102 protein-coding genes, 3 tRNA genes and 1 pseudogene (2 of these 106 only partly in view) are annotated in these 112643 nt (G+C 63.9%); 46 read left to right on the top strand and 60 right to left on the bottom strand.

Annotated elements, in window-relative coordinates; translation table 11 throughout:
* A protein-coding gene (gene ku / locus WOC76_RS13640) for a non-homologous end joining protein Ku (RefSeq protein WP_341106151.1) crosses the window boundary here: on the top strand, positions 1 to 534 show its 3' portion. 381 nt of this gene lie to the left of the window's left edge; the window shows 534 of its 915 coding nt (coding positions 382-915); its start codon lies beyond the left edge, outside the window; the stop codon is at positions 532 to 534.
* 3 nt (positions 535 to 537) lie between these two features.
* Complete coding sequence (ligD, locus tag WOC76_RS13635; protein WP_341106153.1) at positions 538 to 2994, top strand: DNA ligase D; 2457 nt, start codon at positions 538 to 540, stop codon at positions 2992 to 2994.
* 6 nt (positions 2995 to 3000) lie between these two features.
* On the opposite strand, the gene hemW is transcribed toward ligD, so the two are convergent.
* Positions 3001 to 4167, bottom strand: coding sequence for a radical SAM family heme chaperone HemW (hemW, locus tag WOC76_RS13630; protein ID WP_341106155.1), 1167 nt, complete (start codon positions 4165 to 4167; stop codon positions 3001 to 3003).
* Positions 4168 to 4264: 97 nt separating this feature from the next.
* Between hemW and WOC76_RS13625 the strand changes: the two genes are divergently transcribed.
* The 3 genes from WOC76_RS13625 to WOC76_RS13615 all read left to right on the top strand — a co-directional run bounded on the left by WOC76_RS13625 (position 4265) and on the right by WOC76_RS13615 (position 6375).
* On the top strand, positions 4265 to 5518 hold the full coding sequence (locus WOC76_RS13625; protein ID WP_341106157.1) for an SDR family oxidoreductase: 1254 nt from the start codon (positions 4265 to 4267) through the stop codon (positions 5516 to 5518).
* A complete protein-coding gene (locus WOC76_RS13620) occupies positions 5519 to 5986 on the top strand; it encodes a DUF2269 family protein (protein WP_341106158.1) in 468 nt (155 codons plus the stop codon).
* A 98-nt stretch (positions 5987 to 6084) separates the two neighbouring features.
* Positions 6085 to 6375 (top strand): GIY-YIG nuclease family protein, encoded by a 291-nt coding sequence (locus tag WOC76_RS13615; protein WP_341431455.1) that lies wholly within the window; start codon positions 6085 to 6087, stop codon positions 6373 to 6375.
* Between the two features lie 623 nt (positions 6376 to 6998).
* Here WOC76_RS13615 and WOC76_RS13610 read toward each other — a convergent pair.
* The 5 genes from WOC76_RS13610 to recQ form a co-directional block, all read right to left on the bottom strand.
* Positions 6999 to 8231 (bottom strand): L,D-transpeptidase family protein, encoded by a 1233-nt coding sequence (locus WOC76_RS13610; RefSeq protein WP_341106160.1) that lies wholly within the window; start codon positions 8229 to 8231, stop codon positions 6999 to 7001.
* Positions 8232 to 8271: 40 nt separating this feature from the next.
* Positions 8272 to 8586, bottom strand: coding sequence for a (2Fe-2S) ferredoxin domain-containing protein (locus tag WOC76_RS13605; RefSeq protein WP_341106162.1), 315 nt, complete (start codon positions 8584 to 8586; stop codon positions 8272 to 8274).
* A gap of 7 nt (positions 8587 to 8593) precedes the next feature.
* Positions 8594 to 9397 (bottom strand): HEAT repeat domain-containing protein, encoded by an 804-nt coding sequence (locus WOC76_RS13600; protein ID WP_341106164.1) that lies wholly within the window; start codon positions 9395 to 9397, stop codon positions 8594 to 8596.
* Positions 9398 to 9424: 27 nt separating this feature from the next.
* The gene (gene gyrB / locus WOC76_RS13595; RefSeq protein ID WP_341106166.1) at positions 9425 to 11857 is read right to left on the bottom strand and encodes a DNA topoisomerase (ATP-hydrolyzing) subunit B; all 2433 of its coding nucleotides are present in this window, start codon (positions 11855 to 11857) and stop codon (positions 9425 to 9427) included.
* 240 nt (positions 11858 to 12097) lie between these two features.
* A complete protein-coding gene (gene recQ, locus WOC76_RS13590) occupies positions 12098 to 13897 on the bottom strand; it encodes a DNA helicase RecQ (RefSeq protein ID WP_341106168.1) in 1800 nt (599 codons plus the stop codon).
* 131 nt (positions 13898 to 14028) lie between these two features.
* Between recQ and WOC76_RS13585 the strand changes: the two genes are divergently transcribed.
* On the top strand, positions 14029 to 15198 hold the full coding sequence (locus tag WOC76_RS13585) for a zinc-dependent alcohol dehydrogenase (RefSeq protein ID WP_341106170.1): 1170 nt from the start codon (positions 14029 to 14031) through the stop codon (positions 15196 to 15198).
* Between the two features lie 36 nt (positions 15199 to 15234).
* Here WOC76_RS13585 and nusG read toward each other — a convergent pair whose 3' ends face one another.
* From nusG to WOC76_RS13570, 3 genes are all read right to left on the bottom strand, one after another.
* Positions 15235 to 15807 carry a transcription termination/antitermination protein NusG gene (gene nusG, locus WOC76_RS13580; RefSeq protein ID WP_341106171.1) on the bottom strand — a complete coding sequence of 191 codons (573 nt, stop codon included), beginning with the start codon at positions 15805 to 15807 and terminating at the stop codon, positions 15235 to 15237.
* A gap of 528 nt (positions 15808 to 16335) precedes the next feature.
* Positions 16336 to 17460: a DNA replication/repair protein RecF gene (gene recF / locus WOC76_RS13575; RefSeq protein ID WP_341106173.1), complete on the bottom strand. Its 1125-nt coding sequence runs from the start codon at positions 17458 to 17460 to the stop codon at positions 16336 to 16338.
* 15 nt (positions 17461 to 17475) lie between these two features.
* On the bottom strand, positions 17476 to 18027 hold the full coding sequence (locus tag WOC76_RS13570; RefSeq protein ID WP_341106174.1) for a DUF3124 domain-containing protein: 552 nt from the start codon (positions 18025 to 18027) through the stop codon (positions 17476 to 17478).
* A 183-nt stretch (positions 18028 to 18210) separates the two neighbouring features.
* Between WOC76_RS13570 and coaBC the strand changes: the two genes are divergently transcribed.
* The 6 genes from coaBC to dnaA all read left to right on the top strand — a co-directional run bounded on the left by coaBC (position 18211) and on the right by dnaA (position 24015).
* Entirely contained in the window at positions 18211 to 19461 is a 1251-nt protein-coding gene (coaBC, locus tag WOC76_RS13565; RefSeq protein WP_341106176.1) for a bifunctional phosphopantothenoylcysteine decarboxylase/phosphopantothenate--cysteine ligase CoaBC, read from the top strand.
* Positions 19458 to 19919: a dUTP diphosphatase gene (gene dut / locus WOC76_RS13560; protein WP_341106178.1), complete on the top strand. Its 462-nt coding sequence runs from the start codon at positions 19458 to 19460 to the stop codon at positions 19917 to 19919. Before coaBC ends, dut begins: the two co-directional genes overlap by 4 nt.
* The gene (locus WOC76_RS13555; protein ID WP_341431454.1) at positions 19916 to 20353 is read left to right on the top strand and encodes an RrF2 family transcriptional regulator; all 438 of its coding nucleotides are present in this window, start codon (positions 19916 to 19918) and stop codon (positions 20351 to 20353) included. Before dut ends, WOC76_RS13555 begins: the two co-directional genes overlap by 4 nt.
* A gap of 32 nt (positions 20354 to 20385) precedes the next feature.
* Complete coding sequence (locus WOC76_RS13550; protein WP_341106180.1) at positions 20386 to 21159, top strand: enoyl-CoA hydratase; 774 nt, start codon at positions 20386 to 20388, stop codon at positions 21157 to 21159.
* Positions 21160 to 21294: 135 nt separating this feature from the next.
* Positions 21295 to 21564: a 30S ribosomal protein S20 gene (gene rpsT, locus WOC76_RS13545; protein WP_341106181.1), complete on the top strand. Its 270-nt coding sequence runs from the start codon at positions 21295 to 21297 to the stop codon at positions 21562 to 21564.
* Between the two features lie 942 nt (positions 21565 to 22506).
* Positions 22507 to 24015, top strand: a complete 1509-nt coding sequence (dnaA, locus tag WOC76_RS13540; protein ID WP_341431453.1) for a chromosomal replication initiator protein DnaA — start codon at positions 22507 to 22509, stop codon at positions 24013 to 24015.
* 67 nt (positions 24016 to 24082) lie between these two features.
* Here the strand turns inward: dnaA and WOC76_RS13535 are convergent, their stop codons facing one another.
* Positions 24083 to 25162: a polyamine ABC transporter substrate-binding protein gene (locus tag WOC76_RS13535; RefSeq protein WP_341106183.1), complete on the bottom strand. Its 1080-nt coding sequence runs from the start codon at positions 25160 to 25162 to the stop codon at positions 24083 to 24085.
* Between the two features lie 204 nt (positions 25163 to 25366).
* On the opposite strand from WOC76_RS13535, the gene WOC76_RS13530 reads away from it, so the two are divergent.
* From WOC76_RS13530 to WOC76_RS13515, 4 genes are all read left to right on the top strand, one after another.
* A complete protein-coding gene (locus WOC76_RS13530) occupies positions 25367 to 25942 on the top strand; it encodes a hypothetical protein (RefSeq protein WP_341431452.1) in 576 nt (191 codons plus the stop codon).
* A 158-nt stretch (positions 25943 to 26100) separates the two neighbouring features.
* On the top strand, positions 26101 to 27444 hold the full coding sequence (gene proS / locus WOC76_RS13525; RefSeq protein WP_341106187.1) for a proline--tRNA ligase: 1344 nt from the start codon (positions 26101 to 26103) through the stop codon (positions 27442 to 27444).
* Positions 27441 to 28730, top strand: coding sequence for a lipoprotein-releasing ABC transporter permease subunit (locus tag WOC76_RS13520; protein ID WP_341431451.1), 1290 nt, complete (start codon positions 27441 to 27443; stop codon positions 28728 to 28730). The genes proS and WOC76_RS13520 overlap by 4 nt, the downstream gene beginning before the upstream one ends.
* A 17-nt stretch (positions 28731 to 28747) precedes the next feature.
* On the top strand, positions 28748 to 29431 hold the full coding sequence (locus WOC76_RS13515; protein ID WP_341106190.1) for an ABC transporter ATP-binding protein: 684 nt from the start codon (positions 28748 to 28750) through the stop codon (positions 29429 to 29431).
* Between the two features lie 15 nt (positions 29432 to 29446).
* On the opposite strand, the gene WOC76_RS13510 is transcribed toward WOC76_RS13515, so the two are convergent.
* The gene (locus tag WOC76_RS13510) at positions 29447 to 30016 is read right to left on the bottom strand and encodes a hypothetical protein (protein WP_341388677.1); all 570 of its coding nucleotides are present in this window, start codon (positions 30014 to 30016) and stop codon (positions 29447 to 29449) included.
* A 366-nt stretch (positions 30017 to 30382) separates the two neighbouring features.
* Here WOC76_RS13510 and WOC76_RS13505 point away from each other — a divergent pair, with 366 nt between their 5' ends.
* Positions 30383 to 31069: an enoyl-CoA hydratase-related protein gene (locus WOC76_RS13505; RefSeq protein ID WP_341106192.1), complete on the top strand. Its 687-nt coding sequence runs from the start codon at positions 30383 to 30385 to the stop codon at positions 31067 to 31069.
* Between the two features lies 1 nt (position 31070).
* On the opposite strand, the gene WOC76_RS13500 is transcribed toward WOC76_RS13505, so the two are convergent.
* The 4 genes from WOC76_RS13500 to WOC76_RS13485 all read right to left on the bottom strand — a co-directional run bounded on the left by WOC76_RS13500 (position 31071) and on the right by WOC76_RS13485 (position 36390).
* Complete coding sequence (locus WOC76_RS13500) at positions 31071 to 33362, bottom strand: putative bifunctional diguanylate cyclase/phosphodiesterase (protein WP_341431450.1); 2292 nt, start codon at positions 33360 to 33362, stop codon at positions 31071 to 31073.
* A gap of 35 nt (positions 33363 to 33397) precedes the next feature.
* On the bottom strand, positions 33398 to 34315 hold the full coding sequence (locus WOC76_RS13495) for a crotonase/enoyl-CoA hydratase family protein (RefSeq protein WP_341106197.1): 918 nt from the start codon (positions 34313 to 34315) through the stop codon (positions 33398 to 33400).
* A 52-nt stretch (positions 34316 to 34367) separates the two neighbouring features.
* Positions 34368 to 35702: a multicopper oxidase family protein gene (locus WOC76_RS13490; RefSeq protein ID WP_341106198.1), complete on the bottom strand. Its 1335-nt coding sequence runs from the start codon at positions 35700 to 35702 to the stop codon at positions 34368 to 34370.
* Between the two features lie 76 nt (positions 35703 to 35778).
* Entirely contained in the window at positions 35779 to 36390 is a 612-nt protein-coding gene (locus WOC76_RS13485; protein WP_341388674.1) for a hypothetical protein, read from the bottom strand.
* A gap of 181 nt (positions 36391 to 36571) precedes the next feature.
* Between WOC76_RS13485 and WOC76_RS13480 the strand changes: the two genes are divergently transcribed.
* The 4 genes from WOC76_RS13480 to WOC76_RS13465 all read left to right on the top strand — a co-directional run bounded on the left by WOC76_RS13480 (position 36572) and on the right by WOC76_RS13465 (position 40929).
* Positions 36572 to 36656 (top strand) — tRNA-Leu (locus WOC76_RS13480).
* An 81-nt stretch (positions 36657 to 36737) separates the two neighbouring features.
* A complete protein-coding gene (tig, locus tag WOC76_RS13475; RefSeq protein WP_341431449.1) occupies positions 36738 to 38087 on the top strand; it encodes a trigger factor in 1350 nt (449 codons plus the stop codon).
* A gap of 112 nt (positions 38088 to 38199) precedes the next feature.
* Positions 38200 to 38829, top strand: a complete 630-nt coding sequence (gene clpP, locus WOC76_RS13470) for an ATP-dependent Clp endopeptidase proteolytic subunit ClpP (RefSeq protein WP_341106200.1) — start codon at positions 38200 to 38202, stop codon at positions 38827 to 38829.
* A 90-nt stretch (positions 38830 to 38919) separates the two neighbouring features.
* A complete protein-coding gene (locus WOC76_RS13465) occupies positions 38920 to 40929 on the top strand; it encodes an acetyl/propionyl/methylcrotonyl-CoA carboxylase subunit alpha (protein WP_341106202.1) in 2010 nt (669 codons plus the stop codon).
* Between the two features lie 185 nt (positions 40930 to 41114).
* Here the strand turns inward: WOC76_RS13465 and WOC76_RS13460 are convergent, their stop codons facing one another.
* Genes WOC76_RS13460 through WOC76_RS13450 form a run of 3 tightly spaced genes read right to left on the bottom strand, consistent with a single transcriptional unit; the run spans position 41115 to position 45544 of the window.
* Positions 41115 to 42356 carry an HlyD family efflux transporter periplasmic adaptor subunit gene (locus WOC76_RS13460; protein WP_341106203.1) on the bottom strand — a complete coding sequence of 414 codons (1242 nt, stop codon included), beginning with the start codon at positions 42354 to 42356 and terminating at the stop codon, positions 41115 to 41117.
* 3 nt (positions 42357 to 42359) lie between these two features.
* Positions 42360 to 43946: an efflux transporter outer membrane subunit gene (locus tag WOC76_RS13455; protein ID WP_341431448.1), complete on the bottom strand. Its 1587-nt coding sequence runs from the start codon at positions 43944 to 43946 to the stop codon at positions 42360 to 42362.
* Entirely contained in the window at positions 43946 to 45544 is a 1599-nt protein-coding gene (locus tag WOC76_RS13450; protein ID WP_341431446.1) for an MFS transporter, read from the bottom strand. Before WOC76_RS13450 ends, WOC76_RS13455 begins: the two co-directional genes overlap by 1 nt.
* Before the next feature lie 664 nt (positions 45545 to 46208).
* On the opposite strand from WOC76_RS13450, the gene nhaR reads away from it, so the two are divergent.
* The gene (gene nhaR, locus WOC76_RS13445) at positions 46209 to 47111 is read left to right on the top strand and encodes a transcriptional activator NhaR (RefSeq protein ID WP_341106207.1); all 903 of its coding nucleotides are present in this window, start codon (positions 46209 to 46211) and stop codon (positions 47109 to 47111) included.
* A 118-nt stretch (positions 47112 to 47229) separates the two neighbouring features.
* On the opposite strand, the gene WOC76_RS13440 is transcribed toward nhaR, so the two are convergent.
* The 3 genes and pseudogenes from WOC76_RS13440 to crcB form a co-directional block, all read right to left on the bottom strand.
* On the bottom strand, positions 47230 to 48303 hold the full coding sequence (locus WOC76_RS13440) for a 5-(carboxyamino)imidazole ribonucleotide synthase (RefSeq protein ID WP_341106208.1): 1074 nt from the start codon (positions 48301 to 48303) through the stop codon (positions 47230 to 47232).
* Positions 48304 to 48305: 2 nt separating this feature from the next.
* Positions 48306 to 48770 carry a 5-(carboxyamino)imidazole ribonucleotide mutase gene (gene purE / locus WOC76_RS13435; RefSeq protein WP_341108773.1) on the bottom strand — a complete coding sequence of 155 codons (465 nt, stop codon included), beginning with the start codon at positions 48768 to 48770 and terminating at the stop codon, positions 48306 to 48308.
* 130 nt (positions 48771 to 48900) lie between these two features.
* Positions 48901 to 49331 (bottom strand): annotated as a pseudogene (crcB, locus tag WOC76_RS13430) (fluoride efflux transporter CrcB).
* 134 nt (positions 49332 to 49465) lie between these two features.
* Between crcB and WOC76_RS13425 the strand changes: the two are divergent.
* Complete coding sequence (locus tag WOC76_RS13425; protein ID WP_341106209.1) at positions 49466 to 50680, top strand: cation:proton antiporter; 1215 nt, start codon at positions 49466 to 49468, stop codon at positions 50678 to 50680.
* Positions 50681 to 50777: 97 nt separating this feature from the next.
* Here the strand turns inward: WOC76_RS13425 and WOC76_RS13420 are convergent, their stop codons facing one another.
* From WOC76_RS13420 to WOC76_RS13410, 3 genes are all read right to left on the bottom strand, one after another.
* Positions 50778 to 50996, bottom strand: a complete 219-nt coding sequence (locus WOC76_RS13420; RefSeq protein WP_341106212.1) for a YdcH family protein — start codon at positions 50994 to 50996, stop codon at positions 50778 to 50780.
* An 82-nt stretch (positions 50997 to 51078) separates the two neighbouring features.
* Positions 51079 to 52506 carry a protein adenylyltransferase SelO gene (locus WOC76_RS13415; protein WP_341106214.1) on the bottom strand — a complete coding sequence of 476 codons (1428 nt, stop codon included), beginning with the start codon at positions 52504 to 52506 and terminating at the stop codon, positions 51079 to 51081.
* Positions 52507 to 52630: 124 nt separating this feature from the next.
* Positions 52631 to 52810 carry a YdcH family protein gene (locus WOC76_RS13410; protein WP_341106216.1) on the bottom strand — a complete coding sequence of 60 codons (180 nt, stop codon included), beginning with the start codon at positions 52808 to 52810 and terminating at the stop codon, positions 52631 to 52633.
* Positions 52811 to 53100: 290 nt separating this feature from the next.
* Between WOC76_RS13410 and WOC76_RS13405 the strand changes: the two genes are divergently transcribed.
* The 11 genes from WOC76_RS13405 to WOC76_RS13355 all read left to right on the top strand — a co-directional run bounded on the left by WOC76_RS13405 (position 53101) and on the right by WOC76_RS13355 (position 65201).
* Positions 53101 to 53175 (top strand) — tRNA-Val (locus tag WOC76_RS13405).
* Positions 53176 to 53277: 102 nt separating this feature from the next.
* Positions 53278 to 54273 (top strand): site-specific integrase, encoded by a 996-nt coding sequence (locus WOC76_RS13400; RefSeq protein WP_341106218.1) that lies wholly within the window; start codon positions 53278 to 53280, stop codon positions 54271 to 54273.
* Between the two features lie 407 nt (positions 54274 to 54680).
* A complete protein-coding gene (locus tag WOC76_RS13395) occupies positions 54681 to 54902 on the top strand; it encodes a hypothetical protein (RefSeq protein WP_341106219.1) in 222 nt (73 codons plus the stop codon).
* 114 nt (positions 54903 to 55016) lie between these two features.
* The gene (locus WOC76_RS13390) at positions 55017 to 58043 is read left to right on the top strand and encodes a VapE domain-containing protein (RefSeq protein ID WP_341431444.1); all 3027 of its coding nucleotides are present in this window, start codon (positions 55017 to 55019) and stop codon (positions 58041 to 58043) included.
* A gap of 1019 nt (positions 58044 to 59062) precedes the next feature.
* Entirely contained in the window at positions 59063 to 59668 is a 606-nt protein-coding gene (locus WOC76_RS13385) for a recombinase family protein (RefSeq protein ID WP_341106222.1), read from the top strand.
* A gap of 580 nt (positions 59669 to 60248) precedes the next feature.
* Positions 60249 to 60740, top strand: coding sequence for a hypothetical protein (locus WOC76_RS13380; protein ID WP_341106225.1), 492 nt, complete (start codon positions 60249 to 60251; stop codon positions 60738 to 60740).
* 41 nt (positions 60741 to 60781) lie between these two features.
* Positions 60782 to 62308, top strand: a complete 1527-nt coding sequence (locus tag WOC76_RS13375; RefSeq protein ID WP_341106227.1) for a hypothetical protein — start codon at positions 60782 to 60784, stop codon at positions 62306 to 62308.
* A 29-nt stretch (positions 62309 to 62337) separates the two neighbouring features.
* Positions 62338 to 62895 (top strand): hypothetical protein, encoded by a 558-nt coding sequence (locus tag WOC76_RS13370; RefSeq protein WP_341106228.1) that lies wholly within the window; start codon positions 62338 to 62340, stop codon positions 62893 to 62895.
* Positions 62896 to 62959: 64 nt separating this feature from the next.
* The gene (locus tag WOC76_RS13365; RefSeq protein ID WP_341106229.1) at positions 62960 to 63772 is read left to right on the top strand and encodes a hypothetical protein; all 813 of its coding nucleotides are present in this window, start codon (positions 62960 to 62962) and stop codon (positions 63770 to 63772) included.
* Positions 63773 to 64709: 937 nt separating this feature from the next.
* Positions 64710 to 64910 (top strand): hypothetical protein, encoded by a 201-nt coding sequence (locus WOC76_RS13360; RefSeq protein WP_341106231.1) that lies wholly within the window; start codon positions 64710 to 64712, stop codon positions 64908 to 64910.
* 72 nt (positions 64911 to 64982) lie between these two features.
* The gene (locus tag WOC76_RS13355) at positions 64983 to 65201 is read left to right on the top strand and encodes a hypothetical protein (protein WP_341106232.1); all 219 of its coding nucleotides are present in this window, start codon (positions 64983 to 64985) and stop codon (positions 65199 to 65201) included.
* A gap of 204 nt (positions 65202 to 65405) precedes the next feature.
* On the opposite strand, the gene WOC76_RS24340 is transcribed toward WOC76_RS13355, so the two are convergent.
* Positions 65406 to 65771 (bottom strand): Rap1a/Tai family immunity protein, encoded by a 366-nt coding sequence (locus tag WOC76_RS24340; protein WP_445730622.1) that lies wholly within the window; start codon positions 65769 to 65771, stop codon positions 65406 to 65408.
* A gap of 695 nt (positions 65772 to 66466) precedes the next feature.
* Between WOC76_RS24340 and WOC76_RS13350 the strand changes: the two genes are divergently transcribed.
* Complete coding sequence (locus WOC76_RS13350; RefSeq protein WP_341106234.1) at positions 66467 to 66691, top strand: hypothetical protein; 225 nt, start codon at positions 66467 to 66469, stop codon at positions 66689 to 66691.
* Between the two features lie 176 nt (positions 66692 to 66867).
* Here WOC76_RS13350 and WOC76_RS13345 read toward each other — a convergent pair whose 3' ends face one another.
* Entirely contained in the window at positions 66868 to 67362 is a 495-nt protein-coding gene (locus WOC76_RS13345) for a hypothetical protein (RefSeq protein WP_341106236.1), read from the bottom strand.
* 1624 nt (positions 67363 to 68986) lie between these two features.
* Between WOC76_RS13345 and WOC76_RS13340 the strand changes: the two genes are divergently transcribed.
* From WOC76_RS13340 to WOC76_RS13325, 4 genes are all read left to right on the top strand, one after another.
* Positions 68987 to 69190 carry a hypothetical protein gene (locus WOC76_RS13340; protein WP_341106237.1) on the top strand — a complete coding sequence of 68 codons (204 nt, stop codon included), beginning with the start codon at positions 68987 to 68989 and terminating at the stop codon, positions 69188 to 69190.
* A 1755-nt stretch (positions 69191 to 70945) separates the two neighbouring features.
* Positions 70946 to 71020: transfer RNA gene (locus tag WOC76_RS13335), tRNA-Val, on the top strand.
* Between the two features lie 414 nt (positions 71021 to 71434).
* Positions 71435 to 73951: an AMP-binding protein gene (locus WOC76_RS13330; protein WP_341431443.1), complete on the top strand. Its 2517-nt coding sequence runs from the start codon at positions 71435 to 71437 to the stop codon at positions 73949 to 73951.
* 58 nt (positions 73952 to 74009) lie between these two features.
* On the top strand, positions 74010 to 74813 hold the full coding sequence (locus WOC76_RS13325; protein ID WP_341106243.1) for a GNAT family N-acetyltransferase: 804 nt from the start codon (positions 74010 to 74012) through the stop codon (positions 74811 to 74813).
* A gap of 474 nt (positions 74814 to 75287) precedes the next feature.
* Here the strand turns inward: WOC76_RS13325 and WOC76_RS13320 are convergent, their stop codons facing one another.
* Positions 75288 to 75542 (bottom strand): hypothetical protein, encoded by a 255-nt coding sequence (locus WOC76_RS13320; RefSeq protein WP_341388659.1) that lies wholly within the window; start codon positions 75540 to 75542, stop codon positions 75288 to 75290.
* Positions 75543 to 75736: 194 nt separating this feature from the next.
* Between WOC76_RS13320 and WOC76_RS13315 the strand changes: the two genes are divergently transcribed.
* Positions 75737 to 75991 (top strand): hypothetical protein, encoded by a 255-nt coding sequence (locus WOC76_RS13315; protein ID WP_341106246.1) that lies wholly within the window; start codon positions 75737 to 75739, stop codon positions 75989 to 75991.
* A gap of 21 nt (positions 75992 to 76012) precedes the next feature.
* Here the strand turns inward: WOC76_RS13315 and WOC76_RS13310 are convergent, their stop codons facing one another.
* The gene (locus WOC76_RS13310; protein WP_341106247.1) at positions 76013 to 76807 is read right to left on the bottom strand and encodes a bestrophin-like domain; all 795 of its coding nucleotides are present in this window, start codon (positions 76805 to 76807) and stop codon (positions 76013 to 76015) included.
* A 561-nt stretch (positions 76808 to 77368) separates the two neighbouring features.
* Here WOC76_RS13310 and WOC76_RS13305 point away from each other — a divergent pair.
* Positions 77369 to 78463, top strand: a complete 1095-nt coding sequence (locus WOC76_RS13305; protein WP_341431442.1) for an alpha/beta hydrolase — start codon at positions 77369 to 77371, stop codon at positions 78461 to 78463.
* Between the two features lie 375 nt (positions 78464 to 78838).
* Here WOC76_RS13305 and WOC76_RS13300 read toward each other — a convergent pair whose 3' ends face one another.
* Complete coding sequence (locus WOC76_RS13300; protein ID WP_341106251.1) at positions 78839 to 79045, bottom strand: hypothetical protein; 207 nt, start codon at positions 79043 to 79045, stop codon at positions 78839 to 78841.
* A gap of 292 nt (positions 79046 to 79337) precedes the next feature.
* On the opposite strand from WOC76_RS13300, the gene pdxR reads away from it, so the two are divergent.
* Entirely contained in the window at positions 79338 to 80870 is a 1533-nt protein-coding gene (gene pdxR / locus WOC76_RS13295; protein ID WP_341106252.1) for a MocR-like pyridoxine biosynthesis transcription factor PdxR, read from the top strand.
* Between the two features lie 58 nt (positions 80871 to 80928).
* On the opposite strand, the gene WOC76_RS13290 is transcribed toward pdxR, so the two are convergent.
* The 3 genes from WOC76_RS13290 to WOC76_RS13280 all read right to left on the bottom strand — a co-directional run bounded on the left by WOC76_RS13290 (position 80929) and on the right by WOC76_RS13280 (position 84157).
* Positions 80929 to 81132, bottom strand: a complete 204-nt coding sequence (locus tag WOC76_RS13290; RefSeq protein WP_341106254.1) for a hypothetical protein — start codon at positions 81130 to 81132, stop codon at positions 80929 to 80931.
* Between the two features lie 249 nt (positions 81133 to 81381).
* Positions 81382 to 82335, bottom strand: coding sequence for a hydroxylamine oxidation protein HaoB (gene haoB, locus WOC76_RS13285; protein WP_341106256.1), 954 nt, complete (start codon positions 82333 to 82335; stop codon positions 81382 to 81384).
* Between the two features lie 109 nt (positions 82336 to 82444).
* Positions 82445 to 84157: a multiheme c-type cytochrome gene (locus WOC76_RS13280; protein WP_341106257.1), complete on the bottom strand. Its 1713-nt coding sequence runs from the start codon at positions 84155 to 84157 to the stop codon at positions 82445 to 82447.
* A 188-nt stretch (positions 84158 to 84345) separates the two neighbouring features.
* Between WOC76_RS13280 and WOC76_RS13275 the strand changes: the two genes are divergently transcribed.
* Positions 84346 to 85068 (top strand): metallophosphoesterase family protein, encoded by a 723-nt coding sequence (locus tag WOC76_RS13275; protein WP_341106258.1) that lies wholly within the window; start codon positions 84346 to 84348, stop codon positions 85066 to 85068.
* Between the two features lie 51 nt (positions 85069 to 85119).
* Here the strand turns inward: WOC76_RS13275 and WOC76_RS13270 are convergent, their stop codons facing one another.
* The 4 genes from WOC76_RS13270 to rsmI are packed head-to-tail and all read right to left on the bottom strand — an operon-like array spanning position 85120 to position 88292.
* Positions 85120 to 86076 (bottom strand): transketolase family protein, encoded by a 957-nt coding sequence (locus WOC76_RS13270; RefSeq protein WP_341106259.1) that lies wholly within the window; start codon positions 86074 to 86076, stop codon positions 85120 to 85122.
* A complete protein-coding gene (locus WOC76_RS13265; protein ID WP_341106260.1) occupies positions 86069 to 86896 on the bottom strand; it encodes a transketolase in 828 nt (275 codons plus the stop codon). The genes WOC76_RS13270 and WOC76_RS13265 overlap by 8 nt, the downstream gene beginning before the upstream one ends.
* Positions 86897 to 86952: 56 nt before the next feature.
* Entirely contained in the window at positions 86953 to 87345 is a 393-nt protein-coding gene (locus tag WOC76_RS13260; protein ID WP_341106262.1) for a YraN family protein, read from the bottom strand.
* A gap of 29 nt (positions 87346 to 87374) precedes the next feature.
* A complete protein-coding gene (rsmI, locus tag WOC76_RS13255) occupies positions 87375 to 88292 on the bottom strand; it encodes a 16S rRNA (cytidine(1402)-2'-O)-methyltransferase (protein WP_341106263.1) in 918 nt (305 codons plus the stop codon).
* Between the two features lie 192 nt (positions 88293 to 88484).
* Between rsmI and WOC76_RS13250 the strand changes: the two genes are divergently transcribed.
* Positions 88485 to 89708: a penicillin-binding protein activator gene (locus tag WOC76_RS13250; protein ID WP_341106264.1), complete on the top strand. Its 1224-nt coding sequence runs from the start codon at positions 88485 to 88487 to the stop codon at positions 89706 to 89708.
* A gap of 319 nt (positions 89709 to 90027) precedes the next feature.
* Here WOC76_RS13250 and WOC76_RS13245 read toward each other — a convergent pair whose 3' ends face one another.
* The 17 genes from WOC76_RS13245 to WOC76_RS13165 form a co-directional block, all read right to left on the bottom strand.
* Positions 90028 to 91500 (bottom strand): ammonium transporter, encoded by a 1473-nt coding sequence (locus tag WOC76_RS13245; protein ID WP_341106266.1) that lies wholly within the window; start codon positions 91498 to 91500, stop codon positions 90028 to 90030.
* Between the two features lie 33 nt (positions 91501 to 91533).
* Entirely contained in the window at positions 91534 to 91872 is a 339-nt protein-coding gene (locus tag WOC76_RS13240; protein ID WP_341106267.1) for a P-II family nitrogen regulator, read from the bottom strand.
* A 299-nt stretch (positions 91873 to 92171) separates the two neighbouring features.
* Complete coding sequence (locus WOC76_RS13235; protein WP_341106269.1) at positions 92172 to 93035, bottom strand: acyl-CoA thioesterase; 864 nt, start codon at positions 93033 to 93035, stop codon at positions 92172 to 92174.
* A 78-nt stretch (positions 93036 to 93113) separates the two neighbouring features.
* The gene (locus tag WOC76_RS13230) at positions 93114 to 93341 is read right to left on the bottom strand and encodes a Trm112 family protein (protein ID WP_341106270.1); all 228 of its coding nucleotides are present in this window, start codon (positions 93339 to 93341) and stop codon (positions 93114 to 93116) included.
* Between the two features lie 20 nt (positions 93342 to 93361).
* A complete protein-coding gene (locus tag WOC76_RS13225; RefSeq protein ID WP_341106272.1) occupies positions 93362 to 94027 on the bottom strand; it encodes an LON peptidase substrate-binding domain-containing protein in 666 nt (221 codons plus the stop codon).
* A gap of 25 nt (positions 94028 to 94052) precedes the next feature.
* Positions 94053 to 94946: a thioredoxin gene (gene trxA / locus WOC76_RS13220; RefSeq protein ID WP_341106274.1), complete on the bottom strand. Its 894-nt coding sequence runs from the start codon at positions 94944 to 94946 to the stop codon at positions 94053 to 94055.
* Positions 94947 to 94966: 20 nt separating this feature from the next.
* Positions 94967 to 95647: a tRNA (guanosine(46)-N7)-methyltransferase TrmB gene (gene trmB, locus WOC76_RS13215; RefSeq protein ID WP_341106275.1), complete on the bottom strand. Its 681-nt coding sequence runs from the start codon at positions 95645 to 95647 to the stop codon at positions 94967 to 94969.
* 73 nt (positions 95648 to 95720) lie between these two features.
* Positions 95721 to 96911 (bottom strand): methionine adenosyltransferase, encoded by a 1191-nt coding sequence (metK, locus tag WOC76_RS13210; protein ID WP_341106276.1) that lies wholly within the window; start codon positions 96909 to 96911, stop codon positions 95721 to 95723.
* A gap of 161 nt (positions 96912 to 97072) precedes the next feature.
* Complete coding sequence (locus WOC76_RS13205) at positions 97073 to 97480, bottom strand: helix-turn-helix domain-containing protein (RefSeq protein ID WP_341108775.1); 408 nt, start codon at positions 97478 to 97480, stop codon at positions 97073 to 97075.
* A 229-nt stretch (positions 97481 to 97709) separates the two neighbouring features.
* Positions 97710 to 99347, bottom strand: coding sequence for an apolipoprotein N-acyltransferase (gene lnt / locus WOC76_RS13200; RefSeq protein ID WP_341106277.1), 1638 nt, complete (start codon positions 99345 to 99347; stop codon positions 97710 to 97712).
* A 79-nt stretch (positions 99348 to 99426) separates the two neighbouring features.
* The gene (locus tag WOC76_RS13195; protein ID WP_341388646.1) at positions 99427 to 100362 is read right to left on the bottom strand and encodes a hemolysin family protein; all 936 of its coding nucleotides are present in this window, start codon (positions 100360 to 100362) and stop codon (positions 99427 to 99429) included.
* Positions 100363 to 100371: 9 nt separating this feature from the next.
* Complete coding sequence (ybeY, locus tag WOC76_RS13190) at positions 100372 to 100872, bottom strand: rRNA maturation RNase YbeY (RefSeq protein WP_341106278.1); 501 nt, start codon at positions 100870 to 100872, stop codon at positions 100372 to 100374.
* Entirely contained in the window at positions 100869 to 101909 is a 1041-nt protein-coding gene (locus tag WOC76_RS13185) for a PhoH family protein (RefSeq protein WP_341388643.1), read from the bottom strand. The genes ybeY and WOC76_RS13185 overlap by 4 nt, the downstream gene beginning before the upstream one ends.
* Positions 101906 to 103387 (bottom strand): tRNA (N6-isopentenyl adenosine(37)-C2)-methylthiotransferase MiaB, encoded by a 1482-nt coding sequence (gene miaB, locus WOC76_RS13180; RefSeq protein ID WP_341106279.1) that lies wholly within the window; start codon positions 103385 to 103387, stop codon positions 101906 to 101908. Before miaB ends, WOC76_RS13185 begins: the two co-directional genes overlap by 4 nt.
* Before the next feature lie 96 nt (positions 103388 to 103483).
* Entirely contained in the window at positions 103484 to 103972 is a 489-nt protein-coding gene (locus tag WOC76_RS13175; protein ID WP_341106280.1) for a GNAT family N-acetyltransferase, read from the bottom strand.
* Between the two features lie 9 nt (positions 103973 to 103981).
* A complete protein-coding gene (tsaB, locus tag WOC76_RS13170; protein ID WP_341106281.1) occupies positions 103982 to 104746 on the bottom strand; it encodes a tRNA (adenosine(37)-N6)-threonylcarbamoyltransferase complex dimerization subunit type 1 TsaB in 765 nt (254 codons plus the stop codon).
* Positions 104747 to 104810: 64 nt separating this feature from the next.
* Positions 104811 to 105371, bottom strand: coding sequence for a NifU family protein (locus WOC76_RS13165; protein WP_341106283.1), 561 nt, complete (start codon positions 105369 to 105371; stop codon positions 104811 to 104813).
* Between the two features lie 165 nt (positions 105372 to 105536).
* Here WOC76_RS13165 and WOC76_RS13160 point away from each other — a divergent pair, with 165 nt between their 5' ends.
* Complete coding sequence (locus WOC76_RS13160) at positions 105537 to 105932, top strand: nuclear transport factor 2 family protein (protein ID WP_341106285.1); 396 nt, start codon at positions 105537 to 105539, stop codon at positions 105930 to 105932.
* A gap of 8 nt (positions 105933 to 105940) precedes the next feature.
* Here the strand turns inward: WOC76_RS13160 and WOC76_RS13155 are convergent, their stop codons facing one another.
* The 7 genes from WOC76_RS13155 to WOC76_RS13125 all read right to left on the bottom strand — a co-directional run bounded on the left by WOC76_RS13155 (position 105941) and on the right by WOC76_RS13125 (position 111751).
* Positions 105941 to 106147, bottom strand: a complete 207-nt coding sequence (locus WOC76_RS13155) for a hypothetical protein (RefSeq protein WP_341106286.1) — start codon at positions 106145 to 106147, stop codon at positions 105941 to 105943.
* Positions 106148 to 106227: 80 nt separating this feature from the next.
* A complete protein-coding gene (locus tag WOC76_RS13150; RefSeq protein WP_341106288.1) occupies positions 106228 to 107061 on the bottom strand; it encodes an RNA methyltransferase in 834 nt (277 codons plus the stop codon).
* A gap of 126 nt (positions 107062 to 107187) precedes the next feature.
* Complete coding sequence (locus WOC76_RS13145; RefSeq protein ID WP_341106289.1) at positions 107188 to 108567, bottom strand: hypothetical protein; 1380 nt, start codon at positions 108565 to 108567, stop codon at positions 107188 to 107190.
* Positions 108568 to 108855: 288 nt separating this feature from the next.
* Positions 108856 to 109338 carry a 30S ribosomal protein S9 gene (rpsI, locus tag WOC76_RS13140; RefSeq protein WP_341106291.1) on the bottom strand — a complete coding sequence of 161 codons (483 nt, stop codon included), beginning with the start codon at positions 109336 to 109338 and terminating at the stop codon, positions 108856 to 108858.
* A 2-nt stretch (positions 109339 to 109340) separates the two neighbouring features.
* Entirely contained in the window at positions 109341 to 109811 is a 471-nt protein-coding gene (gene rplM, locus WOC76_RS13135) for a 50S ribosomal protein L13 (protein ID WP_341106293.1), read from the bottom strand.
* Positions 109812 to 110043: 232 nt separating this feature from the next.
* Positions 110044 to 111342 (bottom strand): ammonium transporter, encoded by a 1299-nt coding sequence (locus WOC76_RS13130; RefSeq protein ID WP_341106294.1) that lies wholly within the window; start codon positions 111340 to 111342, stop codon positions 110044 to 110046.
* Between the two features lie 70 nt (positions 111343 to 111412).
* Positions 111413 to 111751 (bottom strand): P-II family nitrogen regulator, encoded by a 339-nt coding sequence (locus tag WOC76_RS13125; RefSeq protein WP_341106295.1) that lies wholly within the window; start codon positions 111749 to 111751, stop codon positions 111413 to 111415.
* Between the two features lie 278 nt (positions 111752 to 112029).
* Between WOC76_RS13125 and WOC76_RS13120 the strand changes: the two genes are divergently transcribed.
* Positions 112030 to 112643 carry the 5' end (the start) of a caspase family protein gene (locus tag WOC76_RS13120; RefSeq protein ID WP_341106297.1) on the top strand. 2053 nt of this gene lie beyond the right edge of the window, so the window shows 614 of its 2667 coding nt (coding positions 1-614); it begins with the start codon at positions 112030 to 112032; the stop codon falls past the right edge of the window.

The following is a 112643-nucleotide window of genomic DNA, read 5'->3' as shown; positions in this document are numbered from 1 at the left end:
CGCGTGCTGCGCGATGCGCTGTGGGCGAAGCACAAGGTCGGCATCGGACAGCTCACCCTGAGGGGCCGCGAGCATCTCGTCGCGCTGTATCCAACCGGCGAGGGGCAGGGGCTCGCACTCGATACGCTGCGCTACGAGAGCGAACTCAAGGACGCCGACGACATTTTCTCGAACATCGGCCGGGAGAAGCCGCGCGAGGACATGGTGCAGATGGCGGAGGATTTGATCGAGCGGCGCAGCGAGCCCTTCGACGCCGCCAAATTCCGCAATCATTACGCCGAGGCGCTGCGCGATCTCGTGAAGGCGAAGCTCGGCCGCGGGGAGACCGTGCCGGTCGAGGAGCAGGTCGAGCCCGGCGCCAAGGTGCTCGACTTCATGGAGGCGCTGAAACGCTCCGTGGCCGCGAGCGGCGGCGGCGAGGCCCCGCCCGAACCGCCGAAGAAGGGGAAGCCGCCGGCTAAAGAGACCGCGGCGACGCCGAAAACGACGAAGCCCGCGAAATCGGCCAAAGCGCCCGCGCGGCGGCGAGCCTGATGCATGCCGGCGCGCGGGCGGCAGACGGACGACGGCGCGCTCGCCGCCTATCGCGCCAAGCGCAATTTCGCCGTGACGCCCGAGCCGCAGGGCGGCGTCTCGCAAGGGCAGGCTCCGCGCCTCGTCGTGCAACGCCATTTCGCGCGGCGCGAGCATTTCGATCTGCGCCTCGAGATGGACGGCGTATTGAAGAGCTGGGCCGTGACGCGCGGCCCTTCCACCAATCCGGCCGACAGGCGGCTCGCCGTCCGCACTGAGGACCATCCGCTCGATTACGGAGATTTCGAGGGCCTGATCCCCAAGGGCGAATATGGCGGCGGCACGGTGATGCTGTGGGAGGATGCGACCTATGCGCCCATGAACGGCGACCCGCTCGCAGCGCTGGAGAGGGGCGAGATCAAGTTTCGCGCAGATGGCGAGAGAATGCGCGGCGGCTATGTGCTCGTGCGCATGAAGCCCAGCGACGGGCACGAGAACTGGCTCCTGATCAAGGAGCGCGACGAATGGGCCGAGCCCGAGGAAAATCTCGTCGAGCACTATACGACGAGCGTCGCCACCGGGCGCACCCGCGAGGAAATCGAACGCGGCGCCAGGGCGAAGCGTCGCAAGACGCCGGCCGCCCGCGCCAGGGCCGCCTATTGGTCCGAGACGCCCATCGCCAGCGCGCCGACGCCGAAATTCGTCCTCCCGCAGCTCTGCGAGACGGCGGAGACGCCGCCCGTGGGGGCCAACTGGATTTTCGAACTCAAATACGACGGCTATCGCCTCGAACTGGCGACGGGCGCGGATGGCGCGGTCGTCTATACGCGCTCGGGGCTCGACTGGACGAACCGCTTTCCGGGCCTCGCCCGCGCCGCCTTCGCGCTTCCCTGCCGCAACGCGCTTCTCGATGGCGAGGCGGTCGTCTTCGACGAGAAGGGGCTTTCCGATTTCGCCATGCTGGTCTCGGCGCTGGAGGCAGGCCGCGCCGAGCGGGTGGAGTTCGTCGCCTTCGATCTGCTCGCGCTCGACGAGAAGAATTTGCGAAGCAAACCGTTGCGCGAGCGCAAGGCGCTCCTGAAAAAGCTGCTCTCGGGCGCCTCGGGCGCCATCCGTTACGGCGATTACATCGAGGGTGACGGCGCCGCCGTCTTCCGGCAGGCGACGCAGGCGGGCGCGGAAGGGATCATCGCCAAGCGCGCCGCCGCGCCCTATCGCAGCGGGCGCTTCGCCGACTGGCTGAAGATCAAGGGCGATTTTCGCGAGGATGTGGTCATCATTGGCTATCGGCTGTCTGAGAAGGGTGAAAGCTTCGCCTCGCTCGTCGCCGCCAAGGAAACGCCGGAAGGGTTGCGCTATGTCGGCCGCATCGGCACGGGCTATGGCGCGCAGACGCGGAGCGCCCTGGAGCCCTTGCTGGCGAAGCGCGCGGGGAGCCGGCCGCCTTATGCGGTCGCGGCCTCCGAGCTCATTCCAAAGGGCGTCGTCTTCATCCAGGCGCCCTTTCCGGCGGAAGTGCGTTTCGGGGGCTGGACCATGGACGGTCAGATGCGGCAGGCGCGATTTCTCGGCGTGCGCGAGGACGTGAAGGCGAAGACGGCGGCCTCCGCCGAGGCGCCGAAGCTTGCGCGCATCACTCACGCCAGCCGCGTCGTCTATCCCGACGACAATATTACAAAGGGCGAAATCGCCGCCTATTACGACGCCGTGGCGCCGCGCATGGCGCCACATCTGGCCGACCGGCCGATCAGCCTGCTGCGCGCGCCCGATAACATTGGCGAGCTGTTCTTCCAGCGCCACCCGCTCAAGGGCATGAGCAAAGGAATTCTGAAGGTCGAGGACGAGGGCGGCGAGCCCTACATCGCGCTCGACGGCGCGCTCGGCCTGCACACGGCGGCGCAGTTCGGGGCCATCGAAATCCATGGCTGGATGTCGCTGGCGCGCGATCTCGACCGGCCCGACAGAATGGTCTTCGACCTCGATCCCGACGAGGAGCTGCCCTTCCGCGAGGTGCGAAAGGCGGCCGCGGACATTCGCGATTATCTCGCGGAGATCGGCCTCGAAAGCTGGCCGCTCGTCACTGGCGGCAAGGGCGTGCATATCGTTTTGCCGCTCGACGGCTCGCTCGCTTATGCCGAAACGGAAGTCTTCGCCGCCGGCTTCGCGCGCGGGCTGGCGCGGCAGGAGCCGAAACGCTTCGTGGCCAATATGAGCAAGCGGCGCCGCGAGGGGCGCATTTTCATCGACTGGCTGCGCAACAAGAAAACGGCGACGGCGATCCTGCCCTGGTCGCTCAGGGCGAGGCGGGGTGCCACTGTGGCGACGCCATTGTCATGGGAGGCGCTGGAGTCGGTCGACAGCGCGAGCGCCTTCGACATCCGCAGCGCCCTCGCCGTGAAAGACTCGTGGCGGGGCTTTTTCAAAACCCGCCAGACGATCCCCGCCGGCGCGCTGGCCTTCATGCGGGACAGGATGGCCTGACCGCGGTCAGGCCGCCAAATCGGCCACCACGGCGTCGAGAACAGGGAAGCCTTCGGAACTCACCCGCAGCCGGTTCTCGCGGGTCAGCTCCACGAGGCCGTCGCCCACGAGTTCGCTGATGCGCGACTGGGAGAGTTTCTTGCCGGTGAGCAGGAAATAACGCTGCGGGTCGATCCCCTCGCGCAGGCGCAGGCCCATCAGCAGGAACTCGTCGCCTTCCTGCTCGGCGTTGAGCAATTCGTCCTCGACGAGGCCGTGGCCTTCGGTCTCCACGCAGGTGAGCCACATTTCCGGATGACGCTCGCAGGCCATGGCGCGGCGCCCGCGCGAGGTCACGATGCGGCCATGCGCGCCGGGCCCGACGCCGGCATATTCGCCATAGCGCCAGTAAACGAGATTGTGCCGGCATTCCGCGCCGGGGCGCGCGTGGTTCGACACCTCATAGGCGGGCAGGCCGTGGCGCGCGGTGATCTCCTGCGTCACGTCCCACAAGGCGCGCTGGGTTTCGGCGTCGGGGATCGTCATCTTGCCGGTGTTGACCATGCGCTCGAACATGGTGTCCGGCTCGATCGTGAGCTGGTAGAGCGAGACATGCTCGGGCGCGCGGGCGAGCGCGAGATCGAGCTCCTTGCGCCACGCCGCCGGCGTCTGGCCAGACCGGCCGTAGATCAGATCGAAGGAGGTGCGGTCGAAGACCGAATTGGCGATGTCGACCGCCATCAGCGCCTCGGCGACCGAATGCTGCCGCCCGAGCCCCTTGAGGTCGATGTCGTTCAGGGCCTGAAGGCCGAGCGAGACGCGGTTGATCCCCGCCGCCTTGAAGCCCTTGAAGCGGGACGCCTCGACGCTCGTCGGATTGGCCTCCAGCGTAATCTCGACATCCCTGGCGAGGGTCCAGTGGCTGGCGATCTGCGCCAGAATCGCTTCGACCGTCGAGGGCGACATCAGCGACGGCGTGCCGCCGCCGAAGAAGATCGAGCGCACCTCCCGCCCCGGCGCGAGGCTCGCCCGATGCGCCAGCTCCACCGCGAAAGCCTCGACAAAGCGATCCTCGTCCACGTCGCCGCGGCGGACGTGGCTGTTGAAGTCGCAATATGGGCATTTCGACAGACAGAACGGCCAGTGCACATACACGCCAAAGCCGGGGTCGAAAGCATTCCGAATCGTCGCCATGGTCTCCTATATCGCACGAAATCGCGGAAAAATCGCAGGGCGAAGCGGGGGCGACCCCTATATGTCCGCCGAGGACGCTTTTGCGGGAGGCGCAGCCTTGGCCCGGTGTCTCATCGTCGGCGGAACCGGCTTCATCGGGCGCCATATCGCCGGCCGGCTTGCGGCGGCAAGTCATTCGGTGATGGCGGCGGGGCGCGGGGACATTGACATCGCCCGCGACTTTCCCGCTCGCCTCCGGGCGAAGGTCGCGGGCTTCGACGTCGTCGTCAATTGCGCCGGCCTCGTGCGCGACGAGGGCGCGAATACCATGGACGCGGTGCATGCGGAAGGCGCCATGCGGCTGTTTTCGGCCTGCATCGGCGCGGGTTTGGCGCGCTTCATCCATATCTCGGCGCTGGGCGCGACGGCGCAGGGCGAGACGGATTACCAGCGCAGCAAGGGCACGGCGGAGGCGTTTTTTCTGGACGCCGACCCGCATGGCGAGCGCATCGACTGGCGCGTGCTGCGGCCGTCTGTCGTCGTGGGGCGGGGTGGGGCGAGCACGCGCTGGCTCCTGGCCGCCGCGGCCCTTCCCGTCTTGCCGCGCATCGGACGCGACGACTGGAAGTTCCAGCCGGTTCATGTGGATGACCTCGCCGAGTTGGTGACGCGGCTCGCCGAAGGCGCCGAGTCCGCGCGCATGATCGACGTGGTGGGACCGGAGCCGATGACGGCCTATGAGCTGGAGCGCATCCTGCGCAACTGGCTGCGCCTGCGCCCGACGGGTTCTGTGCGCATCCCGGACCGTCTGTTCGAGATCGCGACCGAGATCGGCGGGCGCTTCACCAGCGGGCCGCTCAATCCCGACGTCATGAAGATGCTGGCCGGCGGCAATGTCTCCGATCCGGCCGCGCTGACGGCGGCGCTGGGGCGTCCGCCGAAAAGCATCCGGACCGCGCTCGCCGAGGAGCCGGCCTCCGACGCCGACCGCCTGTCGGCGCGGCTCTTCTTCCTGAAGCCCGTGCTGCGCTGGAGCCTGGCGATCCTGTGGATCGTGACCGGACTCCTGTCCTTCGGTCTCTATTCGGTCGACAAGAGCTACGACTTGCTCGCCGCCATCGGACTCACGGGGCCGGTCGCCTCGCTGGCGCTCTATGGCGGCGCGGCGCTCGATTTCATTCTCGGCCTCATCCTGCTGCGCGGCTGGCGCCCGGCGCTGATCGGCTGGATCCAACTGGCGAGCATGGCGGCCTTCACCCTGCTGGCGATGGGCCTTCCCGGCGAATACTGGCTGCATCCCTTCGCGCCGATTTTGAAAAACCTGCCCATCGCGGCGGCGATCCTGGTGATGATCGCAATGGAGGCCGACTGAATGGACGTCACGCTTCTCAAGTGGATTCACATCATCAGCTCCACGGTGCTGTTCGGCACCGGACTGGGGACGGCCTTCCACGGGCTCGCCACCAATCTTCGCGGCGATCTCCGCGCCATCGTCGCAGGCGACAAGAATGTCGTGCTCGCCGACTGGCTCTTCACGACCCCCGCGGTCATCATCCAGCCGGCGACAGGCGTGGCGCTCGCGCTCGAAGAGGGCTGGCCGCTCGACAGCCATTGGATCCTGGCCTCGGTCGCGCTCTATATTTTCGTCGGCGCCTGCTGGCTGCCGGTGGTGTGGCTGCAAATGCGCATGGCCAAGATCGCCGAGGCCTGCCTCGAAACCGGCGCGGAACTGCCCGCGCAATACAGTCGCTACTTTTGGTGGTGGTTCGCCCTGGGGTGGCCGGCCTTCATCGCGATGTTGTTCATTTTCTGGCTGATGGTGGCGAAACCGCAGTTCTGACGGCGAATTGCGTGGGTGGCCGGGACGAGCCCGGCCATGACGGGAGGGGAGGGCGCACCACTGCTTGCCACAACAGACTTTAGCTATACAATTCGAGAATGCGCGGGAGCTGGGTTTACATTATGACCAATCGCTCGAACGGGACGCTTTATCTCGGCGTCACGAGCAACCTCGCGCGACGCGCCTGGGAGCACCGCGAGGGCGTCATCGAAGGGTTTACGAAGCGCTATGGCCTGAAACGACTCGCTTGGTACGAACCCCATGACGACATTCGCATCGCCATCCAACGCGAGAAGACAATGAAGCACTGGCCTCGCGCGTGGAAGGTGCGGCTCATCTTGGACATGAACCCATCGTGGCGCGACCTGTACCAAGATCTCGCGAATTAGAGGGCGGTTCTCTCCGCGTCATGCCCGCGCTTGTCGCGGGTATCCACGGGCCGCGTGAGTGAGCCCTCCGGCGTGGGTGGCCGGGACGAGCCCGGCCATGACGGGAGGGGAGGGCGGTTCTCTCCGCGTCATGCCCGCGCTTGTCCCGGGCATCCACGGGCCGCGTGAGGGCGCCGTCCGGCGTGGGTGGCCGGGACCAGCCCGGCCATGACGGGAGGGAGGGCGGCTCTCTCCGCGTCGTGCCCGCGCTTGTCGCGGGCATCCACGGGCCGCGTGAGGGCGCCGTCCGGCGTGGGTGGCCGGGACGAGCCCGGCCATGACGGGAGGGAGGGCGGCTCTCTCCGCGTCATGCCCACGCTTGTCGCGGGCATCCACGGGCCGCGTGAGGGCGCCCTTCGGCGTGGGTGGCCGGGACGAGCCCGGCCATGACGGGAAAGGAGGGCGGTTCTCTCCGCGTCATGCCCGCGCTTGTCGCGGACATCCACGGGCCGTGTGAGGGCGCCCTCCGGCGTGGGTGGCCGGGACGAGCCCGGCCATGACGGGAGGGAAGGGCGGCTCTCTCCGCGTCGTGCCCGCGCTTGTCGCGGGCATCCACGGAACCAGCTCCGCCATGATGCAGAGTCTCACCGCAGCGCAACGGCGCGCCCGTGCGGCGGTGGCTTCGCGCCTTTGTCGAGGCTGTAGATGTCCCGGCGAAACTGCGCGGGTCCGTCGTCCGTGGCCCAGCCGGTCATGTAAACCCAGGCCACTGTCGTCGGATGATCGAGCCTGATCTTTTCCGTGCGGCCCTCTTCGACTTCGTCCCGTAGCCCCGCCTCGTCCCATTTGTGGGCGCCATCATTCAGGAGCCAGGCGGCGAGGTCGTAAACGCCCTCGACGCGCACGCAGCCATGGGAAAGGAATCGATAGTCTCTGTCGAAAAGGTCTTTCCTCGGCGTGTCGTGCATGTAAACGGCGTCCTTGTTCGGCATGGACAGACGAAGCGAGCCCAAAGCATTGTTCGGGCCGGGGTCCTGCCGGAAAGTGAAATGCGCCGCGCGCGCCGCGGACAGGCGCCGTAATCGCCTCGGGTCGACCGCGTGCCCGCGCCCATCGAATATTCTGATGTGCTCGTGCGCAAGATAGTTTGGATTGCGTTTCAGCCTGGGCGCCAGCTCCTTTCGGATGATCGAGGCTGGCACGGTCCAGGTGGGATTGATATCGACGGAGTCGATCCGCGCCGTGATCTGCGGAGAAGGATGGCGCTTGCCGCCGACGATTGCGTCGTAGCGGGCCTGCGTCTCGTCGTCTTCGACAGCCTCGACGGCGGCGGCGGGGAGGTTGACGGCGACATAGCGCTCGGGGAAGCGAAACCGCATTCTGGACAGACGCCCGGCCGTCGCCGCGAGGGCGCGTGCGCGCGCAGCGGGCGAAACATTCAACTGGAGTAACGTCTCGCGCGAGACTTCGCCCGTCTGTTCGAGCCCGACATGCGCCTGGAAGCGTCGCACGGCGTCCGTCAGATCATCGTCCCAGCGCGGATCTTCATCACGCGCCTGATCCTGCGGCAGATAGCCTTCGATCGCGAGCCTTCGGCGCAGCTCGGCGACCGGCGTGCCATGCGAGTCGGGGCCGAGCGGCCGCCGGATATGCGGCCAGCCGCCCAACGCCGCAATATCGGCGTAGCGCCGCGCGGCCTCCAGCGTCGCGCGCTCGGTCTCGGGCCCATAGCTCGGGAGCGCCCGCGACGGCTTTTCCGTCTCTCTTGCCTCCGGGGGCGACGCTTCGGCGCGTTCCGCGAAGACCGGGGAGAGGTGTAGGGAGAAAATGGCGGCCGCCGCCAGCCGGAAGGCCGCGGCGCAAGACTCTGTTCTCATGGAGGCGCTCCGCCGGCGTATCGCGCCGGCCGTCGCGGTTTTATCTAGCGCCTCTCATTATGACGGGAGCGGCGGCGCGTAATTTTTGCCGCGCCAGCTCGCCTTCTATGTCTCGGAGCAATTGGCCGATGTCGGGGCCGGAGCGCGCCTCGCCGGAGGGCTCCAGCCTCACCACGGGATCGCGGGTGCAGAGCCGGAGGCAGTCGCGCGTCGCGAGTTCGAGCCGCCCTTCGGCAAGGGCCTCGGAGAAATTCTCCTTCAACGCCGTCTCTGTCTGCGCCAGCAGGGCGCGTCCGCGTCCCTCGGCGTCGCAACGCGGGCCGACGCACACGATCAGGCGGATGGGTCCGCTCATGCTCCTGCTATTGCCAACTCGGCGCAATCTCGCCGCGAAAACGCTGGCGGAGCGCCCTGGCGTAGTCTTCTCCGACCCAGCCGCGCGGCTCCTTTGACAGCGACAGCAACGCGCAGGCCGCTTCGATGAGTTTCGGCTCGGGATCGTCCTGCGCCTCCGGCCACTCGAGCGCCTCGATCAGCAGCGGGAGGACGCGGGCGTCGTGGCGCTTTGCAAGACCGGCGATGGCTTCGAGGCGGACATTCTCGAAAGAATCGTCGAGCCGCCGCGCAAGCGCGTCGCGAACGCGGGCCGAATCGAGATCGCCCCAGACGCCGAGGCTGAAGGTCGCCCAGTCGCGCACATCTTCGTCTGAGTCGGACATGAGCAGCATCAGCCCCGGATGGCTGGCGGTGTCCTGAACGAAGCAGCCGAGCGCGAAGGCGACGGCATGGCGCAGCACGGGGTCTTCGTTTCCGATGAACCGGTAGATCACGGGGAGCGCGCGCGAGTCCTGGATATGCCCGAGCGCGACGAGCGCGGAGGCGGCGGCGCGCGGGTGCTGTTCCCCGAGCAGCAATTCGATGAGCAATTCGCAGGCTTCGGTCGGAGACTCGTGCGCGCGGCCGGGGCCGACGCCGATCTGCCCCAGAATGTCCGCCGCGCGCGCCCGCTCCAGAGGCCGCGCCGATTTGAGCCACTGCGCCGCCCTGCCGAAGACCTCACGCCCGCCCTGGGATCGCAGGGCGTTGACCGCCTCCCAAGCGCCGTCGTCGTCGTAATCGCAGGCGAGCGTGCGCTCGAAAAGTATTGAGAGGTCTTCTTTCTTCATGGCCGAAACCGGCGGCCCACGCCGCCGTCACACGTCTAGATTTGCGACATTGAGAGCATTCTCGTGGATGAATTCGCGTCTGGGTTCGACGACATCGCCCATGAGCTTCACGAAAATATCGTCGGCCTCGGCCGCTTCCTTCACGCGCACCTGAAGCAGCGAGCGCGCCTCGCGGTCGAGGGTGGTTTCCCAAAGCTGCTCGGCGTTCATTTCGCCGAGGCCTTTGTAACGCTGGAGCGTGAGGCCCTTGCGCCCGATCTGGCTCATCGCGTCGTAGAGAGCGATGGGGCCGGACAGCGGCGCCTCGTCTCCGCGGCGGACGAGCGTCGCCGGCGCCGAGAAGACGTCGCGCAGGCTCTCCGCGCGCTCGTGGAGCTTGCGGGCCTCGGACGAGTTCAGCATGGCGGCGTCGAGGACGACCGCTTGTGTCACGCCGCGCAGCGTGCGCCGGACGACATAGCCGCCGTCGCGGACCTCGCCCGTCCAGCCCCGTTCCGTCTCTTCGGCGATGGCGTCGAGGCGCTGCGCGACCAGCGCCGCAAGGCGCGCCGCCTCGCCCTCGTCGGTCTGGGGCGCGAGCGCGCCCGCCATGGCGGCCTGCTCCACGACGCTGCGGTCGTAGCGCGAATGCAGATTGCCCATGATGGCGCGGAAGGCGCGCGCATCCTCGAGCACCTTGCGCAGATCGGCGCCGGCGCGGTCTTCGGTCCCCGTGCGCAGCACGGCGCCGTCGAGCAGGCTGTCGATGAGGTAGTCCTCGAGGGCGCGCTCATCCTTGAGATATTGCGTCGATTTGCCCTTGGTCACCTTGTAGAGCGGCGCCTGGGCGATGAAGACATGGCCGCGCTCGATCAGCTCCGGCATTTGCCGGTAGAAGAAGGTCAGGATCAGCGTGCGGATATGAGCGCCGTCGACGTCGGCGTCGGTCATGATGATGATCTTGTGGTAGCGCAGCTTGTCGGCGTTGAATTCGTCGCGCCCCACGCCCGTCCCCAGCGCGGTGATGAGCGTGCCGATCTGCTCCGAGGACAGCATCTTGTCGAAGCGCGCGCGCTCGACGTTGAGAATCTTGCCGCGCAACGGAAGAACGGCCTGAAAGGCGCGGTCGCGCCCCTGTTTGGCGGTGCCGCCGGCCGAGTCGCCCTCGACGATGAAGAGTTCCGCCTTGGCGGGGTCGCGCTCCTGACAGTCGGCGAGCTTGCCGGGAAGGTTCGCCACGTCCAGCGCGCCCTTGCGTCGCGTCAGCTCGCGCGCCTTGCGCGCCGCCTCCCGCGCGGCCGCCGCCTCCACGACCTTGGAGACGACGTTCTTCGCCTCGGCCGGATGCTCTTCGAGCCACTGGCCGAGCACTTCGTTCATCACATTTTCGACTGCCGGACGCACTTCGGACGACACCAGCTTGTCTTTTGTCTGTGAGGAGAACTTAGGGTCCGGCACCTTTACGGACAAGACACAGGTGAGCCCCTCACGGCAGTCGTCGCCCGAGAGATCGACCTTTTCGCGCTTGGTGAGGCCGGAGGAATCCGCATAGCCGGTGATCTGGCGGGTGAGCGCCGCGCGGAAGCCCGCGAGATGCGTGCCGCCATCGCGCTGGGGAATGTTGTTCGTGAAGGCCAGCACATTCTCGTGGTAGCTGTCGTTCCACCACAGCGCGACCTCGACGCTGATGTGATCGCGCTGGCCCTTGATGAGGATCGGAGCCGAGACGAGCGGCTGCTTGGCGCGGTCGAGCCAGCGCACGAACGCCTCGAGGCCGCCTTCGTAGAAGAGTTCCTCGCGCTTCACCTCGGCGTGGCGTGCGTCGGTGAGGATGATGCGCACGCCGGAGTTGAGGAAGGCGAGTTCGCGCAGCCGGTGCTCGATTGTGGCGTAATCGAATTCGACCATGGTGAAGGTTGCGGGCGAGGGCAGGAAGGTCACTTCCGTGCCGCGCTTGGGCGCCCCGTCCTCGATGGGCGCGTCGCCGACGACCGCGAGCTTGCCGACGGCGTCGCCGTTCGCAAACTCCATGTAATGCTCCTTGCCGGCGCGCCAGATGCGCAGCTTCAGCCACACGGAAAGCGCGTTGACGACCGAGACGCCGACGCCGTGCAGGCCGCCGGAGACCTTGTAGGAATTCTGGTCGAACTTACCGCCGGCATGGAGCTGGGTCATGATGACCTCGGCCGCCGACACGCCTTCTTCCGGGTGGATGTCGGTCGGAATGCCGCGGCCATTGTCGGTGACGGTGCAGGAGCCGTCCGCGTTCAGCGTCACGGTGACGCGCGTCGCGTGGCCGGCGAGCGCCTCGTCGATGGCGTTGTCGACGACCTCGTACACCATGTGATGCAGGCCGGTGCCGTCATCCGTGTCGCCGATATACATGCCCGGACGCTTGCGCACGGCGTCGAGGCCGCGCAGCACCTTGATGGATTCGGCGCCGTATTCCGAAGCGTCCCTGGCCTTGTCGTTCTCGCTCATTTCACCCGCTTTTCCGGAGGCTTGGCCTCATGATTCGTACAGCGCATTTTAGGCTGGATTGCAAGCCAAATGCACGCGGGAGAAAGAATTTTCTGTGTTTACAAACGCCTGATTGTAAACGGGGTTTTTGTTCCCAGCGTGCGCGTTCCCTACTATGGCAGCAGCGCGGTTGCGAGCGTTTTTATTTCGACGCGGAAATTGGCGCCAGCGGAAGCGATCGCCCCGGAGAGCGGAAACGCGTCATTGCAGCGCCTCGTTCAGCGCGTCCAGAAAGGCGTCGCCGTAGCGCGCGAGCTTTCGTTCGCCGACGCCATGCACGCGCAGCAGCTCGTCGAGCGTCGCGGGGCGCGTTTCCGCCATGTCGATCAGCGTGCGGTCGGCGAAGATGACATAGGCCGGGACGCCTTCCTCCTGTGCGAGTTCGCGCCGCTTGCGCTTGAGCGCGGCGAGGACGCGGTCCGTCGCTTCGTCCAGGCTCGGCGCCTCCTTGCGGCGGCGCTCGCGCGGCGTCAGCGGATCGCTGCGCAGGAGGATGGTTTCGCGGCCGAAGAGGATATCCTCCCCTCGCGGCGTCAGCGCGAAGCCGCCATGCTCCGCGCTCGCCGTTTGCAGCGCCCCCGCGGCGAAAAGCTGGCGCAGGATCGAGGCCCATTCCTGCTTGCTGTGCTCCTTGCCGGCGCCGAAGGTCTTGATGGCGTCGTGGCCATGGCGGCGCACGGCCTCGGTCGCGTCGCCCATGAGCACGTCCGCGATATGGCCGGCCCCGAACCTCTGGCCGGTACGATAGATGGCCGAGAGCGCCTTTTGCGCAGGAATGACGCCGTCGAAGACGGCGACCTTGCCCTGGCAGACGTCGCAGCGCCCGCAGCCCGGCGCCTCCTCCGCGAAATAGGCGAGGAGCGTCTGGCGCCGGCATCGCGGCGTTTCGCAGAGCATGGCGAGCGCCGAGAACCGCGCGTGCTCGATGCGGCGGCGGTTCTCGCCGATCTCCTTCTCGTCGATGCGGCGGCGGCGGAAGGCCATGTCGTCGAGACCGTAGAGCGTCAACGTATCGGCGGGCAGGCCGTCGCGGCCCGCGCGGCCGATCTCCTGATAATAGGCTTCGACGGAGGAGGGCATGTCGGCGTGCGCCACAAAGCGCACGTCCGGCTTGTTGACGCCCATGCCGAAGGCGATGGTCGCGACGGCGACGACGCCGTCCTCGCGCAGGAAGCGGTCCTGATTGCGGTTGCGCGTCTCCTGATCGAGCCCGGCATGATAGGGCAGGGCGTCGTGGCCCTGGTCGAGGAAGTAGCGCGCAAGGTCTTCGGTGCGCTGGCGCGAGGAGCAATACACGATCCCGCTCTCGCCCTTGTGGCGCTCGAGAAAGCGTGACAGCTGCCGCCTCGGTTGATCCTTCAGGACGAAGTTCAGCGCGATATTGGGGCGGTCGAAGCTGTGCAGGAAGAGCTCCGGCGGCGAGGGGAAGAGACGCGCCGCAATGTCCGCGCGCGTCGCGGCGTCGGCCGTGGCGGTGAGTCCAATCACCTGCACATTGCCGAGCGCCTCCGCCGCGCGGCCGATCTCTCGATATTCGGGCCGAAAATCGTGCCCCCATTCGGAAACGCAATGCGCTTCGTCGATGGCGAGCCGCTGCGGCCTTGCGCGGCGCAGTTCGTTGATCAGCCCATCCATCAGAAGGCGTTCCGGCGACACGAACAACAGGCGCAGCTCGCCCGCGCGCAAGGCGCGGCGCGCGTCGTCGTTCTCCTCGCCGCTGTTCATGGAGTTGAGCGTCGCGGCGGCGACGCCGAGCGCGCGCATCTGCTGGACCTGATCGCGCATCAGCGCGATCAGCGGAGAAACCACCACCGTCGGCGCCTCCTCGATGATCGCCGGCAGCTGATAGCACATGGATTTGCCGCTTCCCGTCGGCATGACGGCGAGCACCGGCCCGCCATTCAGCACGGCGGCGATGATCTCGGCCTGGCCGGGCCGGAAATCGTCGTAGCCGAAGACGGATTTGAGCAGCGCGCGCGCCTGCGGAGGGAGTGAGGCCATGTGTGTGGCATAGCACAGGCGCGAACCGGGCCATACCTTGTCTGCGCGGCCGCCGGGGAACGATCGCCAGCCGGATACGTTGATCACAAAAGCCGCGCATCCTCACGCGTTCGGACGGATTGGAGCTGTGCATGAAAGCGCTCACCTTTCACGGGAAGGGAGACATTCGCTGCGAGAGCGTTCCCGATCCGGGGATAGAGGATCCGCGCGACGTGGTGATCAAGGTCACGGCCTGCGCCATCTGCGGGTCTGACCTTCACATCTATGACGGCGTGATTCCACAGATGCACGACGGCGACGTGCTCGGCCACGAAACAATGGGCGAAGTCGTCGAGGTTGGCTCGGCCGTGAAGAATCTGAAGGTCGGCGAGCGCGTCGTCGTGCCGTTCACCATCTCCTGCGGGGAATGCTGGTTCTGCCAGCATGGCTATTATTCAGCCTGCGAGCGCACCAATCCGGACCACAAGAAGGCCGAGACGCTCTGGGGCCATTCGCCTGCCGGGCTTTTCGGCTATTCGCATTTGCTTGGCGGCTATAGGGGCGGCCAGGCGGAATATTTGCGCGTGCCTTTCGCGGACTCAGGGCCGATCAAGATTCCAGAGTCGCTATCAGACGATCAAGCGCTCTTTCTGTCGGATATTTTTCCGACAGGCTACATGGCCGCCGAATTTTGCGACATCAAACCCGGCGACACGATCGCCATATGGGGCTGCGGGCCCGTCGGCCAGTTCGCGATCCGAAGCGCCTTCATGCTTGGGGCCGAACGCGTCATCGCCATCGACAGCGTGCCGGAGCGGCTGGCGCTTGCGGAAAAGGCTGGCGCCGAGACGCTCGATTTCCACAAGGTCGATATTTACGACTCGATCCAGAGCATGACCAATGGCCGCGGCGCCGACGCCTGCATCGACGCAGTCGGCACGGAGCCCGATCCGACCGCGAGCCTGGATTCTATGGTGGACCGTATGAAGGTCGCAACCTTCCTCGGCACCGACCAGCCGCATGTGTTGCGACAGGCGATTCACTGTTGCCGCAATTTCGGAACGGTTTCGGTCGTTGGCGTCTATGGCGGCTTCATCGACAAATTTCCGATGGGCTCGGCGATCAATCGCGGTCTGACTTTCCGCATGGCGCAGACGCCCGTGCAGCGTTACCTGCCGCGTCTGCTGGAGCGCGTCGAAAGGGGCGACATCGATCCCTCCTTCGTCGTCACGCATCGCGCCGCGCTCGAGGAAGGGCCGGAGATGTACAAGATGTTTCGTAATCACAGGGACGGCTGCATTAAAGTGATGTTGCAGCCCTGACAGGCCATCAGCGCGGCGCTCGCGCCCTATACTAATTCAGGCGCGCTCGAGGACGCACCGCTCCATGGTCGTGAGGACCTCGCCGCCCATGATCTCAAGCAGCACCCGCACGCGGCCTTTGTCATCGAGGTTGACCAGTTGCCCCATGGCCTGCGCCAGTGGCCCGGAGATTACTCTTACCTTCTCGCCTTCTCGCAGATCCCTACCCAGCGTGCAGAGACCCTGTTCATCGACGCAGTCCAGCAATGTCTCCACGACGCCTTCAGGCACCGCCAAGGGATAATCCCGCCCCATCACCAGGCGCGAGACGCCGCTTGTGCCATTCACGCTTCGCCAGCGATCCCGCTGCAGATCAAGGATGAGGAAGAGATAACCCGGAAAAACCGCGCGACGCACCGTTTTCAATTTGCGTGCATGGCTCACTGTTCGCAAAGACACAGGCAGGAAGGTTCGGAAGCCTTGCGCATTCAGGTGCAACAGGGCGCCGGTCTCGCGATTGGCCAGGGTTTGCGCAGCGTACCACCGTTCACCCTCTCTCAATAGCTTCGCAGTCGGCTTACGTCTTGCCGCTTGTTCCGCAGGGGTAAATCCCACTTGGACGTAATTCACGCTCGCTCCTCTCTCCAAGCCAAGTCTCAGCTGCCTGCTAATTTCACCAGCTCAGGAGCCTTTCGAGTCATGATGCAGCTTTCCTTCCATCGAGATTGCAAGAAGCAGTTTCCTTGTCGCCAATAGCGCCGGCGGGCGCGGCCCCATCAAGCGACAAGGGCCGCGAGGTCAGCATGTTCGTCTATCGCCGTCGCATACGCTAACCGTAGCAATTTTGCCAAGCCGCAAGGCTTGACCTTTGCAATATTGGCCAGCGCTCCAAGCCTCGGCATAAATGATATTTTCCGAAATGTTATTTCTATTCCGCTTCTGAGACTGTCACGACATCGCCTGTTGTGCAATCGTACTTTGTCGGAATTTGCGTCTCTCGCGCATATAGCCTTGTCTTTCGACGATCTTATTTTCACCTAACGCCGCGACAAGCTGGAGCGTGGCTGAAATGCGACCCTCGTCACGGCGCATCGGCGGCCTCGACTCTGATCGTCGATCGAAAAAACCATCACTGCCCGGGCAAGGTGCGAGTGAACTTCAAAACGTCGCGGCGGCGAGCTTCCCCGGCGTCACCTGCAACAGTTCCGCGCGACCGTTCAAAGAGGCGAACAGCAGCGGATCGGCGCCGCTCATCCAGACCTGTCCGCCGAGCGCCTCGAGCTCGCCGAACAGGGCCTCGCGCCTTTTCGGATCGAAATGCGCCGCCACCTCGTCGAGAAGCAGCAAGGGAGCCTTGCCGGTCATCTCGCCGACAAGACGCGCATGGGCCAGCGTGAGGCCCATCAGCAGCGCTTTCTGTTCGCCCGTCGAGCAGTCGCGCGCGGCCTCGTACTTCGGACCGTGGCGCACGGCAAGGTCGCTCGTCTGCGGCCCTGTGAGCGTGCGGCCGGCGGCGGCGTCGCGGCGTCGCGTCGCCGCAAGCTTCTCGCGGAAATGCTCTTCGACGGCGAGCGCGGGCGCCTCGGCGAGCATGTTCTCCATCTCGCCGTCAATCGCGATTTCAGCCCAGGGGAAGGCGCTCTCTCGCGCGACGATCAGGGCGCCCAGCCGGGCGACAGTCTCGCGCCGGGCGGCGGCGACGGCCACGCCGAGCGCCGCGATCTCCTGTTCGGCGGCGTCGAGCCAGCGGCGATCCGGGACGCCGTCCTCCAGCAGACGGTTGCGATTGCGAAGCGCGCGCTCCAGCCGGTTGACGCGCGCGCCATGGTCCGCATCGACGCCGAGCGCCAGGCGATCGAGAAAGCGCCGTCGCTCGCCGGCGGGGCCGTTGAACAGGCCATCCATCGCGGGCGTGATCCAAAGAAGGCGCAGATGTTCCGCGAAGGCGCGGGCCGAACCGACCGGCGCGCGTTCGATGCGAAACTGGCGTTCGCCGTCAGGCGTCAGCCCATGGCCAAGCTGGATCGGCGCGCCGTCGGTTTCGAACTCCGCGGACACCGCGAAGCCGCCGGCGCCGCCGCGTCTTGCGCATTCGCCGAGTTCCGCGCGGCGCAGGCCCCGGCCGGGAGAAAAGAGCGACAGCGCCTCCAGCACATTGGTCTTGCCCGAGCCGTTCTCGCCGATCAGCGCCACGAGCTGCGCGTCGATCTCGCACCGCGCCTGCGCGTAGGAGCGAAAATCGAAAAGCGAAAGGCGCCGCAGGCGCGGCGCGGGCAGGGTCATCGGCGTGTCAGACCGTCATTGCGGGCGGGACACGCGCTTGCCGGGCGAGAGAAAGCTGTAGCTGCGCGTGCCCACGAAAGAGGCCATGACCGCATCGACCACGGGCTCGTCCGCTCCGGCGGGGGTCGCCCAGTCAACGGTGAAGCTTGCGCCGACTCCGGCGCGCACGTCGTCCTGCGCGATCGTGACCTGCATGGAGGCATAGGGCTTCAGATAGATCGGCGTCGAAAGATAGCTCTCGACGAGCTGTCCTGCGCCGCTTCGGTAGTCGATCTGCTGCACGGCGAGCACATTGGTCGCCGAGGTATTGTGGATCGAAAGCGTTCCAGAGAAGTTGAGCCGCGTCACGCCGCCCTGGCCGATGAGCGTCGAATGCAGCGGCACGAAGGTGCGCCCCTGATTGACGAGCTTCTGCTCAGGCGCCGGCGCCGTCGCCTCCGCGCTGACGATGACGGCCGGCTGCTCCCTGTCGCGCGAATGCGCCGCGCTTCCAGTGAACGAGACGGCCAGCGCCGCGCAAAGCGCAGGCAGGGGCCGGCTTCCGTATAGAATTCGAGTGCAGTTCATCGGGGAGGGCCTGAGGGCAGGTCGTGGCGCCGGAAGGGCGATTGTGAGATTAATCGCCTCGGCGCCAAAGGTCCAATCCACAGGCCGCCCCCCCGCGCAACCCATCGCCGCTTTGGCGCCGCGCCCAAAATCTGTATTCTCCGCGCCCCAGGGGTGAAAAAAAACGCGCCCGGCGAGGTTAAATTGACGCAAAGCCTTGACGGCAAGACCATTTTGCTGATCGTCGGCGGCGGGATCGCAGCTTATAAGTCGCTCGATCTCGTGCGGCGGCTGCGGGAGCGCGGCGCGCGCGTGCGCGTCGTCATGACCGCCGCGGCCAAGGAATTCGTCACGCCGCTCGCCTTTGCCAGCCTGTCCAACGAAAAAGTTCACGACGACCTCTTCTCGCCCACTGACGAGCAGGAGATGGGGCACATCCAGCTGTCGCGCGCGGCCGATCTGATCGTGGTCGCGCCGGCGACGGCGCATCTGCTCGCCCGCGCCGCGCAGGGGCTTTGCGACGATCTCGCCACCACGCTTCTGCTCGCCACGGACAAGCGCGCGCTCTATGCGCCGGCGATGAATCTGCGCATGTGGCTCGCGCCCGCAACGCAACGCAATGTGGCGGCGCTGAAACAGGACGGCGCTCTTTTCGTCGGGCCCGAAGAGGGCGATATGGCCTGTGGCGAATATGGACCCGGCCGCATGAGCGAATCGCTCGACATTGTCGCCGCCGTGGAGACGGCGCTGAGAGCCGACGCGCGCCTCCCTCTGCCGGCGCAGCGCAAGGGCCCGCTCGCGGGGCGGCATGTGATCGTGACCTCCGGTCCGACGCACGAGGCCATTGATCCCGTGCGCTATATCGCCAACCGCTCATCGGGCAAGCAGGGCCACGCCATCGCCGCCGCCGCCGCCGCCGCCGGCGCGCGCGTGACGCTCGTTTCCGGGCCGGTGTCGCTGCCCGATCCGAAAGGTTGTGATGTGGCGCGCGTCGAAAGCGCCCGGCAGATGTTCGCCGCCGTCGAGGCGGCTTTGCCCGCCGATGTCTTCATCGGCGCCGCTGCCGTCGCCGACTGGCGCGTCGAGGCCGCGTCGCAAAAGATCAAGAAAGAGCAGGGCGTGGCGGCGCCGAGCTTTTCGCTCGTCGAAAATCCGGACATTCTCGCAAGCGTGGCCAAGGCGGGCACGGCGACGCGCCCGCGTCTCGTTGTCGGTTTCGCCGCGGAAACGCGGGACGTGATCGCCCATGCGCGCGAGAAGCTCGATCGCAAGGGCTGCGACCTCATCGTCGCCAACGACGTCTCCGAAGGCGCGGGGGTTTTTGGCGGCGACGCCAACGAAGCGCATCTTGTCTCCCGCGGCGGCGTCGAGAGCTGGCCGCGCATGAGCAAGGAGGCCGTCGCCGAACGCCTCGTCGCCCGAATTGCCCGAATCTTGAGTGAGGCCGCGCCATGAAGCTTTCCATCCGCCGTCTCTCGAACGGCGAGGGCCTGCCGCTTCCGGCCTATGCCAGCGACGGCGCCGCCGGCCTCGATCTCTATGCGGCTCTGCCTGCCGGACAGAAGCTCGTGCTCGAGCCGGGTGCCCGCGACCTCATTCCGACGGGCGTGCAGATCGCGCTGCCGTTAGGCTATGAGGCGCAGCTGCGGCCGCGCTCGGGACTGGCCGTCGAATACGGGGTCACGGTGCTCAATGCGCCGGGCACGATCGACAGCGACTACCGGGGCGAGGTGAAGGCGCTGCTGATCAATCACGGCGGCCAGCCCTTCGAGATCACGCGGGGCATGCGCATCGCGCAGCTGGTCGTGTCGCCGGTCGCCCACGCCACTCTGCTGGAATGCGAGGAGCTCGACGAAACCGCGCGCGGCGCGGGCGGTTTCGGCTCGACCGGGCTCGGAGAAGGCCGCGAATGAGGCTTCTGCCACGGCCCGCGCGCTTCGCCTTGATGGCGACGCTCGACGTTGCGCTCCATGCGCGCGGCCGGCCGGTGTCGTCGAAAGAGCTCGCGGCGCGTCATGATCTGCCGCCGCGCCGGCTGGAGACGCTGCTCCAGACGCTCGTGCGCGCGGGGATTTTGAAAAGCGTGCGCGGTCCCGCGGGGGGCTATGAGCTCGCGCGCGAGCGGCGCCGCCTTTGCGTCGGCGAGATCGTGCGCGTCGCTTTGCGGGCGGAGGAGGAGGCCGATCAGGCGCCGGCGCTGCTCGTCGCGATTCTCGAGCCTCTGATCGCGGAAGCCGAGGAGGCGACGCTGGCCCGGCTCGACGAGATCACGCTCGAGGACCTCTATGCGCGCGCTGTCGCGCAAGGATTTGGCGAGAAACAGCCCACGACGGATTTCGAGATCTAGGGCGCCGCGCGAGGCGCGTTCAGGAGGCCATGATGAGCTATGACACAATCGAAGTAGAGACCCATGGCCGCGTCGCCCTGCTGCGGCTCAACCGGCCACAGGCGCTCAACGCGCTGAACGCGCTGCTCATCAGCGAGATCGATTGCGCGCTCGCCGGCTTCGAAAAGGACGACGGCGTGGGCTGCGTCGTCATCACCGGTTCCGAAAAGGCCTTTGCCGCCGGCGCCGACATCAAGGAAATGGCCGACAAGAGCTTCGCCGACGCATTCTTGAGCGACTTCATCGGCCGCTGGGACACGGTCGCGCGGTTCCGCAAGCCGACCATCGCCGCGGTGGCGGGCTTCGCTCTGGGTGGAGGCTGCGAACTCGCCATGATGTGCGACTTCATCCTGGCGGCCGATACGGCCCAGTTCGGCCAGCCCGAGATCCGGCTCGGCGTGATTCCCGGGGCCGGCGGCACGCAGCGCCTCACCCGCGCCATCGGCAAGGCCAAGGCCATGGATCTGATACTCACCGGCCGGATGATGGGGGCGGAGGAGGCCGAACGCGCGGGGCTTGTCGCGCGGATCGTGCCCGCCGCCGATCTGGTCCCGGAGGCGCTCAAGGCTGGCGCGGCGATCGCAGCCATGTCGCTGCCGGCGGCGCTCATGGCCAAGGAGGCGGTCAACGCCGCCTTTGAGACCACCCTGACCGAGGGCGTGCGATTCGAGCGGCGGCTCTTTTATTCTCTCTTCGCCACCGAGGACCAGAAAGAGGGCATGGCCGCTTTCGTGGACAAGCGCAAAGCCGCCTTTCGCCACCGATAGGAGAACGGGCGGCGGCCTCAGCATTGACGAAACGGGGCCTCCCGCCTATAAGGCGCGCGACGTGGCCGCGAATTCGCGGCCGCAACGGTTTCTGGCCGCCATCGGCCGCCCAACAGCTTCGAGGACAGATAGACCATGGCCAATACCGCCTCGGCCAAAAAAGCCGTTCGCAAGATCGAGCGCCGCACGGCCGTCAACCGCGCCCGCCGCAGCCGCATGCGCACCTTCGTTCGCAAGGTCGAGGAGGCCATCGCCGCGGGTGACGCGTCGGTCGCCGCCGCGGCCCTGCAGAGCGCCGTGCCCGAGATGATGCGCGCCGCGCAGAAGGGCGTCGTTCACAAGAACACGGCGTCGCGCAAGGTGTCCCGCCTCACCGCCAGCGTGAAGGCGCTGACCGGCAAGTAAGCAGTCGTTGCACGTCTGGCGTGCAGAGCGCCTTGCCAGCGACAATACATGCTCAGAAAAAAGCCCGGCTCAGCCGGGCTTTTTTATTGGTCACGGCGCGCCTGACGCAGGAAAGACACAAGCGCTTAAATTTTTTTCGCGCTCGAGTTGTGATCAGCCAAACAGGCTCCGATTCAATCTGTTGCAACCAAGTCGCCGGGATGGCGCGCCGGGCGCCCCTCTTGACAGCGCGTCTTCGACAAATGGCGGAGGTCGAGCCCGCTTGCGCCCGGCTCGGCGCGCCTCACGCGGGCTTCCTAGGTACGCACGTCGAATCATAAATTTAGAAATACATTAGTCCAAGGCCAGCGGCCGGCGGCGGCGAGGAAATGGCGAAAGAACGACTCCTCGGCGCCGTTCTCATTGCGAGAAGGCGGACGCGCGTGTAGGTTCCTTGGTGTCGGACGAAAGAGATCAACGCCCGCCAGAACAGCTTTCGGCTGAGCGCATCAAGGGAGCGACGCCATGTCGATATCCTGCCTCCACGAGCCAAAGCTTCAGGCGTACGATCCTCTTCCTTCCCGTCCGGCCTGAATCAAAAAGTAAGCGTTCAGGGCGCGTGCTCGCTCTGTAGTGTAAACAAGTAGAAGTCCGGGGTTCGTTTCGATCCCGGGAACCGGGGGCTTTGACATGAGGGAACTGCGGCGAACCAAGGCAATTGGCGTGCTGCGTACCGAGCGCGATCCAATCGCGCGGCTTTTTCTTGCTTCGGTTCCCTGCGTTGATTTCAGTGCGGACTCCAGGCCTGACGCTAGTGGCGTTGGGTGCGCTGTGGGTCCGCCGCGCTAGCCTTTTCAAGTCGCGGTTCTCCGCCGCGAAGGACACATCTCACTTCGTAATGAGCGGCCCCTGCGTTTTTGCGACGCGGGTGCAGGACGCTGCGCGCAATTTTTGGAAATCACGATGTCAAACCGAGAAATTCGGGCCGATGAAATTTCTGCGAAGGATCAGGATCGATGGGAGCGCGTGCGTCAACGGCTTCGCGCCGAACTCGGCGACGCCGTTTATAATTCCTGGTTCACCCGCCTCGAGCTCGATCGGGTCGAGCAGGGCGCCCTGCACCTTTCGGTGCCGACCAAGTTTCTGAAGAGCTGGGTGCAGTCGCATTATGCGTCGCGCATCAAATCCCGCGCCGCGAATGAGTTCGAGACGATCGAGCGCGTGGTGATCGACGTGCGGTCGACCGCGCGCAAACCGAAAATGCGGGAAGCCGGGGGCGCAGAGCGCGAGGCGGAGGCTCCGGCTCTGGCCGTCATCGAAAAGATGCCTGCGCCCGCGCACGCCGGCGGCGGCTCCGACGCATCCGACGCGCCCCTCTCGCCGCGCCGCGCGCCGCGCCCGACAGCCCGCGTCGATGGGGACTCGCTGCTCGGCTCGCCGCTCGACCGACGCCTGTCCTTTTCCACGTTTCTCGTGGGGCCGTCGAACCAGCTCGCTTATGCCGCCGCCTGCCGCGTGGCGGAGGCGCGTCCCGGCGATACGCCGATGTTCAATCCGCTTTACGCTCATGCCGCTGTGGGGCTCGGCAAGACCCATCTCTTGCAGGCGCTTGCCCACGCCACGAACGACAATCGCCGCCGTGCGGTCTATCTGACGGCGGAACGTTTCATGAGCGGCTTCGTCTCGTCGCTCACGACCCAGACTTCGATCGCCTTCAAGGAGCGGCTGCGCGCGATCGACATGTTGATCATCGACGACGTGCAGTTCCTGCAGGGCAAATCGATTCAGCAGGAATTCTGTCACACGCTCAATGCGCTCATCGACTCTGGCCGCCAGGTCGTGGTCGCGGCGGATCGTCCGCCATCCGATCTCGAAACGCTCGACGAGCGCGTTCTTTCGCGTCTCAAGGGCGGCCTTTGCGTCGATATCGGACCGCTCGACGAGGCGCTCCGCGTCAAGATTTTATCGGCGCGCATCCTCGCCGCCCAAGACTCCAATCCGAGCTTCCACGTGCCGCCGGATGTTGTGTCCTATGTGGCCCGCACCATCGTCACCAATGGCCGCGACCTCGAAGGGGCGGTGAACCGCCTGCTTGCGCATGTGACGCTCAATGGCGCGCCGCTGACAGTGGAGACGGCGGAAACCGCGATCCGCGATCTGGTGCGCACGCAGGAGCCGAAGCGCGTCAAGATCGACGACATTCAGAAACTCGTCGCGTCCCATTACAATATCTCGCGCGCCGACATTCTGTCCTCGCGCCGCACCGCCAATGTGGTGCGTCCGCGCCAGATCGCGATGTATCTGTCAAAAGTGCTGACGCTACGCTCGCTGCCCGAGATTGGTCGACGCTTCGGCGGCCGCGATCATACGACAGTGCTGCACGCCGTCCGCAAGATCGAGGAGCTCGTCTCCAAGGATAAGAGCCTCGCGGAAGTCATCGACCTGTTGAAGCGAATCCTGAACGAGCAGTGACGGGGGCGTTCCCCCGCGCACTTCCTCGATTGGCCGTCTCCAATGCTGGCGTCGGGACGGCGCGGCGCTACTTGCCTGTCTTCACAGTCGTCCAGAGGCGGGTGATATATTTCTGTTCGGGCTGGTTGGGCGTCGTCACGGTGAAGAGCCGGCGCATGGTCGCCTCTGAGGGATAGACCGCCGGATCGTCAGCGATGGACTTGTCGATGAGAGGCCGAGAAGGCCCCACGCCATTGGCGAAATTGGTCGCCTTCGTATTGCGCGCCGCAATATCCGGCCGCAGCATGAAATCGATGAACTGATACGCCTCCTTCAGATGCGGCGCATCGATGGGAATGGCGAAATTGTCCATGCTCATCAGAGCGCCTTCCGCCGGGATGACATAGGCGATGTCGACATCGGCGCCGGCCTCGCGCGCGCGGTTGCGCGCCTGGAGGCTGTCGCCGGCCCAGCCGACGGCAAGGCAGATGTCGCCGTTGGCGAGCGCGTTGATATATTCCGAGGAGTGAAATTTCTTGATGTAGCGGCGTAGCCCCGACAAATGGTCAGCTGCGCGCTTGAGGTCCGCGTCGCGCTTCGAGTTGGGATCGAGCTTGAGATAATTGAGCGTGACCGCGAAAATATCCTCGGGGCTGTCGAGCACATAGACGCCGCAATCGGAGAGCTTCTTCAACGCCTCCGGCCGCAGCACCTGATCCCAGCTGGTGATCGGCTTGCCGAGGCGCTCCTTGATCTTCGCCACATTATAGGCGACGCCGGTCGTGTACCACATGTAATTCACGGCATGGGCGTTGCCGGGATCGTAACGCGCCAGCCGGTTGTCGATCTCGGTCCAGATATTGCCGGCGTTGGCGAGGCGCTTGCGATCTATGGGCTGCAAGACCCCCGCCTTGATCTGGCGCTGGAGGAAAGTCGCCGAGGGGACGACAATGTCGTAGCCCGTGGAGCCTGCGAGGAGCCGTGACTCGAGCATTTCATTCGAGTCGTAGGTATCATAGAGGACCTTGATCCCGGTCTCGCGGGTGAAGTCCTCGAGCACGGCGGGGTCGATATAGTCGCTCCAGTTGAAAATATTGACGACGCGCTCTGCTGCGAGCGCGGGCGCGCAGGCGAGGACAAAAACGAGAGCGGCAAGAAATTTTTTCATGTGGCGGGCGGGCTTTTGAGGGGCGGCTTGCGCCGCTGGACGACGAACGGAGAGTATCACGCCCGCCGAGGACTTGGCGACCGGCGACCGGGCCGGGAGGGTTCCGCGATTGCGAACGCGGCCTCAAAGTATTTTAATAAATGACGGTTTTCATCGGCGCCAGGGTCGCCGAAAATCATAAGAGAGGACGGCAAGATGTCAGCAATGGCCAAGCTCGTCTATTTTGTCTCTATTCTTCCAGGCAGAAAGCAGACGGGCGCCAATGCCGACACGGGCGCCGTCGACGCCTCCCTCATAACAGATCCTTTTGAGCGTGCGGTCGCCGAATTCCAGACTCACATCGAAAAAAGCAAGAACGATTCCACGGCCTTCCTCGGGAAAGAGCTGTACATTTATCTCCATTTGGTGCGGTCGTGGTTCAAATACCTGAGCTTCAAGCATCAGAACGATCGTGAAACCATCCGGAACATGAAGGAAAACTACATAGAGTATCTTCTTTGCATGAAAGAGATGCAGACGACGAGATTTATGTTCGTAAAAGGCGGCGGCGCCGAGGAATATAGGGAGCGTTACGCCGCCGCGAAAAAAATAAAGGAAGAGATCGAAGGTGCCTTCGCCGACGCCCTGGGAAACGAGGCGGCTGTCGAGCTGGAATGCGTCAGGGCGCTCCCTGGCCGGTGCTTCAACCGGCACGGCGACAAGGCGCCGGACGGATATCAGTTCGACAAATATGAAACCGGCGTCGAGAAGCTGCCCGAAGCAGAGGGCGCCTTGTCGTAGGAGGCAATGCGCAGCTCAAGGCTCTGGCTGGGGCGCCGGCTTGACGCCTGCTCCGGGCTTCGCGCGGCGGGCGCTTGCCTTTTGCGTGGTTAGGCGCTTCAACGGCCACTGAGCCGCCGTTATGCTCGCCAATCTCCGAATCGTCAGTGGAAGCCCCCATGCGCCTGTCCCGTTACTTCCTGCCCATCCTGCGCGAGACGCCCAAGGAGGCCGAGATCGTCTCGCATCGGCTGATGCTGCGGGCGGGCATGATCCGGCAGGAGTCGGCCGGCATTTACGCCTGGCTGCCGCTGGGCCTGAAAGTTTTGAACAATATCAATCGCATCATCCGTGAGGAGCAGAACCGGGCCGGCGCCATCGAGCTGCTGATGCCGACGATCCAGTCGGCCGATCTTTGGCGCGAATCCGGCCGCTACGACGCTTATGGCAAGGAGATGCTCCGCATTTCCGACCGCCACGAGCGTGAAATGCTCTTCGGTCCGACCAACGAAGAGATGATCACGGAGATCTTCCGCGGCTATGTGCGCTCCTACAAGGATCTGCCGCTCAATCTCTATCACATCCAGTGGAAGTTCCGCGACGAGGTGCGCCCGCGCTTCGGCGTCATGCGCTCGCGCGAATTCCTGATGAAGGACGCCTATTCCTTCGACCTTACCCCCGAGGCCGGGCGCCACTCCTACAACAAGATGTTCGTCGCCTATCTGCGCACGTTCGCGCGCATGGGGCTGACCGCCATTCCGATGGCGGCCGAATCCGGGCCGATCGGCGGCAATCTGAGCCATGAATTCATCATTCTGGCCGAGACGGGCGAGAGCGAGGTGTTCTGCCACAAGGATTTCCTGTCCTTCCCGCCGCCGCCCGCCACTGTCGATTTCGACGACGCCGCCGCGCTCGAAGGGATCGTCGGTCAGTGGACCAGCCGCTACGCTGCGACGAGCGAGATGCACGACGCGGCGGCCTTCGCGGCCGTGCCGGCCGATTCGCAGCTTTCTGCGCGCGGCATCGAGGTTGGCCATATTTTCTACTTCGGAACCAAATATTCCGAGCCGATGAAGGCCGTAGTGAACGGTCCGGACGGCAAGGAGGTCGTCGTTCAGATGGGATCCTATGGCATTGGCCCCTCCCGCCTCGTCGCCGCGCTCATCGAGGCGAATCATGACGAGGCCGGCGTCATCTGGCCGGAGACGGTCGCGCCCTTCCATGTCGGCGTCGCGGATCTCAAGGCCGGCGACGCGGCGACCGGAAAGGTCTGCGGCGAACTGGTCGAGCAGCTGGAGAACGCCGGGCTCGACGTGCTCCACGACGACCGCGACGAGCGGCCGGGCGGAAAATTCGCCACGCTCGATCTGATCGGCTTGCCATGGCAAATTCTCGTCGGCCCGAAGGGGCTGGCAGAGGGCCGGGTCGAGGTGAAGCGCCGGCGCACCGGCGAACGTGAGCTGCTATCGCCAGCCGAGGCGGCGGCGAGGGTCATCGCGGCGGTCAAGCAGGCGGGCGCATGAGCGAGAGGGGGGCGGCCACGGAGCCGCTGGACGGAGCCAAAGCCTTTTCGCCTTTCGAACGGATGGTGGCGCTTCGCTATCTGCGGGCGCGACGCGCGGATGGCTTCGTCTCCGTCATCGCCGGCTTCTCCTTTCTCGGCATCATGCTCGGCGTGGCGACGCTCATCGTCGTCACCTCGGTGATGAACGGCTTCCATCGCGAACTGATGGACAAGATCATGGGCGTCAACGGCCACGCCTTTTTGCAGGCCGTCGAGACCCCCTTCACTGACTGGGACGACGTGTCCGCGAAAGCCTCGCGGACGCCCGGCGTGAAACTCGCCATTCCCATGGTCGAGGGCGCGGCCGGAATATCGACCCAGTTCGGCCAGTCGGGCGTGCTGGTGCGCGGGGTGCGGGAGAAGGATCTCATTCGCCTGCCCGGCATTGCGGACAATGTGAAAAGCGGCGCGCTCAAGGGCTTCGACACGGGAGAGTCCGTCGCCATCGGCCAGCGGCTCGCCGAGACGCTCGGCGTCTCCGTGGGCGACAAGGTGAGCCTGCTCGTCGCCAAGGGCGCGCAGACTCCGTTCGGCGTCGCCCCGCGCATCAAGGCCTACAGGGTCGCGGCGATCTTCTCGATCGGCATGTCTGAATTCGACAATGTTTTCGTCTACATGCCGCTCGCCGAGGCGCAGCTCTTCTTCAACAAGGACAAGGAGGCGACGGTCGTCGAGGTCTTCGTGGACGATCCGGAAGAGATGGATCTCTTTCGCACGAATCTCGAAAAGGCGGTGACGCGGCCGTTGATCGTCACCGACTGGCGCCAGCGCAACAAGACCTTCTTCGATACGCTCAAGGTCGAGAAGAACATCCTCTTCATCATTCTGACGCTGATTGTCATCGTCGCGGCCTTCAACATCGTTTCGGGCCTCACCATGCTCGTGAAGGACAAGACGCAGGACATCGCCATCCTGCGCACCATGGGCGCGTCGCGCGCCGCGGTGCTGCGAGTCTTTCTCATCATCGGGGCGTCGATCGGCGTCGCCGGCGCAATTGCTGGTTTCCTGCTCGGCCTGCTGATCGCCAAGAATCTGGACACAATCCGGTTGGCGCTGAACAAGGCCTTCGACGCCAATCTCTTCCCGGCGGAATTTTATTTCCTGTCGCGTCTGCCGGCGATCGTCGATATGCGCGAGGTGACCGTGATCGTCGTCATGACGCTGATCCTTGCCGTTCTCGCCTCGATCTATCCCGCCTGGAAGGCCGCCTCGCTCGATCCGATCGAAGCTCTCCGGCACGAATGAGGGCAGAAAGCCAAGGCATGAGCGACGCCGTTCTGGAACTGCGCAATATCGCGCGGCACTATCGCGAAGGCGAGGCGCGGCTCGACATTCTCGTCGACGCCAATCTCTCCATCTATCCCGGTGAGACCGTGGCGCTCATCGCGCCCTCCGGCGCCGGCAAATCGACGCTGCTGCATATCGCCGGCCTGCTCGAGCGGCCGGACAGCGGCGAGACGTTGATCAATTCCCGGCCCACCTCCGGCATGAGCGACAATGAGCGCACGCGGCTGCGCCGCGACTGCATCGGCTTCATCTATCAGTTTCACCATCTGCTGCCGGAGTTCTCGGCGCTGGAAAACATCGTCCTGCCGCAGATGATCAACGGGCTGGAGCACAAGGAGGCGGAGGCCCGCGCCCGGCAATTGCTGGACTATCTCAAGCTCGGACCGCGCGCCTCGCATCGGCCCTCGGAGCTCTCTGGCGGCGAGCAGCAGCGTGTCGCCATCGCCCGCGCGGTCGCCAACGCCCCGCATCTTCTTCTGGCTGATGAACCGACCGGCAATCTCGATCCGCGCACGGCGGAGCATGTCTTCGCGACGCTGATGGCGCTCGCCCGCAACTCCGGGCTCGCCGCGCTCATCGCGACGCATAATCTCGAACTCGCTGAACAAATGGACCGCCGCGTAACGCTACGCGACGGCCGAATCGAAGAGCTTCCGTGATGGAGGGGCGGCTTTTTAGGCCGCCTTCTTCTTGTCGATGAACTGCTTCTTGTACCAGAGGCCGAAGCCGACGGTCGCCAGCACGCCGAAGAAGACAGCAATCGTCAGGTCCTTCGTGGCCGTCAGACCGACCGAGAAGGGGAAGCGGGCGACATATTCCTTGGAGCCGTCGTCGCTCTTTGCCTTCACGATGCCGATATATTTCCCCTCGTTCACGAAGTTGTGATCGAAGGTCAGCGTGCCGGTCTTGTACTTCTTCGGCGGCGAATAATATTCGGTGTTCGCCTCGAGATTCTCGTTGTCGTCCTTCTGGCCGACGTCCTTGAGGACGCGCATCTCGAGGTTCATGTCGCGCAGTTCGTCCTGCTGCGCGTCGAGGGTGATGATGGTCGGCCCCGCGTCCGGGATGTCGTCACAGAACTGCTCGCGCGACTTGAGCGGCTGATAGCCCGTGAAGCTCATCGTGTCCGGCCCGATCTTCATCAGGCATTGCCCCTGGTTGGAGCCGACGTCGCCGTGCGCGTGCGCCTGAGCCACCCAACCGACCGTCGCCAAAGTCATGGCGACGAGAAAGCGCATCTTCATTTTCGATTTCTCCCTTAGCAATTATCTGCCGCTTCTTGGCCGAGCGGGCGCCCCTTCCGTGACCCTCGCATGGAAAGAACCGCTGGCGACCCCGAGCCCGGGCGGGCCGAGAGCCGCCTATTAGCAGCTTGTGGTTAGCATATATCAATTCAAGGGGCCGTGTCTTGCGACCTTCGGCCACACGCCAAGGCGCCCGAAAAGCAGAGAGGCGGGCAGAAGGTTTTCAGGAGTCAGAGGGCGGCGCTCCGTTAACCATGTCCTTGCGCGAAGGTCTCCATCGGTTCGCGTTCCGGTTGTCAGAATTGCGCAGGTCAAGTTAAGCTTTGGTTTACCACGGGCCTTCGCCCGTCATACCCAGAGGCCGCGATGGGACTTGTTTCGAACCGCGCTTTCACAGGATTGACGCCAACCTCGACGGTCACGACGAGCTGGCTCGAGGAGCAGGAGGCGCTCGTCGTCTCCAAGGCCTGCGCCGGCTTCGACTCCGCCAGCGTGGCGGCGATCGGCGCGATTCTGCGGTCGATCGCCGCCGGCGAGCCAGGCGCGCTCAAGTTTCTCGTCTTCGACTTCGCGGGCGGGGACGGCGAGGCGACGGGCGCGCCGGATGGATTTGCCGAGATGGTCGCCGTCAACGCGGAACTCATCATCGATACGCCGGTGATCTCGCTCGCCTGGGCGCGCGGCGCGATGACGGGGCTCGATTTCGACTTCGCCATGCATTGCTCGGCGATCGTCGCGGAGAGCAGAGCGCGCTTTTCCTTTGCAGGCGACCCTTTCGACCTTCTCGGCCTCTATGCGGCGCTCGGACGTCGAATCGGCTTTGCGAAAGCCGAGCGGCTCATCGACAGCGACCGGGCGCTTGCGCCGCAGGAGGCGCGGGACCTCATGATCGTGAAGGACGTGGTGGCGGAAGGGCGGGGGATCGACGGGATCGCCGCCTATCTCTCTCAGCTCGAACGGCGCTACAACGCCTCCCACGCGATCTTTCGCGCCCGGCGGATGGCGGAGCCGCCCATCGACCGCCGCCCCGTGAACGCGCCCGGCCGGCGGTAGGTCAGGCGGCGCCCTCCAGTCGCGGCGCGTCGACCCACTCGTGCAAGAGCGGCGCTAGCTCCTCGATCGGGCGCGGCTTGCTGTAGAGATAGCCCTGAATGAGGAAGATGTTCTTGCTCGCCATGAAGGCGAGTTGGGCGTGCGTCTCCACGCCCTCCGCCACGAGATCGAGGTCGAGGTCGCGGGCGAGCGCGGAGATCGCGCCGATGATCGCCTGCGTCTTCGGCGAGTCATTCGCCTGGCGCGAGAAGGCCTGATCGATCTTCACCTTGTTGACCGGGAAGCGGTTGAGATAGCTCAGGCTGCTGTAGCCCGTGCCGAAATCGTCGAGCGCCAGCCGCGTCCCGACCGCAGCGATGGCCGACAGTTTCGCCTCGACATCGGCGGCGTGAGAGATGAGGGCGGTTTCGGTGATTTCGATTTCCAGCCGCTCGGGGGGGAGGCCGCTTTGCGCCAGCGCCTCGGCGATCCGCTCCACAATGTCGGTCTGCTGGAACTGCCGCGGCGCCAGATTGACCGCGACGCGCACATGCGACGGCCACTGGGTCGCGTCGCGGCAGGCGCGGCGCAAGACCCAGGCGCCGATCTCGACGATAAGCCCGGTTTCCTCCGCAATGGGTATGAAGACGCCCGGCGAAACCATGCCGTGCTCGGGGCGTCGCCAGCGCAGCAGCGCCTCCAGTGCGACAATGGCTCCTCGCCGCGAGTCGACGATGGGCTGGTAGAAAACCGTCAGCTCGTCGCGCGCCAGGGCCTCGCGCAGATCCTCTTCCATCTGCCGCTTTTCGATGAGTTCCGCCTGCATCTGCGGGATGTAATGGACGACGCCGCCGCATGTGCGCGACTTCGCCCGATACTGCGCCAGATCGCTGCATTTCATCAGGCCGCCCGGCGTGTCGGCGTCTCCGGGCGCGACGGCGACGCCGACGCTCGCGGCGATGGTGATGCGATGGCCGTCGATGAGAAAGGGACGCCGCATTTCATCGACGATGCGTTCGGCCAGCGCGTCCGCCTGCGGCGTTTCCTTTGCGGCGCGCATCAGCACGCAATATTCGTCGCCGCCGAGCCGCGCGACGAGCGCGGGCGCCGTGGCCGTGGCGGCGAGCCTTGCGCCGACTTCCCTGAGAAGCGCGTCGCCGACGGGGTGGCCGAGCGTGTCGTTGATCTCCTTGAAGCGATCGAGGTCGATGCTGAGCAGCGCCGCCTGAAGGCCCTCCTGCGTCAGGCGCCTCAAATCCTCGTCGAGCGCCTTTTGAAACTGGTAGCGGTTGGGGAGGCCCGTGAGGTCGTCGAAATGCGCGACGCGCTCGATTTCACGCCGCGCGTTCTCCTTCTCGGTCACGTCCTCCACAACGGTGACGAAGGCGCCGTCCCGGGCGCGGTCGCAATGAAAGTCGAAATAGCGGTCGCCCAGGCGATGCATGAAGGCGCTGGCGCGGGGCAGGGCGGCGTGGCGCTCCCAGCGTTTCGCGAAGCGCGCCGCATCCTCCGCCGAGAGGCCCGCGCGGCGCCCAATGGCCGCGGCCAGCGCCGCGAGGCCGATGGGCGCCGCCTCCGGCGCGACGCCGAAGAATTCGACGAGGCGCCGGTTCACGACGGAAACCGCCAGGCTCGAATCGCCCATGCAGAGTCCGTGCGTCATCGAATTGAGAGCGATGGCGAACTTCTGACGCTGGCGCATGGAGTCGCGGCCGCTGCGCAGCGCCGATTCGAGATGGCCATGCAGGAATTGCGTGGTGCGGAAGACGGACAGGGCGCCGAAAAACAGAAAGGCGGAAATGCCCCAGTACCAGACCGGGAAATTGACGAGCAGCGTGGCGGCGAGCGGCATGCAGATGCCCATCACCTGCCAGAAGACGATCGAGGGACGCGCGGCGTTGCGGCTGGCGAGATTGCCCGTGACGCCGGTCATGATGATCACGCTGTAGTAGCTGATCATCTCTCCGGGGTGGAAGTTGAAGAGGATCGCCACCGCATAGCCCAGAAGCGTCATGAAGCCGATCGCCCCGGCCGCGTAACGGGCTTCCCACATCGCAGCGTCGGCGCGGCGCTTGTGAAGGGGGGCGCGTTGATGCGCCCAAAGGACGTTCAGCCGAACCGCGCCCAGCGCCGCCATGAGCCCGGCGAGTACGAGATAATTGCGATTGCTGGTGTAAAGCCAGGCGACGACCGGAACGAGAAGGCCGGACAGGATGCCGGTGACGAGCGTATGCGTCGTATCGAACAGGGTCTCGACCAGATCGGCGTAGATTTCGGCCTCCGCCGGCGTATAGGGCGCGTTCGAAAATTTCATCCTGACATCCGCATTGGCGCCGCCGCGGGCGCTGGTCACAGCGCCGCGAGGGCGGGCTTCTGCGCTCTTTGCGCCGGGCCGACGAGCCTTTGCTGGGCGCGGACCAGCCGCTCCATGTGGCGCAGGTCGCGCTCCTCGATCCGCGCCGAACATTCCGCCCAGAGTTCGGTGATGCGGGTCAGCTCTTCATGGGTAATCGGATGGCTGCGGCGGCGCGCTTCGGCGAGCGCCCGGCGGCGGCGCCATTTCGCGTCGCCTTCCTCCTGCATCCAGAGGGCCGCGGCTCTCCGCGCCCCGCCCGGGCCCGCAAGCTGATCGATCACCTCCATCTCGAACATCTGCCGGCCGGTGTAGGTCTGGCCGCCCATGACGATGCGCTCCGTCAGCGCGGAGCCGACGCGGCGCGTCAGCGTCGTGACGGCGCCCATGCCGGGGAAGGAGTTGAAGGCGACTTCCGGAAGGCCGAAAAGGGCGTTCTCTTCTGCGATGATGAAATCGAACGCCAGCGCCGCCTCCATCGCGCCGCCGAGACACTGGCCGTGAACGGCGCAGAGCGTGACGATCGGCAGATCGAGACTTTGCGAAAAGCTGTAGACGAGATCGACGCAGGCGTGCGCATAGGCGCGCAGCGTCGCGAGATCCTTGCGCCGGATCGCCCCGGCGAAAGTCGAAAGATCGCCGCCGAGCGAAAAGACGCCAGGACGCTTCGCCGCCATGACGAGATAGCGGAAAGGGAAATCCGCGACGCGCCCGGACCGCCACAAAGCGCGCAGGGAGTCGCGCATTTGCAGCAGTTCGGCGAGCATCACGGGCGTGAAGCACTGCGGCGCGTCGGCGCGGTAGTTCATCCAGATCGACGCGGTCTCGCGATGGTGCTCGATGTCGAGCGTCTCGAAGCGCCAGTTCGGAAAGTCTTCGGGATCCTTGGTGCCGGAAAACAAGATGTCGGCCATGCGCGTTTCTCCTGCCGGCGGCCTCGACGCCGCTCAGAGGCGGAAACGCGCGTCAGCCGACCTCGAACCAGGTTGCGAGCCCGGCCGCTTCATGTTCGAGGATGTCGTCGTGTATCGCCCATTTGCCTGCCGCGTCGGCGATGAAGGACACATGTTTCGTCTTCCCTGCGGGAATGATGACGCCGTTGCGCCAATATGGCTCCCAGCCGTCGTCCAGATCGTGCAGCAGCCGCATCGCATGGCCATGCGCATGCATGGCGAGCGGAACCTTGGATCTGTTGACGTATCCGAGCGTAATCGGCGTCCCTTGCTTCACCCTGAACAGGGGCGGTCCCTCATATCCCTTCGTCGCGGCGCCGTTGATGGTCCAGCCGTTCGCGCCGCTCTCGATGACGAGATCGTATTTTCTGGCGTTGTTGAGTTTGATCTCGGGTGGCAGCGACGAATTCGGCGGCAGGGAATAAATGAGCCCGCGCCGCTCCGCCTTCGCGCCCCTGGCCGTGGCGACGAGCAGCTCGCTCTCGGCGCCGCCCATGTCGCGCAGGACGACGCGCGCCTTGGCGCCTTCCGTCGGCGGCATGTCGAAGATGAGCTCGAAACGAGCGCCGGGCGCGACGGGAATGCTGCGGCGCACCGGCTCGAAGGCCTCGCAGGGTTGGCTGTCGATCGCCACGACGAAAGGCTGCATGCCGTCGAAGGTCAGAATCATGATGCGTGCGTTCGCGAGATTGGCGAGGCGCAGCCTCACGCGCGCATTGGCGGGGAAATCGTAAGCCGCTGGCGCCGCCTTGCCGTTGACGGCGAGAAGCGGCCCGATGCGACCGGCGCCCTGCGCCTCCGCGCGGTCGCCGAAGCCGCCGTCGATGCGTCCCTGCGGGTCGAGCCGCCAGTCGTCGAGGACGAGCAGGAGATCGTGGTCAGCCGGGAGCAGCTCCGCCTCGTCGACGACGAGCAGGCCCTTCAGCCCTCGGCCCATGAGTTCCGGCGTTTTGCCGAAGACGCTGGGCCGATAGCAGAAGAGGCCCGGCTCCGTGAGCTTGCGCCGGTAATCGAAAGTGGCGCCCGGCGCGACGGCCGCCTGCGTCAGCGGCGCGACGCCGTCCATGGCGTTCTCGCCCCGCATCCCGTGCCAATGGATCGAGGCGGGGAGGTCGAGCCTGTTGACGAAATGGACGTCCAGCGTCTGCCCTTGGTTGTAGCGGAGAACGGGGCCGGGCGTGACGCCGTCGAACCCGAGAATGTCCGTCTCTCCGGAAGAACCGATCGCCGCCTTGCCCGGCCGCGCCTCGATGAGGCGGGGGCCAGCGGGCGCGGCCGCGCGCGCCGGGAGCGGGAGAATGCTGGCGGCGACGCCGGAAAGGAAGGCGCGGCGGGTGGGCGAGGGCATGGCGGGGCGCATCCGTGTCGATCTGGGAAAAGAATTCTCTATCGTCGACTAAAGAGAACGGGCAACTACACGGCCATCAGCCACCTTCCTGCAAATCACAGTCGAGCGGGGGCTTTTCCGGCAGACCGAGCGTGGCTTGTTTGTCCTGTATCGACAAGCGCGCCTCGCCCATCCCGAAGGCGCCCGCGTAGGGCGCGCCAGATTTCGGCGCCGTTTGCATCAGTACGACCCCCTTGTCGCGCCAGGCCAGAAAGACGAGGGCGGGGTCACTGCCAACAAAGGTGACGGCGATCAGGGCGTCGAAGCCGGGGCAGGCGAGGACGCGCGGCCCGCGGCTGATTCCCTCCGGATCCCTTGACCGCGCATCTGCGTAGCCCTGTCGAAGGCCGTGGACGCGCTCTATCAGCGTCCGTCGCAGGCAGGGCTCGGCTCCGTCGCAGGCGGCAAGCGTCTTCTGAACGCTCGCCTGGCTTCGCGCGAGTTCGCGGCGGCTCGCCGGAGTCGCATGCGCGCCGGCGCCCGCGAGCCCAGCCAACCGAGAAGCCTCTTTTTCGAGCTCCTTCAGCGTTGGATTCGCGCAGATGACGGTCCAGGGGGCGTTTGTCGCTTTGGCGCAATCGAGCGGCGCCGCCCCGGTGGCGAGCGGAAAAAGAAGCGGCGCGGCGAGCGCGGCGACCCGTCGAAACATTGGTTTTCTCCGCTCTGGCGCCCGTCCGGGCGACGGGCGGAGACTCTAGCGCCCCGACCCCGAAACGTCGCCTCCGGGCCCCGTATTTTTTTCGAGCATCCTGCGCCGACCATGCTATAGAGCGGCGCCCGCGCTCGCGGGCGTTCGGGTTTCGCGGCGGGTCCGTCAAGGGGCCGCTCTCGCGGGCGTGGCGGAACTGGTAGACGCGCCGGATTTAGGTTCCGGTGACGAAAGTCGTGGGGGTTCGACTCCCTCCGCCCGCACCAAAGGCCGCAGTTTCGCGGAAATTATCGACACAACCGCCCGGGCGCGCGCCGGCGGCTTTGAAGTTGTAGAAGGCGATCGACATGCAAGTAACGCAAACCTCCACGCAGGGTTTGAAGCAGGAATTCAAGGTCGTGCTGCCGGCGGCCGATCTCGCCGCCAAGCTCGGGGCCCAGCTCGCCGAGATGCAGGCCAAGGCCCAGATCAAGGGCTTCCGTCCCGGCAAGGCGCCGATCGGCCATCTCAAGAAGCTCTATGGCAAGAGCATCATGGGCGACGTGCTGCAGGAGGCCGTCAACGACGCCAACCGCAAGATCGTCGAGGAGAACGGGCTGCGAATCGCCGTCGAGCCCAAGCTCGATTTCCCCGGCGGGCAGGACGAGGTCGAGCGCGCGCTGGCGGCCGAGGGCGATTTCTCCTTCACGGTGACATTCGAGACGCTGCCGAAGTTCGAAGTCGGCTCCCTCGACGACATTTCCCTCGAGCGTCCGGTCGCAGAGGTCGGCGAGGCGGACATCGACACCGCCCTCAAGAATCTCGCCGACCGGGTGCAGGAATTCGAGGCGCGCGCCGAGGGCGCCAAGGCCGAGAAGGGCGACAAGCTCACGATCGACTTCACGGGCAAGCTCGACGGCGTGCCCTTCGAGGGCGGCACGGGCGGCGACATTGACATCGTGCTGGGCTCGGGCACGTTCATTCCGGGCTTCGAGGATCAGCTCGAAGGCGCGGCCGTTGGCGAGCAGCGCCTGGTCAAGGTCACCTTCCCGGAGGACTATTCCGCCAAGAATCTCGCCGGCAAGGACGCCGAATTCGACGTGACGGTGAAGGCCGTGGCCGCGCCCAAGGCCATGGAGATCGGCGAGGATCTCGCCAAGAAATATGGCTTCGAGAATTTCGACGCCATGAAGGAGGCGGTGAAGGGCAATCTGGAGGCGGACTTCCACAAGGTTTCGCGCGATCGCCTGAAGCGCGCGCTGCTCGACGCGCTCGACAGCCGCTATTCCTTCGACCTGCCGGAGACGCTCGTCGAGCAGGAGTTCGGCAACATCTGGCAGCAGCACATGGCCGAGAGCCAGCGGACGGGCCAGCCTCTCGCCGAGGACGGCAAGACCGAGGAAGAGACCCGCGCCGAGTTCCGCAAGATCGCCGAGCGCCGCGTGCGGTTGGGCCTCGTCCTCGCGGAGATCGGGCAGAACGCCGGCGTCAAGGTCGAGGACAAGGACCTGACCGAGGCGCTGGTCGAGCGCGCCCGCATGTTCCCTGGTCAGGAAAAGCAGGTCTGGGACTATTACCGCAACAATGAGCAGGCCCTCGCCCAGTTGCGCGCGCCGATCTACGAAGAGCGGGTCGTCGATCACATCTCGAAGCTGATCAAGATCGCCGACAAACCCGTGACCAAGGAAGAGCTCTTCAAGGACGAGGACGAGGCCTAAGCTTCGTTTGCGTCCTGTCTCGCTCCGGCATATGACGGGACAATGATGCATGCGGCGGAGGGCGGCCTCCGCCGGCAAGGCCACATGCAACCGGCCTTAGGAAGGCGATGCGATGCGTGATCCGATCGAGGTCTACAACCAGTATCTCATTCCCCAGGTGATCGAAAACACCTCGCGCGGCGAGCGCGGGTTCGACATCTACTCGCGTCTTCTGCGGGAGCGGATCATCTTTCTCACCGGGCCGGTCGAAGACCATATGGCGTCGGTCATCATCGCGCAGCTTTTGTTCCTGGAATCGGAAAATCCGAAGAAGGAAATCTCGCTCTACATCAACTCGCCCGGCGGCGTGGTGACGTCGGGCCTCGCCATCTACGACACGATGCAGTTCATCAAGCCGAAGGTCTCGACGCTCTGCGTGGGGCAGGCGGCGTCGATGGGCTCGCTGCTGCTTTGCGCCGGCGAGGCGGGTCAGCGTTTCGCGCTGCCCAACGCCCGCGTCATGCTGCATCAGCCGTCTGGCGGCTTCCAGGGGCAGGCGTCCGACATTCAGCGCCATGCGGAAGACATCCTCAAGGTGAAGAAGCGGTTGAACGACATTTACGTCCGCCACACCGGCAAGGACTATGAGACGATCGAGCGCACGCTCGACCGCGATCATTTCATGTCGGCGGAGGAGGCCAAGGCTTTCGGCATCATCGACAGCGTGCAGGAGAAGCGCGCCGACGAGCCCGAAGCCAAGTAAAGTTCAGGGAGAGGGGCGCGGAACGGCTTTCGGATCAGAAAAGCCGCCGCGCCGAGGCGTCCGAGGATCAAAAGGGCAATTGGGGCTCGCATGTTTCGCAAGATTTTGATCGCCAACCGTGGCGAAATCGCCTGTCGCATCATCAAGACCGCCAAGAAGATGGGCATCGCCACGGTCGCCGTCTACTCGGACGCCGACGCCGACGCGCTGCATGTCGAGATGGCGGATGAGGCGATCCATCTCGGGCCTCCGCCCGCCGCGCAATCCTATCTGCTGATCGACAAGATCGTCGCCGCCTGCAAGGAGACGGGCGCCGAGGCGGTGCATCCGGGCTACGGCTTCCTGTCCGAGCGCGCGGCTTTCGCCAAGGCGCTGAAGGACGCGGGCATCGTGTTCATCGGCCCCAATCCCCGCGCCATCGAGGCGATGGGCGACAAGATCGAATCGAAGAAATTCGCTTCCGCCGCGAAGGTGAGCGTCGTGCCGGGCTATCTCGGCGTGATCGAATCGCCCGAGGAAGCGGTGAGGATCGCCAAGGATATTGGCTATCCGGTGATGCTGAAGGCGTCCGCCGGCGGCGGCGGCAAGGGCATGCGCATCGCCTTCAACGACGCCGAGGTCATCGAGGGCTTCACCCGCGCCCGCTCCGAGGCCGCCTCGTCCTTCGGCGACGACCGCGTCTTCGTCGAAAAATTCATCGTCAATCCGCGCCACATCGAAATTCAGGTTCTCGGCGACAAGCACGGCAACGTCATTCACCTCAATGAGCGTGAATGTTCGATCCAGCGCCGCAACCAGAAGGTGATCGAGGAAGCGCCGTCGCCGCTGCTCGACGCCGCCACCCGCGCCGAAATGGGCGCGCAGGCCGTCGCGCTCGCCAAGGCGGTGGATTACGATTCCGCCGGCACGGTGGAATTCGTCGCGGGTCAGGACAAGAGCTTCTACTTCCTCGAGATGAACACCCGCCTGCAGGTGGAGCATCCGGTGACGGAGCTCATCACCGGCATAGACCTCGTCGAGCAGATGATCCGCGTCGCGGCCGGCGAGCCGCTGCAGATCAAGCAGGAGAACGTCAAGATCAACGGCTGGGCGGTCGAAAGCCGCATCTACGCCGAGGACCCCACCCGCAACTTCCTGCCCTCCATCGGCCGTCTGGTGAAATACCGTCCGCCGGCCGAGCGCAAGGAAGGCGGCGTCACGGTTCGCAACGACACGGGCGTCACCGAGGGGCGCGAAATCTCGATCCATTACGATCCGATGATCGCCAAACTCGTCACCCATTCGCCGGATCGCCTCGGCGCCATCGTGGCGCAGGCCGACGCGCTCGACCGCTTCGTCATCGACGGCATCCGCCACAACATCCCCTTCCTGTCGTCGCTGATGCAGAGCCCGCGCTGGCGCTCCGGCAATCTTTCGACGGGCTTCATCGCCGAGGAATATCCGGAAGGCTTCTCCGCCCCGGCGCCGACCGGCGACATCGCCTGGACCCTTGCCGCCGTCGCGACGCTGATTGACCACATCGGCAACGCCCGCAAGCGCCAGATCAGCGGCCAGCTGATGAACGGCCGTCCGGTGGAATTCACCCGCGACCGCGTCTGCATGCTGGGCGATGCGCGCTTCGATGTGCAGATCGAGGAGCAGGGCGAGGCGCTCGTCGTGCGCTTCTCGGAAGGCGACAATCGCGCCCACCGCGTCTCGTCGCAGTGGCGGCCGGGCCAGGAGCTCTTCGTCGGCGACGTCGACGGCCACAGCGTCTATGTGCAGGCGCGGCCGATCCTCAATGGTTACGAGCTCTCCCATCAGGGCGTCAGCATTCCGGCGCGCGTCTATACGCAGCGTGAGGCGGAATTCGTCGCCCTCATGCCCAAGAAGAAGGATGCCGGCGCCTCCAAGGCGCTGCTCTGCCCCATGCCGGGTCTCGTGAAGACCGTCGATGTGGCGGAGGGGCAGGAGGTGAAGGCGGGCGAGGCGCTCTGCATGGTCGAGGCGATGAAGATGGAGAACGTGCTGCGCGCCGAGCGCGACGTGACCATCAAGAAGATCCTCGCCAAACCCGGCGACAGCCTCGCGGTCGACGCGGTGATCATGGAATTCGCCTGAGGGCGTGAGTCTTTCACACGGAAAACCCCCGTCGATCCTTTCGGCGGGGGTTTTTCATTGGGCCTGTTGAAAGGAGTTCGGCAAATCCGCGCCAGGTCGGCGGAAAATCGCAGGAACCCGTGTCGGGCCGTCCCCGGTCTCCTCGCGGCTCGGGTCGTCCGCTCCGCCGCGGGGCGGAGCGTCGATCACTCCGACACGGCCGGGCAGGCGCCGTCTCCCGCGGTCGCGCCGCCAACGAGATTTTCCTTCACGATCTTTTCGGCGCGCGCTCTCGCTTCCTCCAGGTCCTTGTCGAAGACCTCGGTCGCATATTCGCCGGCGGAGGTCTTGACGATGGAGTCGTTCGCCGGCTTTGCCTCGGCGCCGACATTGATCGAGGTCACGGTCGAGAGGCCGGGGCGCAGGGGCGTTTTCTTCAGCTCTTCCGGATCGATCGCGATTCGCACGGGCACGCGCTGGACGATGCGGATGAAGTTGCCTGTGGCGTTGTCGGGCGGCAGGGTGGCGAAGACGCTGCCGGAGCCCGGCACGAGACCCTCGACCGTGCCATGGAACAGCACGCTCGACCCGTAGAGATCGACCTTGATCACCGCCGGCTGTCCGGGGCGAATCCGATCCATCCGGTTTTCCCAGAGATTGGCCTCGACCCAAAGGTGATCGAGCGGGACGATGTTCATGACCTGGTCGCCGGGACGCACGCGCTGGCCGACCTGCACCCGACGCTTGGCGACATAGCCCGTGGCAGGCGCGCGAATTTTCTGGCGCAGATATTCGATAAAGGCGTCGTTGAAACGCGCCTTCGCGAGTTCGATGTCCGGATGCTTCGTGAGCTCCACGCCGCCGACGCGGGACTCGATCGCCTGATATTCGGCGCGCGCCTCGCGCAGATCGGCCTCCTGGGCGGCGAGCGTGTCCTCTGTATTCTGCAAGACTTGCCCCGACGCCGCGCCGCTCGTCGCCGCCTTCCGGTAACGCGCGAGATCGTGGCGCGTGCGCTCGCGGACGGCGGTGCGCGATGTTAACTTCTGGCAAATCTGCCGGCGGTTGGCGTAGAGCGCGCCGACGTTGCGCACGGCGCGGCCAAGCTCCGCTTCCGCCTGGCCGAGCGCGGCCCGCGCGCGCTGCGCGTCGAGCTGGATCAGCACGTCGCCTTTCTTGACGAGCTGGGTTTCCTCCGCGAGAACCTTCGCGACGACGCCGGTGGCGTCCGCCTGCACGGGAATGATGTTGCCCGAGACGAAGGCGTTGTCCGTCGTCACCCAGTCGCGGTCATAGGTGAACCAGCGGAACGCCGTGACCAGCGCCCCGACCCCGACTCCGACCGCGAGCGCCCTGAGCAGGAAGGCGCGACGGGCGCGAATTGTCTTGCGCGACAGCGGCGGCGCGCCGCCGGCCGCGCTCGGAGCGTCTGTGTGATCCTGACCCAAAATTCAGCCTCCCCCGAGGGATTGCACGGCATCGACGACCGGCGTGATCGGATCCGTCTCCGGCGCCGGCTTGGGCTCGTAAGCCTGCGGCCCTGCGTCGAATCCGCCGCCGAGCGCCTGGAAAAGATCCACGGCGGCGACGAGCTTGTCTCCCTCCAGACCGCGCTGGATATAGAGAGCGTCGAGCATGTCGGCGTATTCCTGAACATATTCGCGCCGGTCGCGCAGTCCGTTGCTCAGGCGAATGCGCGCGAGATCGGCCTCGGCGCGCCGCGCCTGCACGAAGCGCGACTGCGATTCATATTCGGATTTGAATCTCTTGAGATTGGCGAGCGCGTCGGCGACCTGCTGCGCGGCCGTCAGCAGCGTCTCGTTGTACGTGTCCACCGCCTGATCGTAATCGGCGCGCTGCATCTCGAGGTTGCCCGTGAGCTTGCCGCCCTGGAAGATCGGCAAGTGCAGACCGGGCGTGACGCTGTACACCATGGCTCCCGGATTGAACAGATAGCCGCCGAGCTTTGCGAATTGGCTCGAGGTGACGGACGCCTCGAGGCCCGCCGAAACGGAAATGTCCATCGAGGGCAGAAACAGCGCCTTGGCGGCGTGGATGCGATCCGCCCAGGCTTCCGCGCGCCGCAGCGCCGCCATCAGATCCGGGCGATGCGCCAGAAGCTCGATCGGCAGGCGCTGGGGCAGGCCGGGCTGCACGGGGGCAACCTGCTTCTTGCCCTCGAAGAGGCCACGCGCCACGTCGGGGCCTTCGCCCATCAGCCGGGCGAGGGCGTTCTCCTGAATTGAAAGCGCAGCGACCAGCGACGCCTCGCGCCGCACGGCGGCCTCCTCGTTGCTACGCGCAATCTGCACGAAGTCGAGCGGCTCGATGCCGGTCGCATAGCGGGTTTCGAAAAGCTGCCGCAGTTCCCGCCGCAGGCTCGTGAGCTCCTTTGCGAGCTTCAATTGTTCCGCGAGCACATAACCGCGAAGATAGGCGCGCGCGACGCTCGTCGTCAGCAGCAGCCTGGTCTGTTCGAGTTCGCCGGCCTGGGCCAGCGCGTCGCCGATGGCGGCGTCGAGCAAGGCGCGGTTGCGGCCCCAGAAGTCCAGCTCCCATTTGGCCGAGATCGGGTTGAGGAAGGCCGCGGATTTCTCGAGGCCGCCCACCTTGGGATTGAGGCCCGCCGCGACGCCGCGCTCGGCGTAACGATTTTGCTTGTAGGAGAGATCGGTCTCAACATAGGGCGTCAGACGCGAGCTTGCGATGTCTACGGCGGACTCGGCTTCTTTCAGCGTGTCGGCGGCCTTGCGCAGGTTCTGGTTGTCGATTAGCGACTTTTCCATGATCCGGTCGAGTTCCGGACTACGGAAGGCTTTCCACCATTGTTGGCTGGGCCACCCTTTGGCGCTCACGCTTTTTACGCCCGAGGCCGCGATGGTGCGGCTCATCGGCGGCGGCTCCATGAAGTCGGCGCGCTGCTGCTGGGCTGTCGGCACGCAGCCCGACAGCAGCAGCGCAAGGGGGGCCGCCGCGCCAAGGCTTCTGCGCCTCGCGAGCGGGCCGCGTGGTGTGTGGTGTCTCGTGCGCTTGCGCATCAGTGGTCCGCCGTCACGGCTGCTTTGCTCTCGATCTTCGCCGTAGCTGTCGCCTGCGCGCCATAAGCGGATGGCTCCTTTTTGAGTCGGGCGAACCAGACGAGGACGCCCAGCAGGAACATGATACAGGCGCCGAGAAGGAAGGCGTCGTTGAGGGCGAGAATGCCGGCCTGCTGACGGATCAGCCTCGCAATGTGCCGGCGCGCGACCGATTCGGACAGGCCCAGCCCCTGCAATTGTTGGGTCAGCGCGGAGAGCGTGTCCAGAGAGGCGTAGCGCCGTCCGCCGAGATATTCAGACAAATTGAGTTGATGCCATGGCGTGCGGCGGAAATAAATGACGCTTTGAAAGGCGATGCCAATGGCGCCGCCGACGAGACGAAACAGCAGGAATTCCTCGGCCGCGCGCTTGTACGTCTTACCGCTGAGGCCGTAGGTCGCGAGCGTCGAGGTCGGCGCCGAGAGCGCCGCGACGCAGAAGCCCAGGAAAATGACCGGGATGACCAGCGCGTCGAAAGAGGCGTGCTTGTCGAAGAGGCCGAGCCAGGTCAGCACGACCGACGAACATATGCACATCAGACAGATGACGAGCCGCACGTCGATTTTCTTCGATATTTCGTACATGACCGACGCCAGCGGCAGGCCGGCGATCATCATGGCCAGATAGACATGGCCGGCGATCGACGAGGTGTAGCCGAGCAGGAGCTGCATCTGCACGGAGAGGAGCGACATCAGCCCCTGAATGGTGAGAAAGCCGAAGAAGCCGCACGCGACGCCCAGGGCGTAACTCGACCGCGCGAACAGGCGCACATCCACGATCGGATTGCGCTCGCCCCATTCCCAGATGACGAAGGCGGGGATCGCAAGAACGACGACGATGTAATCCGCCGACAGAAGCGAGGAGTCCAGCCAGTCGAAGTCGTTTCCAAGGCTGAAGATCATTTGCACGCCGATCAGTATGACGGCGAGCAGCGCGAAGCCGACCGCGTCGAAGCGGACGATCTTGCGCTCGTAACTGCGTCCATAGAGCAGCGCGCCGACCGCCGCCGCGATCAGAAAGCCAAGCGTGGCGTTGGCGTAAAAGAGCCACCGCCAGGAAAAATATTCGGCCCAGAAGCCGCCGAGGAAGACGGCGAGCGTATAGGGAAGAATGCCGAGCGCCGCCCAGTAGCCGAGGCCGATCCGATATTGCTTCTCCGGCAGTTCGCCGAGCGCCGCCGCCTGACTGACCACAGCCAGAAAACCACCGAACACGCCAAAGACGAAACGCGTCGGCGCATACATGAACACCGAGGCGCTCGAGACGCAGATGATCGAGGCGATCGCATAGCCCAGGTAGCCGAGCGTCAGAACGCGATAATCGCCGTATCGGCCTGTGAGAATGCGCGCCAGCGGCACGCCGAGCGCCACGCCGATGAGATAGAACGTCGTTCCCCAGGCGGCGAAACTCGGCGTCACGCCCTCGAGCGAACCGGCCGAATAGGGCGTGAGCACGCTGTGGCCGGACACGTTGGAGAGAACGTCGACATATCCCACGCCGAGCGCGACCAGTAGCAGCAGAAGCCTGCCGCCGGTCAGCCTGTCGAATGAGGCCGTCATTGCGCGTTGCGGTCCTCGAGCCCGGTAAAGGCCGAAGCGGCGAAGGAGAGGGCAGGCGAGCGCCCGATGGCGGATTGTGCGCAGCCCCTTGCGGGAAGGGGCGAGGCGGCGTCGACCGAAAGCATAAGCTTAACCCCGTTGTGCGGCAATGCTCGCGGCCGGTCGCGCCGCCGTGCAATGACCGTGAAGCAACCCAGGCTCCCCCGATTTCAGGCGAACCTTGCAATGGTTTTCAGGGTCGATGGCGAGTATTGGCGTCAGGCCCATGCGTCTTCCAGGTTATGCCGTGCCGCTCGACGCATGCGCCAGAACGACTGAAGCCAACTTAGAGGGAAGTAGAGCAGATGAAAAATAGTAAGAGCAAATAATATCCATCGGTTTTTCCATGAAAATTATCCATAAAACTGTAAAAATTGAGCTTCCGATGGAGCCAGAGCGCGGGCGTGGTTGAGCGAAATAGCCAAGCACAAGGGCTCGATAACCACGCAGCTCCGTTACTCTCACCCGACCGGAGCAGGCGGCTTCCGCTAGACTTTTGGTCGCCCGCCCTTTCTCCTGGCCCTCGCCGGACTGCGGCGCGGCCCGATTCTGCAACGGAGCCGTTGCGCTATTCCCAAAATAGAATATTTCTGTTCGAACCATAGATATTTCCGATGGCCTTGCGATGGACCGGCTGAACTACCAGCATCTCTTCTACTTCTGGAACGTGGCGCGCGAAGGCAGCGTGACGCGCGCCAGCGAGAAGCTGCGTCTCGCGCAACCGACGATCAGCGGCCAACTGGCGGTCTTCGAGGACGCGATCGGCGCGCAACTCTTGCGCAAGGAGGGCCGCAGGCTGATGCTCACCGAGAAAGGCCGGACTGTTTATCATTATGCTGATGAGATTTTCGCGCTTGGACGCGAACTCACCAATACGCTGAAGGGCCGCGTCGGCCCCATGGGCCTGCGCCTGAGCGTCGGCGTCGCGGATGCGCTGCCCAAACTCATCGTCTATCGTCTGATCGAGCCGGCGCTGAACCACGAGCAGCAGACGCAGGTGGTCTGCCACGAGGACAAGGTCGAGCGGCTCCTTGCCGAACTGACGCTGCACGGCGTCGATATCGTGATCGCGGATACGCCGGCGACGACAGCCGTTGGCGGCCGCGTCTATAACCACCTGCTCGGGCAATGTGGGGTCGCTGTCTTCGCCGCGCCGGGACTCGCGGGCCAGTTTGTGGAGAACTTCCCCAACTCGCTCGAGGGCGCGCCGCTCCTGTTTCCGACTCCGGCGACGGCGCTGCGCCGGTCGCTCGACCTATGGTTCGAGCAGAAGCGCATTTCTCCCGCGGTTCGCGCCGAAATCGAGGACAGCGCGCTGTTGAAGACATTCGCCGCCGCAGGCGCCGGGCTCTTCGTCGCGCCCGTCGCCGTCGCTGAGGCCATCGAGCGTCAATATGGCGTCGTGAATATCGGCGAACTGGAAGGGGTTACGGAAAGCTTCTACGCAATCACGCTTCGGCGGAAGATCGATCATCCCGCGGTCACCACAATACTCCAGGGTGCGCGCGACTGGCTGGCTTCGCCGTAAGTCTTCCGACGGACGCTAAGCGCGCTTTCCGCCGGGATGGGAACCGGTTCGGCAGTAGAACGCGCGACGGAACAATAAGCTGGAGCCTCGATCCGATTCCATCGGATCGGAAAAGGCTCTAAGCGACCACCCGCGTGACATGGCCCATCTTGCGGCCGGGGCGCGAGTCCTTCTTGCCGTAGAGATGCAGGCAGGCGCCGTCCTGCGCGAGAATCTCGGCCCATTTGTCGGCCTCGGCGCCGATGAGGTTGCGCATGACGACCTGCCGGCCGTGGCGCATCGGCGCGCCGAGCGGCATGCCTGCGACCGCGCGCATGTGCTGCTCGAATTGCGAGGTGACGGCGCCGTCGAGCGTCCAGTGGCCGGAATTGTGAACGCGCGGCGCAATTTCGTTGACGACGAGCCGCTCGCCCGACCCCTCCGAGACGACGAACATCTCGACGGCGATGACGCCGACATAGTCCGCCGCTTCCGCGATGGCGCGGGCCATGTCCATGGCGGCGCGCGCCGTCGTCTCGCTGATGGCCGCGGGCGCGGTTGTCTGCGCGAGAATATGATGCTCGTGGACGTTCTCGCAGATGTCATAGGCGCGGAATTCGCCGTCGAGGCCGCGCGCGGCAACGACCGAGACTTCCTTGGAGAAGGGCACGAATCCTTCGAGAATGCAGGCCGCGCCGCCAAGCCCCGCGAAGGCCTGCGCGAGATCGACGCCTTCGCGTATCTGCGTCTGGCCCTTGCCGTCATAGCCGAAACGGCGTGTCTTCAGGATCGACGGACGCCCGAGGCGGGCGACGGCGGCCGTGAGGCTCCCGGCGTCCGTCACATCGGCGAAATCGGCCGTCGCGATCCCGAGGCCGCGCACGAACTGCTTCTCGACCAGCCGGTCCTGCGTGAGCGCCAAAACCTTCGGATTGGGCCGGACGGGGCAATGCGCCTCGAGCACTTCCGCCGTGCGCGCGGGGACGTTCTCGAATTCGTAGGTGACGACGTCGACAGAGTCCGCGAAGGCGGCGAGCGCCCCTTCGTCGAGAAAGTCGGCTTTCGTATGCGCGGCGCAAACGTCGAAGGCCGGATCGTCGGGGACGGGAGAGAAGACATGCGATTTCAGCCCCAGCCGCGCGCCGGCGAGCGCCAGCATGCGCGCGAGCTGTCCGCCGCCGAGAATGCCGATGGTTGCGCCAGGTTTGAGCATGGTTACGCCTCGTCGCGCGGCGTCTCCGCCACGCTCTCCGTCTGTTTCCGGCGGAAGGCGGCGAGCCGCGCCGCGAGCGCCTTGTCCGAGCGCGCGAGTATGCTCGCGGCCAGGATCGCCGCATTGATGGCCCCCGCCTTGCCGATGGCGAGCGTGCCGACGGGAACGCCGCCCGGCATCTGCACGATGGACAAAAGCGAGTCCATGCCTTTCAGGGCCGCCGATTCGATCGGCACGCCGAGCACGGGCAGATTGGTCATTGAGGCCGTCATGCCCGGCAGATGCGCCGCCCCGCCAGCGCCCGCGATGATCACGTCGAAGCCCTCGGCCTCGGCCCCCGTGGCGAAGGCGACGAGACGGTCCGGCGTGCGATGGGCGGAGACGATCCGCGCCGCGCAGGCGACCTCGAGCGCAGCCAGCGTTTCGACGGCGTGACGCATGGTCGCCCAGTCGGACTGCGACCCCATGATGACCGCGACGGGGATTTTCGGCTTCGCCACTTGATGTCCATCGGCTCGAGCGCGGGAAGCCAAGCCGCATAGACGAAGGGCCGCCCGGACGCAAGCCGCGCCTGGAAGCCTTTTGGACCGCCTTGGCCTACCCCTCCTCCTCGATGGGAAGCTGCGCGATCTTCACGGCCCCGCCATTGAAGCGGGCGGCGACGTAATGCCCGGCCGCGACGGCGGCCACGCAGAGCGCGACGGAAGCGACGATATTGATCCTGCCCGAATGACGGCCCCGCTGCGCAGGAAATCCAGCGTTTGCAGACTGAAGGAGGAGAAGGTGGTGAACCCGCCGCACAGGCCGATCATGACGAAGAGGCGGACGTCCTCGGAAACGGGAAAGCGCCCCTCCGACAGGGTGAGGGTTCCAAAGAAGCCCATGACGAAAGAGCCCGTCACATTGACGAGCATCGTGCCCAGTGGAAGCGTCTCGCTCGCTGGCAGCTTCCACAGCGAAAGCGCGTAGCGCGCCAATGTGCCGGCGGCGCCGCCGAGCATGATCAGGAGACAGGTGGCAAGCGACATTCGCGCGCCTCGACAGGGGCGTTAGTAAACCTTTGAATCCTTCTTGGCGTTCGACGATTTTCATCGCGACGTCGTCCGGCTCGCGCTAGAAAGGCTCCGTCTTCAGCAGATTTCATGGGCCTATGGACGCGCAATTGACCCAAGCCGTCGCCACGCTGGCGGTGGCGATGATCGTCGCCATCGCCGCGCGGCGCGCGAGGCTTCCCTATACGGTGGGCCTCGTCGTCGTCGGCGCCATCGTGACGCTGTCGAAGCCCGATTTCGGACCGCATCTCACGCATGAGTTCATTTTCGATCTCATCCTGCCGCCGCTGCTCTTCGAGGCGGCGCTGTCGCTATCCTGGCGGGAGTTGCTGCGCGACTCCGTTCCGCTGCTGACGCTTGCCGGCCTCGGCACGCTGATTTCGGCCGCCGCCGTGGCCTGGGCCTGCGTCGAGGTCCTGCATTGGTCCATGCCCTCGGCCCTTGTCTTCGGCGCGCTGATCGCTGCTACGGATCCCGTCGCCATCATCGCCATGTTCAAGGACAATGGCGTAAAGGGGCGTCTGCGGCTCCTCGTCGAGAGCGAGAGCCTGCTCAATGACGGCGCGGCGGCGGTGCTCTTCGTGATGGCGCTCGCCTGGGCCGAGGGCCGCGACGCCGGCGAGGGCGCCGGCGAGATCGCCCTCACGCTGGGACGCATCGTCTTCGGCGGCGTCGCCGTCGGCGCGCTCACCGGGGGCGGCGCGATCGTGATCGCCATGGGAACCGCCGAGCATATGATCGAGGCCGCGCTCACGACCATCGCCGCTTTCGGCTCGTTTTTCCTCGCCGAGCAGTTCCATGTCTCGGGCGTGCTCGCCACTGTGACGGCCGGACTGATGATGGGCAATCTCGGCCTGCTGCGGGAGGACAGCCGCAGCTATCTCTCCTACAAGGGTCGCGAATTCGTCCACGGCTTCTGGGAGTTCGCGGCCTTCCTCGCCAACTCCATGGTCTTCCTGATGATCGGGGTCGACGTCGCCTCGACCCCCTTCCAGAATTACGGCGCGTCGCTCATCCTCCCGGTGATCGCCATCGTGCTCGCCGCCCGCGCGCTCACCGTCTATCCTCTGAGCGCGCTGTTCCTGCCCACGCGCTGGCGGATCAGCCTCGGCGAGCAGCATGTGCTGTGGTGGGGCGGGCTGCGCGGCGCGCTCGGCCTGGCGCTGGCGCTGTCGTTGCCCGAGACGCTGCCCCAGCGCGACGTGATCGTTGTCTCGACCTTTGCGGTGGTGGCCTTCTCGATCGTCGTGCAGGGGCTGACCATGCCGCTGCTGATGCGCGCGTTGGGCTTCATGCCCGCCGGGGATCAGTCAGGTAAGGGGTAAATCTTCCTGGCTGCCAGCGCCGCGCCGCGGCGACGGCAGGCCCCTGTGGGCCGAGAACTCCTTCCGCTGCTCGGCCGGCGCGCGCGCGCGTCGACCTTCAGGCGATGATGTCGGGGGTAATCTGGTCCTCGAGGAAGACGATGCGATCACGCAGCGCCAGCTTGCGCTTCTTGAGCCGCTGGATTTGCAGCTGATCCGGCGCGCCGACGGTAATCAGCGCGTCGATCGCGGCCTCGAGATCGTGATGCTCCAGCCTCAGACGCTCCATCTCGGCGCGGATGGCGTCCTGATCGGCTTCCCTGGGATTGTCATTCATGCCGCAACACCGCCCCAAGGCGTAGAGAATCGGTGCAAGGATTATCGCGCGGGCGTGACGGCTCATTCAAGCAGAAAGCGCCTCAGGTCGAGGCGAAGCCGTAGGCTTCGCGCATGTCTGCAATCTCCGAAAGCTTTCGCTCGAGCGCCGACCAGTCGTTCGCCTCCGCGATCGGGCTCCAGATGGCTTCGACCTCGTCGATGAGCATGGTGCAGGGCGCCGGGCGGCGGAAATAGGGGTGATCCAGCCGCGCGTCGGCCGCTGTCTCGTGCTCGGCGAGGGCGTCACGCACCGGGCCGAATTCCGGCGCCTCATAAAAGTCGGCCGCGGGGCTGGCCTTGGCGCGCGCGGCGCTGGCCAGCCCGCCGCGCCAGTCGAAGAACGCCTGCTCGAAAGGCGCGCGCGACGCCAGAAGGAAATCCGTGAACGCCTTGGAGAGGCGCGCATCGGCGTCCTCTCCGGCCGGGGTCAAAGCCAGGCGGCGGAGCAGGGCGTCGCGGAACGCCTTTTGTATCGCGAGAGCGAAGCCGTCGAGTATCTCCTGCGCGGCCTCCAGGCCGGTAAGGTGCAGCAGGCATTCCGCGAGTCGCGCCAGATTCCACGCCAGCGCGCTCGGCTGGCGGCCGAAGGAATAGAGCCCGACCTCGTCGAAATATGCTGCGGTGAAGTGCGGATCATAGGTCGGGGCGAAGCGCCAGGGGCCATAGTCGAAGCTCTCCCCGGTGATGTTGATGTTGTCGGAGTTCAGCACGCCGTGGACGAAGCCGGCCGCCATATAGCCGGCTCCGAGCCGAGCCACGCGCGCCGCGACTTCATCGAGGAAGGCGCGCGCCTTGTCCGCTGGCGGGAGCGCAGCGAGCGCCGGGAAGTAATGGCGGCAGACATATTCCAGCAGCCGCTCGATCGCCGGCTTGTCGTCATGGAAGGCGAGGCGCTGGAACGTGCCGATGCGAATATGCGAATGCGAGAGCCGCACGAGGACGCTCGAGCGCGTGGGAGAGGGCTCGTCGCCGCGAATCAGCGCCTCGCCGGTTTCGATCAGGCTGAAGGTCTTGGAGGTGTCGACCCCGAGCGCCTCCAGCATTTCCGTCGCCAGTATTTCCCGCACGCCGCCTTTGAGCGTGAGGCGCCCGTCCCCGCGCCGCGACCAGGGAGTCTGGCCGCTACCCTTGGTGCCAAGATCGAGCAGCCGTCCGTCCAGCCTGTCGCGCAGCTGAGCGAAGAGAAATCCCCGGCCGTCGCCCAGTTCTGGATTGTAAACGCGGAACTGATGGCCGTGGTAGCGCAGGGCGAGCGGCTGCGGGAGGCTGCCCGGCAGCGGCTCGAAGCGTCCAAAATGAGCGATCCATTCCGCGTCGGTCAATCCGTCGAGACCGACGCGCGCCGCCCAGCGCTGGTTCCGGTAGCGCAGGATGGTCTGGGGGAAGGGGGCGGCTTCGACCCGGTCGAAGAAGGGGTCGCCCAGGCTCTCGTGCAGGGTTTCGGGGCAGTAGCTTTCGGTAAGCGGCATCAAGCAGTCTCGCTACGGGCTTCCGCCGGCTGAGGCGGGGAGCGCGCCAAAAAAATAAGGCGGAGAACCCTCCGCCTATATCGAGACGTCTTGTCTTGAAAGCCCCGATGACCAGGAACGCCGCTTAATGGCGCGTTTCGCTTATCGCCAACTTGGCCAGTTCGTCCTTGATTTGCAGCTTTTTCCGCTTGAGCTCGATGATCTTTGTGTCGTCGGCGTTGGGATGGAGCTGCTCTTTTTCGATTTCCTTCTCGAGCGCCTCGTGGCGGCGTTGGAGTTCGACGATATGACCCTGCAAGGACATGCGGAACCTCCTTTGTTACCCCCCTCCTGCGAGGAGCGGCACGGCCAAGCATGACACATCCTCAGCCGCCTGCAAGGCACGAATCGTCGCGCCTGTCACAAATCTTTCGTCGCGGCGCCAAAGGCTCTTCACTATTCCCCGATCTCGCCGCGGCGCGGGCGCAGAGAAGGCCGGTTTTCCGGCTCTCGGGCGCGCGAATGATTTTTTGGTCACAAAGGCGCTTGCGCCCCGGCGCGTCCGCCACTATACACACGCCACCCGAACCGCCGCCGAGGCGGAACCCCGGAAGGGGGCGCGTAGCTCAGCGGGAGAGCACTACGTTGACATCGTAGGGGTCACAGGTTCAATCCCTGTCGCGCCCACCATCTAAGTGGTTGATCGAGAAAAAGTTTCTTAGTCGCCACCGAAGCAAGAACACCTCCATCTTTTCAGTCTGTCACGCCCTTGTCACAACGACGGAGCGACAGATGGCGACTTTGCGTAAACGCGGGTCAAAATGGCAGGTTCAGGTAAGGCGCGAAGGACACAACCTCTCCAAGACATTCCACCTAAAAGAGGATGCGCTCAGGTGGGCCAGAGAGCGGGAGTTAAGCATTGACCGGGGCGAACTGATAAGCTCAGGCAACGCTAAGGTGGCCTCAGGGACTATCATTCCTACCCTCAGTGATGTTCTTGGCCGCTACCAGCGGGACGTGTTGCCCGCCAAACGCTCGGCGGGGCCTATAGAAGACTTCCACCTAAGGGCCGTTCTGAGGCACGAAATCGCCGACACTCCGCTGTCAGAGTTTACCTCAGTCGCCTTGGCTCGCTACCGGGACGACCGGCTGCGGGTCGTATCGTCCGGGACCGTCAACCGTGAGCTTGGCATAGTTCAACACGCGTTGAAAGTTGCCCGCGAAGAATGGGGTCACTCCATCGCGCCCACACCGATAAAGAAGCCTTCTCCGGGAGCACCAAGACAGCGTAGGCTCAACGATGACGAGCTTGCCGCCTTGCGCACTGCCTTGGGCAAGTGTCGCAATCCGTGGGTAAAGCCCGCCTTTCTGTTTGCGCTCGCCACGGGGATGCGACGCGGCGAAGTCCTGTCGCTGACGTGGGCCAACGTAGACATTGAGGCGGGGATTGCGTTTCTTCCGATGACGAAGAACGGCCATCCTCGTTCCGTGCCTCTGTCTCCACAGGCTCTTTCTGTGCTGTTGGAATTCCAGCGAGGGGAAGGAGACATCATCTTCCCAATCTCAGCGAACAGCCTGAGGTTGGCTTGGGAACGCGTCAAGAGGAGGGCAGGGGTCATGGACCTTCGTTTCCACGACCTTAGGCATGAAGCCATCAGCCGCTTTTTCGAGCAGGGGCTGTCGGTCCCAGAGGTGGGCCTTATCAGCGGCCATCGCGACCCGAGGATGCTATTCCGCTACACTCATTTGCGATCAGCTGATGTTGCGAAGAAGTTGCGGCTGCTCTAACGGAAACCGCGAAATGCGGTAGCAAACTTCACGAACTCGCTACTTCATTAAACGAACTCCAGCATCACAAGCCACGTATCGAAGGATGCGTGGCTTTTTTCTTTTGTCTATTCGCTCTCTTGTAGTTCGCATGCGGCGATCGATCGAACGAATTCACGAATAGAAGTTAGAGATCGAGTCATTCGTAACAAACGCAATCGCATCGAATTTAAGCGAAAACTCATTGTTTTAAATGCAATAGAGTAATTAATTAAGCAATTAACGGCGTTTAACAGAAGCATAATGGCTTTATACCTTTGGCTTAACTGAATTTTATTATACTGAGCGGTTCTTTTGCGCTTGTCGAAGACGCGACCCTGCGCGAACTATTGGCGGGTAGGTATAACCCCGCAGGGAGTCCACGCTCCATGCAAACGCCCAAGAGGATGCGCCGCCGAGCGCCAGCGCGGATCACGTTTTCGACCCGTCTTCTCCCAGCCGACGCCGACCGTATCGACGCGGCGGCGCAAGAGCTTGATCTATGTCGGAATGACTTGATCGCGGCCATGGCGAAACTCGTGCTCGGAAGCCCCGAGCATCGGGCCGAGCTCGCCGCTGTCGTGCGCGAGCCGATCGCCGCGACGGCGTAATAAGCGCACCGGGCGTCGGCGGACCCTGCGGCGGCCGACGCTCTCCCACAAACGAATGAAGGCGTCCGGTCGGAAGCCAGACGCCTTCGGTAGCGATGTAGAGGATTATGACCGATGGATATTAGGTTTTCCCCTCGAAAAAGCAACATGCGCGCGACCCTCGATAGAGGCGCTACAGCGCATTTGCGTCCCTCATTTTTTCAGGACCGTTTGGCAGCCGTGAAAGGCGCGCCCCAAGAGGGCGGCGCTGTCATTCTCCGGTTCGTTGGGCGGGAAGCGTGGGAGTTTGCGAAGGCGGTTCCGCCGCGACCTTACACATGCGACGGGGTCGGCGCGGTTGGCGGAGAGCAAGCACAAGAGCCGCGTCCCGACCCCGCCGGGCAAACCGCTGGCGTCAACGGCAAGCCGCATCCTATCCTTCCGACCGAACATCCACACTCTTACACAGTGCTGCGCGCGGTCCTTCCGGCGGCGGCGCTTCTAACCAAGGAATTCACCAAAGATCGCCAGTGGATCAGCTACGGCGGCAAGGGCAACAGGCCCGGCGCGTTCCTTTACTCCGCGCGGACCATCGACGTTGTCTCCCTCGACGCGCTCGAAGCTGAATTGCGCCTGCTCGACAAAGAGCCGCGATGCTGCTTCGTCGCTGGCGCTGTCGCCGAGGGAACCGACCGCAGCAAAATGCGGCGCATCAAACTAGAACACAAGGATAAGAAGACTGGCGAGGTTCATCCGCCAACGCTGCGCGACGTTCCCCGGCGTCTATTGCCGCTCGACGTGGACTCGCTTGATTGCCCCGATGGGGCCGATCCTAAGGATTTGAACGCGGCGGCGGCGCATATCCGTGCCCAATTGCCAAGCGCCCTGCGTAACGCCGCCTGCATCGCGCAGGCGACGAGCGGCCACTGCATCAAGCCAAAACTGCGCTTCCGCATGTTCTTCCTGATGGATCGCGCCTTAACCTCTACTGAGATAAAAGCGTGGCTGGCCAATGTGAAGGCTCCGGTCGATCTTTCGATCTATCAGCCACAGGCGGTCGTCTATACGGCTGCGCCGGTCTTTGAGGACGCGAGGCATGATCCGCTTCCGGGCGGGCGCATCGTCAGACTCGATGGTGCTGAGTTCGTCACGCCGCCGCCGGTCGAATGGTTCGAAGCTCTCGCAAAGCCGTCAAAGCCGCGTCCCGACCGTGAGACCGTCATTTGCTCTGACGATTGGCGCAAGCTCCAAGAGGCGCTGACGTTCGTTCCCGACGCCGACGTTTACGAAACATGGCTCAAAGTCGGTATGGCGCTGCATTGGGCGCTGGAGAACGCCGAAGAGCCGACCGACCTTGGATTGGAGCTTTGGGACGAATGGTCTCAGACCGCCGATAATTACGACCCCGCCGCTCTCGAAGCCAAATGGGATAGCTTCGACGCGACGCGTGGCGGCGCACATGGACCGACCACGGTTGGATATATCCTCACGACTGCGCGTGAGCATGGATACAAGGACACACTCGACGATCAGATGATCCGCGAGCGGATCGAGAAACTGCATCGTGAGACAGAGAGCTTCGACAAATTGAGCCCGGAATATGCGGCGCTCAAAGATCAAGCTATCGAGCTATTCTCGAAGTCGTCCGACAATTACCGTGGCGATCCGAAGGAGAGGAAATTCTTCTGGCATCAATGGAATATGGACGCCACGACGCTTAGAAAGCGTCTTGAAGCCTATGACAGGAAAAATCCTAAGCCCAAGCCAAAACCAGACCCAGAACCCGGCGAGGGCGCTGGCATGGTTTTCGGTAAAAATGGACCGATCAGCAACGTCTACAACGCTTTCTATCTTCTGACGCATCGGCCGGACATGCGCGGCGTCTTTCGCTTCAACGAAATGACGCTAGAGGTTGAAGTTGCTCGGCATATCCCCGGCTGCGACGCATACGGCGAGTATCCGCGCACGCTCGAAGAGAATGACATTACCCAGACAATGCGTTGGTTGCAGGCGGACGCGCAGGGCCTATCGACGATTTCTGACAGCAATACGCGCAAGGCGATTGAGGACGCCGCGCGCCTCGACGCTTATCATCCCATACGTGACTGGTTGCAGGGGCTCGTATGGGATGACGTCGCGCGCCTCGACGACTGGCTCTTCACTTACGCGGGCGCGAAGGTTTCCAAAGACCCTGAGCAAGCCGAGAGGGACCGCGCCTATATCCGCAAGATTGGGGCATGGTTCCTTATGCAAATGTGCGCCCGCGTTAGCGAGCCGGGTTGTCAGGCGGATTACGTGCTGACGGTCAAGGGTTTGCAAGGTTTTGAAAAGAGCAAGGCCGGGCGCGCCCTTGTGGGAGACAAATACTTCACTGATAATCTTCCCAAGATCAGCAATGAGGCTGGCGCGCTTCGTAAACTCGGACTCCATGTAAAGGGCCGCTGGCTTGTCGAATTGTCGGAACGCGCTTCGGTCGGGGAGTTAGAAGATTACCGCGCTTTCGTCACGCGCCGGATCGACAAATATCAGCGCCCATTCGGACGCGGCGAAGTCGATCAGCCGCGCCAATGCTGCTTTTTCTCCACGACCAATGACAACGAGCCTTTGCGCGACGTTACGGGCAATAGGCGCGATTGGGTCTTTGAGAGCGAGGGATTCGATATTCCGGCGCTGCTACGTGATCGCGAGCAGTTGTTCGCCGAAGCCTATCATCGCTACCGCAGCGGGGAACGCTACTGGCCGACGCGAGAGGAACAGGCAGGCGAGTTCAACGTGCAACAGGACGCCAACCTGCTGACGGAACCTTGGCAGGAAATGCTGGACGCGTGCCTCTCGCCGTTTGAATCGGTCAAGGGCGTCTGCCTGCCGCCGGAATCCATTCTTGATTGTCTAAAAGATCGGCTCGGAAAGGTCGTCTATGGGAAGCAATATGGCCCGTTTTTGAGACGACTTGGATGGGAGAACGAACCCTTCCGCATTCAATCCCGTGGCGGCACGCTCAAACGATATTGGCGGCGCGCTGATCAGCGGGAACTCTGGGCATATGACGATGAAGGCGTGGAACAAGTGAAGCCTCAGTTTCTCGTTTGGAAGCCGCGATCAGCGGAAGCTGTAGGGAATTTCTACCTTTCCGACGCTCTGCCGGGAGGTATTGATGGGTAGACATGAGGCTCGACCGCGACGGCGGAAACAGCATATTTTGAAGCTAAGCCGCAAAAAAAGCAGTGTAGCTTATGTTGAGAATAGCGGCGCTTGTGGTAGCGAAATGCTGCGCTCGTGTTTCGCCTTTCGGCCTTTGTCTTGGCGCTAGCGATTTGCTGTATCAAGCGCAAACGCCCAGAACTGCTGGGCATTTTGGCTGTTACAGCGCCAAGTCCGCGAAACAGCAAAGAGAGAGGGGCGCTGTGACTGGCGGAAGCGCCTGATTTGCCCGCCAATTTTCGCTTATTTTTATATCCTTATTACAGCAGTTACAGCAGTTACAGCATAGATGGATAAGAGGGCATAGGGGATTTACGATGGATATGTTTATGCTTACGCCTATGCCTGTATGTCTATATGCACTTCCCATAAAGAAGTTGGAAGCGTTTTTCGGCGTTTGCTGTAACGCCCAGAAAACATAGGTTTTGTGAGTTACTTGGGCGCGGCTGTTACAGTGTGCTGTATAAATTCAAGTTCTAGCTTGTATGGACATGGGGAACCCGACGTTCGGAGAGTTTTTGGGTGACCCAGCGCAAGGCATTTCTCGCCTTTCCCGTGCCCCGTGGGCGCGGTTTTAGCGGTCGGGGCGGGTAAGCAGCTCTCGACCAGTTTGGCGCATCGGCGAGGCGCTGTAGGGGCTCGGTTTGCCGAGCATAAACACACGCCGTCGCTTCCTATTTTTTCTCGGGGCACGCTCGCCGCCCGGCCGGGCGCTCGCCCGCCGCCGCAATGTCGCCGTGTCGCCTTGCGCCTATAGAGCCAACCGATGCGGTTGCGGGTCTGCCGACTGCCCGCGCTCGGTTGGCGGCTCGTTGGCCTAGCTCTCCGGCGAGCCGCCTCTTTTGCGCCGCATGTCTCTCAATAGAGCTTGCCCATGCGATAGGGGCGCAAGAGCGCCTAAAAACCTATCACACACATTGATTTTCAAGTTTTGATAGCTAACTATCGCAGTGTGCATGTTCCTATTGATAGGAAACGCAATGCTGATCGGATACGCCCGAACCTCTACCGTGGAACAAGTCGCCGGGCTCGAAGCGCAGGAACGGGACCTTCGCGTCGCCGGGGCGGACAAGCTCTTCGCCGAGCAAACGAGCAGCGTCGGTGCTCGCCCGCAATTAGAGGCTGCAATCGACTTCGCCCGCGAGGGCGATACGATCGTCGTCACGCGCCTTGACCGGCTGGCGCGCAGCGTTCGGCACTTGCTCGAAATTGTCGAGCGGCTCAACGCGAAGAAAGTCTCGCTCCGCATTCTCGGCATGGGGATCGACACTTCGACCCCGACCGGGCGGCTCATGCTCCAAGTCGTCGGCGCTATCGGGCAGTTCGAGCGCGAGATTATGCTCGAACGCCAGCGCGAAGGAATTGCCAAGGCGAAGGGCGAGGGGCGTTACAAAGGCCGCGCCCCGACTGCCCGCGCCAAGGCCGCCGACATTCGCCGCCTCGCCGCCGAGGGCCTAACAAAGCAGGACATCGCCGATCAGCTCGGAATTGGGGTTGCGAGCGTCTACCGTGTGCTTAGCCAAGAACGCCTAAAGGAGGGAGGTTGGTCTCGGCCCTCCGTAACCACCACAATTGACGACTTTTAACCACCTGTTAACCTTTGGCAAACTCCAAGCCGTGTCTTGTGCGAGCGCGCGTTGACCATGCGTATCATCGTCGTAGACGCTCAAACGGACCGCATCTGCGGCGATATAGCGGATGTTGAGGCGACCCTCGATGCTCCCCCGAATGGCAATAAGCTAGAGCGACTCTGTAAGGCTGCGGCTCGCTCGATAAATGGGGATATGCAAGAAGCCTATGAGTTCGACTGTTTTGCGCCTTGTGAGAAGGCCCCCGGCTACTTCGTGTTCCTTGCAAACGAGGACGGCGGGAATGGCCTAGACGATCAAGCCTGCCCCGTGAACTTGGGCGAAGTGTTCATGCGGTCCTTTTACCTAGGTTATGTCCACCGCCGTCCTCAGTAGCCGGTAGCCTCTGCCTTGGCCCACGCAAGGCGGGGACCAAATGGCAGGGGAGTCAGGTCGCGCGGCTTAGGGCGCGGGGCCTGATCGGGCGCACGTTACGCTTGGACGCCCCCTTGCCTTTATCTGTAACGTTATAACATTGCGTATAGTATAGTTCTCATGTAGTCAGCTGCCTATGCCGCAAGCTGGACAATTAGAAAGTTTGAAGAAGAAGGGGCGCTCGCGCGTCACGAACGCGCGTGTATCCGGCCGCATCAACGCGCGCGCTCTCTTCGTCGGGGAAATCGACGGAAGAAGCCTATGGGCTCGCCGATACCGCGATCTTGTCTGCGCCTATGTCGATGACGCTGGCGGCGTCCACGCCCTGTCCGAACTCCGCCTGTCTCTCATTCGCAGGGTCGCGGCATTGACCGTGGAGGCCGAGCGCCTCGAAGTGGACCTCGCCAGCGGACGCGAGGTCGATGTTGACCTGCTCGCCCGCCTGTCCTCGCATATCCGGCGCATCGCCGAGACCATTGGCCTAGACAGAGCGGTAAAAGACATAACGCCAAGCCTGAGTGATATCGTCGCCCAGCACGCCGCGCCCTCTAGGAGGCTCGCCGACACGCCGAAAGCTCGCGCCGCGACAATCCTAGAGGCGGACCCCTCCGCGCCGCTCTACGGCCCTCCTGAGCCCAATGCGGAGGCGGAATGAGACCGCCGATCCCGCTCCGCGTCGCGCTCGAAAGCGAACATTTGCTCGCCCCGCTTATGGGCGGCGAGAGCCGCGAAGCCATGCGCGCGGTTCTATTGGCGTCGCAGGGGGAACCTCTTACGGACTCCGAATACGAACATTGGAACCGGCTAACCCTACGCGAAGAAGCGCCATCCTCCCGCGCCGAAGAGTGCCATATCATTGGCGGCAGGCGTTCCGGTAAAACGTCGGGCGTCGCGGCGCTGGCGATATGGGCTTCCGCCTTATGCGATTATCGCGATTGCTTAACGGTTGGCGAGCGCGGCGTCGTTCTGATCGTCGCGGAGAACCAACGACAAGCGAAGATTCTCTTTCGCTATATCGCCGCAGGCTTCTACCAGTCGCCCACGCTCGCAAAGATGATCGAGGGCGAGACTGCCCTAACCCTGACTCTGAATAACAATACGTCAATCGAGGTTCACAGCGCCGACTTCCGCGCCATTCGTGGCATGTCGGTCGTGCTCGCTTGCATCGACGAAATTGCGATGCTCCGCAACGACCAAAGCGCAAATCCCGACTTTGAAATCGTTGAAGCTATTCGCCCCGCATTGGTAACGACGAAAGGTCAGTTATTCACAATCGGAAGCCCCTACAGCCGCAGGGGCTTTCAATACGATGCACTGACCAAATATTACAAGCCGGACGGCGACCCTCGCATCATCGTGGCGAAGGGCGCAACGCGCCTATTCAATCCAACCGTCCCGCAAAGCGTCATAGATAAGGCGCTGGCGCGCGATCCCGTTACAGCCGCCGCCGAGTGGCTGGCGGAAGCGCGTTCTGATCGGGCAGCATTCGTCTCTCTTGAAAACGTCATGCGCTGCGTCTGTCCCGGCTTGCAGGAAATCCCGCCGGAAATCGGGGTCCAATATACCGCCTTTGCCGACGCTGCGACGGGCACGGGAACGGATAGTTTCGCCTTCTGCATCGGCCATATGCAGGACGAAAAATGCATCGTCGATTGCCTACGCAACATACCGCCAAAGTTCTCCCCTGATGCAGTTGTCGCCGAGCTATGGCAGCTTGCCCATTCCTACGGCGTGACGACCGTATTCGGCGACAACTTTGCGAGCGGCCTTGTGCGCGAGCTATGGTCCCGAAACGGCGTTACGTATGAGCCAGTGAAAGAGAACAAGAGCCAACTTTATATCAATCTACTTGGCGTCATTAACTCCGGCATGATCGACTTGCCCGACGATAAGAAGATGATTCAGGAGCTTGTGAACCTCGAAAGGCGCACGGGCTTCGGCGGTCGCGATAGGGTTGATCATCCTGACGGGCCATACCACGACGACAGCGCCAATGTGATTGCTGGCATTGCGTCCGTCATTCGCGAGGACGCTGGCGGCGTATTGCTCGACACATATCTGCGCGCCATGGGCGTGAAGCCCACGCATTTTGAAGAACGTCAAATCCGGGAAGAAGCCGAACGAAAGGCGCGCAGGGAACAGGCGGAAGCCGCATCCATCCCGACGCTCAAAGAGCAACCTTCGTCGATTGGCGAATCTGCCAACCGGTTTCTCAACCTGTAAACGCAGCATCCCAAGAAAGGTCCGCAACCATGTCAAATACCCTCAAACATATCGAAGCCTTGCAAGCGGCTTCTCTCGAACTGGAATCTCAACTCCGCGCCAGCGGTCAATATTCGCGTGACTGCAATCGCGTGAACGATGCAATCACTCGAGGCGATAAACGGGGAATTGCGCTCTTGTGGGGCCGCGAAGGAAAAATGGAAATCGTCGATTTGAACGGCGGGAGCAAGCATTGCGCCGTGAAAGAAACGGACGGTAACGGCGTGACGGTCGAACATGATTTCCCGACGTGGACGAACGAACAGCGTCGCGAAGAAAGCACGCGCATCATGGAAGAGGGCGCGGAGAGCTATAAGCAAATGGGCGGCACGGAATGGGAGAAAGCCGCCGCGCATTCGTATGAGCCGGGAAATAGGACGGCGGGGCGCTTCGAACCGCAATCACTCGCCAAGAATCCGACCGGCGACGCCGCACGACTGGCGAAAGAGAACGCCGCCAAGGAAAAGGCGTATCGCGCCGACGCTATCGCCCGCAATGAACGCATCTTCGCCGCCATGAAAGAGCGCAGCGCGCAGATTCATCGCTAATCGACGAAGGAGGGGCAATGGTAACAGTTCTGTTACCATTGCTTCCGCCACAGGAGTCGCCCCCATGGGCACAAACCAGAACCCACGCCAGCAACTCGCCGCCGCCATCGAAGCCAACGCCGAGGCGCTCGCCGCTATGCACAGCGCCGAAAACATGCTCGCCCGCGCCAATGAAATGCTGGGGGCGCTGCGTGAGAGACGAGCGGATTTCGACTCGCTCAATTCGCAAATCGCCACGGCGCGCGCCGACCTTTTAAAGCAGGCGCTTGAAAGCGAAGAGAACGCCCATCTGCTAACCGAGGAACCGAGCGGCTTTGCGGCGGCGAAGATAAGCCGCGATAATCTCGACCTAAAGATTGCTGGGGTTACGGATTCAGTCACCGTGCTTCAATCCGAATTGGTCGAAGCCCGCAAAGCGGCCGAACTTGCTGATTTTTGCGTGGACGAAGCACGGGCGGCTGTTTTTTGCCAAGAGGCGGAAACCCTTGCGGTCGAATTCCATGAACGCCTCCAAGAGGTGCGCCACATGAGCCTGCAATTGGGCTTCATGTCCGTGCGCCCAGTGCGGCGAAATCCCGAGACGATTCAGCACCATGACGGCCCTTACTATGGGGGAACTGGCGCTACGTCCACAATCACAATGCCAAGAGTCGTCACGGAGGCGACCGCAGAAGATATCATGGGCAGTTACTTCCGGCGCAATACGCCTCACAAGAAAGATGCAATCGCCGCCGCCGTTCAACAATGGTGGAGCGCGTTGCGCCATGATCCGAATGCAACGTTGGGGGAGGAAACGAAAACCGAATTGTTTCCGCCTCGCGTTCGCTCTGACGCTTCCGCCACCGACGCGGCACTAGAACAAGTGACGGCCGAATAATGAACAAGCTCCCCGCTTGCGATTTGCCCTTCTTCCCGCGAGCGGGACGCGCCCGGCCATGGGAACCAACAGCGCCCTCATTGGTCTTGGCTCGAGCCGGGAGTCGCGGGCGCTCTTGGATGCGTTGCGTCTCGCGACTCCTTCAATTCCCTTTCGCCATCCGCGGCACTCCTGCGCTTTGCATCGCCCCGAATGGCGGAAAGCGCCGGGGGAAATCGCGACTCCTCCCCCGGCGATCAATTCGAATGCGAGGTTTATCTCCCCTCGCCTTGTCTGAGCCCGCGCGAGGGGGACGCGCATCGCACACACCACTTGCGCGGGCTCGCCCCATGGTGAATGAATGAAACCGCTCACGCCATTCTTCTTTGGGCAACTCGCCGACGAAGGGATTCGGCCGTGCTGAAAGGAAGCTTCGTCCATTCGCAGTTTACGTGCTGTGAATATGATGGCGTTCCTTGGCGAAGAAGGCCCGGCGAGTCTGCCGAAGGATTCGAAAAACGAGTGACGCAAGATATTCGCGAAATGCTGTGCGCCACAAAACAAACGCCAATCGACGATGAACCCGCAACGATTGCCGTTTGTTGAATCCGCGAGAGGGCGCTTTCTAGGATCGAATGACATGGAATCGGAGAAACCAAAACAGCGACGCGGCTTTGCGTGCATAAGCCCCGAGCGACGCGCCGCCATCGCCAGCAAGGGCGGGAAGAGCGTTCCGAAGGAATCGCGATCCTTCTCAATGGATCGCAAGCTCGCAGAAAGCGCCGGGCGCAATGGCGGCAAGGTCACGGGACCGAGGAAGTCGCGGCGTGGAACGGGGCGGGAGCGATAATGGCGTCTTGCTCACGTGAGGGGCAACTTCAACCAAATACCTGACAATAAAATCCGCGCGGAATGCCCCGCGCGCTAGATAATGTGCGGGGCTCAGTCGGATGCGGCGATGAAGAATCAGACAGTTGAAGAAGGACTTCGCAGGGAGCTTGCCGAGGCCAAGAAGCTTGTCACTTCGCTCAGAGCGGAAATCGAGGAACTACACAAGGACGCGGAAGTGCTGCGTCTCTCGCGCGAACAAGCGATCAGCATGATCGAAAGCACGCGCGCCGAGCTGTTAGGACTCAAACATCGCAATGGGTGGAAATAAAGGGTGGGTGCCACGCAGCCGGGGGCAATCATTTTTCGTTGTTTGAATCCAACCGCGAAGGGCGAACCTGAAATGGCCAGCTTCGGCTATCCGACCGCCGACGCGCTCGTCGCCGATCTACAGGCGGCGCAAACCGCCCTCGCTACGGCCGTCGCCGATGGCCCGGAGGCGTGCGAAGCGCCGGGCGGCGCGCTCTATGGCGGCCCGCGCCCGACCACGCAGGCTGCGGCGACAATGGCGGCGACGGTCGATGCGCTCGCGGCCTATGTCGAGACCCTCGCGCCGGAGTAAGCCCGCGTTTGTTGATTCCTTCACGGCGCGCGTCATGTGAAGCTGGCCGCCTTGCGCATCCGAATGCGAGGCGCGGTCCCGGAGTGTGGGAGAAAACTTGGAGGCCGAGAGCTTGCTTTGCGGCCTCCCGCGCCCTGCCCACCCGGCGCGAGGCGAAGGCGGGTTTGCACAGAGGGGGCTACTGGCAGCTGCGCCAAAAAGGGCTCACCGCCGGTTGCGACATGGCCACGCTTCCGTCAAAGCGTCTCGCGTAAGGAACCTAAAATCCTCGTTGGTCTTCTCGGGGTGTTGGTCCAAGTAACGCGTGACAACCCTTATAGCTTGGCTGTTAGTTGCGCCCTTTGGGGCGCACACGCCGACTGACGGGCTGACTGAAAGGATGGTCTCGACTGTTCCCATACAGTAGCCGATTTTCATCGCTTCGAAGATGTCGGCGCGAATGTGTTCGGCGAGGGCGGCTTTCCTACAAGGTTCGAGGTAGGAGTTTCCTGAGTTAAAATCCTCTTCGGCTTCTGCATCCGGGGTGCCTAGAATCGCTAAACTCAAAAATACGGCATACCGTTTTCTCATGGTGCCATTATCCTTGCAGTCTCAAATCGGACAGAGGTTGGGAGGTGTGGAAGCTCCCGGTAACTTGACACCTTGCGCGTTAACGCAGCGGGGCAGTCGTCCTCTGATGTCCTTGCTTGTAAGCCTACAGGGAACATCAGCCCCCGACTACTTTCTACCGAAAACGCCTCGGTAAGCTAGACGGCACGCGGTCACTTCGGCGGGCTCTTAGGCGGCTAAACCGCCAAGCCCGTGCGCTGAGAGGCAGGCGGGGGCTTTTGGCAAGGGACTCGACGGGCCGGTCACGCCGCCCGCGCCGTGGTCCGCGCCACGCCCCCACTGAGGGGCTGACAGGAAGCCCGTAGAGCGGTGTTTCACACCGGGCCGGGGGCCATATTCGGCCGCCGCTCGGTCGCGCGGATGGGCGAGGCTCTCTTGTGGATTCCGCAAAAGACGGAAGCCAAGCAGCTTAGACTTGCGCCCGCAAGTCGGAATCCGCGCCACTCGGGGAGCGTCTTACGGTCGCCCGTAAAGGCGGCGAAAGGCGCGCGAGGGGTGGCTCTCTTGTAACGGTAACAAGTGATCAGTCACGCGTGATTGATCAGCCAATATCGTTTCACCTTAATCTTAGCATTCGATAGCAGTTGGTTTACGATCCCCGTAAACCACTCAATATTGTTACTTGATATGATCGGCCACTCGAAGAGGCTATCGGTATGCGGCGCTTGACGCTCGCTTTGAAGCGCGCGCTGATCGCGCGTGCGAGCATTGCGGCGAGTCCTTCACGCCCCAACGCGGGGGCGTGCGGGGGCGTGCGGGGGCGCTTCTGCTCTACCAAGTGCCAGGTTGCGGCGCTGCCTCGCAATTTCGCTCTTCTCTTGCTGCGGCTGGCGCTCGCCGAACTCGTCAGAAACATGTCGAACGACAGACCCGACTCCTGAATTCGACAGCGCCAGAAGTTGCGCGGAAAATTTTTTTATAAGTGCGGCCCGACCGTAAATCCCAGCCGGGCCGCTTGTCACTCAGACCGCCCTATAGGCCCCAATGTAAGCGCCTATCCTTGGCCAGAAGGTGGGCTAGTTTGAGCGTCATGCGATGGCCTTTGCGTGCATTGGTTTTAGCGCGACGGGTTCGCTTGGCTTCCCGTGATTTCTTCCGGCGGCTGCCAGACTGTGTTTGAATTCGCACGCGCGCTTGCGTTGGTGCTATTCCGCGCGTTTGAATTGGACCGACTATCGGCTACAGCCTTCTCAGCAATCTGCCACTCTTCGTCGCTCCAGTTTTTAGCGTCTGTTTGGGCCGAATTCGAACCCATGGACGGCACGACGGCCCTGATGCCACTCTTTATCTTTTCGCCAAGCGACTCTTCTGAACCGCGCGCCGATCCATACGCATTTAACGGGATTTGCCTTAGTTGAGGTGTAAAATTCGTGTCGTTGGATGGCGTCGTCTCAGTTGGCGCTTGCTGTGCAATCGCGAAGCCTGCTTCGGGAAGGCTTGCGACACGACGAGGCGTTGCTGTGTTCGCGGTATAGGCTAGGATCGCTAGAAGGGCCAATAAGGCCGAAACACCGACGAAGTGCCGATTAATGCTGGCTGAGAGCGTCATCATACCCGCTCCTTGGTTCGGCAGAGTTTGCGTGGGGATTGGAGAGCCAAAGGCCTCCGTGATAGCGTCTTTAGGTAGAGGGATGTTTTTGATTTCTAGCGTTGCCAGTGACCATGTGAGGGTGCGGCTTTCGTTCGTTTCTCTTGCTCAAACCCGCTCGGAACTTATTCGTGGCGCGAATTCGCCCTTTTCCTAATGTGACTGGCCCTCGCGGAGGTTGTTAAGAAACACCCCAGATGACAAAGGCGATTAGTAGAACGGATGTTTGGTAGCCTCGCAACCTTTAGGCTCGCTGTCTTGATCAGCGTGAAGAAATCGAGTATGCGTGTCCCTGTTCCGTTATGCGTCGGGCGCTCGTGCATCTCACAAGCACGCAATCAAAAATCCAAAAGCCCCGCTGGATCACTCTCCAAATAACTTGTGTTGAAAGGGACCATGACTTCAATCGCTTGCGAAGACGCTTCGCTCATTGAACGTGAAATTGGCAACGCGCTTAAATCTCACTACGGATAAGTTGTGCGTGAGCCATTGCCCGACAAAATGCAAGTGCTGCTAAAAGAACTGGCGGCGAGAGAGGGGCGTCGCGGCGTAGATGATCGAGATGGGTCTTCGGCGGTTCGCACAGGCTGAACCAACCGAAATAGACGGCCCGCCCGGAGGCGGCCTACAGGCGAGCCGTCGCTTTGCCCCCTAAAAATTCTCTCTTAAAAACACAACCACGGTAGCCCGCGCCTGCCACAGTGCAAATGCGTATTTTCCACCATTGCGTGAGCGTTATTGACCGTTAGGCTCAGCCTCTTCTGCGCAAGCAGACGAGTCGAACTAGCAGCGAACCTTTGGCTACGGGCTGCCAGTTCGATGAGCGCCGACTCGGCGGATGGAGTGAAAAACTGCGCGTGGGCCAGCGCCGCAGTCGGTGCAACGCCAAGCGGTTCACGAGTGGTGCTGACACTGGCAGATGAATGTGCCCGACGTTGCAGGGATCATCCGACGCTCAATCCCTTACCAAAGCGTTAACTGCGGCAACATGGACGGCGGGGACATAGAGACGCCTCAATCCGTTAAAGGTCAGTTAGCACAAGAACGACCGGGGGCGGCGGCCGGGATAGGCGGACCGGGATACAGGCGCGCGAATGATCAGGGGCAGATCATGGCGCAGCTTGTGTCGGTTGTTCTTGGCTTGGCCGGTGCTCTTAACGCGTCTCAGGGGAGAGGGAGAGGGCCGGTAGCGTTTACTCGATGACTGCAATTGCCAGATACAGCCAGCGAGCCACCCAATCGATAGTGAACGAAATCGCGAGTAGCGCGACAAACAGGAGCGATAGGGAAAAGTGGTGGAACTGCATCACACGCCTCGTCCCACTCAAACGAGCCGCGCTAGGTAAACGTTCCCCCTTCTACTGTAAGGGTTACGGCTTGGCGGGCGCTTTATAAACGCGATAGTAAAAATCTTCTGTGGCTTGGTCCTACTGCCACACCGCCCGCGCCGGGCCTTGGGGCAGATGCGAGAGCCGGGGTCGGTCCGACATGCTATGGCTTCACTGTTTCAACGATTGCTAAGAAGTGCGATTTTAGGCAGACTTACAGAGTAGGGCTTGAAAGCTGTCGATGGTAGGCGACTGAAAAAATGCCCGGACTCATCATTGCCTTCGGAATTGCGCTGTCGCTTGCAGCCCTCCTGCACGTTTATTCCATCGAGACGGCGTCAAGGAGCGACCTTCCTGCAAAAAAGCGGCGCTTCAATGCCTTTGTGTATAGCCTGCTCGCGATCCTGATTTTCGTTGTGTCCTTTTATGTCGCGGATGCGCTGATCAGCTTTTCGTGGTGGTAAGCTTTATCGAATCACCCAACTAGCCGAGCCCATGCGACAAGTCACCGCTCGGTTTATGCCGATTGCGGCAAGCTCACGACAACGCCAGATTTGGCTCATGTCTATCCGAGCCCCAATCGCAAACGCCGTGCTCTTCTCCGTCGTCTTCGCGGCGATAGCCGGACTCGCCGTGACGGTGGCTGGCGGCTAGAAATCGGCCTCTCGACGCCAGCCAGCCGAGGTTTGCGGCATTTCCAAACGCCTTCCGTCCACTAAGTTTCGTTGGGCTATACCCAAGGGGCTAAAGTGGATCGCCAATCTCCCAGCGCGCCCTCATCCACACTGTCGGCGGAACAAGCAGGGCCGGATGGGGAAATTTGGGCGACGGCTTTAAAATTCGGGATGATCCAAAGGCATCTAGAGGAGACTGAGCGCCACGCTACTCTGGGGAAGAGGATCGTTGAAGAGCAAAGACGGCGGGTGGCCGAACTCGAGCGCGAGGGTCACGATGTCCAAGCGGCGCATTATCTGCTGAACCTTTTCGAAGAAATCCAAACGATGCATGTTAGCCATGGAAAGAGGCTTCAAGAGGAATTAGACAAGTTTTGGGACAAGGCATAAAGCCCCTACATTCCTCGTTCTGCCACAGTATGAAGGCTATCGAGCGCGAAGAATATTACATCGCTTGCGCCTGCTGCATGCGCACAACCACGCGGCGCGGCAAACGGATGATAGATTATGGAACGGTCGCTTGGCTTGGCGAAGATGACCTGCTCGGCGATCAGCAAAAGCCAAACCCCAACCGTCAAACGAATCGCGCCGGAGCGCATAGGGGCGGGGGCATGATCGACGGTCTCACGCGCGATCAAACTCGCCCGCATAGCGAAACGAGCAGGCGCTGCCGGAAGGCGAGCGCCGGGGCATGAGCGACGGACTCGCTCGTATCAGGAAAACCAAACCTTAGCCTTCAAGCGAAGCGCGCCGAGGGCGCATGGGGGCGAGGGGCGGGGCATGAGCGACGATTGTTGAAGGACCCCTCGCAGGAGCGGCTGTTTGAAATGGGCGGCCCATTAACACGCTTGGAGGCCCCACAGAGATTGGACTTGTCCTCCCTGTGGGGCTTTTGCTCAGTCGAAGACCAAGCCTCCGACAAACTTCAGAACCAGCCATCCTATCAGGAGTTTGAAGAGCAGACCCATGGTCAACCTCGCGCTAGTTATCCACACCTTATCCCCAGAAGGGGCGGGCGCGCGGCGGCGTTCGACCATGATGCAAAAATAGAACGGAAAGCGACCCGTCCCGAAGGTTCGCGAGCCCGTCAAGCGAAGAGCGCCGGGGCGCATAGGGGGCGGGGCCGGAGCATGATCGCGATGGCCTCATGCGCGCGACCCACCCGCACAGCGAAACGAGCAGGCGCTTGCGCTCGCACAATCAGGCAAAACCGTCCGCAGAAAAATCCACGACTCGCTTCGGCGGCAAAACAGACCGTAGCCTTGACCGATCCCTATTTGTCACACTGGCGTCACACCGAAAGGGGTTTGGCAAGCAAGAAACAGTAAAGCTCGTGTAGGGCGACCCTGTTTGAGAGCTTGCGTGGCGGTTAGCTATGCAACAGTAAGGCTTGCGTCAGCAAAGCTGTTTGAGTTAAGCAATGGCTTAGGGTAACAGTCTGGAAAGACAGGTGTTCTTTAGAAGGTAGCTCTCTCTCTGCGCCCCGGCGCGTCCGCCACTATACACACGCCACCCGAACCGCCGCCGAGGCGGAACCCCGGAAGGGGGCGCGTAGCTCAGCGGGAGAGCACTACGTTGACATCGTAGGGGTCACAGGTTCAATCCCTGTCGCGCCCACCATTCAAATCAGAGACCTCGAAAAAATCAGCTGGCCAGCCGGAAGGGCGACGCGTCAGAAAAGCGAAACGCCCGCTCCAATTACATGCGCCGCCCGCGACCCTTCTGGCCAAGCTGTGGTTATTGCCTTCCACCGGCTTGGCGCCATGGGCGTTGCGAGGCGCCGGCCCTCCCTGTAGCGTTCCCCAGCGTCGCGAACGATGGCGCGCCGGTCATGAGACTCGATGGTCGTCGATGATCCGGCGAGAGCCGGTTTGGGAGGCGTGAGCGTGTCGCCACCGGGGGATGCCCTCGCACTCCGGCGTCCGCCAGCGCGCCCGCGATGCCGCCGCTGCGCCCGATAGATGGGCGGTAAAAGCATTTGCACTGCTCAGATCTTCTTTTTTGTTCATCGCATAGCTGGAACACGTAACCAATATGCACTCACCGCCAATCGAGAAAAAAAGCCGCCCTTACTTTCCGCACGTCTTTCTTGAAGAACATGCCGAGCAGGCGCCGGAATCCATAGCGATCGTCTTTCGAGACCGTCGAATTACGTACGGTCAGTTAGACCGGGAGGCTCACGATATTGGCCAAATGCTCGCAGGTGAAGGCGTCGGGCCAAACGTCGTCGTAGGGCTGTATATGCCAAGGAGTCCCGAGCTCATATTCGCCGTCATGGGGATATATAAATCGGGAGGAGCTTGCGCATTTCTCCGGTTCGACGATTCTTCCGAAAGAACCGATGATGCGATTGCGCAGCTACGTCCCCGCCTGATTCTTTCAACTCGTTCCTGCTTACCCCGACTGCACAATGTCAGTTGCAGAGTCATCTGCTTGGATGAATTGGATAGGGAGACGGTTCCACGCCAGTCCTCATTTACTGCTCCCGCCTGTGCGACACTGAGCGAAAACGATGTCGCTAGCGTGTTTTTAACTTCTGGAAGCCGGGGAAAACCGAAAGCCGTGCCAATTCCATTCGGGAGGATTCCGGTGAGGGATCGCCCACAATCAGGCCAGCATCGATATGTGTTGAAAACAGACTCCGGAACAACTTTCACGAGAGCCGAAATCGTTCATCCCATTTTGGCTGGCGGCGCTGTTTACATAGCTCCTCTTGGAATGGAGCGCGACGCTGGGGGCTTCGTGGAATATCTCATCGAAAATGAGATCACCCATCTGATCAGCACGCCGACGTTTCTCCAGTTATTGACCCTCCAAGACAATTTTCGCGCCTGCAAGTTTCTCCGTTCCGTTATATGTTCCGGGGAGACGGTTCCCGGCGCCATGGTTTCTGCATTCTTTCAGAAGGTAAATGCAGAACTCACCATAGTATATGGTTGCACAGAAGCTCCCAGCATTTCGTCGTTGACGCTCAAATCCAACATGCAGGGAGTCATTTCGGTTGGGAAGCCGTCCGAATTTACCGAAATCCACATTCTCGACGAGAACATGCGTCCCGTTCCAATGGGAGAAGAAGGCGAGATTTGCGTGGGCGGCTCCATCGCAAAGGGGTATCTCGATGATCCAGCGCTCGCCGACGAAAAGTTTTTCACATATTTCGATCAGGATAAAAAGGGTAAGCGCCTTTTCAGGACAGGAGACATCGGTAAATGGTTGCAGGGAGGAGATCTGCAAATCATTGGGCGTCGAGACGACCAGGTGAAAGTGAGAGGCTACCGTTTTCATTTGAGTGAAATTGAAAATCGCATTTTGGAACACCCCGGAGTCCGCGTCTGTGCGGTAGTTGATCACGAGCACGAGATATATGGAAAACGAATTGTCGGGTTCTATGGACGCAAATCGGAAAGCAACCTTCGAACGGACGATTTGCGACGGTTTCTGAGGCAGCTTGTGCCTCCAGAAATGATTCCACACACCTTCATCGAAGTTTCCGACCTCCCGCTTACTGCGAACGGGAAAATTGACAGATCAGAACTCAGGCGACGCCCCGCTGTCTCCAGTAGTCCATTGACAAGCTTCCAGAGTCCAGATGCTTTTGAAAGATTGGTGGTTTGCCTTTGGGAGCGGGTTATTGAACACCCAATTCGAGACGCTGACGTCAATTTTTTCGATCTGGGCGGCGACTCGTTTTCATTCAGTTTGATGAAATCTGAGTTTGAAAGGCAGTTCGGGATTGGCTTTCCTGACATCGCTCTTTCTGATCTCACGATCAGGCGTCTGACCTCGGCTCTGCGTCTAGGACAAAAGAGGTCGGCGATCCCTCTGCCTATACCTCTGAAATCAGGAACGAGGAGGCCGATTTTCTTTGCTCCCTATGGTTACGATCAGTGGGGTCTCGGAGGGTGTTATTTCTACCTTCTCACCTCAAAACTTGATATTGAGCAGCCCGTCTATGAATTGGCGCCTCCAGAGTCGACGCACAGGCAACCAAGTATCAGAGCAATCGCTCTGGATTGCGTCAAATCCATCAAGGCCGTTCAACCGCAGGGGCCCTATATTTTGGCCGGCTATTCGAATGGGGGTGTTGTCGCATTCGACATTGCACAGCTTCTGGCGGCGGATGGCGACACTGTGGAGCGTCTCATATTGATCGACACTTATATGCCCTCAGCGTATCATAAGAGCGTTTGGCTGAAGGGAATTGCTGCAACTTTGAAGGGCAAAAAGGTGCAGTTGAGAAGTCGGATGGTCTTCCTCATCAAGCAGTTTTTTCTCGGCCGGTGGATGAGTCCTTCGAAAGAGTTGGATAAGTTGAACTGCTTTATCAGCAGGACTTACTCTCCTTTGAAATATCACGGCCGGGTGGATTTCCTGTATGCGGGCGAGAGTTCTTCGTGGCGAGTGAGCCATGATCTGCTTGGTTGGCATGGTTTGCTATGTGGGAATGTGCGACTCCGTAGATTCGAAGGGAACCATCTGGGCCCTATCTCCATGCCGGTCGCTGCGAAAGTCTCAGAGGAGATCCAACGACTCCTGGAAAGTGACGACTAGGCGGCTCTTTATGTCGTGGTCTATTTCTCTTTAGAATATTGCGAAGTGAGAAAAGCGGATGGGACTTGCTGAAGAAGATTTACCGCAAGTTATTCTGGAATCTCTGTTCCTGCTTCCTAGAATGACAGGAGACGGCGACCCCTTGCCCATCTCAGGAGTAAGAGGGTGGATCTCTGGACGTCCGACCCCCTACCTGAACCGCGTGGGACTGAAAAATAAAGTAGATGCTGACAGCAAAATTGCTGAAGTCATCGAGTTTTTCAGAGCTAACGGCAAGGGTTTTACGCTTGTGCTTGGACCCGGAGAGATCAATGCCGGCTTGGGAGCCAAGCTGCTCTCCAAGGGATTGAGACCTGCCCGTTTCTGCTCCCTGGGGGGGATGTATTGCACAATCCAGCATAGACGCGCTTGCGATTCCATCATTCTCAAACCAGTCGAACTCGACAGGATCGAGAATGTCACGGACATCATCGCGCGGTCCTACGGAATCGATCCTCGTGACGTCGAAGGGATCTGGGGCGCCAAGGTTCTCCCTCCAGCTTTAGATTGGCAATTGTACGTTGCTTGTCTCAATGATGCGGCTCAAACGCCAGTTGGATTCGGCGCTTCAGCTCTGGTTGAGAATGGCCGAGTATTGTTGTTGCGAGGTTCAGGAGTGCTGCCGGAGTATCGGAAAAGGGGAATTTACCGTGAGTTGGCCCTGCAACGAATGGCGCTTGCCCTGGAACAGGGTGTCGAACAGGCAATTGTGCAATCGGCGCGCAGTTCGTCGCATGCGGTTCTGAAAAGCATCGGCTTCAAGGAGGTATGCTCGATAGAGTTGTACGAATGGTCGCCTGCGTGCTGTAGCGTCAGTTGCTGACGTTTACCACTTTGGCTGGTTCCGTGATCCGGTGACAGGCAAAGGCTACGCGACCGTATCGATTGAATACGGCGGCGCTCCCAGCGTCTCGAAATCGCCGAGATGGATACGAACCAGACCGTGTTCGGGCTCGAGCGCGTCGCGTGCGCGCGTAGCGGCGTGATCGGAACGTGGAGCGACACGCTCCCGCGTTTGCTCGCACATACGCGCGCGCTGTGCGCGGCCACGTCGAGCCCTCTGCCATCGGGCTACAACGCTTTCCGCGCGACACAAGTTTAATCGGCAAGCGCACCGTCGGCGACGGGATCGGCGATTGGTCGGTTACGCTGCGCGGTTGCTGCGTCGTTACGCCTTTTGCCGCGGATCGGCTTCACAAAGAAACGCCCTGGCGCTCCATCGGCAGCCAGGGCGTTCCGTGTGTGGTTCGTCATTTATCTTCGCGCGCATTTCCTTTCGGAAAGGGCGCGACCCGGCTCACCGGCTTGCCGGATTCCCGCAGTCATCGTCATCGTGATCGTTATGGTGATGGTCTCTGCCCTTGCAGGGGTGAGGCGGCTTCTTGTGGTCGTCTCTGTCATGCTCGAGTCTGTAATCGCCGGGCGGCGTTCCCTGAGCGACGAAATCTCGCGTGCGCTTGCCGCCGTCGCTACTGCCGCCCGACTCGGCGCTCGCCGGCACAACCGCAGCCGCCAATACGGTTGCGCAGGCGAAAATCACTCGTTTCTTCATTATGGCTCTCCGAAAAGGAACTCTTCCCAGCTACGGGGCCATTAGAGCCGATACGCATGGCGGGCTTCTTGCTGCAATGCGGCCAAAATCGAACGATCCCTGATGGATTCTCTCGGGAGAGAGTCGGCGCAGCAGGGTTAGAACTCCGCGATTGCGGCGCTATCTCCTTTCGGGCTCGAACCTGGAGAGAAGCCATGAGCGCGTTGCTCGAAATCGTGGAATGGTGTCGGCAGGAGCGGCAGCGGGCCAGCAAGCAGATCGTCTCGCTCGAGGCGGGAAGGGCGAGACTTGCCGAGGACCGAGGGCGCGGTTGGGTGGACGTCACCGCCGTGACGATCGCCCGGTTGAAGCTCCATCTGGAAGAACTTGACGGAATGCTCGATCGATATGAGTCGGAACGCTCACAGGGGTGGGAGGCGCCTCCGCTCACGGAAAGACGACCGCACTGAACGCTGCCGGCATCGGCGCCCTTATCGCGCCAATGCCGGACGCTGGACGCGTTCGGCGGAAAAGCCGGCGATGGAATTGGCGGTGTCCATGAGGGGTTCGGCGCTGACTCGAACCGAGCCTGAGTCCGGCCGGTCGATGTCCTGAATGAGCAGAATGACCGAGGCGACCAGAATATTGACGAGATAGACCGGGAGCCGCCAGCTTCTGCGCTCGAGGCCACTGGAATATCCCGAAAAACCGATGCCGACGGCGGCAATGCCATAGAGCGCAAAGATCACGATGCGCGGGACACGGTGGCGAAAGGCGGTGAGGCGGATTTCCTGGGCGTCGATGACGTCATTCAGAGCCTGAATGTAAAGACCAGTCGGGACCATGGCGCTGTCCTTCGCCTCTGCGGCCCGCGCAATCCTCCAAAGACGTTCCTGAAGGTCATTCGACCGCGCGACGGCGGCGCTCAGCGGTGCGAGCGCGGCTTGAGAATGCGTGAGCTCGACCCGGATGGCGACATAGTCTTTCAGCAGGTCCAGGCTTGCGGCGCCCTGCGGCGCCGGCAGCAGCCGCGCGCGAAGCGCTGCTGTTCCGATGGCGTTGGCTTCCTTCAGCATGGCGCTGCGGCGTTCGTCGAACCGCGTCACGGCCATCGCAAAGGTAAAGCTGAGCATCAGCGCCAGAAGTCCGAGGACAGACGCCTCCAGAGTGGTGACATTCGCTTCCCGGCCGTTCTCGAGCCCGAGCTTGTGGCCGATTTCCGACATGGCGGCAAAGAGCGCGACGCTCAAGAGAAAGGTGGCCCAAAGCGGCGTGTCATCAAGCATGATTGTCTGCCTCGTCCCGGATGGGCAGCCAATCTACCGCCGCGCCGCAGCCGCCGCCTAGCGGAGCGGGGCTATTCGGCGCTCGTCAGGTCCAAAAACATGTGGACCTTCACGACGATGTTCATCACAGCCAGCACGAGGCCGAGCCAGATCGCCGCGAAGACGGCCCAAAATCTCGGGTCTGAATTCATGACGCCGTCTTCCTCCGTGCCGCGAGCACAGGATGCGCGCCGCCTCTGCGCCAGGCAAGGGGCTGGGCGCAAAAAGGCGACTCTGCGACAGGGTGAAGATGTATGGCAGGATAAAGACGCGCGGCCCGGCGCATGGGGGGCCCACGCGCCGGACCTGACCACTCGAAACGGGCAGAGAATCGAGCGGCTTGAACTTGACTATAACGAGGGGCCTTGCGCGTACCAAGTGTCAACAGCCCGTTAAGGTTTAGGAGCCTGGCAGCCTCCCGGAACCGCGATTTTGGCCGGCCCGCCCCACGAGCGGGGCCAGATCGGCGAGATTGAGCCCATCGCCGCCTGCGCATGTGAACGCCAGCTGTTAGGATGGGGCGTGAGAAAACTCGGTCTTTTCCTTCTGTCCTGCGCGCTTGTCGCGCCCGCGCCTGCAGCATGGGACAAAATCCGTCCCTCCTGCGCCGATCCGCAATCCGCCGCGGCGGATAACGCCGTGCCTGGGCCGCGCAGGGTTCCGGCCCGCGTTCTTCCCGTGCCCGGCGATGTGAGCCTGCAATTGCAGGCTCTTATCCGCGCCCCATACCCGCCCAATGTCCTCGCGCCGCCGCCGAGCACCAAGGAAGAGTGGGCGGCGCTCGACAGGCGATTCGATTCAGAGTGGTCGAAAACGCTCGCCGCCTTGCGCAAATCGCTCAAGGTGGGGGTCGAGCCGACGACGATCGCGGGGGTGAAAGCCTATTTGGTGACTCCCGCCGATCTGCCGGCAAATAACCGGAACCGCCTGCTGCTCCACATCCATGGCGGCGGATATGTCGCGGGCGGCGGCGAAGCGGCGACCTCTGAAGCGATCATGATGGCTGGGATCGGCCATTACCGGGTGATCTCGGTTGATTATCGCTTGCCGCCTGAGGCGCCTTTCCCGGCGGCGCTCGACGACGTGCTGGCGGTCTGGGACTCTCTTGCCCAGACGGTCAAACCGCAGAACATGGCGGTCTTCGGAGCGTCCGCGGGCGGGGGGCTCGCGCTGGCAATGGTTCTGCGCGCCAAGGACGAGGGGCTGCCCCTGCCGGCGGCGGTGGCTGCGTCAACGCCCTGGTCTGATCTCAACAAGGTCGGCGACAGCTATTACGCCAACGAATACGTCGACAACACGCTGGTCACGTGGGACGGGTGGCTCTCCGCTGCGGCGCAGCTCTACGCCAATGGGCGCGATCTGAAGCATCCGTATCTGTCGCCCGTGTACGGGGACTTCAAAAACTTTCCGCCCACGATTCTGACCGCGGGCACGCGCGATCTGTTTCTGTCCAACGCCGTCCGCGTTCATCGCAAGATGCGGCGCGCCGGCGTGGTCGCGGACCTCAATGTCTACGAAGGGATGAGCCACGCGCAATATGCGGGGCCAGACATGCCCGAGTCGCGGGAAATCTTCGAGGACATCACCCGATTTTTCGACGGGCGTCTGGGTCGGTGACCGTCAGCGGCCTCAGCCGTAGACCCAGCCGAAAAGGGCCGCGCCTAAGAAAAAGCCAACCGACCCGATCAAGACAACTTTGAGCAATCCGTCAGGCATCGGTCGCCTCCCTCCCAACAAAACGGCCCGTCGCTCCATCCGCGCTCGGGCCGCTCTTTTTTCGGCGACGCCTCGGCAATCGCCTCTTCCGGGAAAATAGGTTGGCGTCCGCCGGCTGGCAAGAAGCCGTCGCGCGCGCCCTACATCCAGCCGTCTAACTGCGTCACCGTCATCAGGGTGAGAAAGCTGACGATCTGCATCACTAGAAAGATGAGAAACGCGACCGGCGCGCTCATGGCGAAGGCTCCTTTCGAATGATTTTCTTTTTCAGCGAACTCAATCCTGGGCCGCGGCTTTGGCCTCCAGCCGCGCCGGCCTCTCGGTCTGCGCCACGACGGCCTCGGGCCCGCGGGCGGTGGCGGCCGGGCGGGATGCATGAACGGCGCGGTGCTTGGCGGGGCCGCCCAGACTCGTGACAAAGCCGAGGGCGAGAAAGCCGACCCAGAAGGCCGTCGGCACGATTTTTGATTTTTCGAGCGACATTTTACTTCCTCCCCGGCGTTTGTTTCCGGTTTGCTTCTGACTGTCAGCTTTTCGCAGGAGGGCGGCTTTGCAAAGCGCCAGAGGAGCGTCTGTTAGTGGCGCCACTTAAAGCTTTGTTGACAATTTTGGCCCCCGACCGGCCCGAATGCGCGATTTCGTCGCGGCCTTTGCCGGGCTGGCCTCACCGGAACCCTATTTAGTGGCTCTATGCGGTTGGGTTGTGCAGCCTTATTCGTCAGTCACGGCAGTCCAGCGCGCAATGCGTTAACCTTGGACAGAACAAGGCGTAATGATGAGCATCGCCACTCTCGGTCGTCCATCTCCAGTGGTCAGAAGCGGCCATGTGCAGCTGTCGATCATCCTGAACGAATCAGAAAAATCGACGCTTCAAACCCAGATCTTCGACCAGATCCGTACCATGATCCTGAACGGCCAGCTTCGCGGCGACGATCCGTTGCCGACGACGCGAGAACTGAGCGCGCAGCTTGGCGTTTCGCGCAATACGGCTGTTCTCGCCTATGAAAGGCTGATTGCGGAAGGCTATATCCGGACCAAGCCTTATGTCGGCACATTCGTTTCGCCCGACCTGCCGGATACAGCTTTCCTGTCCTCGGCGGCCGAGACGCCGGCGGCTCCGGCCGCAACCGACGAGGCGCAGGGTTCAGGGGTCGGGGAGGAGACGCTCCCTCAGCGCACGCATCGCCTCGCAGACCCGAATCGCCGCCGGCTCGCGGCGGATTTCTGGGTCGGCCGGCCAGATGCGCGAACCTTTCCGATGAAGGCCTGGTCGCAGCATATCAAGGCTCGGCTCAAGTCCGCAGGCTCCAAGCTCACGAGCTACAGCGACCCCGCCGGCCTTCTGGAGTTGCGCCAGGCGATCGCCAAACATCTCGGGCCCGCGCGCGGGGTGGTGTGCGATCCCGATCAAATCATCATCGTCGGCGGCTGCCAGGACGGTTTCAATCTTGTCGGGCGACTGCTCGTCAAACCGGGCTCCACGGCCGTCGTCGAGTCGCCCTGCTATCAGGGCGCGGCCTTCGTTCTCGAGAGTCTCGGCGCCAAGCTCCATCCGGTGCCGATCGACAAGGACGGGCTCGACGTCACCCAATTGCCGCATGTGAAGGGCGCCGTGGCTTATGTCACGCCGTCGCATCAATATCCCGTCGGCGTCACCATGAGCCTGCAAAGGCGTATCGAACTCCTGTCCTGGGCGACGCAATATGACGCCTATATCATGGAGGACGATTACGACAGCGACTTCCGCTTCGTCGGCTCGCCGCTGACGGCGCTGAAAGGCCTCGATCGCAACGAGCGCGTCATCTATCTCGGCACCTTCTCGAAATGCATGGGACCGGGGCTTCGGCTCGGCTATGTCGTGGCGCCGCGCCGTCTCGTGGACAGCTTCCGGCGCATGAAGATGCTCATGAACAATGGCCAGAGCTGGCTCGAGCAGGCGGCCATGGCCGATTTCATGGCGAGCGGCGAGTTCGGCCGCCACTTGCGCCGCATCCGCCAGCTCTACCGCGAGCGCCGCGACGCGCTGCTCGGCGCTCTGCACAAGCATTTCGGTGAATGCGAAGTCTATGGCGAGCAGGCCGGCATGCATCTCGTTTGGAAGCTGCCGGAGGGCTTTCCGAGCGCCGAAGAAGTGGAGGCCAAGGGGCTTGCGGCGGGCGTCGGCGTCTGTTCGCTGGCGACCGGCTCGGCCCTGCGTTTCGACAAGAACGACGGCGGCGACCGGCTTCTGATGTTCGGCTTCGTTGCGCTCTCCGAGAAGGAGATCGAGGAAGGCGTCTCCAGGCTCGCTCAGGCGCTGAAGGGATAAGTCACCGTCTCTCAACGGCGGCGCAAGGAGCGCCGCCGTGTACTCGCGATCCGTCCTCTCAGTGATGGCCCGCGTGGTGATGATGATCGTGGCAGCGCAGACGGTGATGGTTGTGGGCGTCCAGACCGGCGTGATAGCCGGTCCCCGGCGCATGACAGTGATGATGCGACCGGCCGCCGACAGCATGCGCGAGCGCCGAACCGGGCAGCATCGAGCCGAAGAAAGACGCCACGAAAACAGCCGCCATTACCTTCTTCATCATCTCACTCTTCTCCCTGTAACCGGTTTGCTTTGCTCGGGAATGCGGGCGCGCTGGTTCCGTTATCGAAACGCCCGCTCGCGAGAATCGATGGCCTCTTCTTGGCGCCTGTGCAGTCGCAGAAGCGGCGCGCCGATATGCGGGCCAGATTTCGGCGCGGGCGTTTAACACTTCCCCAATGACGGGCAAACCATCTGCTCGAAATGGCCAGCCCGATGCAACCTTCCGGCGGGCGCCCAAGACCTTACCAAGTCAAGAGCCGCGCAGCTCGTAAACCCACCAGCCCTTGTGCTGGTAGACGAGCGCCAGCTTCTCGAGCTGCATCGGGTTCGATGTGGAGAAGGGCAGGAGCTTCGCGATCAGCGCGCTCTCGTCGCCCTTTCGCTGGAAGTAATGAAGACGCGTGGCGCCGCCCATCGGTTCGACCGCGAAGCCGCCGTCGATCTTCTGCTCGCGCATCCATTGCGTCGCCGATTTGATGACGCCATGCGACACGCCCGAGGAGGGGAAGTCCTTGTAGCCGATCGAAAGACGCTCAGGGCGCGCGGCCGCGGCTTTCCATATGTCGGAAATATGCACGGCGACGAACGCCCGCTTGCCGCCCGCGAGCCTGGCGAGCGCCGCTGCTCCTGTAGCTTCGTCGGAAAGAAGCGCATCGATGAATTCGCCGAAGCTCTCCGCCGACTGCGGCGCTGCGCCCGCGCCCCAGCGCCGGCGCTCGACGGGTCCGGCTTCCGTCCATGTCGGCGGAATGAGAAGCCCGCGCGCCTGCGGATCGTCGAGCGGCGCATTCCTCTTCGTGGCGGCGCGAATGGCCCGCGAGAGATCCCACCAGGCGAGGATGACCGCGTCTTCGGGCGCGTGCTCGCGGATGGCGGCGAGCACCTTGGCCGCATCCGACGCCGAGATGTCGGCGAAGAGGATCGGCTCCGTGACCTCGTTGCGCCAGACGATCGGCGCCAGCCGTTCGCCTTCCCGCGCCACAAGGCCGTTGGCGATGGGCCGGCGCTCGTCCGGACTCGTGATTTCGACGTGCTGCAACGCTTCTGGCGGCAGGCCGAGGCTGGCGACCTCTTTCGCCTCGTCGGCGGGAGCCGTTGCCAGGCTGAGCGCGTAGTGGGAAACGGGCTGGAGGGCCGAGTAGCCGGCCCAGCCGATGAGGCCGAGGCCCGCCACGACGAGCGCGGCGCCGACGATGTTTTTCATATTCCTGTCCAATTGTCATTGCGCGTGGAGAGAAGCAATCCAGACGCTGCCGGGGCGGCGCTGGATTGCTTCGTCGCTTACGCTCCCCGCAATGAGGCGAGGCTGTGCGTCACGCCTTCTTGCGATCCCTCTTGAACAAGAGGCCGCCGCCGACGAGCACCGCGAGGGCGCCGAGTCCCGCCGCCCAGGCGCGCCGCGCGGGCGAGTCGAGATCGTAGAGACCGCCGTGCTTGACGCCGGAGATGCGCTTGAGCTCCGCGCGGATTGCCGCCGCCTCGCGCAGACGCGTGTCCTCGTCGTTGATGCGCGCGGCGCTCTTGATGAGCTGCGACCAGCCCTCGGAATAGGTGTATCCGCCGGGGTTCATGTGGGCGAGCGCCTTGTAATGCTTGATCTGATGGTGCTCCCACATCTCGGCGAATTCATATTCCACGGCCGAGGGGTTGTTGCCCTTCTGCCAGAAGAGCTGGAAGAATCCGCCGGGCTCGTCCTTCTCGGGCGCGGGCGGGGCGGGGCGGTTCGTCGTCTGGCCGGGCAGAAGCTTGTCGTTGTAGAGCTTCACGAGAACGCTGCGCGACTTCTCGGTGATGTCCAGACCCGAAATCACGCCCTTGTCCATGCCGTCGAGATAAGCGCGGGCGAAACTGTCGGAGTGACAGTTGGAGCAGGTCGAGACCCAGGATTCCTTGCGCTGGGTGAACCAGGGGTGGTTCAGATTGTCGGCGATCTTGGGCATCGGCATGAAGGCCCAGCGCGCCTTGCGCACCATGTTGTGCGTGAACTTGCCCTGATACTCCATGTGGCAGAACTGGCAGGTCGGGGCGTTCATATTGCCCTTGTCCAGCGCGTCGGCGAGGCGGGCGTTCCAGTCCCACTGATCGCCGCGGGCCTGATAGACCGTGCCGTGCTTCGAGAGCATGTAGCCCTCGAATTCATTGTGGTCGACGCCATTGTGGCATTGCGCGCAGGCCTGCGGCTTGCGGGCTTCGACCGCCGAGAATTCGTGGCGCGTATGGCAGGAGTTACAGGTCGTCTGCGGCGTGTGGCAGAAGGTGCAGCCTTCCGCGACCTCGCGCTGCTCCATCGCCGCCCAGATGGCGTTCTCGACATTGGCCTTGTAGGAGAGCGCGTGCGACGGATGGCCGGGCTTCCACTGATCCTGCGGCCAGGTGAAGGTGTCGCGCTCGGACTCGCGCTCGGCGAATTGCTGCACATGGCACTGGCCGCAGGCGGCGGCGTCCGGCATCTTCAGTTCGGTCTTGTGCTGGCCATGATCCTTGCCGACGCCGACATGGCAGTCGATGCAGCCGACCTCTTTCAGGTTTTCTCCGCTTTTCAGCGCGCCCATCGACTGAAGATTGGCCTCGACCTCCTTGATCATCGCCTTCTTGTAGGCGCGCGAGTCGCTGTCCGGCAGGTTGCGGATCTCGTCCAGATTGCCGTGGACGCTCTTCTGCCAGCTATGCGCCCAGCCGGGAGTCGTCTGCTGGTGACACTCGACGCATTGGGCGCGCGTGGCGTCGACGTCGACGGTCTGCGGCGGCTTATAGAATGTGTGAGGGTTCAGATATTTGGAAATCGGGATCGGCTCCCAGAATTTCGAGAGCGATCCCTTGCCGGCCCCCTGGGCCTCGTCGTGATAGCGCTTCTCCAGCGCGTCGTAGAGCTCCTTGGGCGTCGCTGTTTTGGAGAGGCCGAGCGCCTTGTAGGTTTCATCAGGCGTTTCCGCCGAAGCGGGCGCAAGCGCCGCCATTGCCGCGCCGACAAGCGCAAGTAAGCCGACGCATAAGCGACGGCGAAGAACCGCTCCAAATTTCAACATTTTCCCCTCGGCGCGCGAGATTCCCCCTGTGGCCGCATTGTCGATAGCGGAGCATCTAGAGGGAAGGACCACAGCCAGGGGCGCAAATGGCGCCACCTGAGCTTTCGTCTCCCCGCGCTGCGCCGCTCGCCGCCGGCCTTCCGAGAGAATAGATGATAGTGAGGCGCAAGGTCGAGCCGGGAAGGATCATGTTGAACGCAAAAGCGCCCGAGGGCATTCGAATCTACGCCGTCGGCGACATCCATGGCCGCGCCGATCTCCTCGACAGACTGGCGCAGCGGATCGGCGCCGATCTCGCGGCGCGTCCGGTAAATGAGGCCATGACGGTCTTTGTCGGCGACTATGTCGATCGCGGCGTCGACTCGCGCGGCGTGCTGGAGCGTCTGGCGCGGGCGGAGTTTCCCACGCGCATCGTGGCGCTGCGCGGCAATCACGAGGAAGCCATGCTGCGCTTTCTCGACGATGCGACCGCCTTGCCGCAATGGGTGATGTTCGGCGGCCTGATGACGCTCGTTTCCTATGGAGTCGATCCCGGCGCGCAAATGCGGCGTGGCGGGGCGCAGGCCGTACAGGCGGCGTTTCTTGCGCATTTTCCAGAGTCGCACCGCCGCTTCCTGGAGGCGACCGCTTATTGCGCCGAGTATGGCGATTACTTCTTCTGCCACGCCGGCGTGCGGCCGCATGTGCCGCTCGAACAGCAGGACCCCGGCGACCTGATGTGGATTCGCTACGAGTTTCTCGAATACAAGGGCGATTTCGGGAAGGTGGTCGTGCACGGCCACACGCCGCATACGAAGGCGGAGAATCTGGCAAACCGAATCAATGTCGATACGCATGCCTTCAGGAGCGGCGTGCTGACGGCCGTGGCGCTCGAGGGGGAAGAGCGGCGGTTCATCGACACCGCGCATTGACCGCCACCCCCTTCCGTCGCGACTTCCGGATAAGGAGCGGGGAGAGGGCTTTCAGGCCCGCGCCGCCAAACCCGCCAGAGGCGCGCCTTCTCCCAACGCCGATATGACCGCCGCCTCCACCGCCGTCGCGTCCATGCCATGGCGCCGGCGCAAATAGGCCTGATCCCCGACAATGGAGGGATACGCGTCGTCGAGCGCGATGCTTCTGAAGAAATCCGGCCGCGCGCCGGCCGTCAGCAGCGTCTCGGCGACGGCGCTCGCGAGGCCGCCGATGCGGCTGTGTTCCTCGAGCGTCACGACGCCGCCGGTTTCGCGCGCCGCCGCGAGGATGGCCGCTTCGTCCAGCGGTTTGATCGTGTGCATGGCCTCGATGCGGCATTCGACGCCGCGCGCCGCAAGACTATCGGCGGCGGCCAGCGCCTCGCGCAGGATCGCGCCTGTCGCGATGATCGTGGCGTCGGCGCCCTCGCGCACCCGGCGGGCCTGCCCCAGACGCGCGCGCTCGCCGTCTCGGCGCGCGACGCCGCCCGCATCCTTGTCGAGACGCAGATAAGCGGGGCCTTTCGTCTTTGCGAGGTCGCGCGCGAGATCCTGCGCCTCCCATTTCTCGGTCGGCGCCACGACGCGCATGTTCGGCAGCGCGCGCATGATGGCGAGGTCTTCCGTCGCGAAATGCGACATGCCGAGCGCGCCATAGGAGAAGCCGCCCCCGACGGCGACGATGGTCACGTCGCAATTGTGATAGCAGAGATCGTTGCGCACCTGCTCGAGACAGCGCAGCGTGGGAAAATTCGCAATTGAATAGGTGTAGACGCGCCACCCCGAGAGCGCCATGCCGCAGGCGATCGAGGTCATGTTCTGCTCGGCGACGCCGGCGTTGATGAACTGATCCGGAAAACGCGCCGCGAATCTCTCGACGACGCTGAAACCGAGATCTCCGGTGATGAGCGCAACGCGTGGATCGTTCTCTGCGAGCGCCATGAGGGTTTCGAGAAAGGCGTCACGCATCGGCGCTCTCCAGCTCCGCGATCGCCGCCTCGAATTGCGCGCCGAGCGGCGTGCGATAATGCCAGGCGACCTGATTTTCCATGAAGGAAACGCCCTTGCCCTTTGTCGTATGCGCGATGACGACGCTCGGCCTTTCTTGCGAAAACGGCAGGCGTTCGAAGGCGGCGAGAAGCTCTTCGTGATCATGGCCGTCGACTTCGGCGATCGACCAGCCGAAGGCGCGCCATTTATCCGCGAAAGGCTCGAGCGCCAGCGTCTCCTCGACGGAGGCGAGGCTTTGCAGCTTGTTGTAATCGACGATGGCGACGAGGTTGTCGAGCTTGTGATGCGCGGCGAACATGGCCGCCTCCCAGGTCGAGCCTTCGTCGCATTCGCCGTCCGAGAGCAGGGCGAAGGCGCGCCAGTTTTCGCGCGCGCGTTTTGCGGCGAGCGCCATGCCTGTCGCGACATTCAGCCCATGCCCGAGCGCGCCGGTCGAGAGCTCCACTCCCGGCACCCCATGCGAGACATGGCCCGAGAAAATGGAGCCGTTCTGATAGTGCTGCGCAAGAAGCGCGGGATCGAAGAAGCCGGTCTCCGCCAGCGCCGCATAGACCGCCGCGCCGGCATGGCCCTTGGACAGGATGAAGCGGTCTCGGTCGGGCTTTTGCGGCTGGGCCGGATCGACATGGAGCGCCGCGCCGTAGAGCGTGGCGACAATGTCGGCGATGGAAAGCGCGGAGCCCACATGCGAGCTTTTCCCGCGATTGGTCATGCGGACGACATCGAGACGGATGCGCTTGGCGAGCGCGGCCGTGTCGCAGTTACGGGGCAGGGGCAAGGGCGAGGCTCCGGGCGCGTCTTCGAATCGATCTATAAAGCCTAGCTCTAGCTCGTTTAGAAAGCGTTGACCATGCCGCCCTCCAGCGTGAAGGCGTTCTCGATATGGCGCGGCAGCCGGCCGCGGGCGATGAAGATCGCGTCCGCGCGCAGCGTGAAATCCGCCGCCCAGGGATGGGTTGCGAGCCAGCGGTTGGCGGCGAGTCGGAATCGACGCTGTTTTTGCGGCGTGATGGCGATGGCGGCGTCTTCGAGCGCGCCGCGCGCTTTCACCTCCACGAAGGCGATCGTGCGGCCGCGCCTGGCAACGATGTCGATTTCGCCGCCCTGAACGCGATAGTTGCGGTCGAGGATCGCGTAGAGCTGCGCGCGCAGCCACAGGGTCGCGACTGTCTCGGCCTGGATCCCATAGGCGTAGGCGGCGCGGCGATTTTCTTCTCTCGTCTCCACACCGCCTCCCTGGCCCTCAAGGCGTCAGCTTAGCCTTTCTCGCGCTCGGCCGCCAGTTGCAGCGCCCGCGCATAGACCTGCCGGCGCGGCTGGCCCGTGGCCGCGGAGACGACGCTGGCCGCGTCCTTCACGGAATAGGACGCGAGCGCCTCCCCGATCCTCGCGTCGAGATCGGCCTCTGCGACCGCCGCCGCGCCTTCTTCGGGCGGCGCCACGAGCAAAACGATTTCGCCTCTCGGCGGCTCCTCGCCGGAGAGCGCCTGCGAGAGTTCGTCCAACCGCCCGCGCCGGACGGACTCGTACATCTTGGTGAGTTCGCGGGCGATGGCGGCGTTGCGGGAGCCGAGCACGGCCGCGCAATCGGCGAGCGTCTCGGCGAGGCGACGGGGACTTTCGAAGAAGACCAGCGTGCCGGGAACTTGCGAGAGTTCGGCCAGCCGGGCGCGGCGGGGTCCGCTCTTGTGGGGCAGGAAGCCCTCGAAAAAGAAGCGGTCGGTCGGCAGGCCGGCGACGACGAGCGCCGCCAACACGGCCGAGGGGCCGGGCACCGAGGTGACATGGAAGCCCTTTTCCAGCGCCTCCTGAACCAGCTTGAAGCCAGGGTCGGAGACGAGCGGCGTGCCTGCGTCGGAAACCAGCGCCAACGCCGCGCCCGATTCGAGCCGCGCGAGGAGATGGGGGCGAATCTGCCGGGCGTTGTGTTCGTGATAGGCGATGAGGGGCGTCGCGATCCCGTAATGCGCAAGGAGCGTCTTTGTGACGCGCGTATCCTCGGCGATCACGGCGTCGGCGGCGGCGAGAGTCGCGAGGGCGCGGAAGGAAATATCCTTGAGATTGCCGATGGGCGTCGCCACCACATGCAGACCGGGCTCGATTTTCTCGGCCTCGGCGCGCAGGCCGAAGGCCGTATAGCCTGCCGCCGGAAGAGGAAGCTCGTCGATGGCCATGGGCTGCGCCTTTCGCATTTCGTTCGTTATGACGTCCATTTGTTCGGAATATGGAACGGCCGCGGCCGCTCCGGCAAGGCCTCAATTCACGCCCGTTTGGGGGTCTATTGACTTTCGGGCCTGAAAACGGACCCTATGCATAGCTTAACGCGCGCGCGAGGCCGTCTGGCCCGCCGCAGGGGGTTAATCTGAATGAGTCATTACCCGGCAGGCCGTTCCGGCGTCTTCAAACGCGCCCGCGCATGGGGCCTCTTGACGGGCGTCGCGGCGCTCGCGCTCGCCGCCTGCAATCCCGCCGGAATGCGGGGAGCCAAGAATATCAATGTCGGCGCGCCTGGTCCGGCCGGTCAGGTCGCTGTGGCCGACGCCAGCGAGACGATCGGCACCGGCGCGGTCAAGGTCGCCCTCATTGTCCCGCTGACCGGCCCGAACGGCCCTTCCGCGGTCGGCGCGTCGCTGCGCAATGCGGCGAAGCTCGCTTATGCCGATAGCGGCACGAGCGACGTCACGATTCTCGTCAAGGATGACAAATCTACGCCAGCCGGCGCCGCCGCGGCCGCGCAATCGGCGCTCAATGAAGGCGCCGAGATCATTCTCGGCCCGGTCTTCGCGCCGGACGTGCGGGAGGTCAGCCGGGTTGCGCGTTCGGCGGGCAAGCCCGTCATCGCCTTTTCGACCGATTCCTCCGCGGCGGGGCACGGGAATTACCTGCTGTCCTTCCTCGTCGAGGGCCATGTCGACCGGGGCCTGTCCTACGCCGCCCAGAAGGGTAAGAAATCCGTCGCGGCGCTCGTGCCGGAGAATGATTACGGCACGCTGGCCATGGCCCAGTTCCAGCAGAGCGCGGCTACCGCCGGCCTGCGCGTGCCGCTGATCGAGCGATACAAGCCGGGCGCCTCGGCAGAGTCGGTTCAGCGGCTCGCCGCCGCCCGCGACCAGTTCGACGCGCTCTTCATTCCCGAGCAGGCCGACGCCATGTCCGCCCTGTCGAAAGATCTGTCGGCGAACGGTCTCGACTCCAAGAAGGTGCAGATCATCGGCACGGGCCTGTGGAACGACTCGCGCACCCTGAGCCTGCCGGCCTTGCAGGGCGCCTGGTTCACGGCGCCGGAGAACGCCGGCTTCAACGCCTTCGCGCAACGCTACAAGGCGAAGTTCGGGTCTGATCCTGCCCGCATCGCCACGCTCGCCTATGACGCCGTGTCGCTCGCAATCGCGCTGTCGCGCTCGCAGGGCTCCCAGCGTTATTCCGAAAACGTGCTCACCAACCCCTCGGGCTTCAACGGCGCCGACGGCGTCTTCCGCTTCAAGCCCGACGGGACCAATGAGCGTGGGCTCTCGATTCTGGAGATCGGCGGCGGTTCCGCCAAGATCATCTCGCCGGCGCCGCGCAATTTCACCGGAAATGGCGCCTGAGGCGAGGGGAGAGACTCCGGCAAGGAGCCGAATGAAGCAATCCGGAGCTGGCTCTGGATTGCTTCGACCTGTTGCTGGAAACCCGACCGGTTTCGACGTGAATCGCATTGCATGAAGAGGCGGCTCCCTCTGCGAGCCGCTTCAATCGCTGACAAGCAGGCGAGCCGACGAGGCTTCGAGCCACTTGCCGCGCAAGCTTCCTCTTGATCCAAACACCGCCAGAGCCACGAGCCTCCCCAGGGCCGCTCGGAACGGCGTCCACAAACGGAAACGACGCCCGTGGGCGCCGCTCCTGCTTTGTCTCGTGGACCAAGCTCTTTTAGTAATTGTAGGCGCGTTCGCCGTGATCCGCGATGTCGAGGCCCTCGCGCTCCTGCTCGGGCGCTGGACGCAGGCCGACGATGATGTCGACGATTTTGTAGAGGATCGCCGACCCGATTCCGGAGAAGAGCAGGGTCGCGACGACGGCGATGGCCTGCGCCTTCATCTGCGTGGCCATTTCATAGGTCCCGGCGTAGTTTTCGAGGTTGGTGTAGTCGGTGATGCCGACGCCGCCGAAGGCCGGATTGACCAACAGGCCGGTCGCCAGTGCGCCGGTGATGCCGCCGATGCAGTGCACGCCGAAGACGTCCAGCGCGTCGTCGTAGCCGACCCGGTGCTTCACAAATTCAACGAAGAACAGGCAGATCGGCGAGACGGCGAGGCCGAGAACGATGGAGCCCATCGGGCCCGCGTAGCCCGAAGCCGGAGTCACGGCGACGAGACCCGCCACCGCGCCGGTGATCAGGCCGAGCAGCGAGGGTTTGCCCTTCACCAGCCACTCGGTGAACATCCAGGAGAGGCCCGCCATGGCGGTCGCGACCATCGTGTTCACGAAGGCGAGGGCGGTCGCGCCATTGGCTTCGAGGTTGGAGCCGGCGTTGAAGCCGAACCAGCCGACCCAGAGAAGCGAGGCGCCGACCATCGACAGGGTGAGCGAGTGCGGCGCCAGGATTTCCCTGCCGTAGCCGATGCGCTTGCCGACCATGATGGCGCCGACCAGACCCGCGATGCCCGCATTGATATGCACGACCGTGCCGCCGGCGAAGTCGAGCGCGCCCTTGCCAGCGAGCCAGCCGACATTGCCTGCGATTTCGTCGATCTTCGCCTGCGCCGCCGCCTTCGCCGCCTCATCGTTCGCCGCGGCAAGCTGGGTCGCGGCGTCGACGAGCGCGTTGGGATCGGCCACGCCCCAGACCCAATGGGCGACGGGGAAGTAGATGAAGGTGACCCAGAGCGCCACGAAGAGCAGCACCGCCGAGAATTTCATGCGCTCGGCGAAGGCGCCCACGATCAACGCAGGCGTGATCATGGCGAAGGTCATCTGGAAGGTCAGATAGACATATTCCGGAATGACCTTGCCGGGCGTGAAGGTCGGCGCGTTGCTCGCGGCGGTGACGCCCTTGAGGAACAGCTTGTTGAAGCCGCCGATGTAATGATTCAGCGCGCCGCCGTCGCCGAAGGCCAGCGAATAGCCGTAGATCGACCAGATCACGCCGACGAGACAGACGATCGCAAAGGTTTGCGTGAGGATGGACAGCATGTTCTTCGTGCGCACGAGGCCGCCGTAGAAAAGCGCCAGGCCGGGGACGGACATCATCAGCACGAGCAGCGTCGAGGTCAGCATCCAGGCGACGTCGCCCGGATGCGGCGTCGGGTCATTGCCGGCGAAGGCCGGCCCGGCCAAGGCGATCAGCGCCGCTCCCGCGAGGGTCGAAGCCGCGAACGCGCTTCGAGGCGAAGGAAATTTCATGTGGAAGCTCCAGATTGATCGGGGAGGAAAGGATCAGAGCGCGTCAGCGTCGGATTCGCCGGTGCGGATGCGAATGGCCCGCTCGAGCGGGCCGACGAAGATCTTGCCGTCGCCGATTTGACCCGTCCGGGCCGTGGCGGTGATCGTCTCGACGACCTGGTCGACGACACTCGATCCGACAGCGACCTCGATCTTGAGCTTCGGCAAGAAGCTGATGGCGTATTCCGCCCCGCGATAGATTTCCGTGTGCCCCTTCTGCCGTCCGTAGCCCTTGACTTCCGTCACGGTGAGGCCGTGCACGCCGATATTCGTCAGCGCGTCGCGGACCTCATCGAGCTTGAACGGCTTGATGATCGCTGTCACGATTTTCATCTGCCAACCCTGTTTTGTTATCGACCCCTTGGACGGGCGCCGCTTCTGGCAAAGCGGGACGCCGCAGCGGCGCGGTCGCTGGAAGAGGGCACGTCACGTGCCCGCGCCTCTTGCTTTCAAATGCCGTGCCAGTCGGCCTCGTCTCTGAAAAACAAGCGGATTACCGGCGAGAGGCCGATGCGCGGGAGGTCTGGCCGGCGCGGCGCAAATCCCCCGGTCGTAGCCGGAGCCCGGCAATTGCTTGGGAAATAGGCGGCGCTCGGCCGAGCCCAGCAGGCGCCTGCTCTTTAGGCGGGCGCCTAAACTTTGGTACGGAGACGGATCAGCCCTTCCTGCGCTACCGAGGCGAGCAGGCGCCCGTCGCGGGCGTAAATCCGTCCGAAGGTCAGCCCGCGCGCGTGGGCGGCGGCGGGGCTCTCCTGCGCGTAGAGCAGCCAGCCATCGACGCGCGGCGCTTCGTGTATCCAGAGCGAATGGTCGAGACTCGCCACCTGGATGGCCGGGTCGAAAATGTTGCGGCCGTGGACCACGAGCGCCGTATTGAGCAGCGTCATGTCGGAAAGAAAGGCGAGCAGCGCCGCGTGGACGGCCTCCGCCTCGGGCAGGGGACCCTGCACGCGAAACCAGATCAATTGCCCCATTTTATTGGGCGAAATGAGCGTCTCCGGGGCCACGACGCGCATGTCGAGCGCGCAGGCGCGTTGCATCCAGGGCTCGGAGGGCGCCGGCAGAAAGGCGCGAAAACGCTCGATCAGCTCGTTGATCGGCGCGAGATCCTCCGGCGGCGGCGTCTGCGGCATATCGGCCGCATGGGCGAGGCCGGGCTCGCGAAGCTGAAAGGAGGCTTCGAGCGAGAAGATGGTGCGCCCGCGCTGGGTCGCGACGCAGCGCCGCGTCGTGAAGCTGCGGCCGTCACGAATGCGCTCGACCTCGAAATCTATGGGCGTCCGCGGATCGCCAGCGAGCACGAAATAGGCGTGCAGAGAATGCGCCGGCCGGTCGGGCGACACGGTGCGGGTCGCGGCCACCAGAGCCTGAGCGACGACCTGTCCGCCATAGAGGTGGTTTCCCGCCGAAGCGGGGCTATAGCCACGAAAGCGGTCGTCTCCGAGGTTTTCTATGTCGAGCAGCGCGAGAAGCTCGCGAGCGGGTCCGTCGCCCATGCCGAAACCGCCCTTTGTGGGAGCCGGAAGCGCAGAACCGCTCCCAGAGAAGGAGCGATTCTGCGACGTTGCAAAGCTCTAGTCAATCTGCCGCGCTTCCTCCGGCAGCATGATCGGAATGCCGTCGCGGATCGGATAGGCGAGGCGGGCCGAGCGGGAAATGAGCTCCTGCCGGTTACGATCATAGTCCAGCGACGATTTCGTCAGCGGGCAGACGAGGATCTCGAGCAGGCGCGGATCGACTTTCGTGCCCTCTGGGGCGGCGCTCTCAGTATTTTCCGCGCCGGCCGCGACGTTCTCGCTCATATATTCTTCCTCTGCTTCAATCAGTGCCATTGTTGACCTTCGCCGTCGCGCTGCGCAAGATCGAGCTTCGCAAGGGCGACGAGCGTTTCGGCTCGCGTCTTGAGATCGATGGCCTCGATCAGCGCCTGCTTTTCATTGGCGCCGAACGGGGACATCATCGCCAGCGCATTGACCAGCGTTTCGGTTGGGGCCGCGTCGATGCTGGCCCAATCGACCTCGAGTTTCGAGGATTCGGCGAAGCTGCGCAACATGGCGACCATGCTTTCGCGATCCACCGCGTTCTCGCCGGCGCCCGGCAGCAAATCGGCCTGGAACCCCTCGTAATTCACCCGAAACAGCCGATAGGGCGAGTGTTCGGTGACTTCGGCGGCGATGCGGAAGCGCGTCACGCCCGTGAGGGTAATGAGATAGCGCCCATCGCCCGTCTCCGCGAAGCGGGTGATGCGCCCGGCGCAGCCGATCTGGAAGAGCGGCGGCGGCGTTCCGCCATTGCCGCCCTGTAGCGGCTGGATCATGCCAATGAGGCGCTCGCCCGAAATGGCTGCGTCCACCATGGCGACATAGCGCGGCTCGAAAACATTGAGCGGCAGCTCGCCGCGCGGCAGGAGCATTGCGCCGGCGAGTGGAAACACCGGAATAATCTCCGGTAACTCCCTGATGTCCGTGTAAGGGCAATTCAGGCTCATGTGGGTCGGCGTGACGCCTCTCCCTTTACGAGAAGAGCATCGTGGAGAGGCGGCGCCGCGCCGCGATGGTCGCCTTGTCCATCGGTCCCCACGCCTCGAAGAACTGGACGAGCTGTTTTCTCGCTCCGTCATCGTTCCAACTACGGTCGCGCCGGATGATTTCAAGAAGCGCATGGGCCGCTTCCTCGCGCCGGTCCTTGGCGTTGAGCGCGAGCGCCAGGTCGAAGTAGGCCTGAAAATCGTTGGGGTCGAAATTGATCCTCGTTCTGAGGTCCTCGATTCCTCCGAGATCCTGCGCGGCGGCGGCGTTTTCGACCGCTGCGACGGCGGCCGCGACATCCGGGTCCTTGCGCGCCGATTCGGGCAGGCGATCGAGCAGGGTGCGGGCAGAATCGAGCTGCCCCGCGGCGACATAGAGCCGCGCGAGCATCGCCACGGCCTTGGGGTTGACCGGCTCCTCGCTGGCGAGTTCGGACAGAAGCTCGTGGGCGCCCGCGACGTCGCCAGAATCGATCAGCGCCTGCACCGCCTCGAGCGCGTCCCCGGCGTCCTCGATCGGGCCGACGAGGCGCTCCAGAAAGCCCTTGATCTGGCTCTCGGGCAGGGCGCCGACGAAGCCGTCGACGGGCCGCCCGCGCTGGAAGGCGACCACGGCCGGGATCGACTTGATCCCGAGTTGCCCCGCGACCTCCGGCTCGGCGTCGATGTTCATCTTGACGAGCTGGACCTTGCCGCCCGTCGCCGCCACGACCCGCTCGAGCACGGGGGCCAGCTGCTTGCAGGGGCCGCACCAGGGCGCCCAGAAATCGACCAGCACGATCGTGCGCATCGAGGGTTCGAGCACATCCGCGCGAAAACGCTCCACTGTCGTCTCGACCGTCTTCGTCGAACCGACCGCCGTATTCGCCAAATCGACCATCCCGCGCTCCCTCTGCCGTATCAGCCGGCCTCTCTGATGAACGTCAGATAGACCGGGCGGCGTCCCGCCGCCATCGCTTTGGCCTCATATTTGGTCTGCGTCCAGCCCTCCCAGGGGCGTCGCCAATCTTGCGCCGTCTGCGCCCGCCAGCGAAATGCGTCGCAAGCGCGCAGCCGCGCCAGCGTCCAGGCCGCGTAATCGTCGATGTCCGTGGCGAAGCGCAGTTCCGCCCCCGGCCGCAGGACGCGGGCAAGCCGGTCGATATTCTCCGGCGACACGAATCTGCGCTTGCGATGGCGCCGCTTGGGCCAAGGGTCGGGGTAGAAGAGATAGATCCGGGAGAGGCTCGCGTCCGGAAGCCGGTCCAGCGCCTCGGCCGCGTCGCCCTGATGGAGGCGGACATTGTCGAGCCCGCGCGCCTCGATGCGGGACAGAAGTTTCGCCATGCCGTTGACGAAAGGCTCGCAGCCGAAGAAATCGACATCCGGCTCGCGCGCCGCCGCCTCGATGAGATGCTCGCCGCCGCCGAAGCCGATCTCGAGTCTGGCTTCGCGGCCGGGGCGCAGGGGCAGGGGGCCGGACAGATCGAGCGCGAGCTTCGGCAGCAGCGTGGCCATCAGCTCGGTCTGATGCTGGCGCAACGCCTTGCCCTTGGAGCGGCCATAGAGCCGTCGCCGGGCCGGATGAGCCTCTTCGGTCATGTCTTGCCGTTTGATGAAAGCCAATGGCCGGGACGCGCCCGGCCATCGATATTTCGCGCGTTTCGACTGGCGATCAGCGGAAATGCGACCGCAACTGATCGACGAGGTCCGTCTTCTCCCAGGAAAAGCCCCCGTCGGCGTCGGGCTGACGGCCGAAATGGCCATAGGAAGAGGTGCGCGCATAGATCGGGCGATTGAGCTGGAGATGCTCACGAATGCCGCGCGGCGTCAGGCGCACCAGCTGCGGGAGAACGGCTTCGAGCTTGTCCTCCGGCACCTGGCCGGTGCCGTGCAGATCGACGTAGATCGACAGCGGCTCGGCGACGCCGATGGCGTAGGAGAGCTGAAGCGTGCAGCGATCGGCGAGGCCGGCGGCGACGACATTCTTGGCCAGATAGCGGGCCGCATAGGCGGCGGAACGGTCCACCTTGGTCGGGTCCTTGCCCGAGAAGGCCCCGCCGCCGTGCGGCGCCGCGCCGCCATAGGTGTCCACGATGATCTTGCGGCCAGTCAGTCCGGCGTCGCCATCGGGGCCGCCAATGAAGAACTTGCCCGTCGGATTGACGTGCCAGACCGTCTTGTCGGTGATCCATCCCTCGGGCAGCGCCTGGCGAATGTAAGGCTCGGCGATGCGGCGGATGTCAGCCGGCGCCAGGGTCTCGTCGACGTGCTGGTGAGACAGCACGATCTGGGTCGCCTCGACCGGCTTGCCATCCACATAGCGGACGGTGACCTGGCTCTTCGCGTCTGGCCCAAGCCCCTTCTCCTTGCCCGAGTGGCGGGCCTCGGCGAGGAGCTCCAGAATCTTGTGGGAATAGTAAAGCGGCGCCGGCATCAGATCCGGGGTTTCCCGCACGGCGTAGCCGAACATGATGCCCTGGTCGCCCGCGCCCTCGTCCTTGTTGCCCGAGGCGTCGACGCCCTGCGCGATGTCGACCGACTGCTCGTGCAGCAGCACCTCGACATTGGCCGTGTTCCAGTGGAAGCCGCGCTGCTCGTAGCCGATGGCGCGGATGGCGTTGCGGGCGATCTCGATGATGCGATCGAAGGAGATGTGCGGGCCGCGGACTTCGCCCGCGATCACCACGCGGTTCGTGGTCGCGAGGGTCTCTGCGGCGACGCGAATGGCGTACGGGTCGATCCCGGCCTTGGGGCCTTCACGGAAGAACTCGTCGACGATCTCGTCCGAAATGCGGTCGCAGACTTTGTCCGGATGGCCTTCTGAAACGGACTCGCTGGTGAACAGATAATTCTTACGGGTCACTTCGAATCTCCCGATGGCCCCCGACGAAATATTCGCGCGCTTTACGCGACGATTGCGGCTGGTTGTGTGCCAGCCGCTGTTCGTTACGTCAAGCCAGAACGGCGCAAATCGTTCGTTTTAGAGAACTGCGGCCCTTGAGGACCGGCCGAGCGTCCAGCCCGTCAGTTTCCCGCCTCCTCCTGCTCGGCAAGCGTCGCGACAAGATCGAGAACCCTCTTGCGGACTTTCGGGTCCCTGATCCGCGCGAAGGCGCGGTTCAGGTGCAGTCCCTCGGCGGTCGACAGGAAATCAACCACATATTGCGAGGAACTGTCCTCGGCGAACCCGTCCGCCGGGCTCAGGTTAGGCGCCCCCTCGAAGAAAAATGAGGGGGGGACATTGAGGGTCTTGGAGATCTGCTGGAGCCGGCTCGCGCCGATGCGGTTCAGTCCCTTCTCGTATTTCTGGACCTGCTGGAAGGTGAGGCCGAGGGCCTCACCGAGCTTCTCCTGACTCATCTTCATCAGGATGCGTTGCATACGTACACGGCTGCCCACGTGACGGTCGATCGGATCTGGCGTCTTCTTCACGTTCAACCACCCTCCTGCCACGTTTTAGCCTAAGACCGTCCAAATGCAAACAGGATTAATGATTTAGCGGGCAAAAACCGCAAAAAACTCATATCTCTCCAGTAGAAATGAAACATAGGGGCGGCTCCGCCGCATCGCTTTCAGGCATTCGCCTGAAGTCGCGCCCGGCTAATCATTTGCGGAAGCCCGAAGAGCTTGTTCCCTTAAACTCAAGGTAGATGGATACATTTTACCCCCGCCATCGCCTGGCGGCGGCGACCGCCAGGACCAGCGCCAGCAGGACAGGAAAAACATATGCGCCACGCCGGGCAAAAAACGTTTCCGGGGCGGGGCGGGGCAGACGCCCGTCGATGATCCCGTTCTCGCCGAGCGGCAAGGCCTCGAGGATGCGTCCGTAGGGGTCAATTATGGCCGAAATCCCAGTATTTGCGACGCGAACGAGGGGCAGCCCCTCCTCGATGGCGCGCAGTCGCGACTGTGCGAAATGCTGATAGGGGCCGGTCGTTTTCCCGAACCAGCCGTCATTGGTGAGATTGAGCAGGAGCCCGGGGCGCAGCCCGTCAGGGCCTTTCGGCGCGGCCTCGCCGGAGAAGACCGCTTCATAACAGATGAGCGGCGCGATTGGCGGGAGGCCGGGGGCCATGAGCGTGCGCGGCCCTTCTCCCCGATCCCAGATTCCCGGCACGAGCTGGGAGACGCCGAATGGCCGCAGCAGGTTTTCGAGGGGAAGATATTCCCCGAAAGGGACGAGGTGGGTCTTGTCGTAGAACGCAAGAATGCGGTCGCCGTGCAAAACCTCGATCGAATTGAAAATCTTGCCTCGCCGCCCGCCGCCGTCGTCGTTTTCGATCCGCGCGGCGCCCGTGATGAGAATTTTTCCCTGGAGCGCCCGCGCGATCGCCGAAAGCGCCCGCGGCTCGCGCGAGAGAATGTAGGGAAAGGCCGACTCCGGCCAGATGAGATGGGTGGCGTCGGCGATCCCCGTGCGATCCGGCGCGGCGGCGCGGTCCGAGAGTTCGAGGTAATCGCGCAGAATGCGCGGGCCGTTCTCCGGACGGAATTTCGCGTCCTGCGGGAGGTTCGGCTGCATCAGCCTCAGCTTCACGCCGTCGACATATTCGGTGGGGCTCCCCGCGAGCCGCAAGGCGCCATAAAGGGCGAGGGCGCCGAGCAGGATCGCCGCCGTCGCGGCCCCGGCGTTGGCGTGGAAGCGGCGGCCCGGCGCGCGGTCGATCAATGTCGCCGGCGCGGCGAAGATCAGGATGGCCACGAGGTCGAGCCCGTTGAGCCCGAGAAGGGCCGCCCCCTGTCCGAGCGGCCCGGCTTGCGCGAGCGCCATCCCGAAATCATTCCAGGGGAAGCCCGTGAGGATGTGCCCGCGCAGCCATTCGGCGGCGCCGAGGCCGGCGGCGAGCGCGAAGATGCGCAGGCTTCCCGAAAACCAGAGCGCGCGGGCGAGGGCGAAACCAAGCGCGGGAAAGAGCGCCAGGACAGCGGGCAGACCGAGGACGGCGAGCGGCAAGGCCCAGGCGAATTCGTCGGCCTCCACGAGCATGGCGGCTCCGAGCCACCAGAGGCCAGCGAGAAAATAGCCGAAACCGAGCCACCAGCCCGCGCCGGCGGCCGCAAAGAGCGCCCCGTTGCGCCAGCCCCCGCCGCGTCCGGCGGCGCCGTCGATGAGCCAGACCGCCGTCGTGAGGGGCGCGATCATGGCCGGCGCGAAGTCGAAGGGCGGCAGCGCCAGCGCCCCGAGCGCGCCGGCGGCGAAGGCGATGAGGCGGCGCGTCCAGCCGTCAGCGAGAATGATGCGCTGGGGGAGCGGGATCAGCCCCGCCCGCGCGCCAGTCGATTGGGAAATCTGAGCCATGAACGCCCCTGCGAATCAGCCGGCCAACTGTAACGGCTTCCGCTTGTTATAATGAGGCGATAGCTTGACCGTGATGACCCTACGGCCGCAGGCGCGCACGCACGCGCAGCTTGCGGACCCGGCGCGGATCGGCGTCGACGATTTCGAACTCATAGGCCTCGACCGGCGTCGCGATGATCTCTCCGCGCATCGGCACGCGGCCCGCGAGCCAGGCGACGAGGCCGCCGATGGTCGTGACCTCGGCGGGAGTATCCTCCAGGCGGAAGTCGACGCCGAGGCGCGCCGTCACCTCGTCGAGATCGGCTCGGGCATCCACGAGGAAATCGCCATTGTCGAGCTCGACGATTTCGGGCGGCTCGGCCACGTCGTGCTCGTCCTCGATGTCTCCGACGATCATCTCCATGATGTCTTCGATCGTCACCAGGCCGTCTGTGCCGCCATATTCGTCGATCACCAGCGCGAGATGCGTGCGCGTGGTCTGCATGCGAATCAGCAGGTCGAGCGCGGGCATGGAGCGCGGCACGAACAGCACGGGCTTCAAAAGCTCGGCCTGAAGCAGCGGCGCGTCGAAGTCGATGATCCTGTGCGTGGCTGCCCTGTCGGCGGCCTCGCGCTTTTCCTCGCAGAGCGCGATGTGGTTCACGAAATCGCGGATGTGAACCATGCCGCGCGGATCGTCGAGCGTCTCGACATAGACCGGCAGGCGGGAATGGCCCGCGTCCCGGAACAAGGCGAGCGCCTCGCGCAGCGTCGCGTCCTGAGAAATCGCGACGATGTCGGCGCGCGGGATCATCGCGTCCTCCACCCTGAGATCGTGCAGCCCGAGCACATTCTTGAGCAGCGCGCGCTCATGCGGCGTCACGTCGCCGGCGGCTTCCTCCAGCGCGTCCTCGATGTCCTCGCGCACGGACGCGGGCGCGAGACCAAGAAGCCCGCGCAGGCGGTCGAGCAGATTGCCGCGCGCCTCCTGGCTGCGTCTTAACGGCTCCTCTGCATTTTCAGATCGTATCGACATGACCTTCGTTCAGTTCGCCCGCTCACCCGCTTCGTCGGCCGCCTCGCCGGCGTAAGGGTCGCGCAAGCCCAACCGCGACGCGATCCGTCTTTCGAGGCCCTCCATCACTTCGGCCTCGGCGGCAGTCTCGTGATCATAGCCGATCAGGTGCAAAAATCCATGGACGACCATGTGGACAGTATGTTCGCGCAGGGTCTTTTCCTGCTCGGCGGCCTCGCGCGCGACCGTTTCATAAGCAATGACGATGTCGCCCAGAAGCGGCCGGGCGGCGAGAACTCCGGGCGTGGGGAAGGAGAGGACGTTGGTCGCCTTGTCCTTGCCGCGCCATTGCGCGTTAAGCTCCAGGATCTCGGCGTCGTCGCAAAAAGTGACGCTCATCTCGCAGCCTTCGATGAGCGTGGCGCCGCTCTCGGCGAGGCTCGCATCGACGCTTTCGCGGGTGAGGCTGTCGAGCCCTTCCAAGCCCTCCCAAGGCTCGGCGGCGACGATGATGTCGATCTCGACGGTCATGCTTCGCCGCGCGGCTTGTTCTTCGCGCGGGCGGCGCGCTCATAGGCGCCCACGATCTGGCGCACGAGGTCGTGACGCACGACGTCGCCTTCCGAGAAGCGCACGCGGCCGACACTGTCGATTTCCGACAGAAGGCCGATCGCCTCGGAGAGCCCCGAGGTCTGGCCGGGGGGCAGGTCGGTCTGGGACGGATCGCCCGTGACGATCATGCGCGAGCCTTCGCCGAGGCGGGTGAGAAACATCTTCATCTGCATCGAGGTCGCGTTCTGCGCCTCGTCGAGCAGGACGCAGGCGCGGGTGAGCGTGCGGCCGCGCATGAAGGCGAGCGGCGCCACCTCGATGATGCCCGTCTGCATGCCGCGCTCGACCATACGCGAATCCATGAAATCATGCAGCGCGTCGTAGATCGGCCGCAGGTAAGGGTCGACCTTCTCGCGCATGTCGCCGGGCAGGAAGCCCAGGCGCTCGCCCGCTTCGACGGCAGGGCGAGACAAGATCAGCCTCTCGACCGCGCCCTGTTCCATGAGTTGCACGGCGTGGCCGACGGCGAGCCAGGTCTTGCCGGTGCCGGCTGGCCCCTCGCCGAAGACGAGCTCATAGCGTTTCAACGCGCGCAAATACTGGTCCTGCGCAGCGTTGCGGGCGCGCACGAGTCCGCGCTTGCGGGTGATGAGTTGCTCGAAAGCGCCGCGCGCGGGTTCGGCGTCGGGAAAGAGGCTGCGCTGGCGCGCGGTCTCTTCGATCGCGCCGTCAACATCGCCGATCGCCACCGTCTGGCCCTTGGAGATGCGCTCGTAAAGCGCCTCCAGCACGCGCCGCGCATGTTCGCAGGCCTCGGCCTTGCCTTTCAGGGTGACGTGATTGCCGTTTGCGAAAGACGCGATTTTCAGCCGGCGCTCGATCTTGGCGAGGTTCTGGTCGTAATGGCCGAAGACAAGAGACGCATATTTGTTGTTTTCGAAGGCCAGGGTGATTTCCGCATCGGGTTCGGCCGCCTCCTCCCGGCGCCCGAGCCGCAGGTCGTCAATCGTCGTCAAGCCTTCGCCTCCTCGCCCTCGCCCACAAGCCGACCCGCCAGCGAGTTCGACCCCGCGGCGACGATCGCGACGCGCGCCACGCCGCCGATCATGCCGGCGGGACCGCTGACATGCACAGCCTGCATATAGGGAGTCTTGCCACCGATTTGACCCTCGTGGCGGCCGGGTTTTTCAAACAGCACGTCGAGGGTCTTGCCGACGGTCGCGGCGTTGAATGCCTGCCGCTGCTCCTCGAGCAGCGTTTGCAGGGCGGCGAGGCGGGCGCGCTTGAGCTCCTCGTCGATCTGGTCGTCCCGTTCGGCGCCGGGCGTTCCGGGACGCGGCGAATATTTGAAGGAGAAGCTGGAGGCGAAGCCCACGGCGCGTATCAGGGCCATGGTGTCCTCGAAATCGGCGTCGGTCTCGCCGGGAAAGCCGACGATGAAATCGGAGGACATGGCGACATCGGCGCGCGCCTTGCGCAGGCGGGCGATGATGTCGAGATAGTCGGCGGCAGTGTGCCTGCGGTTCATCGCCTTGAGCACGCGGTCGGAGCCCGACTGCACGGGCAGATGGACATAGGGCATGAGCTTTTCGATCGACTCATGCGCATCAATCAAATCCTGGGCCATGTCGACAGGATGACTGGTCGTGTAGCGAAGCCGGTCGATCCCGTCGATTCCAGCGAGATGTTCGAGCAGGCGGGCGAGGCTCCATTCGCGGCCCGTCTCGTCCGCGCCGCGATAGGCGTTGACGTTCTGCCCGATGAGCGTGATCTCGCGCACCCCGGCGTCGACGAGGCGCTGCGTCTCGGCGAGAACATCGGCGACGGGCCGGGAGACTTCTGCGCCGCGCGTATAGGGCACGACGCAGAAGGAGCAGAATTTGTCGCAGCCTTCCTGCACGGTGACGAAGGCGGAGACGCCGCGGGCGCGGATTTGCGCCCGGCTCGGCTTGGGCAGGGCGTCGAACTTGTCTTCGACCGCGAAGTCGGTGTCGGCGAGGCGGCGCCCTTGCCGCGCCTGTTTCAACAGGTCGGGCAGGCGGTGATAGCTCTGCGGGCCGACGACGAGATCGACGGCGCGCTGCCGCTTCAAGACTTCCTCGCCCTCGGCCTGCGCCACGCAGCCGGCGACGACGATCTTCATCTCGCGGCCCTCGGCCTCGCGCGCGCGCTTCTCGAGCGCGAGCTTGCCGAGTTCGGAATAAATCTTCTCGGCGGCCTTCTCGCGAATGTGGCAGGTGTTCAGGATGACGAGATCGGCGTCGGTTTCCTCGGCGGTCTCCGCATAGCCTTCACGGCCGAGCAAATCCGCCATGCGGGTCGCGTCATAGACATTCATCTGGCAGCCGTAGGACTTGACCAGAACCTTGCCTCCCGGCGAGGACGCCTCGGGCGCCGCGTCGAGCGTCTCAGCCGCAGTCGAAACCGGTGTGGAAATCTTACTCGCTCCCTGGGGCCGCCCCGACTCGGGCGGCGCTTGCCGACTGGCGGGCATTATAAGCGCGTTTGCCGGCCGCGCCGAATCCATAATTTGCGTGCGTGGAGAATGGGTCCTTCGCGGCCCGTGATCATCATGCTTCAAAGCAGGTTGTCACATCTCCAGCCGCAAATTGACCGCCGCGCGCCGGGTCCCGTCGGCGCGCTGGTAGTAATTTTCCCGCCGGCCGATCTCCTTGAAGCCGGCGCGGCCATAGAGCTTCAGCGCCGCCTCGTTGTCGTCTGCGACCTCCAGAAACACGAGCCGGGCTCCGCCGCGCTCCAGATTTTCGATGTGTCGGTCGAGGATCATCCAGCCGAGGCCCGCGCCGCGCCGGGCCGGATCGACCGCGAAGGTCAAGATTTCGGAATCGGGCGGCAGCAGCCGGGAGAGGATGAAGCCCCCGAGCCTGCCCTTGGCGCCTTCCGTCACGGCGCCGTCGGCGATGACATGCGGGTCGGTGAGATAGCTCTCGAAATCGATCTTGGACCAGCCGAAGGCGAAGGAGGCGCCGTGCAGCGTCTCGCAGTCTTCGGCGCGCTCGGCGCCGATGGGCTGAATGATGAAGTGCGGCTTGGCGAAGAAGCTCGTCAGGAGGCTCATGACGAAAGACTACGCCTGCGCGGGCTCGGAGGCGAGGGCCTCTGACGCCGGGCTTTCCGGCGCAGCGTCGCCCCCGGCCTCCGCCGAGCGCGCGGGCGCGGCCTCCTGCGGCTTGCCCGCAACCGTCACGTCCGGCTCCTTGAGATAGAGCGGCCGCGCCGGCGCGGTGTCGGGCCGGGCGGCGAGACCGAGGCGGGCCACATAGGCGATGTCGGGCGAGGCGCGCTCGCTGACGATCTTGTGGGCAAGGCCGTTCGCTCGCGCCTCGCTGGCCAGAAGCTCGGCGCCCGATCCGATGAGCAAAAACGGCCCGTCGCCAAGGGCCCGCAGCGCCTCGTGCGCGCCGGCGCGGCGCGGGGTCAGCAGGGCGCGGCCATCGGGGCCGAAGGCCGCGACATAGACCTTGCCGTGGCGCGCGTCGATGGCGGCGGCGGCGACGCCGTCGAAGTCTTCGAGAATAAGGGGCGCGGCGAGCGCCGCGAGCGTCGAAACCCCCACCACATCCGCCTTGCAGGCGAGCCCGATCGCCTGTCCGGCGGCGAGGCCGATGCGGATGCCGGTGAAGGAGCCGGGACCGACCGTGACCGCGACCCGGTCGATGGTGGAGAAACCGCCCTCGACCTTGCGCATGACCCGCTCGATGAGCGGCATGATCTCCTCCGCGTGGCCGCGCTCCATGGCGATGGTCTCGGCGGAGATGGGCTCCTCCGTGTCGCTGTCGAGCACGCAGGCCGAGACGGCGGGGAGGGCGGTGTCAATCGCAAGGATTCGCATGATCGGAGAATATGACCCTTTTGAGAGCCCGAGCAACAAAGGGCGGCGCTCGGAGGCCCCAGGCTCAGGCCGGCTCGACGGCCTTCACCTGCGGCAGAAAGTGGCGCAGAAGGTTTTCGATGCCGTTGCGCAGCGTCGCGGTGGAGGAGGGGCAGCCCGAGCAGGCGCCTTTCATGGCGAGATAGACCACGCCGTCGCGGAAGCCGCGGAATACGATGTCGCCGCCGTCCCCGGCCACCGCCGGACGCACGCGGGTCTCGATCAGCTCCTTGATGGTCGCGACCGTTTCGGCGTCGGCGGGATCGTAGAATTCGCCGTCGTGATCCTCCACGGCCGCGCCGCCCTCGGTGAGGAGCGGCGCGCCGGAGGCGAAATGCTCCATGATCGTGCCGAGAATCGCGGGCTTGAGATGCGCCCAGTCGGCGCCGTTCTTGGTCACGGACACGAAGTCGCCGCCATACATCACCGCCTCGACGCCGTCGATGGCGAGCAGGGCCTGCGCGAGCGGCGCATTGGCCGCGGCTTCGGACGAGCGGAACTCCATGGCGCCCTGGCCGAGAACGGCCTGGCCGGGGAGAAACTTCAGCGTGGACGGATTGGGGGTGGCTTCGGTCTGAATGAACATGGATGGGCCTCCTGCGCCCGGTTCAAGGCCGGGGAATTGGCGCGTGCTTAGCACGGTTTCGGTCTGGACGATATGGAACGCCCTCTAAGATAGGCATTGCCGCGCGGCGGCGAAACACCCGGATCGCGTTTGCAAGCCGGGCGCAAATGTGACCAAGCTCTCCCCATGGACGAAGACGCCCTCCTCGCCGCCAACGCAGCCTATTACCGCGCCTTCGCCGCCCGCGACCTCGCCGCCATGGAGGCGGTCTGGGCCGAGGATGGCGTGACCTGCGTGCATCCCGGCTGGCCGGTCCTCATCGGCCGCGCCCCGGTGCTCGGCTCTTATCGCGATATTTTCCGCAATACCTCGCAGGAGGCGGTGACGGCGCGCGAGGAGCGGCTCGTCATCGACGGCGCGGACGGCCGGGTCTTTTGCGTGGAGGAAGTCGGCGGCGGGCTCCTGCTCGCGACCAACTGGTTCAAGCGCGCGGATGGGCGCTGGCGGCTCTCGCATCATCAGGCGAGCCCGCTCGCTCCGCCGGCCCCGGCGCGGCAGGACGCGAAGCGGTCGTTCCACTGAGGCGAAGTCTAATAGTCGCCGCTTCCGACCAAGGGATGAATGCCACCGGAGTTGACGCCGCCGCGACCCTCGCGCTGCGCCGGCGCCTTGCTGCGCTTGGCGGCCTGGGTCGCGTCGCTCTTCGAGGAGGCTGGGTGAGACGCGGCCGCGGGGCGGGCGGACGCCGTCGGCGCGGCGACCGCGCACAGGAGGATCGCGGCAAGAACGTAACGCATCTGGTCCCTCCCTACAGCCGACAGGCCGGCCGCTTCGCAAGGTCGCGATAGCGCATATTTAGGGCGGGCTCGGCAGGGCGTCAGCTCTCCGCCTCTTCCGTCAGCTTCTTTCGCCGCCAGACCTTCTTGGGGTCGCGGCGGGGACCTTCGACGAGCCGCACCACCATGCCCCACAGCGTGCGCACGTCCTGCTGCGTCAGCCCCATGCGGTGGAACATGTTGCGCAGATTGCGCGACATCACCGGCTTCTTGTCCAGCGGCCGGAAGAAGCCGCGCTTGTCGAGCTCCTCCTCCAGAAAGTCGAAGAAGGCGAGCGTCATTTCGCGCGTCGCGGGAGGCGATCGCTCCTCGATCTCGTAGGGGATGGCGTCGCCATGGGCGGCGCGGAACCATTCGTAGCCCACCAGCAGCACCGATTGCGCCAGATTGAGCGAGGCATAGGCGGGGTTGACGGGGAAGGTGAGGATCGCGTCGGCGAGCGCCACGTCGTCATTGTCGAGCCCGGTGCGCTCGGGGCCGAAGAGAAAGCCGTGGGCCTCCCCGGCCGCCATCCGCGCGGCCGTGTCAGGAAGGGCCTTTCCCGGCGTGAGCACGGGCTTCATCTGCCCCCGCCCGCGCGCCGTGGTGGCGTAGACGAAATTCAGGTCCGCGATGGCCTCGCGCACGCTGTCATAGAGCTTCGCGCCCTCGAGCAGATGCGTGGCCCCGGCGGCGGCGGCGTAGGCGCCCTTGCGATAGGCGCCGGTGCGCGGCCACCCCTCGCGCGGCGATACGAGCCGCAGATCGGAAAGGCCGAAATTTGCCATGGCGCGCGCGCACATGCCGATGTTCACGGCGAGCTGCGGGCGCACCAGAATGATGGCCGGCCCGCCCGTGAGCGCCTGTTTGGTGTGATCCGTCCCCGCTCCGACCAATTCCGCATCCTCTCGCCAGGAAGAGGCTAATTAGGCGAAAAGCGCCGCGCGGGGAAAGGGGCTTTGCTTGGCCGACGCAATCCTGAACCAAAGGACCTTGCCTGAATCAAAGGAACCTTGGGATTTTTATTTCTTCCCACCCGGAGCGCCCTGCGACGCCTTGGGCCCGGCCATGACTGCGCGTGAAAACATGTGGCTGGCTTCATAGGCGTAAAAACCGACGACGAGGGCGAGGCCCGCGGCCAGGGCGCGCCGCCGCCAGTCTGCTTTGACCAGCGCGGAAAGCCGCCGGTCGCGCAGCCATGAGATCGCAAGAACCATCAGCGACAGAGCTCCCAAATCGCCTCTCCCGGCCGTGGAAAACATGGCCTCCCCGGCTGCGGACGATGACTTCGAGACGGCATTGCGCTCGCCCGCGCCAAAGATCGCGTCGAGGACCGGTTCGGCGTCCGAACTGCCTTTCTGGATGAGGGAATAGGTATTGAAGCACAGGAGAACAGCCTTGAAAAAAACCAGCAGGCCGAAGGCCAGGAACGAGTCGATGCGCCACGCCGGCGCAGCCAGGTCAAGCGCGAATATCGCAAGCGCCGAAAAAGCGGGCCCGGCGAGGCTGATCGCGCCAGCCTCGAAGGCGCTTGCTTCGTCGCGCGGACAGAAGGGCTCGTGGTTTTGGATCGAGACAATGTTCAACCTCTTCGCGCGGCGTCGGAAGGCCGCCGAGGCCAGCGCATGGCCGAATTCGTGAATGGCCCATGCTGCGACGCCCATGAGCAGCAGCAAGAATATGAGTGACGCGACCACGCCGAAGGCTAAGGGAATGTCCGAGGCTCCGTGGGCGTCGGCGAGACGCCGAACGGGCGCCCACTCCCGCGCCAGATAGCCGGCCAGCGTCAGGGCGGAGGTCGCCATGACAGACGCGCCCAGGGCGCGCAGCAGGGCGAGCCGCCAGCCGAAAAAGCGAAACAGCGGAAATTCCGCCTCCCCGGCGGTCGCGTCATGCGCGAGTTCGAATAGATCGCGGGCCAGAAAGAGCCGGGTCCGCTCATAATCCCACAAGCCGGAAACGTGTTTCTCATAGCTCGCCGAAATCTGCGTTCCGTCGCCTGCGGCTGTCAGCTCGACAAGCGAGCGCACGCCGCCGCCATCGAGGATGAGCCGCCCCGCCGCTCGATCCACAAGGCAATCTTCCTCGATGATGTCGAAAAGGCGCTCAGCGCCGCGCGGGCGGCGGGCCAGCGAGAGCCGCAGCGGCGATCGAGAAATGACTCTGACGTCGCGCGCCTCGTCGACCAGCCGCCGGCCGCCGCCCGGACCGAGCGGGTCAAGCAGGCGCCAGACCGCGTCGGCCGGCGCGGCGATCACGATGTTGCGGGTGAAGCGCCTGCGGCCCAGGGGCATGCGGAACCCAAGCCACCAGACCGCGAGAACGGGCGCTGAAAAGAGCAAAAGGACAAGGTGGACCGTCTGAAAGGAGGATGGAAGAAGAGCGGCGAGAGAATCGGGCATTCGGGCCTTGCTGTTCTGCGGGTGGCGTAACCTGAACAGTTTCGACCTCAAATCCTTTCGGCGACATTAGGCGAGGCAGCGCGAAGGCGGCGCGCAGCAGCATCAGGGCGAAGGGCAGAAGCGTGAGGGAGGTGGCCAGCGCCGCGACCGGCGCAGGAGCGTGAGCAGCAATTCCCGGCAAGGCAATTCATGGCATGTTCAATCGTACGTAACAAAAAAGCCAGGCGTAGCCTGGCTTTGATGTGCTCTTTATTTTGAGAAAAGCGCCTGTTGCGGCGCTTTTGCTCGTTAGCGCTTCGAGAACTGGAACGACCGGCGGGCTTTCCGCTTGCCGTATTTCTTGCGCTCGACCACGCGCGAGTCGCGGGTGAGGAAGCCTTCCTTCTTGAGCGGCGAGCGCAGCTCCGGCTCGTAGTGGGTCAGCGCCTTGGCGAGGCCGTGGCGCACCGCGCCGGCCTGTCCCGAGAGACCGCCGCCGGCGACCGAAACGACGAGGTCGTACTGGCCGGTGCGCTTGGCGACGCCGAGCGGCTGCTGCAGGATCATGCGCAGAACCGGACGCGCGAAATAGACTTCGATGTCGCGGCCATTGACGGTGATCTTGCCGGAGCCGGGCTTGATCCAGACGCGGGCGACGGCGTTCTTGCGCTTGCCGGTGGCGTAGGCGCGGCCGTATTTGTCGAGCTTCTGCTCGTATTTCGGCGCTTCGGCCGCAGCGGCGACGGCCGCCTGATTGAGGTCAGAGAGCGAGGAAAGGGTGGTCTCGGCCATAATCAGGCGCTCCGGCTATTCTTGGCGTTCAGGGCGGCGACGTCGAGCGTCTGCGGATTTTGCGCCGCATGCGGATGCTCGGCGCCCTTGTAGACGCGCAGATTGCCGAGCTGCTGGCGGCCGAGCGGCCCACGCGGCAGCATACGCTGCACGGCCTTCTCCAGAACGCGCTCCGGGTAGCGGCCTTCGAGCAGGAACTTGGCCGAGCGCTCCTTGATGCCGCCCGGGAAGCCGGTGTGGTGGTGATAGACCTTCTGGTCGCGCTTGCGGCCGGTCAGCACGACCTTGTCGGCGTTGATGACGACGATATTGTCGCCGTCGTCCATATGGGGGGTGAAGGTGGCCTTGTGCTTGCCGCGCAGGCGCAGCGCGATAATCGTGGCCAGGCGGCCGACGACGAGCCCGGAGGCGTCGATCAGCACCCATTTCTTTTCGATGTCGGCGGGCTTCGCCGAGTATGTCTTGCCGTACATGGGATCTCGAATTCCGTCTGAACGAACTGTTCGGATGCGGGTGGATAGGGGATGCGGGACGAGCCGTCAAGTGCTTTCGTAGGATATCGCCGGGCTCAAAGGGCCAGAAAACCGGGCGACTCGCGCTTGTGGTGCTATTTTACCCCATAATCCGAGCAGGCGCCGTCAACGATGATTGGATGCAAATCCTCCCCCCGCCAGTCGGGGAGAGGATCTGCCCGATCGCGCCCTCTTACTGATGTAGCGCTTCCCCGTGCAGCGCGATGTCGAGGCCCTCGCGCTCGTCGTCGCTGGTGACGCGCAGCTTCGTGAAGAAGGAGACGATCTTCAGCGTGATCAACGTGCCGATGACGCACCAGACGATCGTCACGCCGACGCCGATAGCCTGCACCACGAATTGATGGGGGTCGCCCTCCAGCAGGCCGGCGACGCCGGGGCTGTCGTTCGAGGCCGTGACGGCGCGGGTCGCGAAGACGCCCGCGAGCAATGTGCCGATGATGCCGCCGACGCCGTGGACGCCGAAGACGTCGAGCGTGTCGTCGTAGCGGAACTTGTGCTTCGCCACGGTGCAGAACCAGTAGCAGACGGCGCCCGCGATCAGGCCGATGACGACGCCGTGCCAGGGCAGGACATAGCCCGAGGCTGGGGTGATGGTGCCGAGCCCCGCGACGGCGCCGGAGACGACGCCGAGGACGGAAGGCTTGCCGCGCTCGATCCATTCCAGCCCGCTCCACACAAGCGCGCCCGAGCAGGCGGCGAGATGGGTGGCGATGATCGCGAAAACGGCGCGCGAATTGGCGCCGAGCGCCGAGCCGCCGTTGAACCCGAACCAGCCGACCCACAGGAGGCCCGTGCCGACGACGGCGAGCGACAGGTCGAAAGGCGACAGGTTCTCGCGGCCAAAGCCGACGCGGTTGCCCAGCACCAGCGCGCAGACGAGACCTGCGACGCCGGCGTTGATATGCACGACCGTGCCGCCCGCGAAGTCGAGCACGCCCATCTTCTGGAGGAAGCCGCCGCCCCACACCCAATGCGCCGAGGGCACATAGACGATGAAGAGCCAGACGACGCAGAAGAGGATGAAGGCCGAAAACCTCATGCGCTCGGCCACCGAGCCGCCGACCAGGGCGCAGGCGATGACGGCGAAGGTCATCTCATAGGCCATGAACAGCATTTCCGGAATCGTGCCGGCGAGGGGGCTCACCGTGTCCATGCCGATGTCGCGCAGCAGGACGCGCGCCGTGTCGCCGATCAAGGCCCCGTCGCCCGAGAAGGTCAGGCTGTAGGCGACGGCCATCCACAAAAGCGAGACGATCGCTGTGGCGATGAGGCTCTGCGCCATGGTGGCGAGCACATTCTTCTTGCGGACCATCCCGCTGTAGAAGAGCGCGAGGCCGGGCAGGGTCATCATCAGCACCAGCGCCGTGGCGACGATCATGAAGGCGGTGTCGGCGCCGTCGATCTTCGGCGCGTCCTGCGCGAGGGCGGGGGTGGCGAGGAGGGCGGCGAAAGCCGCAACTATCATTCGCATCCGAGGGAGCGTCCAGTGTCGCTTGTGGGGGTTCGGCCGGCGGTTCGCGGGGGGCAGGGGTCAGCCGCCGCTACAGCGCCTCATTGTCGGATTCGCCGGTGCGGATGCGCAGGGCGCGCTCCAGCGGCGTGACGAAAATCTTGCCGTCGCCGATCTGGCCCGTATAGGCCGCCTTGCGGACGGCCTCGACGGCGCTGTCGACGAGTTCGTCGGCCAGGGCGATCTCGACCTTTATCTTCGGCAGGAAGGAGATGATGTATTCCGCGCCGCGGTAGATTTCGGCGTGGCCCTTCTGGCGACCGTAACCTTTGACCTCGGTGGCGGTCATTCCAAAGACGCCGAGCGCCATGAGCGCGTCGCGCACGTCGTCGAGCTTGAAGGGTTTGATGATGGCTGTGATGATTTTCATGCGGGCATGTTGCTGTCGTTGAATGCAGGATGGGCGTTTTGACAGCAATGGTCGTGCCAGATGGGACAAGCGCGGCAGGCGCAGGCGGCTGCTTCCCTCCTGGGCGCCCTCCGGGCGCCGAGCGCCCAAAAATTCCACAAATCGTCCAAAGAATCGGCGGGTTGTTTTTCGTTTTGCAGCCAGTGACTTCCTGACGTGGTTCAGCCTCTGTTCAGGGGCGGTCTGCTGGATGAGGCGGATGATGCGCGGATCGCGGGGCGCCGCGAGGAGAAACGACGATGCAGTTATTACGCAGTCTCGCGCTTGCGGCGCTTGTCCTGTTCGCCTTCGCCGCGGGACAGGGCGCGGGCGCTCTGGCGGCCGAGCGGCGCCTGGCGCTCGTCATCGGCGAGGCGGCCTATCCTGCAAAGCCCATCGCTACGGCGGCGAATGACGCCGGCCTCGTCGCGCAAACTTTGCAGGCCGCGGGATTCGACGTGACCGGCGCCCGCGATCTCGAGGAAACGGCGCTGAAACAGGCGTTTCGCGACTTTCTCGACAAGACCGCTCAGGCGGGGTCCGATGCGGTCGCCTTCATCTATGTCTCCGGCTACGGCCTCCAGCTCGAGGGCGAGAACTATGTTCTGCCTGTCGACGCGCAGGTCGCCCGCGATGCCGACATTCCGCTGCGCGGACTGCGCGTCTCCGATTATCTGAAGCCGCTCGCGGCCTCCGGCGCCAAGCTCGCGGTCGTCGCGCTGGACGTGGCGCGCGCCAATCCGTTCAAGCTCGCGGGCCAGCCGCTTGCGGGCGGCCTTGCGCTCTATGAACCGGGCGGTCGCGCGCTTCTCGCCTACAACGCCGCGCCGGGAACAACTGCGCCGGAGGCGACCGGCGATTACGGCCCCTACGC

The sequence above is a fragment of the Methylocystis sp. IM3 genome (genome assembly GCF_038070105.1).
Classification (GTDB): Bacteria; Pseudomonadota; Alphaproteobacteria; order Rhizobiales; family Beijerinckiaceae; genus Methylocystis.
This window is presented reverse-complemented; position numbering and strand designations above follow the sequence as displayed.

What these genes read in the sequence shown, in the direction of transcription:
- ligD (WP_341106153.1), top strand. Translation starts at nt 538, where the DNA reads ATGCCGGCGCGCGGGCGGCAGACGGACGACGGCGCGCTCGCCGCCTAT.
- hemW (WP_341106155.1), bottom strand. Translation starts at nt 4,167, where the DNA reads ATGGCGACGATTCGGAATGCTTTCGACCCCGGCTTTGGCGTGTATGTG.
- WOC76_RS13620 (WP_341106158.1), top strand. Translation starts at nt 5,519, where the DNA reads ATGGACGTCACGCTTCTCAAGTGGATTCACATCATCAGCTCCACGGTG.
- WOC76_RS13615 (WP_341431455.1), top strand. Translation starts at nt 6,085, where the DNA reads ATGCGCGGGAGCTGGGTTTACATTATGACCAATCGCTCGAACGGGACG.
- WOC76_RS13610 (WP_341106160.1), bottom strand. Translation starts at nt 8,231, where the DNA reads ATGAGAACAGAGTCTTGCGCCGCGGCCTTCCGGCTGGCGGCGGCCGCC.
- WOC76_RS13605 (WP_341106162.1), bottom strand. Translation starts at nt 8,586, where the DNA reads ATGAGCGGACCCATCCGCCTGATCGTGTGCGTCGGCCCGCGTTGCGAC.
- WOC76_RS13600 (WP_341106164.1), bottom strand. Translation starts at nt 9,397, where the DNA reads ATGAAGAAAGAAGACCTCTCAATACTTTTCGAGCGCACGCTCGCCTGC.
- gyrB (WP_341106166.1), bottom strand. Translation starts at nt 11,857, where the DNA reads ATGAGCGAGAACGACAAGGCCAGGGACGCTTCGGAATACGGCGCCGAA.
- recQ (WP_341106168.1), bottom strand. Translation starts at nt 13,897, where the DNA reads ATGGCCTCACTCCCTCCGCAGGCGCGCGCGCTGCTCAAATCCGTCTTC.
- WOC76_RS13585 (WP_341106170.1), top strand. Translation starts at nt 14,029, where the DNA reads ATGAAAGCGCTCACCTTTCACGGGAAGGGAGACATTCGCTGCGAGAGC.
- recF (WP_341106173.1), bottom strand. Translation starts at nt 17,460, where the DNA reads ATGACCCTGCCCGCGCCGCGCCTGCGGCGCCTTTCGCTTTTCGATTTT.
- WOC76_RS13570 (WP_341106174.1), bottom strand. Translation starts at nt 18,027, where the DNA reads ATGAACTGCACTCGAATTCTATACGGAAGCCGGCCCCTGCCTGCGCTT.
- dut (WP_341106178.1), top strand. Translation starts at nt 19,458, where the DNA reads ATGAAGCTTTCCATCCGCCGTCTCTCGAACGGCGAGGGCCTGCCGCTT.
- WOC76_RS13555 (WP_341431454.1), top strand. Translation starts at nt 19,916, where the DNA reads ATGAGGCTTCTGCCACGGCCCGCGCGCTTCGCCTTGATGGCGACGCTC.
- WOC76_RS13550 (WP_341106180.1), top strand. Translation starts at nt 20,386, where the DNA reads ATGAGCTATGACACAATCGAAGTAGAGACCCATGGCCGCGTCGCCCTG.
- rpsT (WP_341106181.1), top strand. Translation starts at nt 21,295, where the DNA reads ATGGCCAATACCGCCTCGGCCAAAAAAGCCGTTCGCAAGATCGAGCGC.
- dnaA (WP_341431453.1), top strand. Translation starts at nt 22,507, where the DNA reads ATGTCAAACCGAGAAATTCGGGCCGATGAAATTTCTGCGAAGGATCAG.
- WOC76_RS13535 (WP_341106183.1), bottom strand. Translation starts at nt 25,162, where the DNA reads ATGAAAAAATTTCTTGCCGCTCTCGTTTTTGTCCTCGCCTGCGCGCCC.
- WOC76_RS13530 (WP_341431452.1), top strand. Translation starts at nt 25,367, where the DNA reads ATGGCCAAGCTCGTCTATTTTGTCTCTATTCTTCCAGGCAGAAAGCAG.
- proS (WP_341106187.1), top strand. Translation starts at nt 26,101, where the DNA reads ATGCGCCTGTCCCGTTACTTCCTGCCCATCCTGCGCGAGACGCCCAAG.
- WOC76_RS13520 (WP_341431451.1), top strand. Translation starts at nt 27,441, where the DNA reads ATGAGCGAGAGGGGGGCGGCCACGGAGCCGCTGGACGGAGCCAAAGCC.
- WOC76_RS13515 (WP_341106190.1), top strand. Translation starts at nt 28,748, where the DNA reads ATGAGCGACGCCGTTCTGGAACTGCGCAATATCGCGCGGCACTATCGC.
- WOC76_RS13510 (WP_341388677.1), bottom strand. Translation starts at nt 30,016, where the DNA reads ATGAAGATGCGCTTTCTCGTCGCCATGACTTTGGCGACGGTCGGTTGG.
- WOC76_RS13505 (WP_341106192.1), top strand. Translation starts at nt 30,383, where the DNA reads ATGGGACTTGTTTCGAACCGCGCTTTCACAGGATTGACGCCAACCTCG.
- WOC76_RS13500 (WP_341431450.1), bottom strand. Translation starts at nt 33,362, where the DNA reads ATGAAATTTTCGAACGCGCCCTATACGCCGGCGGAGGCCGAAATCTAC.
- WOC76_RS13495 (WP_341106197.1), bottom strand. Translation starts at nt 34,315, where the DNA reads ATGGCCGACATCTTGTTTTCCGGCACCAAGGATCCCGAAGACTTTCCG.
- WOC76_RS13490 (WP_341106198.1), bottom strand. Translation starts at nt 35,702, where the DNA reads ATGCCCTCGCCCACCCGCCGCGCCTTCCTTTCCGGCGTCGCCGCCAGC.
- WOC76_RS13485 (WP_341388674.1), bottom strand. Translation starts at nt 36,390, where the DNA reads ATGTTTCGACGGGTCGCCGCGCTCGCCGCGCCGCTTCTTTTTCCGCTC.
- tig (WP_341431449.1), top strand. Translation starts at nt 36,738, where the DNA reads ATGCAAGTAACGCAAACCTCCACGCAGGGTTTGAAGCAGGAATTCAAG.
- clpP (WP_341106200.1), top strand. Translation starts at nt 38,200, where the DNA reads ATGCGTGATCCGATCGAGGTCTACAACCAGTATCTCATTCCCCAGGTG.
- WOC76_RS13465 (WP_341106202.1), top strand. Translation starts at nt 38,920, where the DNA reads ATGTTTCGCAAGATTTTGATCGCCAACCGTGGCGAAATCGCCTGTCGC.
- WOC76_RS13455 (WP_341431448.1), bottom strand. Translation starts at nt 43,946, where the DNA reads ATGCGCAAGCGCACGAGACACCACACACCACGCGGCCCGCTCGCGAGG.
- WOC76_RS13450 (WP_341431446.1), bottom strand. Translation starts at nt 45,544, where the DNA reads ATGACGGCCTCATTCGACAGGCTGACCGGCGGCAGGCTTCTGCTGCTA.
- nhaR (WP_341106207.1), top strand. Translation starts at nt 46,209, where the DNA reads ATGGACCGGCTGAACTACCAGCATCTCTTCTACTTCTGGAACGTGGCG.
- WOC76_RS13440 (WP_341106208.1), bottom strand. Translation starts at nt 48,303, where the DNA reads ATGCTCAAACCTGGCGCAACCATCGGCATTCTCGGCGGCGGACAGCTC.
- purE (WP_341108773.1), bottom strand. Translation starts at nt 48,770, where the DNA reads ATGGGGTCGCAGTCCGACTGGGCGACCATGCGTCACGCCGTCGAAACG.
- WOC76_RS13420 (WP_341106212.1), bottom strand. Translation starts at nt 50,996, where the DNA reads ATGAATGACAATCCCAGGGAAGCCGATCAGGACGCCATCCGCGCCGAG.
- WOC76_RS13415 (WP_341106214.1), bottom strand. Translation starts at nt 52,506, where the DNA reads ATGCCGCTTACCGAAAGCTACTGCCCCGAAACCCTGCACGAGAGCCTG.
- WOC76_RS13410 (WP_341106216.1), bottom strand. Translation starts at nt 52,810, where the DNA reads ATGTCCTTGCAGGGTCATATCGTCGAACTCCAACGCCGCCACGAGGCG.
- WOC76_RS13400 (WP_341106218.1), top strand. Translation starts at nt 53,278, where the DNA reads ATGGCGACTTTGCGTAAACGCGGGTCAAAATGGCAGGTTCAGGTAAGG.
- WOC76_RS13395 (WP_341106219.1), top strand. Translation starts at nt 54,681, where the DNA reads ATGCAAACGCCCAAGAGGATGCGCCGCCGAGCGCCAGCGCGGATCACG.
- WOC76_RS13390 (WP_341431444.1), top strand. Translation starts at nt 55,017, where the DNA reads ATGGATATTAGGTTTTCCCCTCGAAAAAGCAACATGCGCGCGACCCTC.
- WOC76_RS13385 (WP_341106222.1), top strand. Translation starts at nt 59,063, where the DNA reads ATGCTGATCGGATACGCCCGAACCTCTACCGTGGAACAAGTCGCCGGG.
- WOC76_RS13370 (WP_341106228.1), top strand. Translation starts at nt 62,338, where the DNA reads ATGTCAAATACCCTCAAACATATCGAAGCCTTGCAAGCGGCTTCTCTC.
- WOC76_RS13365 (WP_341106229.1), top strand. Translation starts at nt 62,960, where the DNA reads ATGGGCACAAACCAGAACCCACGCCAGCAACTCGCCGCCGCCATCGAA.
- WOC76_RS13360 (WP_341106231.1), top strand. Translation starts at nt 64,710, where the DNA reads ATGAAGAATCAGACAGTTGAAGAAGGACTTCGCAGGGAGCTTGCCGAG.
- WOC76_RS13355 (WP_341106232.1), top strand. Translation starts at nt 64,983, where the DNA reads ATGGCCAGCTTCGGCTATCCGACCGCCGACGCGCTCGTCGCCGATCTA.
- WOC76_RS24340 (WP_445730622.1), bottom strand. Translation starts at nt 65,771, where the DNA reads ATGAGAAAACGGTATGCCGTATTTTTGAGTTTAGCGATTCTAGGCACC.
- WOC76_RS13350 (WP_341106234.1), top strand. Translation starts at nt 66,467, where the DNA reads ATGCGGCGCTTGACGCTCGCTTTGAAGCGCGCGCTGATCGCGCGTGCG.
- WOC76_RS13345 (WP_341106236.1), bottom strand. Translation starts at nt 67,362, where the DNA reads ATGATGACGCTCTCAGCCAGCATTAATCGGCACTTCGTCGGTGTTTCG.
- WOC76_RS13340 (WP_341106237.1), top strand. Translation starts at nt 68,987, where the DNA reads ATGCCCGGACTCATCATTGCCTTCGGAATTGCGCTGTCGCTTGCAGCC.
- WOC76_RS13330 (WP_341431443.1), top strand. Translation starts at nt 71,435, where the DNA reads ATGCACTCACCGCCAATCGAGAAAAAAAGCCGCCCTTACTTTCCGCAC.
- WOC76_RS13325 (WP_341106243.1), top strand. Translation starts at nt 74,010, where the DNA reads ATGGGACTTGCTGAAGAAGATTTACCGCAAGTTATTCTGGAATCTCTG.
- WOC76_RS13320 (WP_341388659.1), bottom strand. Translation starts at nt 75,542, where the DNA reads ATGAAGAAACGAGTGATTTTCGCCTGCGCAACCGTATTGGCGGCTGCG.
- WOC76_RS13315 (WP_341106246.1), top strand. Translation starts at nt 75,737, where the DNA reads ATGAGCGCGTTGCTCGAAATCGTGGAATGGTGTCGGCAGGAGCGGCAG.
- WOC76_RS13310 (WP_341106247.1), bottom strand. Translation starts at nt 76,807, where the DNA reads ATGCTTGATGACACGCCGCTTTGGGCCACCTTTCTCTTGAGCGTCGCG.
- WOC76_RS13300 (WP_341106251.1), bottom strand. Translation starts at nt 79,045, where the DNA reads ATGTCGCTCGAAAAATCAAAAATCGTGCCGACGGCCTTCTGGGTCGGC.
- pdxR (WP_341106252.1), top strand. Translation starts at nt 79,338, where the DNA reads ATGAGCATCGCCACTCTCGGTCGTCCATCTCCAGTGGTCAGAAGCGGC.
- WOC76_RS13290 (WP_341106254.1), bottom strand. Translation starts at nt 81,132, where the DNA reads ATGATGAAGAAGGTAATGGCGGCTGTTTTCGTGGCGTCTTTCTTCGGC.
- haoB (WP_341106256.1), bottom strand. Translation starts at nt 82,335, where the DNA reads ATGAAAAACATCGTCGGCGCCGCGCTCGTCGTGGCGGGCCTCGGCCTC.
- WOC76_RS13280 (WP_341106257.1), bottom strand. Translation starts at nt 84,157, where the DNA reads ATGTTGAAATTTGGAGCGGTTCTTCGCCGTCGCTTATGCGTCGGCTTA.
- WOC76_RS13275 (WP_341106258.1), top strand. Translation starts at nt 84,346, where the DNA reads ATGTTGAACGCAAAAGCGCCCGAGGGCATTCGAATCTACGCCGTCGGC.
- WOC76_RS13270 (WP_341106259.1), bottom strand. Translation starts at nt 86,076, where the DNA reads ATGCGTGACGCCTTTCTCGAAACCCTCATGGCGCTCGCAGAGAACGAT.
- rsmI (WP_341106263.1), bottom strand. Translation starts at nt 88,292, where the DNA reads ATGGCCATCGACGAGCTTCCTCTTCCGGCGGCAGGCTATACGGCCTTC.
- WOC76_RS13250 (WP_341106264.1), top strand. Translation starts at nt 88,485, where the DNA reads ATGAGTCATTACCCGGCAGGCCGTTCCGGCGTCTTCAAACGCGCCCGC.
- WOC76_RS13245 (WP_341106266.1), bottom strand. Translation starts at nt 91,500, where the DNA reads ATGAAATTTCCTTCGCCTCGAAGCGCGTTCGCGGCTTCGACCCTCGCG.
- WOC76_RS13240 (WP_341106267.1), bottom strand. Translation starts at nt 91,872, where the DNA reads ATGAAAATCGTGACAGCGATCATCAAGCCGTTCAAGCTCGATGAGGTC.
- WOC76_RS13235 (WP_341106269.1), bottom strand. Translation starts at nt 93,035, where the DNA reads ATGGGCGACGGACCCGCTCGCGAGCTTCTCGCGCTGCTCGACATAGAA.
- WOC76_RS13230 (WP_341106270.1), bottom strand. Translation starts at nt 93,341, where the DNA reads ATGAGCGAGAACGTCGCGGCCGGCGCGGAAAATACTGAGAGCGCCGCC.
- WOC76_RS13225 (WP_341106272.1), bottom strand. Translation starts at nt 94,027, where the DNA reads ATGAGCCTGAATTGCCCTTACACGGACATCAGGGAGTTACCGGAGATT.
- trxA (WP_341106274.1), bottom strand. Translation starts at nt 94,946, where the DNA reads ATGGTCGATTTGGCGAATACGGCGGTCGGTTCGACGAAGACGGTCGAG.
- trmB (WP_341106275.1), bottom strand. Translation starts at nt 95,647, where the DNA reads ATGACCGAAGAGGCTCATCCGGCCCGGCGACGGCTCTATGGCCGCTCC.
- lnt (WP_341106277.1), bottom strand. Translation starts at nt 99,347, where the DNA reads ATGGCTCAGATTTCCCAATCGACTGGCGCGCGGGCGGGGCTGATCCCG.
- WOC76_RS13195 (WP_341388646.1), bottom strand. Translation starts at nt 100,362, where the DNA reads ATGTCGATACGATCTGAAAATGCAGAGGAGCCGTTAAGACGCAGCCAG.
- ybeY (WP_341106278.1), bottom strand. Translation starts at nt 100,872, where the DNA reads ATGACCGTCGAGATCGACATCATCGTCGCCGCCGAGCCTTGGGAGGGC.
- miaB (WP_341106279.1), bottom strand. Translation starts at nt 103,387, where the DNA reads ATGCCCGCCAGTCGGCAAGCGCCGCCCGAGTCGGGGCGGCCCCAGGGA.
- WOC76_RS13175 (WP_341106280.1), bottom strand. Translation starts at nt 103,972, where the DNA reads ATGAGCCTCCTGACGAGCTTCTTCGCCAAGCCGCACTTCATCATTCAG.
- tsaB (WP_341106281.1), bottom strand. Translation starts at nt 104,746, where the DNA reads ATGCGAATCCTTGCGATTGACACCGCCCTCCCCGCCGTCTCGGCCTGC.
- WOC76_RS13165 (WP_341106283.1), bottom strand. Translation starts at nt 105,371, where the DNA reads ATGTTCATTCAGACCGAAGCCACCCCCAATCCGTCCACGCTGAAGTTT.
- WOC76_RS13160 (WP_341106285.1), top strand. Translation starts at nt 105,537, where the DNA reads ATGGACGAAGACGCCCTCCTCGCCGCCAACGCAGCCTATTACCGCGCC.
- WOC76_RS13155 (WP_341106286.1), bottom strand. Translation starts at nt 106,147, where the DNA reads ATGCGTTACGTTCTTGCCGCGATCCTCCTGTGCGCGGTCGCCGCGCCG.
- WOC76_RS13145 (WP_341106289.1), bottom strand. Translation starts at nt 108,567, where the DNA reads ATGCCCGATTCTCTCGCCGCTCTTCTTCCATCCTCCTTTCAGACGGTC.
- rpsI (WP_341106291.1), bottom strand. Translation starts at nt 109,338, where the DNA reads ATGGCCGAGACCACCCTTTCCTCGCTCTCTGACCTCAATCAGGCGGCC.
- rplM (WP_341106293.1), bottom strand. Translation starts at nt 109,811, where the DNA reads ATGTACGGCAAGACATACTCGGCGAAGCCCGCCGACATCGAAAAGAAA.
- WOC76_RS13130 (WP_341106294.1), bottom strand. Translation starts at nt 111,342, where the DNA reads ATGCGAATGATAGTTGCGGCTTTCGCCGCCCTCCTCGCCACCCCCGCC.
- WOC76_RS13125 (WP_341106295.1), bottom strand. Translation starts at nt 111,751, where the DNA reads ATGAAAATCATCACAGCCATCATCAAACCCTTCAAGCTCGACGACGTG.